The 115,343-nt window shown below is 30.8% G+C and carries 97 protein-coding genes, 1 tRNA gene and 1 pseudogene (2 of these 99 cut by a window edge); 55 read left to right on the top strand and 44 right to left on the bottom strand.

Annotated elements, in window-relative coordinates; all coding sequences use genetic code 11:
- The 6 genes from alaS to AC27L2_RS03215 all read left to right on the top strand — a co-directional run.
- Window positions 1–2,355, top strand: partial view of an alanine--tRNA ligase gene (gene alaS, locus AC27L2_RS03240; RefSeq protein WP_487210234.1) — the 3' portion only. It extends 258 nt beyond the left edge of the window; only the last 2,355 of its 2,613 coding nucleotides appear in the window; its start codon lies beyond the left edge, outside the window; the stop codon is at window positions 2,353–2,355.
- A 99-nt stretch (window positions 2,356–2,454) separates the two neighbouring features.
- Window positions 2,455–3,795: a sigma-54-dependent transcriptional regulator gene (locus AC27L2_RS03235; protein WP_487210233.1), complete on the top strand. Its 1,341-nt coding sequence runs from the start codon at window positions 2,455–2,457 to the stop codon at window positions 3,793–3,795.
- Window positions 3,795–4,886, top strand: a complete 1,092-nt coding sequence (locus AC27L2_RS03230; protein WP_487210231.1) for a hybrid sensor histidine kinase/response regulator — start codon at window positions 3,795–3,797, stop codon at window positions 4,884–4,886. Before AC27L2_RS03235 ends, AC27L2_RS03230 begins: the two co-directional genes overlap by 1 nt.
- Before the next feature lie 11 nt (window positions 4,887–4,897).
- Window positions 4,898–5,605: a class I SAM-dependent methyltransferase gene (locus AC27L2_RS03225; protein WP_487210229.1), complete on the top strand. Its 708-nt coding sequence runs from the start codon at window positions 4,898–4,900 to the stop codon at window positions 5,603–5,605.
- The gene (gene rlmD, locus AC27L2_RS03220; RefSeq protein WP_487210227.1) at window positions 5,602–7,050 is read left to right on the top strand and encodes a 23S rRNA (uracil(1939)-C(5))-methyltransferase RlmD; all 1,449 of its coding nucleotides are present in this window, start codon (window positions 5,602–5,604) and stop codon (window positions 7,048–7,050) included. Before AC27L2_RS03225 ends, rlmD begins: the two co-directional genes overlap by 4 nt.
- A 10-nt stretch (window positions 7,051–7,060) precedes the next feature.
- Window positions 7,061–7,615 carry a hypothetical protein gene (locus tag AC27L2_RS03215; protein ID WP_487210226.1) on the top strand — a complete coding sequence of 185 codons (555 nt, stop codon included), beginning with the start codon at window positions 7,061–7,063 and terminating at the stop codon, window positions 7,613–7,615.
- Between the two features lie 24 nt (window positions 7,616–7,639).
- On the opposite strand, the gene AC27L2_RS03210 is transcribed toward AC27L2_RS03215, so the two are convergent.
- The 5 genes from AC27L2_RS03210 to rpmH are packed head-to-tail and all read right to left on the bottom strand — an operon-like array spanning window position 7,640 to window position 13,005.
- The gene (locus AC27L2_RS03210; RefSeq protein WP_487210225.1) at window positions 7,640–10,333 is read right to left on the bottom strand and encodes a patatin-like phospholipase family protein; all 2,694 of its coding nucleotides are present in this window, start codon (window positions 10,331–10,333) and stop codon (window positions 7,640–7,642) included.
- An 18-nt stretch (window positions 10,334–10,351) separates the two neighbouring features.
- A complete protein-coding gene (yidC, locus tag AC27L2_RS03205) occupies window positions 10,352–12,199 on the bottom strand; it encodes a membrane protein insertase YidC (protein WP_487210224.1) in 1,848 nt (615 codons plus the stop codon).
- Window positions 12,200–12,213: 14 nt separating this feature from the next.
- Window positions 12,214–12,423, bottom strand: coding sequence for a membrane protein insertion efficiency factor YidD (gene yidD / locus AC27L2_RS03200; RefSeq protein ID WP_487210223.1), 210 nt, complete (start codon window positions 12,421–12,423; stop codon window positions 12,214–12,216).
- Window position 12,424: 1 nt separating this feature from the next.
- Window positions 12,425–12,823: a ribonuclease P protein component gene (gene rnpA / locus AC27L2_RS03195; RefSeq protein WP_487210222.1), complete on the bottom strand. Its 399-nt coding sequence runs from the start codon at window positions 12,821–12,823 to the stop codon at window positions 12,425–12,427.
- A 35-nt stretch (window positions 12,824–12,858) separates the two neighbouring features.
- Complete coding sequence (rpmH, locus tag AC27L2_RS03190; RefSeq protein ID WP_487210220.1) at window positions 12,859–13,005, bottom strand: 50S ribosomal protein L34; 147 nt, start codon at window positions 13,003–13,005, stop codon at window positions 12,859–12,861.
- 521 nt (window positions 13,006–13,526) lie between these two features.
- Here rpmH and AC27L2_RS03185 point away from each other — a divergent pair.
- Together AC27L2_RS03185 and AC27L2_RS03180 are read left to right on the top strand one after the other, a co-directional pair.
- Window positions 13,527–16,178 carry a DUF5916 domain-containing protein gene (locus AC27L2_RS03185; protein ID WP_487210219.1) on the top strand — a complete coding sequence of 884 codons (2,652 nt, stop codon included), beginning with the start codon at window positions 13,527–13,529 and terminating at the stop codon, window positions 16,176–16,178.
- A 50-nt stretch (window positions 16,179–16,228) separates the two neighbouring features.
- Window positions 16,229–17,431 (top strand): pyridoxal phosphate-dependent aminotransferase, encoded by a 1,203-nt coding sequence (locus tag AC27L2_RS03180; protein ID WP_487210218.1) that lies wholly within the window; start codon window positions 16,229–16,231, stop codon window positions 17,429–17,431.
- On the opposite strand, the gene AC27L2_RS03175 is transcribed toward AC27L2_RS03180, so the two are convergent.
- Window positions 17,428–18,795 carry an NAD-dependent succinate-semialdehyde dehydrogenase gene (locus AC27L2_RS03175; RefSeq protein WP_487210217.1) on the bottom strand — a complete coding sequence of 456 codons (1,368 nt, stop codon included), beginning with the start codon at window positions 18,793–18,795 and terminating at the stop codon, window positions 17,428–17,430. The two genes, AC27L2_RS03180 and AC27L2_RS03175, sit on opposite strands and share 4 nt — an antisense overlap.
- A gap of 148 nt (window positions 18,796–18,943) precedes the next feature.
- Between AC27L2_RS03175 and AC27L2_RS03170 the strand changes: the two genes are divergently transcribed.
- A complete protein-coding gene (locus AC27L2_RS03170; RefSeq protein ID WP_487210216.1) occupies window positions 18,944–20,284 on the top strand; it encodes a PhoH family protein in 1,341 nt (446 codons plus the stop codon).
- Here the strand turns inward: AC27L2_RS03170 and AC27L2_RS03165 are convergent.
- The gene (locus tag AC27L2_RS03165) at window positions 20,281–21,120 is read right to left on the bottom strand and encodes a hypothetical protein (protein ID WP_487210215.1); all 840 of its coding nucleotides are present in this window, start codon (window positions 21,118–21,120) and stop codon (window positions 20,281–20,283) included. The two genes, AC27L2_RS03170 and AC27L2_RS03165, sit on opposite strands and share 4 nt — an antisense overlap.
- Before the next feature lie 244 nt (window positions 21,121–21,364).
- On the opposite strand from AC27L2_RS03165, the gene AC27L2_RS03160 reads away from it, so the two are divergent.
- The 9 genes from AC27L2_RS03160 to AC27L2_RS03120 all read left to right on the top strand — a co-directional run bounded on the left by AC27L2_RS03160 (window position 21,365) and on the right by AC27L2_RS03120 (window position 33,086).
- A complete protein-coding gene (locus tag AC27L2_RS03160) occupies window positions 21,365–23,839 on the top strand; it encodes a glycoside hydrolase family 9 protein (RefSeq protein ID WP_487210214.1) in 2,475 nt (824 codons plus the stop codon).
- A gap of 29 nt (window positions 23,840–23,868) precedes the next feature.
- Window positions 23,869–24,981: a glycoside hydrolase family 5 protein gene (locus AC27L2_RS03155; RefSeq protein WP_487210213.1), complete on the top strand. Its 1,113-nt coding sequence runs from the start codon at window positions 23,869–23,871 to the stop codon at window positions 24,979–24,981.
- A 68-nt stretch (window positions 24,982–25,049) separates the two neighbouring features.
- On the top strand, window positions 25,050–26,111 hold the full coding sequence (locus tag AC27L2_RS03150) for a glycoside hydrolase family 88 protein (RefSeq protein WP_487210212.1): 1,062 nt from the start codon (window positions 25,050–25,052) through the stop codon (window positions 26,109–26,111).
- Between the two features lie 128 nt (window positions 26,112–26,239).
- Window positions 26,240–27,091, top strand: coding sequence for an energy transducer TonB (locus AC27L2_RS03145; RefSeq protein ID WP_487210211.1), 852 nt, complete (start codon window positions 26,240–26,242; stop codon window positions 27,089–27,091).
- Window positions 27,092–27,210: 119 nt separating this feature from the next.
- Complete coding sequence (locus AC27L2_RS03140) at window positions 27,211–28,407, top strand: hypothetical protein (protein ID WP_487210210.1); 1,197 nt, start codon at window positions 27,211–27,213, stop codon at window positions 28,405–28,407.
- Between the two features lie 35 nt (window positions 28,408–28,442).
- Complete coding sequence (locus tag AC27L2_RS03135) at window positions 28,443–29,435, top strand: SDR family oxidoreductase (protein WP_487210209.1); 993 nt, start codon at window positions 28,443–28,445, stop codon at window positions 29,433–29,435.
- A 251-nt stretch (window positions 29,436–29,686) separates the two neighbouring features.
- Complete coding sequence (locus AC27L2_RS03130) at window positions 29,687–30,535, top strand: RraA family protein (protein ID WP_487210207.1); 849 nt, start codon at window positions 29,687–29,689, stop codon at window positions 30,533–30,535.
- A gap of 13 nt (window positions 30,536–30,548) precedes the next feature.
- A complete protein-coding gene (locus tag AC27L2_RS03125; protein WP_487210206.1) occupies window positions 30,549–31,862 on the top strand; it encodes an AGE family epimerase/isomerase in 1,314 nt (437 codons plus the stop codon).
- Between the two features lie 21 nt (window positions 31,863–31,883).
- Window positions 31,884–33,086 (top strand): glycoside hydrolase family 27 protein, encoded by a 1,203-nt coding sequence (locus AC27L2_RS03120; RefSeq protein WP_487210205.1) that lies wholly within the window; start codon window positions 31,884–31,886, stop codon window positions 33,084–33,086.
- A 60-nt stretch (window positions 33,087–33,146) separates the two neighbouring features.
- On the opposite strand, the gene AC27L2_RS03115 is transcribed toward AC27L2_RS03120, so the two are convergent.
- The 3 genes from AC27L2_RS03115 to AC27L2_RS03105 form a co-directional block, all read right to left on the bottom strand.
- On the bottom strand, window positions 33,147–35,690 hold the full coding sequence (locus tag AC27L2_RS03115) for a T9SS type A sorting domain-containing protein (protein ID WP_487210204.1): 2,544 nt from the start codon (window positions 35,688–35,690) through the stop codon (window positions 33,147–33,149).
- Window positions 35,691–35,754: 64 nt separating this feature from the next.
- The gene (locus tag AC27L2_RS03110) at window positions 35,755–38,751 is read right to left on the bottom strand and encodes a TonB-dependent receptor (RefSeq protein WP_487210203.1); all 2,997 of its coding nucleotides are present in this window, start codon (window positions 38,749–38,751) and stop codon (window positions 35,755–35,757) included.
- 355 nt (window positions 38,752–39,106) lie between these two features.
- Window positions 39,107–39,182 (bottom strand) — tRNA-Lys (locus tag AC27L2_RS03105).
- 91 nt (window positions 39,183–39,273) lie between these two features.
- Here AC27L2_RS03105 and AC27L2_RS03100 point away from each other — a divergent pair.
- Window positions 39,274–40,179, top strand: coding sequence for an ABC transporter substrate-binding protein (locus AC27L2_RS03100; RefSeq protein ID WP_487210202.1), 906 nt, complete (start codon window positions 39,274–39,276; stop codon window positions 40,177–40,179).
- Here the strand turns inward: AC27L2_RS03100 and AC27L2_RS03095 are convergent.
- The 3 genes from AC27L2_RS03095 to AC27L2_RS03085 form a co-directional block, all read right to left on the bottom strand.
- On the bottom strand, window positions 40,142–40,384 hold the full coding sequence (locus AC27L2_RS03095; protein WP_487210201.1) for a hypothetical protein: 243 nt from the start codon (window positions 40,382–40,384) through the stop codon (window positions 40,142–40,144). The genes AC27L2_RS03100 and AC27L2_RS03095 overlap by 38 nt on opposite strands.
- Entirely contained in the window at window positions 40,359–40,700 is a 342-nt protein-coding gene (locus AC27L2_RS03090; protein WP_487210200.1) for a hypothetical protein, read from the bottom strand. Before AC27L2_RS03090 ends, AC27L2_RS03095 begins: the two co-directional genes overlap by 26 nt.
- Before the next feature lie 177 nt (window positions 40,701–40,877).
- A complete protein-coding gene (locus tag AC27L2_RS03085) occupies window positions 40,878–43,295 on the bottom strand; it encodes a DUF5686 and carboxypeptidase-like regulatory domain-containing protein (RefSeq protein WP_487210199.1) in 2,418 nt (805 codons plus the stop codon).
- Between the two features lie 62 nt (window positions 43,296–43,357).
- On the opposite strand from AC27L2_RS03085, the gene AC27L2_RS03080 reads away from it, so the two are divergent.
- A complete protein-coding gene (locus AC27L2_RS03080; protein WP_487210198.1) occupies window positions 43,358–44,266 on the top strand; it encodes a TIGR01777 family oxidoreductase in 909 nt (302 codons plus the stop codon).
- Window positions 44,267–44,271: 5 nt separating this feature from the next.
- Here AC27L2_RS03080 and AC27L2_RS03075 read toward each other — a convergent pair whose 3' ends face one another.
- Genes AC27L2_RS03075 through AC27L2_RS03065 form a run of 3 tightly spaced genes read right to left on the bottom strand, consistent with a single transcriptional unit; the run spans window position 44,272 to window position 46,702 of the window.
- Window positions 44,272–45,519, bottom strand: a complete 1,248-nt coding sequence (locus AC27L2_RS03075) for a DUF4900 domain-containing protein (RefSeq protein ID WP_487210197.1) — start codon at window positions 45,517–45,519, stop codon at window positions 44,272–44,274.
- A gap of 11 nt (window positions 45,520–45,530) precedes the next feature.
- Window positions 45,531–46,169, bottom strand: a complete 639-nt coding sequence (locus tag AC27L2_RS03070) for a hypothetical protein (RefSeq protein WP_487210196.1) — start codon at window positions 46,167–46,169, stop codon at window positions 45,531–45,533.
- On the bottom strand, window positions 46,169–46,702 hold the full coding sequence (locus AC27L2_RS03065) for a hypothetical protein (RefSeq protein WP_487210195.1): 534 nt from the start codon (window positions 46,700–46,702) through the stop codon (window positions 46,169–46,171). The genes AC27L2_RS03070 and AC27L2_RS03065 overlap by 1 nt, the downstream gene beginning before the upstream one ends.
- Window positions 46,703–46,868: 166 nt before the next feature.
- Here AC27L2_RS03065 and AC27L2_RS03060 point away from each other — a divergent pair, with 166 nt between their 5' ends.
- From AC27L2_RS03060 to AC27L2_RS03035, 6 genes are all read left to right on the top strand, one after another.
- The gene (locus AC27L2_RS03060) at window positions 46,869–47,456 is read left to right on the top strand and encodes a methyltransferase family protein (protein WP_487210194.1); all 588 of its coding nucleotides are present in this window, start codon (window positions 46,869–46,871) and stop codon (window positions 47,454–47,456) included.
- Window positions 47,457–47,461: 5 nt separating this feature from the next.
- A complete protein-coding gene (locus tag AC27L2_RS03055; RefSeq protein ID WP_487210193.1) occupies window positions 47,462–49,030 on the top strand; it encodes an N-acetylmuramoyl-L-alanine amidase in 1,569 nt (522 codons plus the stop codon).
- Window positions 49,031–49,133: 103 nt separating this feature from the next.
- Window positions 49,134–51,149, top strand: a complete 2,016-nt coding sequence (gene uvrB, locus AC27L2_RS03050) for an excinuclease ABC subunit UvrB (protein WP_487210192.1) — start codon at window positions 49,134–49,136, stop codon at window positions 51,147–51,149.
- A gap of 169 nt (window positions 51,150–51,318) precedes the next feature.
- Window positions 51,319–51,636, top strand: a complete 318-nt coding sequence (locus AC27L2_RS03045) for a UPF0758 domain-containing protein (protein WP_487210191.1) — start codon at window positions 51,319–51,321, stop codon at window positions 51,634–51,636.
- A complete protein-coding gene (locus AC27L2_RS03040) occupies window positions 51,626–54,709 on the top strand; it encodes an HsdM family class I SAM-dependent methyltransferase (protein WP_487210190.1) in 3,084 nt (1,027 codons plus the stop codon). Before AC27L2_RS03045 ends, AC27L2_RS03040 begins: the two co-directional genes overlap by 11 nt.
- Window positions 54,710–54,712: 3 nt before the next feature.
- Window positions 54,713–55,090 carry a hypothetical protein gene (locus AC27L2_RS03035; RefSeq protein WP_487210189.1) on the top strand — a complete coding sequence of 126 codons (378 nt, stop codon included), beginning with the start codon at window positions 54,713–54,715 and terminating at the stop codon, window positions 55,088–55,090.
- Window positions 55,091–55,115: 25 nt separating this feature from the next.
- Here the strand turns inward: AC27L2_RS03035 and AC27L2_RS03030 are convergent, their stop codons facing one another.
- From AC27L2_RS03030 to AC27L2_RS03000, 7 genes are read right to left on the bottom strand one after another with little or no spacing between them, the layout of a single operon-like run.
- Window positions 55,116–56,423 carry a polysaccharide deacetylase family protein gene (locus AC27L2_RS03030; RefSeq protein WP_487210188.1) on the bottom strand — a complete coding sequence of 436 codons (1,308 nt, stop codon included), beginning with the start codon at window positions 56,421–56,423 and terminating at the stop codon, window positions 55,116–55,118.
- 38 nt (window positions 56,424–56,461) lie between these two features.
- Window positions 56,462–57,118 carry an HAD family acid phosphatase gene (locus AC27L2_RS03025; protein ID WP_487210187.1) on the bottom strand — a complete coding sequence of 219 codons (657 nt, stop codon included), beginning with the start codon at window positions 57,116–57,118 and terminating at the stop codon, window positions 56,462–56,464.
- A 20-nt stretch (window positions 57,119–57,138) separates the two neighbouring features.
- Window positions 57,139–58,503, bottom strand: a complete 1,365-nt coding sequence (gene hslU, locus AC27L2_RS03020; protein ID WP_487210186.1) for an ATP-dependent protease ATPase subunit HslU — start codon at window positions 58,501–58,503, stop codon at window positions 57,139–57,141.
- A gap of 18 nt (window positions 58,504–58,521) precedes the next feature.
- Complete coding sequence (gene hslV, locus AC27L2_RS03015) at window positions 58,522–59,055, bottom strand: ATP-dependent protease subunit HslV (protein WP_487210185.1); 534 nt, start codon at window positions 59,053–59,055, stop codon at window positions 58,522–58,524.
- Complete coding sequence (locus AC27L2_RS03010) at window positions 59,056–59,703, bottom strand: methyltransferase family protein (RefSeq protein ID WP_487210184.1); 648 nt, start codon at window positions 59,701–59,703, stop codon at window positions 59,056–59,058. It abuts the gene before it with no gap.
- On the bottom strand, window positions 59,700–61,175 hold the full coding sequence (gene rpoN / locus AC27L2_RS03005) for an RNA polymerase factor sigma-54 (protein ID WP_487210183.1): 1,476 nt from the start codon (window positions 61,173–61,175) through the stop codon (window positions 59,700–59,702). Before rpoN ends, AC27L2_RS03010 begins: the two co-directional genes overlap by 4 nt.
- Before the next feature lie 3 nt (window positions 61,176–61,178).
- The gene (locus tag AC27L2_RS03000) at window positions 61,179–61,742 is read right to left on the bottom strand and encodes a DUF3109 family protein (protein ID WP_487210182.1); all 564 of its coding nucleotides are present in this window, start codon (window positions 61,740–61,742) and stop codon (window positions 61,179–61,181) included.
- A 140-nt stretch (window positions 61,743–61,882) separates the two neighbouring features.
- Between AC27L2_RS03000 and AC27L2_RS02995 the strand changes: the two genes are divergently transcribed.
- The 10 genes from AC27L2_RS02995 to AC27L2_RS02950 all read left to right on the top strand — a co-directional run bounded on the left by AC27L2_RS02995 (window position 61,883) and on the right by AC27L2_RS02950 (window position 73,100).
- Window positions 61,883–62,644, top strand: a complete 762-nt coding sequence (locus AC27L2_RS02995; RefSeq protein WP_487210181.1) for an SDR family NAD(P)-dependent oxidoreductase — start codon at window positions 61,883–61,885, stop codon at window positions 62,642–62,644.
- The gene (locus tag AC27L2_RS02990; protein WP_487210180.1) at window positions 62,641–63,879 is read left to right on the top strand and encodes a lipase family protein; all 1,239 of its coding nucleotides are present in this window, start codon (window positions 62,641–62,643) and stop codon (window positions 63,877–63,879) included. The genes AC27L2_RS02995 and AC27L2_RS02990 overlap by 4 nt, the downstream gene beginning before the upstream one ends.
- A gap of 15 nt (window positions 63,880–63,894) precedes the next feature.
- Window positions 63,895–64,536: a SagB/ThcOx family dehydrogenase gene (locus AC27L2_RS02985; RefSeq protein WP_487210179.1), complete on the top strand. Its 642-nt coding sequence runs from the start codon at window positions 63,895–63,897 to the stop codon at window positions 64,534–64,536.
- A gap of 75 nt (window positions 64,537–64,611) precedes the next feature.
- Window positions 64,612–65,955, top strand: coding sequence for a uridine kinase family protein (locus AC27L2_RS02980; RefSeq protein WP_487210178.1), 1,344 nt, complete (start codon window positions 64,612–64,614; stop codon window positions 65,953–65,955).
- Between the two features lie 300 nt (window positions 65,956–66,255).
- Window positions 66,256–67,131 (top strand): DMT family transporter, encoded by an 876-nt coding sequence (locus AC27L2_RS02975; RefSeq protein ID WP_487210177.1) that lies wholly within the window; start codon window positions 66,256–66,258, stop codon window positions 67,129–67,131.
- A 47-nt stretch (window positions 67,132–67,178) separates the two neighbouring features.
- A complete protein-coding gene (locus AC27L2_RS02970; RefSeq protein WP_487210176.1) occupies window positions 67,179–67,715 on the top strand; it encodes an ORF6N domain-containing protein in 537 nt (178 codons plus the stop codon).
- A gap of 107 nt (window positions 67,716–67,822) precedes the next feature.
- Window positions 67,823–69,472, top strand: a complete 1,650-nt coding sequence (locus AC27L2_RS02965; RefSeq protein WP_487210175.1) for an amidohydrolase — start codon at window positions 67,823–67,825, stop codon at window positions 69,470–69,472.
- 18 nt (window positions 69,473–69,490) lie between these two features.
- Window positions 69,491–70,873 (top strand): M20/M25/M40 family metallo-hydrolase, encoded by a 1,383-nt coding sequence (locus AC27L2_RS02960; RefSeq protein ID WP_487210174.1) that lies wholly within the window; start codon window positions 69,491–69,493, stop codon window positions 70,871–70,873.
- A 144-nt stretch (window positions 70,874–71,017) separates the two neighbouring features.
- On the top strand, window positions 71,018–71,863 hold the full coding sequence (locus tag AC27L2_RS02955) for a DUF2911 domain-containing protein (protein ID WP_487210173.1): 846 nt from the start codon (window positions 71,018–71,020) through the stop codon (window positions 71,861–71,863).
- A 19-nt stretch (window positions 71,864–71,882) separates the two neighbouring features.
- The gene (locus AC27L2_RS02950; RefSeq protein WP_487210172.1) at window positions 71,883–73,100 is read left to right on the top strand and encodes a 4-hydroxy-3-methylbut-2-enyl diphosphate reductase; all 1,218 of its coding nucleotides are present in this window, start codon (window positions 71,883–71,885) and stop codon (window positions 73,098–73,100) included.
- Window positions 73,101–73,203: 103 nt separating this feature from the next.
- Here AC27L2_RS02950 and dgt read toward each other — a convergent pair whose 3' ends face one another.
- Window positions 73,204–74,472: a dGTP triphosphohydrolase gene (gene dgt, locus AC27L2_RS02945; RefSeq protein ID WP_487210171.1), complete on the bottom strand. Its 1,269-nt coding sequence runs from the start codon at window positions 74,470–74,472 to the stop codon at window positions 73,204–73,206.
- A 53-nt stretch (window positions 74,473–74,525) separates the two neighbouring features.
- Here dgt and AC27L2_RS02940 point away from each other — a divergent pair, with 53 nt between their 5' ends.
- Window positions 74,526–75,440, top strand: a complete 915-nt coding sequence (locus tag AC27L2_RS02940; protein ID WP_487210170.1) for a cation diffusion facilitator family transporter — start codon at window positions 74,526–74,528, stop codon at window positions 75,438–75,440.
- A 2-nt stretch (window positions 75,441–75,442) separates the two neighbouring features.
- On the opposite strand, the gene AC27L2_RS02935 is transcribed toward AC27L2_RS02940, so the two are convergent.
- Window positions 75,443–75,874 carry a SufE family protein gene (locus tag AC27L2_RS02935; protein ID WP_487210169.1) on the bottom strand — a complete coding sequence of 144 codons (432 nt, stop codon included), beginning with the start codon at window positions 75,872–75,874 and terminating at the stop codon, window positions 75,443–75,445.
- 120 nt (window positions 75,875–75,994) lie between these two features.
- Here AC27L2_RS02935 and budA point away from each other — a divergent pair, with 120 nt between their 5' ends.
- Entirely contained in the window at window positions 75,995–76,708 is a 714-nt protein-coding gene (budA, locus tag AC27L2_RS02930) for an acetolactate decarboxylase (protein WP_487210168.1), read from the top strand.
- A gap of 2 nt (window positions 76,709–76,710) precedes the next feature.
- Here the strand turns inward: budA and purU are convergent, their stop codons facing one another.
- From purU to AC27L2_RS02915, 3 genes are read right to left on the bottom strand one after another with little or no spacing between them, the layout of a single operon-like run.
- On the bottom strand, window positions 76,711–77,568 hold the full coding sequence (purU, locus tag AC27L2_RS02925) for a formyltetrahydrofolate deformylase (protein WP_487210167.1): 858 nt from the start codon (window positions 77,566–77,568) through the stop codon (window positions 76,711–76,713).
- A gap of 18 nt (window positions 77,569–77,586) precedes the next feature.
- The gene (locus AC27L2_RS02920) at window positions 77,587–78,588 is read right to left on the bottom strand and encodes a DUF4922 domain-containing protein (RefSeq protein WP_487210166.1); all 1,002 of its coding nucleotides are present in this window, start codon (window positions 78,586–78,588) and stop codon (window positions 77,587–77,589) included.
- The gene (locus tag AC27L2_RS02915) at window positions 78,578–80,068 is read right to left on the bottom strand and encodes a glycosyltransferase family 2 protein (RefSeq protein WP_487210165.1); all 1,491 of its coding nucleotides are present in this window, start codon (window positions 80,066–80,068) and stop codon (window positions 78,578–78,580) included. Before AC27L2_RS02915 ends, AC27L2_RS02920 begins: the two co-directional genes overlap by 11 nt.
- Before the next feature lie 713 nt (window positions 80,069–80,781).
- Here AC27L2_RS02915 and AC27L2_RS02910 point away from each other — a divergent pair.
- A pseudogene (locus tag AC27L2_RS02910) lies at window positions 80,782–81,150 on the top strand (septal ring lytic transglycosylase RlpA family protein); the annotation flags it as partial.
- A gap of 171 nt (window positions 81,151–81,321) precedes the next feature.
- Here the strand turns inward: AC27L2_RS02910 and AC27L2_RS02905 are convergent.
- The 3 genes from AC27L2_RS02905 to AC27L2_RS02895 all read right to left on the bottom strand — a co-directional run bounded on the left by AC27L2_RS02905 (window position 81,322) and on the right by AC27L2_RS02895 (window position 83,771).
- Window positions 81,322–82,746 (bottom strand): sensor histidine kinase, encoded by a 1,425-nt coding sequence (locus AC27L2_RS02905; RefSeq protein ID WP_487210164.1) that lies wholly within the window; start codon window positions 82,744–82,746, stop codon window positions 81,322–81,324.
- A 2-nt stretch (window positions 82,747–82,748) separates the two neighbouring features.
- Window positions 82,749–83,420 (bottom strand): response regulator, encoded by a 672-nt coding sequence (locus tag AC27L2_RS02900; RefSeq protein ID WP_487210163.1) that lies wholly within the window; start codon window positions 83,418–83,420, stop codon window positions 82,749–82,751.
- 69 nt (window positions 83,421–83,489) lie between these two features.
- Window positions 83,490–83,771: a hypothetical protein gene (locus tag AC27L2_RS02895; RefSeq protein ID WP_487210162.1), complete on the bottom strand. Its 282-nt coding sequence runs from the start codon at window positions 83,769–83,771 to the stop codon at window positions 83,490–83,492.
- A 294-nt stretch (window positions 83,772–84,065) separates the two neighbouring features.
- Between AC27L2_RS02895 and AC27L2_RS02890 the strand changes: the two genes are divergently transcribed.
- From AC27L2_RS02890 to AC27L2_RS02860, 7 genes are all read left to right on the top strand, one after another.
- Window positions 84,066–84,551 (top strand): DUF4402 domain-containing protein, encoded by a 486-nt coding sequence (locus tag AC27L2_RS02890; RefSeq protein ID WP_487210161.1) that lies wholly within the window; start codon window positions 84,066–84,068, stop codon window positions 84,549–84,551.
- Between the two features lie 109 nt (window positions 84,552–84,660).
- Window positions 84,661–85,173, top strand: coding sequence for a DUF4402 domain-containing protein (locus AC27L2_RS02885; RefSeq protein WP_487210160.1), 513 nt, complete (start codon window positions 84,661–84,663; stop codon window positions 85,171–85,173).
- Between the two features lie 2 nt (window positions 85,174–85,175).
- Window positions 85,176–85,649, top strand: coding sequence for a hypothetical protein (locus tag AC27L2_RS02880; protein ID WP_487210159.1), 474 nt, complete (start codon window positions 85,176–85,178; stop codon window positions 85,647–85,649).
- 30 nt (window positions 85,650–85,679) lie between these two features.
- Window positions 85,680–86,507, top strand: coding sequence for a fimbrial biogenesis chaperone (locus AC27L2_RS02875; protein WP_487210158.1), 828 nt, complete (start codon window positions 85,680–85,682; stop codon window positions 86,505–86,507).
- A gap of 175 nt (window positions 86,508–86,682) precedes the next feature.
- On the top strand, window positions 86,683–89,220 hold the full coding sequence (locus AC27L2_RS02870) for a hypothetical protein (RefSeq protein WP_487210157.1): 2,538 nt from the start codon (window positions 86,683–86,685) through the stop codon (window positions 89,218–89,220).
- An 18-nt stretch (window positions 89,221–89,238) separates the two neighbouring features.
- Complete coding sequence (locus AC27L2_RS02865; protein WP_487210156.1) at window positions 89,239–90,285, top strand: mechanosensitive ion channel family protein; 1,047 nt, start codon at window positions 89,239–89,241, stop codon at window positions 90,283–90,285.
- 29 nt (window positions 90,286–90,314) lie between these two features.
- Entirely contained in the window at window positions 90,315–90,746 is a 432-nt protein-coding gene (locus AC27L2_RS02860) for an RrF2 family transcriptional regulator (RefSeq protein WP_487210155.1), read from the top strand.
- A gap of 297 nt (window positions 90,747–91,043) precedes the next feature.
- On the opposite strand, the gene AC27L2_RS02855 is transcribed toward AC27L2_RS02860, so the two are convergent.
- From AC27L2_RS02855 to AC27L2_RS02815, 9 genes are all read right to left on the bottom strand, one after another.
- Window positions 91,044–92,285, bottom strand: coding sequence for a multiheme c-type cytochrome (locus AC27L2_RS02855; RefSeq protein ID WP_487210154.1), 1,242 nt, complete (start codon window positions 92,283–92,285; stop codon window positions 91,044–91,046).
- Window positions 92,286–92,300: 15 nt separating this feature from the next.
- Entirely contained in the window at window positions 92,301–93,092 is a 792-nt protein-coding gene (locus AC27L2_RS02850; RefSeq protein WP_487210153.1) for an ABC transporter permease, read from the bottom strand.
- Window positions 93,067–93,780 carry an ABC transporter ATP-binding protein gene (locus AC27L2_RS02845; protein WP_487210152.1) on the bottom strand — a complete coding sequence of 238 codons (714 nt, stop codon included), beginning with the start codon at window positions 93,778–93,780 and terminating at the stop codon, window positions 93,067–93,069. Before AC27L2_RS02845 ends, AC27L2_RS02850 begins: the two co-directional genes overlap by 26 nt.
- Window positions 93,777–95,027: a nitrous oxide reductase family maturation protein NosD gene (locus tag AC27L2_RS02840; RefSeq protein ID WP_487210151.1), complete on the bottom strand. Its 1,251-nt coding sequence runs from the start codon at window positions 95,025–95,027 to the stop codon at window positions 93,777–93,779. Before AC27L2_RS02840 ends, AC27L2_RS02845 begins: the two co-directional genes overlap by 4 nt.
- Window positions 95,014–96,024, bottom strand: coding sequence for a nitrous oxide reductase accessory protein NosL (locus AC27L2_RS02835; protein ID WP_487210150.1), 1,011 nt, complete (start codon window positions 96,022–96,024; stop codon window positions 95,014–95,016). The genes AC27L2_RS02840 and AC27L2_RS02835 overlap by 14 nt, the downstream gene beginning before the upstream one ends.
- A 94-nt stretch (window positions 96,025–96,118) precedes the next feature.
- A complete protein-coding gene (gene nosZ / locus AC27L2_RS02830; RefSeq protein WP_487210149.1) occupies window positions 96,119–98,062 on the bottom strand; it encodes a Sec-dependent nitrous-oxide reductase in 1,944 nt (647 codons plus the stop codon).
- Between the two features lie 12 nt (window positions 98,063–98,074).
- On the bottom strand, window positions 98,075–98,536 hold the full coding sequence (locus AC27L2_RS02825) for a c-type cytochrome (protein WP_487210148.1): 462 nt from the start codon (window positions 98,534–98,536) through the stop codon (window positions 98,075–98,077).
- Window positions 98,537–98,546: 10 nt separating this feature from the next.
- Window positions 98,547–99,296 (bottom strand): iron-sulfur cluster repair di-iron protein, encoded by a 750-nt coding sequence (ric, locus tag AC27L2_RS02820; protein WP_487210147.1) that lies wholly within the window; start codon window positions 99,294–99,296, stop codon window positions 98,547–98,549.
- 54 nt (window positions 99,297–99,350) lie between these two features.
- Window positions 99,351–99,752, bottom strand: a complete 402-nt coding sequence (locus AC27L2_RS02815) for an Rrf2 family transcriptional regulator (protein WP_487210145.1) — start codon at window positions 99,750–99,752, stop codon at window positions 99,351–99,353.
- A gap of 180 nt (window positions 99,753–99,932) precedes the next feature.
- Between AC27L2_RS02815 and AC27L2_RS02810 the strand changes: the two genes are divergently transcribed.
- The 4 genes from AC27L2_RS02810 to AC27L2_RS02795 are packed head-to-tail and all read left to right on the top strand — an operon-like array spanning window position 99,933 to window position 104,349.
- Window positions 99,933–101,024, top strand: coding sequence for a 4Fe-4S binding protein (locus AC27L2_RS02810; RefSeq protein WP_487210144.1), 1,092 nt, complete (start codon window positions 99,933–99,935; stop codon window positions 101,022–101,024).
- Window positions 101,011–101,631, top strand: coding sequence for a cytochrome c nitrite reductase small subunit (gene nrfH, locus AC27L2_RS02805; protein WP_487210143.1), 621 nt, complete (start codon window positions 101,011–101,013; stop codon window positions 101,629–101,631). The genes AC27L2_RS02810 and nrfH overlap by 14 nt, the downstream gene beginning before the upstream one ends.
- A 12-nt stretch (window positions 101,632–101,643) precedes the next feature.
- The gene (gene nrfA / locus AC27L2_RS02800) at window positions 101,644–103,128 is read left to right on the top strand and encodes an ammonia-forming cytochrome c nitrite reductase (RefSeq protein WP_487210142.1); all 1,485 of its coding nucleotides are present in this window, start codon (window positions 101,644–101,646) and stop codon (window positions 103,126–103,128) included.
- A 9-nt stretch (window positions 103,129–103,137) separates the two neighbouring features.
- Window positions 103,138–104,349, top strand: a complete 1,212-nt coding sequence (locus tag AC27L2_RS02795; protein ID WP_487210141.1) for an alginate export family protein — start codon at window positions 103,138–103,140, stop codon at window positions 104,347–104,349.
- 80 nt (window positions 104,350–104,429) lie between these two features.
- Here AC27L2_RS02795 and AC27L2_RS02790 read toward each other — a convergent pair whose 3' ends face one another.
- Both AC27L2_RS02790 and AC27L2_RS02785 read right to left on the bottom strand, forming a co-directional pair.
- Window positions 104,430–105,683: an MgtC/SapB family protein gene (locus AC27L2_RS02790; protein ID WP_487210140.1), complete on the bottom strand. Its 1,254-nt coding sequence runs from the start codon at window positions 105,681–105,683 to the stop codon at window positions 104,430–104,432.
- 80 nt (window positions 105,684–105,763) lie between these two features.
- The gene (locus tag AC27L2_RS02785; protein WP_487210139.1) at window positions 105,764–106,273 is read right to left on the bottom strand and encodes a nitroreductase family protein; all 510 of its coding nucleotides are present in this window, start codon (window positions 106,271–106,273) and stop codon (window positions 105,764–105,766) included.
- A 106-nt stretch (window positions 106,274–106,379) separates the two neighbouring features.
- On the opposite strand from AC27L2_RS02785, the gene AC27L2_RS02780 reads away from it, so the two are divergent.
- Window positions 106,380–106,802 (top strand): secondary thiamine-phosphate synthase enzyme YjbQ, encoded by a 423-nt coding sequence (locus AC27L2_RS02780; RefSeq protein ID WP_487210138.1) that lies wholly within the window; start codon window positions 106,380–106,382, stop codon window positions 106,800–106,802.
- 39 nt (window positions 106,803–106,841) lie between these two features.
- Here AC27L2_RS02780 and AC27L2_RS02775 read toward each other — a convergent pair whose 3' ends face one another.
- Both AC27L2_RS02775 and AC27L2_RS02770 read right to left on the bottom strand, forming a co-directional pair.
- Complete coding sequence (locus AC27L2_RS02775) at window positions 106,842–108,635, bottom strand: glycoside hydrolase family 2 protein (RefSeq protein ID WP_487210137.1); 1,794 nt, start codon at window positions 108,633–108,635, stop codon at window positions 106,842–106,844.
- A 105-nt stretch (window positions 108,636–108,740) separates the two neighbouring features.
- Window positions 108,741–110,141 carry an AGE family epimerase/isomerase gene (locus AC27L2_RS02770; RefSeq protein WP_487210136.1) on the bottom strand — a complete coding sequence of 467 codons (1,401 nt, stop codon included), beginning with the start codon at window positions 110,139–110,141 and terminating at the stop codon, window positions 108,741–108,743.
- A 256-nt stretch (window positions 110,142–110,397) separates the two neighbouring features.
- Between AC27L2_RS02770 and AC27L2_RS02765 the strand changes: the two genes are divergently transcribed.
- The 4 genes from AC27L2_RS02765 to AC27L2_RS02750 all read left to right on the top strand — a co-directional run.
- The gene (locus AC27L2_RS02765; RefSeq protein ID WP_487210135.1) at window positions 110,398–112,215 is read left to right on the top strand and encodes a cellulase family glycosylhydrolase; all 1,818 of its coding nucleotides are present in this window, start codon (window positions 110,398–110,400) and stop codon (window positions 112,213–112,215) included.
- A 50-nt stretch (window positions 112,216–112,265) separates the two neighbouring features.
- Window positions 112,266–113,081 (top strand): alpha/beta hydrolase, encoded by an 816-nt coding sequence (locus tag AC27L2_RS02760; protein WP_487210134.1) that lies wholly within the window; start codon window positions 112,266–112,268, stop codon window positions 113,079–113,081.
- Between the two features lie 111 nt (window positions 113,082–113,192).
- Window positions 113,193–115,202 carry a sialate O-acetylesterase gene (locus AC27L2_RS02755; RefSeq protein WP_487210133.1) on the top strand — a complete coding sequence of 670 codons (2,010 nt, stop codon included), beginning with the start codon at window positions 113,193–113,195 and terminating at the stop codon, window positions 115,200–115,202.
- Window positions 115,203–115,226: 24 nt separating this feature from the next.
- A protein-coding gene (locus AC27L2_RS02750; RefSeq protein WP_487210132.1) for a glycoside hydrolase family 5 protein crosses the window boundary here: on the top strand, window positions 115,227–115,343 show its start. It continues 933 nt past the right edge of the window; the window shows 117 of its 1,050 coding nt (coding positions 1–117); it begins with the start codon at window positions 115,227–115,229; its stop codon lies off the right edge, out of view.

The raw sequence follows: 115,343 nt of genomic DNA, 5'->3' as shown, positions 1-115,343 counted from the left end.
ACTTTTTTTGAAATGCTTGGCAACTGGTCTTTTGGAGATTATTATAAAAGAGAAGCAATTCAATGGGCTTGGGAATTACTAACTGAGGTCTGGAAACTTCCAAAAGAAAGACTTTGGGCAACAGTTTTTAGAACCGATGATGAAGCTTATAATTTATGGAAAGAAGTTACTGATATTAATCCATCTCATATTTTAAGATTTGATGAAAAAGATAATTTCTGGGAAATGGGTGAAACTGGTCCATGCGGTCCGTGTTCAGAAATTCATATAAATTTAAGTCATGATTTTGAAAATCCAGCATGGGTAAATGCAGGCAAACCAGAATGTATTGAAATCTGGAATCTTGTTTTCATTCAGTACAATCGTGATGAAAATGGAATCCTTCATGAACTGCCTGCAAGACATGTAGATACCGGAATGGGTTTTGAAAGAATTACTGCAGTTCTTCAAGGGAAAAAATCAAATTATGATACCGACATTTTCACTCCAATAATTAATTCAATAGAAAATTTAAGCGGATTAAAATATAATTATAATTTGCCGGCAGAAGACAGAACTACAGAAGGTCAAATTAATATTGCAATGAGAGTAATTGCCGACCATATCAGAACTCTAACATTTGCAATTGCTGATGGAGCTGTGCCAAGCAATGATGGAAGGGGTTATGTTCTTAGAAGATTATTAAGAAGAGCCTCAAGATATGGCAGAAAAATTAATTTGAAAGAACCATTTTTATATAAACTCGTTGATATTGTAGTTAAAAATTTTTCAAATGTTTTTCCGGAAATAAAAGAAAATCAATCCAAGATTGAAAAAATAATTAAAGCCGAAGAAGAAAGCTTTAATATTACATTAGACCGAGGAATAGAATTATTCGAAAACTTAATTGGCAAATTAAAAGAGAAAAATCAAAAAGTAATTCCCGGAGAAGAAGTTTTTAAGCTTTATGATACTTATGGATTTCCTGTTGATTTGACAAATGTAATGGCAAGAGAAAATGGTTTTACAATTGATGAAAATCGATTCAATCAATTAATGGAAGAACAAAAAGAAAGAGCAAGAAAATCAACAAAAGAAAAATTGACAGCAGCAAATATTATTATTAACACAACTGATGATTTTGAAATACTGTCAAATACTCCAACTGAATTTACAGGTTATGATGAACTTAAATCTGAAGCTGAGATAATCGGAATTAAAAATGAAGATGGGAAATCATTTATCATTCTAAATAAATCACCATTTTATGTTGAATCAGGTGGACAGGTAAATGATACAGGCAGGATAATTATTAACGATACTCACCTCCCTGTAATAAATTTATTAAAAATAAATAACCAAATTATTCATATTGTTGAAAACGAAGCTGGCATCAAAATTAATCCCGGCGAAAAAGTTATTGCAGAAGTTGACGAGAAAAGAAGATGGGATATAATGAGAAATCACTCTGCAACTCATTTTCTTCATAAAGCATTAAGAGAAATTTTGGGAAGTCATGTTCAACAATCAGGTTCTTATGTTGGTCCAGACAGGCTTCGTTTCGACTTCAGTCATTTTCAAAAATTAACTGATTCTGAACTCGATGCAATTGAATCATTAATAAATGAAAAGCTGAGAGAAAATTTACCGCTCATACATCACCGCGATGTTCCTTTTGAAGTAGCAAAAAAAATGGGTGCATTAATGTTTTTTGGAGATAAGTATGGCGATAAGGTAAATGTAGTTCAATTTGGAAATTTCACAATGGAATTCTGCGGCGGAACACATGTTAAAAATAGTTCTCAAATTGGTTTATTGAAAATTGTAAATGAATCATCCATTGCCAGCGGAATCAGAAGAATCGAAGCAGTTACTGGTGCAGGAGTAGAAAAATTTATTAAGGAGCAAGAAACAAAAATTAAACACAAAGATGAACTTTACGAAAAACTGCTTGAAGAAAAAAAGAAACTTGAAAAAGAATTATCGGAGCTGAAGTTTAAAGAAAAATTAAATGTAATTGAATCCATAACTAAAAACTCTTCAGATGTTAACGGCATTAAAATTTACAAAGGAAAAGTTAATGCAGAGAACATGGACGAATTAAAATTAATGGGTGATGAATTAAGAAATAAAATAAAAACTGGAATTGGATTGTTAATTTCTGAAATTGAAGGAAAAGTTGGAATTGTGTGCATAGTTACGGATGATTTGATTAAAGAGAAAAAAATCTCTGCTGGAAAAATTGTAAGTGATGTAGCAAAAATTCTCGGTGGTGGAGGTGGTGGAAGACCTCACCTTGCAACTGCCGGCGGTAAAGATGTAAGCAAAATTGATGAAGCATTAAACAGCATTGAAAAAATTATAAACAGTCTATAGTGCTTCAATCAATTTTTCACTCATGATTCTATTTATTACCTCAACGATTTTATTGCCAATTTTTTTTATATTGATTTAGAATAATTATTGCTGCTTCTTATGAAAGACTACAAAATATTAATTGCCGATGATGATGAAACTTTATGCTACCTGCTTAAAGAAGAACTTGTAAACGAAGGTTATCGTGTTGATGTTGTTTATGATGGCAAAGATGCAATTGAAAATCTAAAAAGAAAACAATATGATGTTCTGCTTCTCGACCTTGAAATGAGAGAAGTTCATGGCGAGAAAGTATTAAGTTTTGTGCAGGAGAATTTTCCTTCTACACAAGTAATTGTGTTGACCGCAAAGTCCGACATCCGAACAGCAATTGACTGCATAAAACAAGGAGCTTATGATTTTATCACAAAACCATATGAATTTGGCCAGCTTTGCGTAACAATTGAAAGAGCAATCGAACACCGCGATTTAATTCTTCGAAATAAAATTCTCAGTTCAAAAGTTCAGGCATTTCAATCAAATATTATTGGTGAAAGTGAAAGCATCAAAGAAGTTATTCGTCTTGCTGAAAGAGCTGCCAAATCAGATTCCAACATCCTGCTCGAAGGAGAAACAGGAACCGGCAAAGAACTTTTTGCTGAATTCATTCACAAAAATTCAAACAGAGCTGATAAACCTTTTGTCGCAATAAATTGTGCTTCGCTGCCAGACCAATTGATTGAAAGTGAATTATTTGGATATGAAAAAGGAGCTTTTACTGATGCTAAAACTTCAAAACAAGGTCTTGTTGAAATTGCAAACGGCGGAACTTTATTTCTTGATGAAATTGGAGAACTAAGTTTAACACTTCAGCCTAAGCTTTTAAGATTTCTTGAAAATGGCGAATTCAGAAGAATTGGCGGAATTACAAATTTAAGTTCTTCAGTTCGAGTAATTGGTGCTACAAATAAAAATTTAATGGAAGAAGCTGAAAAGAAAAATTTCAGACGAGACCTTCTTTTCAGATTGAATGTTATCACACTTAAAATTCCACCTTTACGTGAACGACAGAATGATGTTCTCCTTTTAGCCGAATATTTTTTGCAAAAGAAATCTCCAATTAGAGCAGCTAAAAAATTATCCGAAGAAGCTAAAAAAGAATTAATGAAATATAATTTCCCGGGCAATGTAAGAGAACTTGAACACATGATTGAAAGAGCAATAATTTTTTCTGACGGTGATACTATTTATCCAAAAGACCTTAACATTCCTAAAGATGATTTTGATTTTACAAATTTTGTAAAAGATGATGGAACTATAATGTCGCTCGAAGAAGTTGAAAAAATTCATATCAAAAGAGCACTTGATGCATTCAATTGGAACAGAGAAAATACTGCTCGTGCACTTGGAATTAGTCAAAAAACTTTATATACAAAAATTATTAAGTATAAGCTGAAATAATGCAAACAGAAGATAAAAGTCTTCCATTAAAACATCTTGCTCACGATATAAATAACATTCTTACTCGAATCTTAAACAGTGTAGAACTTCTAAAGAAAAAAGTAAATAATTATCATGAAGTAAGCTCAATACTAAATAGTATTGAAAACGGCACTTACATGGTTTCAGAAATAATTGAAGATGTTCTTTCTGAAACAATTAATAAATCACCAAGAAAGAAAAGAATTAATATCAATCTTCTTATTAATGACCTTGCAAACACAATTGGAATACAGCTTAAAGAAAAAATTAATTTTGTTTTGAAACTAAATTCCGATCTTAATCTTGTTGAAGGAAAATATTCTGATTTTTACAGAGTAATGTTGAATCTAATTGTAAATGCCTCCGAAGCAATTCAGGATAAAGGAACAATTACAATTTCTACTTCAAATATCGAAGCCAAAAATGGAAATATTGATGAACTAAAACTTTTTGAAAATCAATCATACATTCAAATAAAAGTTGCAGATACTGGAACGGGCATCGATTCTTCTGTTCTTCCTTATATTTTTGAAGAAAGTTTTTCTACAAAAAGTAAATTAAAAAATCGCGGGATTGGATTAACTATTGCAAATAAAATCATCAAAAGCTATAATGGTTTAATCAAAGTCAAAAGCGAAACAGGTAAAGGAACAGAATTTACAATTTTACTCCCTGCCATTAAATCCCGAAAAAAGAAAAATACCAGTAGCAAAAAAACAATCTTAATTGCAGAAGACGAAATTATTCTTAGAGAATTATTATCAGAACTGCTTGAATCTTATGGCTATAATGTTATAACTGCATCGGACGGCAATGATGTTATTTCAAAGATAAACTCAAAATTAATTCCTGATATTTTGATTATTGACCAGAAAATGCCGGACATTGATGGAATTTCATGCATTAAAAAAGTAAAAGAAATTTATGAAGACTTGCCGGTAATTCTAGCTACAGGTTCCCAAAGTGAATTTTATGAAGATGCCAATTTAACACGAATTGTAAATAGAGTTATTAGTAAACCTTACAACATTGAAGAAATGGTTTCAATTATTCGAGAACTTATTGGTTAATTAAATAATTTATGAAAACAATTTTATTACCCGGAACAACTCATCAGATTAAATTTCTATTTGATAACTTAAAAACGAAATTAGAACAAATACTTGTTATTGGTGCTGGAAGCGAAAATATTGCTTCTGAGATTTCAAAGCATTATAACACAAAAGTAAATTTAATTGTTGATGATTATGAATCATTCATAACTTCAAGACTTGAATTAGGAAATACTCCAGAGGTAAATGCTGTACTTATGGATTATGAAAAAACAGATTTTAATGATAACCAATTTGATTTAATTTATGCTCAGGCTTCAATTTCTCTTAAAAACAGAAACAAAATCGTTAAAGAAATAAAAAGAATTTTAAAACCTGCAGGATATTTTTGTGCAGGTGAACTTGTTTCTCTAAAAAAAGAGACTCCAAAATTTATGCAGGATATTTATGATTCATCCAACCTGCTGCCTTTATTCATTGAAGATTTAGAAAAATATTATCTCGAAAGAAATTTCAAGGTAATTGAAAAAAATGATTTATCTGAAACTCTAAAAGATTATTACTCTACTGCAATTGAAAAATTAAAAAGTGCAAAAGAAAAATTAGATGAACAAGAAAAAGCGTATTATAAAAAAGTGATTAACAGATTTAGTCATGAATCAAATGCTTATCTAAAATTAGGCGGAAATAAATACCTTGGATTTTTTGTATTATTATTACAGAAAGGTGAAAATTGAAAAAGGGAGATTTAATAGAACTTGAAATAACAGATTATGCCTTTGAAGGGAAAGGGATTTCAAAAATTATAAAAGAAGTTCATTCACAAACAGAGACTAATCCCAAAAAATTTGTTGTATTTGTTGATGGCTCTTATCCTGGCGACAAAATTATTGCACAGATAACAAAGGTTAAAAAAACTTATGCTGAAGGAAAAGTAAAAGAAATCATTAAACAATCTTCTTACCGTGTAAAGCCACTGTGCAAATATTTTGGAATTTGCGGCGGCTGCAAGCAGCAAAATCTTGATTATAATGTTCAATTAAAATACAAAGAAGAACAGGTCAAAGATATTTTTGAAAGAATTGGCGGGCTATCAAATTTTGAAATTAAGTCAATAATTCCTTCAGAAAAAATTTTCTTCTACAGAAATAAAATGGAATTTTCTTTTGCTGCAAAAAGATGGCTCACTGAAAATGAAATTGCATCAATGCAGGAAGTTCGGGATAAAGACTTTGCTCTTGGTTTACACATTCCTAATTTCTTCGATAAAGTTCTTGATATTGATGAATGTTTTCTGCAGTCTGAATTGAGCAATAAAATTCTAAATTTCACCAGAAAATTTTTCAAGGAACGAAATGCTTCAATTTATTCAACACTCACACATACAGGATTTCTAAGAAATCTTGTAATTCGTCAATCAGTTCATACAAATGACTTAATGGTGAATCTTGTAACTTCAGAAGAAAATGAAAAATTAATTTTAGAATATCGAGATGAATTATTAAAGAACTTTCCCGAAATAACAACTTTTGTTAACAACATAAACAAAAAGAAATCACAAGTAGCTTTAGGTGATTATGAAATTGTTTATCACGGTTCTGGTTTCATTTATGATTTTATTGGGAATTATAAATTCAGAATTAGTGCTAATTCATTTTTTCAAACAAACACACTTCAAGCAGAAAAACTTTATGAAACAGCAATGAATTTCGCATCATTACAAGGCAATGAAATTGTTTATGATTTATATTCTGGTGCTGGCACAATTCCAATATTCATTTCAAAATACGCAAAAGAAATTTTTGGATTTGAAAGCGTTACTTCTGCCGTCGAGGATGCAAAAATAAATATCGATATAAATAATGTTTCTAATTTTCAGCCGTTGCTCTGGGATTTGAATAAATCATTGCTTCCTTTCATAAAACAAAATAAATTACCAAAACCCGATATTGTAATTGCCGATCCACCAAGAAACGGAATGAATCCCAAAACAGTGAATGATATTCTTCAGTTAAATCCAGAAAAAATTGTTTACATCAGTTGTAATCCTGCAACTCAAGCAAGGGATATAAAACTACTTTGCAATGAAAAATATGAGTTAGTTAAAATACAACCTGTTGACATGTTTCCTCATACTTATCATATTGAAAATGTAGCATTGCTAAAAAATAAATCAGCATAAAAATTTATCTATGAATGAGGAAATAAAAAAGAGAATAGAAAATATTTTCAGAAATTCTAATTCATCAGATGAATTGTTTGATGCATTTGATGAAGCAATCAAACTCAAAATTACTGATGTAGAAATTTATAAAGTTTTGCTTGCAAATCCTGCTCTATCACTCGACGAAATAAAAATGTATACAGAAAAACTTTTAAGAGAACTCATTGAACACAGATTTCAAATTTCGATGTGGACAGCAAAAGTTTTTGAAAATCTCCAGAACAATTTTGATTATCTTGAAAGTGCAATTAATTACTACATTAAAGCAATTCAAATTAATCCATCATCACATGAACCTTTGTTGGGACTTCTTAAACTTTACAACTATGATTTAGAACTTCCCACAAATCAAAAAATATTAAGCATAATTGAAGAAAATTTGCCGCAGGTTGAAATAAAAAGTAAAGTTTATTTTGCACTTTCAAATTTGTATAAAAAACTTGGCGACCGTCAAAAGGAAGCTAAATATGCAGCTCTTGGTGAAAAGGCAATGGAGCAGGAAAGAAGAATTAAAGATTTGTAATTAACTTTCTTTAGAAAAATATTTTTAATAATAATATCCTATTGTGAAGTAGAAAAATGTTGGACTCCAAACCACAATATTATTTGGAAGTGTGTTTTTTATATAAAAACTTTTCCCAAAAGAAAAATCGGCAGGACCAACCGGCGTTTGGAATGAAATTGTTCCGCCGATTCCATGTCGTAAATCTTTAAATCGAATTTCTTCTTTTTGACTCCAGATTGAACCTAAATCGTAACGAAGACTAACATAAGTTGTGAAAAAAAGTTTAACAGGTAATTTATATCGATAACCAAGAGATGTAAGAAAAATTTGTCTCCCTCGATATTCATATTCTCTCATTCCAAAGAAAGAATTTTGTCCCCCAAGCGAAAACTGTTGAGTAAGTGGCAAAGTTTTATCTGCGAATCCAAAAATTGTTTTAAATATCATTGTATGATTTTTCTTTATGCTAAAAGTGTTTTTGTAATCGAAATAAAATTTTGTGTAACTAACATCTCCTCCTAAAGCAGCTTGTGCGGTTTCGTAAAATGTTCTTACAAGAAATCCTTCTGTTGGGAAAGGATAATCGTTTTGTGAATCAATAAAAAGTGTGAATCGTAATCCTGAAATCATCGATATATAAGTTGGTATAGAATAACTTGATTTATTTTTAATTTGGTCTTGTTGAAATCTTGCTTCGACTAAAAGATTGCCAAATCTTTGGACCTGTGTTCCAATTCCGAAAGACCCTCCAAAAAATATTTGTCTGTATTCCCCAATTTTATTACGAATAAATTTATTAAATGCAGCCGTAGTATCGTTTGCATAAACATTTACATCATTAAATTCATAAAATGCTCTTATTTTATAAGTTAAGTATGTATCGAAGACACGGTTTGCTTTGTGTTCCAAGATGTATGAACGAGTTCTAATTCCGCCTGAAAATATTGCACCTACTTCAGTTCCTGTTCCATTAAAATTTTCGTCACGGATATCTACTGACATTTGTGAATAATTCTCGTTATCAACCCTAAATCCTAAACGCAAAACGCTCGATGGCTTTTCAATCAAACGAATTTTTATATCGTTTCTGCCAGAGTTGTTTTCTGTCAACAACTCAACTTGTTCAAATAAATTTGTGCTGCGCAGATTTGATAAACCAATTTTTGCATCATTATATTTGAAATAATCTCCATGTTTAAGAGGAAATTCTCTTGTTACAATTCTTTCATTTGTTTTTTCATTCCCTTCAACAAAAACATTATTAATTTTTCCTTCATCAATTTCTATTAGAAGCTTTTTGGAATGTTCATCAAAATCTGTTTTTACAATCTGAGCAAGGACATAACCTTTTGAGCGATACAAATGCAAAATTTTTAGAAGTGCTACTAAAACCGAATCAGGATTGAATGGTTTTTCAAGAAGAGGATTTAAAATATTTGTAAAATCTTTTGCAGTAAGAATCGAATCGCCCCTTAATTCATAACTTTCTATTTTGGGATTTTCAATTGCATGCAGATTAATAAGAGTTTTGTTTTTCTCTGTTGTAATTTCATAAAACAAGTCCTTAAAATTTCCGAAGCGTTGCAAAAGGTAAAGTTTATATAATAAATCCTTCTTGCTAATTAAATCATAGTATTTTGTTCTAAATATTTTATCTGCATAAGATGAAGTACTTTTAATAAAAACATTTGTCAAATATTCATCTTGAAAAGGCAATTTGTTTTTAAATTGAACTTCAAATTTTTTTTCGATATTACTTATTACTTTTTGAGCAGCTTCATAACCTTTCATTACAAGATCATTCAAGCTGTCGAAATCTGTATTTTTTCTTCCATGCAAATCAGGCTGAATTACAAAATCAGCTTCTTCAAGTTGCTGTTCATTTAATATTTGCATTGGAATACTTACCAATTGGTCTGCAATTACCCATGGATAATTTAATTCGCTTTCCTGATAAAGTGGACTTACAGCATTTACAGCAATTACAATATCAGCCCCAAGTTTCCGAGTTTCCTTTACTGGAATATTTGCTACAAGTCCACCATCAACCAGACTATAAGAATCCTTTTTTACTGGAGGCAAAAGAAGAGTTACACTTGAACTTGCCTGCATTGCAAGTCCAAGTGGTGGTTCATCAAGAATAATTTCTTTTCCAGAAACTAAATCTGTTGCTATTGCTCTAAATTTATAGAGGAGTTCATCAAAATTATTTTTTGATTTAATTGGAGCACTCAATGCAAGCAAATTTAGATAATTTGCACCGCGCTGACCCGAAAGTATAGATTTTGGGATTAATGGTTTAAGTCCCTCCAATCTAAAAGTAACAACAGCTTTATCTTGAGTAATTTTCTGGTCAACAAACAATTCATTTCGATTTGTTTGTTCGATTGAGAAAAAGTCGCCCCAGTTTGTTGATGTAACAATTGAATCAAGCTCGTTCAAATTATAACCGGAAGAATAAAGACCTCCGATTATACTGCCCATGCTTGTTCCAACAATAATTTCGACAGGAAGATTTTTTTCTTCAAATGCTTTTAAGATTCCCAATTGAGAAATTGCGCGGGCACCTCCGCCACTTAATGCAATTCCAATCTTAGGAAGATTATCTGGAATTTTTTTGGTTAAACCAAACGGCAATTTTTTGTCAATCAGGTTTAACCTTAGCGTATCTTTTTGCTGTGCAAATACAGAAGCAGTTAAAATAACTATAATGAAAAGTCTATAAAATTTATTCACAACGGTTTGAACCGCAGTTTATTTTCTTTTATGAACAGATTTCTTTTGTGCTTGAGCCTGCTTTTCTGCTGCTTCCATCATTCGAGCCATAAATCCTTTCTTTTTCTTTGGGTCTGCTACAGGAACAAGTTCAACATCATCTTTTCTTTTATTGATATAATATTGTTGTGCAATTGAAAGCAAATTGAACATGAAATAATAAAGATTCAATCCTGATGGGAATCCCATAAACATCAATGTAAACATAATTGGCATAATGTAAACAAGAGCTTTTTGCGATGGGTCTTTTACACTCTGCTTTTGCTGGATAAACATTGTTATTCCAAGCAATAATGCAAGTCCACTTATGATATCAATATTAAATAGAGGGATTTTAAAAGGAAGTTTATAAATTTTATCTGGAGCAGAAAGATTATCAATCCACAACATAAACGGCTGCTGCCTTATATCAATAACATTATTAAACAAACTCCACAAAGCAATTAATATAGGCATTTGTAAAAGCATAGGCAGACATCCACCCATTGGATTAATTCCATAAGTTGAATAAAGCTTCATTGTTTCTTTTTGAATTCTCTGAGGGTCGTCTTTATACTTTTCCTTAATTTCATTTATCTTTGGCTGAAGCAGCTGCATCTTTTTCATCGACTTCATGCTTTGTCGTGTTAAAGGATGCAGTGCAAATTTTATAATAATTGAAAGAACGATAATTACAAGTCCATAATTTGGAATAAATTTATGAAGAAATTGGAGCAGTGGTAAAAGTACATATTCAGAAATTGGTCGAATTATAAATTTCAATCCAAAGAAACTTCCGAAATCAACTATTACTTCAAAATTTTTTCCATAACTTTTAAGAACATCATAATCAATTGGACCAAGATATAATTTGAAAGAATCCTTTTGATACTTTTGATTTTTGAAAGGAACTTTAAGACTCATGCTATAAAATTCACGAACACCAATTAAATATTGTTTATGAATTCCTTCAATATAAGCACCACCATCGTCACTTGGATTATTTGGAGCTAAGATTATAGTGAAATATTTATTTCTTACAGAAACCCAGTCTACTTTTCCATTAATATCTTTTGTGTATTTTTCTCCTTCGTGTGTGGCATCAATTATTGTTTGCTCTTCGCCTGCATAAACACTTGCATTTGAGTGATTAGCTTCGTCAACAGAATTTTTCTCTGTAAAGTTGATTCCATTATTCCAAACCACATCATATCTGTAGCTGCTTATAACATCATCAAAATTTTCAAATTCAATATCTACATCTGCAGAATAATTGTTACCGCGAAAAGTGAAAATCTTTTTAATTGTTCTATTGTCTGGTGTTGTAAAATTATATGTTAAAACAAGAGAATCATTACCGCTCAATTTGTAATAATAATTATCTGCATTAAAATCGAAATCAAAATTAGAAGTGTTAACTAATTTTCCATCTTTCGTAACAAAAATTATATTAAAATCGCCGCCCTGTTCAGTATTAACAAGCTGAACATGACGGTTATAAAAATCAGATTTATCAAATTCTTTGTAATACCATGTTTCATATTTTTTCAAGTAATATTTTCTAATCTTTGCACCGTGCGAAGTCAATTCAATTTTTGCAAGGTCGGTTTCAATTGTAATTATTCGTTCAGGTTTTGTAATATTTCCAAGAGTTGTTTCTGTTTTAGTAGAATCTTCTTTTTGAGCTTCAGTAATTTTTTCTTCTTTTTTCTCTTTAATCTCTTTTTGAACAGCCGTAGTATCAACAGTTTGTTTTTGAGGTGGAGGTGGTGTTGGAGTATTCCAGTAGAGCCAGAGAATTAAAATTATACCGATTAAAATAAATCCAATTGTTGATTGTTTATCCATTATAGTTCCTATAATTATTCAAGTGGGTCATATCCGCCTTTGCTGAATGGATTACATCTTAAAATTCTCCACACAGCTTTTAATCCTCCCTTCAACACGCCGTATTTTGACAAAGCTTCTACAGCATACTGAGAGCAAGTTGGATAAAACCGGCAGGAAGAAGGGAAAAGCGGTGATATTATTTTTTGATAGATTTTAATTAAATATATAAAGATAAATCGCATTTTAAATTCTTAACTTAATCTTATTCATCAAATCTACAACTTCGGGCATAATATTGCACAATTTTATTTTCTTGTTCTTTCCTTCATTTAATGTATTTGAAGAAAAAATTATATACAAACAAACTTTCTTTTCATCACAAAGAGTTTTTAAAATTTGTTTATTCAGACGGTACGATTCTCGTAAAAGTCTTTTTAATCTGTTTCTCCAGACCGCCTTACCACTTTTTCTTGAAATTGCGAACGCAACTTTAACTCCAACGAAATTCGGATTATTCTCAATATAAAAAATTGCTTTTAGATTAAAATTAGAAGAATAAATAACTTCGCCTTTTGAATAGACAAGTTCAAATTCTTTTTTCTTTTTGATTCTTTCTTTTGCAGAAAGACCAAATAGTTTCAAATGAACCTCCTCGCTTATTATGCGAGGTGTTGTTATCAGCGTTCGTCACTTACAGTTAATTTTTTTCTGCCTTTAGCTCTTCTTCTTGCAAGAACTTTTCTGCCGTTTTTTGTAGACATTCTTTCACGAAAACCGTGTGTATTTTTTCTTTTTCTAATGCTTGGTTGAAATGTTCTCTTCATTTTTTACCTTAATTTCATTTGAAAGTGCGCAAAATTACTCAAATTATGTTTAATAACCAAAATTCTTGGAGAGATTTGGTGGGTTCCCAGTTTAAAAAAGGTGAGCGGAAATCCCAGCGAACAGCCCAGCCGATTTACTGCCCGCCAGAATAACCGCCGCCTTTTAATTTTTTCTTAGAAGAACAATAACATTTATGATAACCTCAATCAATATGCCAAAGAAATTCTTGCAATATCTTTACAAATTCCAACTACAATATTTTAGAATGTCTCATTCAGAAATACTTTATCAAAAAAGAACATTTTAAGTGCAGAATGAACTAATTATTTTTGCTATTCAAATTTTCTTTATTATTAAACAAACATTTTAATAATAAAATTAGTTTGATATACATCATAAAAATTCTTTTGAGTATGAAAAGATTTTATCCGTAAAAATTAATTATCATAGTAACTTTTTGAATTGTGCTAAGTCTAAATGTTCAGTGAAATTAGAATACAGATTAAAAAAAGAGATAAATATGAAAAAATTATTGCTATTTCTGGTAATTTTATTTATACCATCATTATTCTTTTCTGCAGGAAGAACTAACAGCGATAAAGTTGTTCCTGCGTTGAAATCAGAGAGTATTAAAATTATTCTTGATGGAAAGTTAGATGAACCTATCTGGCAAAATCCTCCAATTAAAGATTTTACACAAAGAGATCCTGATGAAGGAAAGCCTGCTTCTGAAGAAACGCATGTGTGGGTAGCTTATGATAACGAAAACATTTACGTGGCTGCAAGATGTTTTGATTCTCACCCTGAATTAATTGATGCAAGTTTAACAAGGCGCGATAACTATATGCTTTCTGATTGGTTCGCTTTTTATGTTGACCCTTATAATGACAAAAAGAACGGTTACTTTTTTGCGGTTAATGCCGGGGGTTCTATAATTGACGGAGTTTTATTTAACGACAGCTGGGATGATAACACTTGGGATGGAATTTGGGAAGCTAAAACTAACATCGACGAAAAAGGATGGACAGTTGAAATGAAAATTCCTTTTTCTCAACTCCGCTTCAAAGAATCTGACAAAATGAAATGGGGAATTAATTTTGCCAGAGAAATTAAAAGAAAAAATGAAAGGTCATACTATGTTATGGTTCCTAAAAAAGAAAGTGGATTTGTTTCAAGATTTGCAATACTTGACGGTTTATCTGGAATAAAATCAAAACAAAGAATTGAAATTTTTCCTTATGTAGTTCAAAAAGCTCAGTATCTTGTTCATGATGCAAATGACCCTTTCTACAAAAGCAATCAATACAAAACTTCAATTGGAACAGATTTCAAAATAGGATTAGGCACCAATCTAAATATTGATGGAACTATTAATCCAGATTTTGGTCAAGTTGAAGTTGATCCTGCAGTAATTAATCTAACAGCTTTTGAATCTTACTTCGAAGAAAAAAGACCATTTTTTATTGAAGGCTCTAACATTTTTTATTTTGGTATTGGCGGGGCAAATAATAACTGGGGATTTAATTTTGGTTGGCCTCAGCTTTTTTATTCAAGAAGAATTGGAAGCAGACCACACGGCGATATTTCAGACAATGAATTTGTAAACTATCCATCTGAAACCAGAATTTTAGGGGCTGCTAAATTAACAGGCAAATTAGACGAAACAACTTCTATTGGAGCTGTAAGCGCAATAACAGAACGAACTTATGCAACTTTATTTAATAATGGAACAAAACACGATGAAGAAGTAGAACCTTTAACTCACTATGGAGTTCTTAGAACAAAAAAAGAATTCAATGAAGGAAAACTATCACTTGGATTTATGTTTACAAGTGTTAACAGAGATTTACGCACAAACTCATTAAAAAATATTTTACCAAAAAATGCATATACATTTGGAATTGACGGCTGGACATTTTTGGACGAATCAAAGATCTATGTTTTAACTGGAGCTTTTACCGGCAGTTATGTAGAAGGAAGTAAAGAAAGTTTACTTGAAATTCAACAAAGACCATATCGATATCTTCAAAGACCTGATGCAAAATTTTTAAAACTTGATTCTACAAGAACTTCACTTTCAGGGTATTATGGTAGATTAATGTTAAATAAACAGGAAGGAAATTTTTATGTCAATGCATCAGTGGGAGCTGTCTCGCCCGGATTTGAACATAATGATTTAGGATTTCAATGGAATGCAGATAAAATTAATACACATATTGTTTTAGGATACAGATGGTTTGAACCAGAAAAAATTTTCAGGTCAAAATTTATTTATGTTGCTCATGCAAGGTCTTATAATTACGATGGAAATATTATCACTAATTTTATATGGGGCAGATTTGGAGGAACATTTACAAATTATTACAGCATTTCAATTGGCGGTAGTTATGAATTCGAAGCCTTTAGGCCTTCGCTAACAAGAGGAGGTCCTTTGACTAAAAATCCTGCTGAATGGGGTTTCTGGTTTCATGCAGAAACTGATGAAAAAGAAAAATTAATACTGGAATTTGAAAATGAATATGGAAAAGATAAACTTGGTGGAATTTACGAAGGAATAAACATTGATTTAGACTGGAAGCCAAATTCACAAATTAAATTCAGCATTGGTCCTTCTTTTTCATATTCAATCAATCCAACACAGTGGATAGATAAATTTGAAGACCCTTATGCAGTAAATACATATTTCAACAGATATGTTTTTGGAAAAATTATTCAACATACTTTATCTGCTAATATTAGACTCAATTGGGCTTTTACACCAACATTAACTTTGCAGGTCTATCTGCAGCCGCTTTTTGCAGTTGGAGATTATCAAGAATTCAAAGAACTAAGCAAACCCAAAAGCATGTCATATTTAACTTATGGACAAAATAATTCTTCAATAAAATATGATGAAGAAAATAATGAATACATTGTTGATCCCGATGGCAATGGTCCTGCAATGCCATTTAGATTTGGAAATCCAGATTTCAATTTCAAATCATTAAGAGGTACTGCAGTTTTAAGATGGGAAGTAAAACCCGGCTCAGTTTTATATTTTGTTTGGTCTCATGATCAAGTTAATGAAGATAATCCAGGAGTATTTGATTTCAAACGCGATATAAAAAATTTATGGCAAACAACAGGTAATAATGTTTTAATGATTAAGTTTTCATATTGGTTTAATTTATAATTTACATTAACTTTCCACCTCAAATTTCATTCAAATTATAAATTAAACATATGGCATTAAATCTTTCACAAAGAATAAATAAAATTACTGTTTCTCCTACTATGAAAATTGCTCAGCAGGCAATTGAAATGAAAGCAAGAGGAGAAAATTTAATTGACTTAACTGTAGGAGAACCTGATTTTCCTACACCTCAAAACATTAAAGAAGCTGCTATAAAATCAATTGAAAATAATTTTACGAAATACACAATAAACTCCGGCATTTATGAACTTCGAAAAGCAATCTCAGAAAAGTTAAGAATAGAAAACAATCTCGAATACAAACCGGAAGAAATTATTGTCTCATCAGGTGCAAAGCAGAGTATTTTTAATGCAATACTTGCAATTGTTGAAGATGATGATGAAGTAATAATTCCTGCACCTTATTATGTTTCTTATCCACATATTGTATCACTGTCAAATGGGAAATCAGTTTTCATTCATACTGATGAGGAAACAGAATTTAAGATTACACCCGAACAATTAAAGAATGCAATTACTGAAAAAACTAAACTTTTAATTCTTTGCAATCCTTCTAATCCAACTGGAAGTTTATATTCAAGAAAAGATTTGGAAAAACTCATTCCAATACTTGAAGAAGGTGAATTTTATATTTTATCTGACGAGATTTATGAAAAATTAATTTATGACAATAGTGAATTTGTAAGCCTTGCATCATTAAGTGAAAAAATTAAAAGGAAAACAATTACAGTTAATGGATTTTCAAAATCGTATTCAATGACAGGCTGGAGAATTGGTTATGCTGCTGGTCCGCAAGAAATTATTAATGCGATGAATAAGATTCAAAGTCACAGCACATCAAATACTTCTTCGATTTCACAAAAAGCTGCTCTGGAAGCTTTAACTGGTCAACAGGATTTTATAAAATATTCACAAAAAGAATTTGAAAAAAGAAGAAATCTTCTTTATGATGAATTAACATCAATTAAAGGATTGAAATGCTATAAGCCTCAAGGAGCATTTTATCTGTTCCCGAAGATTTCTTCTTTCTTTGGCAAAAAAAATAATAAACAAATTATTCAATCATCATTTGATTTTGCTCTTTACTTATTGCAGACAGAAAAAGTTGCCGTTGTTCCCGGAAGTGCATTTGGAGCAGATGAATACATAAGACTATCTTATTCAACTTCTGAGGAAAATTTAATTGAAGGTGCTCATAGAATTAAAAATGCAATTGCAAAATTAGAAGACTAAATTTTTATCCACACAGTTTTAATATTTACAAATTCTTTTATGCCGTAATGAGATAACTCTCGACCATAACCTGAATTTTTAATTCCGCCAAATGGCAATCGCGGATCGCTCTTTACCATTCCATTGATAAACACTGAACCTGCTTCAATTTTTCCAGCATAATATTTTGCTTTTTCAATATCTCGAGTCCACAATGATGCACCGAGACCAAATTTTGTATCATTAGCAAGTTCAATTGCTTCGTCTTCATTTTTTACTTTTATCAATGATGCAACGGGACCAAAAATTTCTTCATCATAAGCTGGCATTCCTCTTTTTACATTTGTTAACACAGTCGGTTCAAAGTAAAAACCTACTGTGTTAATTCTATTTCCGCCGCATAAAACAACAGCTCCACATTCAACTGATTTCTTTACATGAAATTCAAGTTCATTTAATAAATCTTCTCTTGCAATTGGTCCAAGTTCTGTTGATTCATCCATAGGATTTCCAATTTTTACTTTCGACATCAAATCAACAAACTTTTTTTCAAATTCATCATAAATTTTTTCAACAACAATAAATCGTTTTGCAGCAATACAGCTTTGTCCATTATTTATTAATCTTGCAGTTACACCAGTTTTGACAGCCGCATCAATATCAGCATCTTCAAGAACAATGAATGGGTCGCTGCCCCCAAGTTCCATTACAGATTTTTTCAATAGCTTACCACAATATTTTGCAACTTGTCTTCCTGCATATTCACTGCCTGTTAAAGTAACTGCTCTTACTTTTGGATGATTAATTACTTCTTCAACTTCTGCAGAGCTGATTAAAATTGATTTAAATAAATTTTTAGGAAAATTTGCTTCTTCAAAAATTTTTTCAATTGAAAGAGCGCACATCGGAACATTTGATGCATGTTTAAGAATACATGCATTTCCTGCCATCAATGCTGGTGCGGCAAATCTAAATACCTGCCAGAAAGGAAAATTCCACGGCATAATTGCAAAAACAACTCCAAGAGGGTCAAATTGGATATAACTTTCTGAAGCATCTGTTGAAACAAATTCTTTTTGTAAAAATTCTTCTGCATTCTCAGCATAATAATCACACACCCAGGCACATTTTTCAACTTCAGAAACTGCCTGCGTGATTGGTTTCCCCATTTCAGTTACAATGATTTTTGCATATTCATATTTATTATCTCTCAAAAGTTTTCCTGCATTTTTCATCAGCAAACTTCTTTCCGCAAAAGTTGTTTGTTTCCAGAATTGAAAAGAATTATCAACATCTTCAATAATGTTGAATACATTTTCTAAAGAAATTTCTTCGAAAGTTTTTTCCACCTGATTTGTAGCGGGATTAATAGTTTGAATAGCCATCTTTCCCCCAAAGAAATTTAATACAAATGTAATTTAGTGAATTTCGATTTTAGTAAAAAAATTTTGTAAGTTATTATCAGAAATTTAGAATAAGAATTAAATAACATTTTATTAATCATTAAATGATATTTGATAATTCATATACAGCATGAAAAAATCCAATCCTAAAACTTTTGTTCTTGATACAAATGTTATTTTGCACGACCCAACCTGCATACATCACTTTGAAGAAAATAATATAATCATTCCTCTTGTTGTAATTGAAGAATTAGACCATTTTAAGAGAGGAAATCAAGTAATAAATTTAAATGCCCGCGAATTTGCAAGAACACTTGACTCAATAACTGGCAATGAAATTTTTAACGGCGGGGTTTCTTTAGGCCGCGGCAAAGGAAAAGTAAGAATTGTTATTACAAGAGGGTTAAATAAAGAAATTCAGGAAATTTTTAGAGAAGATAATGTTGACCATCGTGTTTTAAGTGCAGCTTTTGAAGCCTCAAAACAAAACAAAGAAAAAGGGAAAGTAATACTTGTAAGCAAAGACGTTAATCTTCGAATGAAAGCAAAAGCTATTGGAATTCCTGCAGAAGATTATACTACAGACAGAATTCCAAACATCGAAGAACTATACAGCGGAAAAGCTGTAATTGAAAATTTTGATGATGACATTTTACAAAAATTATATCAGCCGCCGTATGAAGTTCCTGCAAAACAAATTTTGAAAAAAATAAAAACGGAAGCAGTCCCAAATAAATTTTTTATAATGAGAAATTCATCTCGTTCCATTCTTACTGTTCTCGATAGTGAAATGGAAAAATTCAAAAGAATTGATAAAGAAGTTGTTTATGGAATAAAACCTCGAAATGCAGAACAAACTTTTGCTGTAAACGCTTTATGCAATCCTGACATTCCGCTTGTTACATTAACAGGAAAAGCAGGCACAGGTAAAACGCTTCTTGCACTTGCATGTGCTTTACATGTAAGAAAAAATTATAGACAAATTTATGTTGCTCGTCCCGTTGTTCCTCTTAGCAATAAAGATATTGGATACTTGCCCGGCGATGTTGAAAGTAAATTAGCTCCATACATGCAGCCTTTGTGGGATAATCTAAAAGTTATTCAAGACCAATTTCCCGAAACAGATAAAAATTATCAGCTAATCAATTCAATGATAAAAGAAGAAAAACTTGTAATAGAACCATTAAGTTATATTCGAGGAAGAAGTTTGCAAAGAATTTACTTTATTGTTGATGAAGCACAAAATCTAACACCTCACGAAGTTAAAACAATTATTACTCGTGCAGGTGAAGGAGCAAAAATTGTTCTCACCGGAGATATTTATCAAATCGACCATCCTTATCTTGATGCACAATCAAATGGACTTTCTTACTTGATAGAACATTTCAAAGGACAAAAACTTTATGCTCATGTAAATCTTGAAAAAGGTGAACGTTCTCTTCTTGCTGAACTTGCAAGTAATTTACTTTAGTTTTGTTTTTCTAATTTTACTTTCACACTAAAATTCAAAGGCTCTACTCGTGTAAATGCAGGCATCATTCTTCTCATTCCTCCTGATGGTCTTTCAAATCCACCTTGAGGAAAATTTCTTTCAGTATCTCTTTCTCCAGATGGAAATTCCAGTTCTAAAGTTTCGAATGTAATTTTAAGATTTTCACCCATTGCTGCAGTAATATAAAAATTATTTTCCTGTTCTTTTGAAAACGGAATCTGAAGTTCGTATACAAGTTTATTTCCTTTAGCCGAGATTTTAATTTTTATTCCTTTATCATTTTCAAGTGGATACATCCAAAGCGGATATTTTGATTTATCAACTATTTCAAAATTCTTTTCTCGTTCAAGCAATCTTTCAAGAACTTTTTCGAGATTCAATCTTTCATTTCTATTTCTTCTTTCATCTTCATTTCTCAAAGTTCTATCTCTTCTCCACTGCATTATTTCATTTCTATCGAATCCAATTTCTGAAATCCCAAGTGGAAATTTTAATCCAAGAATTTTTGATTCATCATCAGGAATGAACCATATAACAAATCCAGCTCTAAGCATTTGCATTGCCTTTTGCGGTTCATCAACAATCAAGCATAAATAAATATTATTTCTGTCATTTTGAATACCAACCGAAGCATCTTCATCTTTGATATATTCAAGTTTATTCTGCCAATCAGAATAATCACCATCTACAACTAAACTGTCTGACTTCCAACTGCTTACAATTTGATGTGTTGTGCTGCATCCATTTATCAGAATTAATATTGATATTGCAATAAAAATTATCAAAATAAAATTACTGCGAGATTGTTTAATCAAGCTCCCACCTTTTAAATAATTTTTCACAAACATAATCGTCCCAAAAATTTTTTTAATTATAGACAAGGTTCTTTATTGACATGGTTTAATGAAGTGCAATTTGGATTTTATCTTAATGATAAATATTTATTATAAAGATAAAAGAAACGGTTAAGAACAATTTTACTTGATGTTTGAAATACTAAATATTTGATGGCACTTTTTATGCATTAATTTCATTTATCAAAAAATTGAAAGGGCATAAATGAAATCAGCATTAAGCTTCATTATTCTAATTTTACTGGTAAATTCAATATTCAGTCAAAATGAACCAGAGCTTAAAATTAATGATTCAGGATATTACGAACTTCCCGGATTAAACATAATGTCGTATGATGATTTTTATCCTGAAGGTCATCAAGGTGGAATTACAATAATAATGTTTGGGAAAAGACTTGCAGCAAATGGAGATGTTCGATTAGAACCAACTCCAGGTCAATGGTCTCCTGTTCCTAAAATGGGAAGAAGAATAATTGACAGAAAAAATAATTCGATTGAAGTTGAATTATGGTATCCTGATTCAAGCAAAGATAGAAAAGGATTTAATCCAATTATTTATCCAGATTTAAAACTGAAATACAAAATTAAAACCGAAGCAATTGGAAACAGAATAAAAATAATTGTCGACCTCGATAATCCCCTGCCAGAAGAATGGTCGCAAAAAGTTGGCTTTAACTTAGAATTATTTCCTGCTGAATACTTTGGAGAATTTTATTTAATGGATGGAAAAACAGGTCAATTCCCGCGTCAACCTGTAAGTGAACTTGAATATGACAAAGAGAATAAACTTCAGGCAAAACCATTAGCCGAAGGAAAAGAATTAATTGTTGCACCCGACAAAAAAGAAAAACGAATAAAAATTTCGAGCACGATAAATCAATTAATCCTTCTTGATGGAAGAAGTCTGCACAACAACGGCTGGTTTATTATTCGTTCAAACATTCCTTCAAATGTTACAAAACATGCAGTAGAATGGATAATATCACCCGCAATTGATACATCATGGAGATATAAACCTGTAATTCAAATTTCTCAAGTTGGATTTCATCCAGACCAAAATAAATTTGCTGTAATTGAACTTGACAAACGAACTCAAATTTTTGAACCAATAAATCTTATCAAAATCAATGAGGATTCTGAAATAATTATTAAACAAGAAACCAATCCTCGTTTATGGGGAAATTTTCTTCGTTACAAATATTTACGATTTGATTTTTCTGAAATCAAAGATGAGGGACTTTATAAAATTAAATATGGCAATACAGAATCAAATGTGTTTGAAATCAAAAGAGATATTTTTGCAAAAGGAGTTTGGCAGCCAACCTTAGATTATTTTCTTCCAGTTCAAATGTGTCACATGAGAGTTGAGGATAGATACAAAGTATGGCATGGCTTATGTCACATGGATGATGCAATAATGGCACCAACAAATTACAATCATTTCGATGGTTATTATCAACATGAATCTACTTTAACTAAGTACAAATCTGGTGAACACGTTCCAAAACTAAACATCGGCGGCTGGCATGATGCTGGAGATTATGATTTAAGAATTGAATCTCAAGCAGAAACAGTTTATAAACTTTCTCTTGCTTATGAACTTTTTCATATTGAACATGACCAAACTACAATTGACCAAAGTGAAAGACTTGTAATAATTCACAAACCTGATGGAAAGCCAGATATACTTCAACAAATTGAACATGGTGTGTTATCAATAATAAATGCTTATGAATCGATGGGAAGATTATATCGAGGAATTATTTGTCAATCACTCAAACAATATGTTCATCTTGGTGATGCTTCAACAATGACAGACAATTTTATTTACAATAAAAATGAATTCAATCCAATTACGAATAAAAAACTTTTGAATGACGACAGATTTGTTTTTACAGAAATTAATCCATCAAGAGAACTTTATACTTCACAGGTACTTGCTGCTGCATACAGAGTCTTAAAAAATTATAATCCAGAATTATCAGAAAAATGTTTGAAGACTGCAGAAGAACTTTTCAATCAGAATTCTAAAGAGAATGACAGAATAAAAATTAATGCTGCCGCAGAACTCTATTTATCCACATCAAAGAATAATTACAGAAAATTATTAATTGATAATCTGAATGAAATTTCATCTAATATAGAAAATTATAGCGAAACAATTGGAAGAGTAACTCAAAGAATTGGTGAACAAAATTTCACAAATAAAATTGAATCAAGTATAAAAAAAGAATATGAAAGAATTACTGAATTGCAAAAAGAAAATCCTTATGGAATTCCATACAAACCATACATCTGGGGTGCTGGCTGGGACATTCAGGAATTTGGCGTTAAAATTTTAATGCTGCATCTTTCCTTCCCTAACATAATTAAAAAAGATTTTGCATTTAATGCACTCAATTTTGTGCTTGGTTGTCATCCGGGAGAAAACACTGCATCTTTTGTATCTGGAGTAGGTGTTAATTCATTAACTGTTGCTTATGGATTTAATCGAGATGAATGGAGTTATATCCCTGGAGGAATTGCAAGCGGCACTGCACTGATACGTCCAGATTTACCAGAACTGAAAATATTTCCCTATTTATGGCAGCAAACTGAATATGTGCTTGGCGGCGGAACAACAAATTACATCCTGCTTGCTGCAGCAGCTGATTATATTTTTAACAAAAAAATCTTTTAAAAATCTTACTCAAAAAAGGAGAACCATTAATGAAAAGAAGAGATTTTATTAAAACATCTGCAATCATTTCTGCAGGTTTATCACTCTCAAGTTTTGAAATTAAAACTTTGGCAATGAATAAAAATCAGGAAAAAGCTTCAAACAAAATTCCACGTTACATTGGATTTAATCTCACAGAAAAAACAGGAGGATTTGGAAGAAAAAAATTCAATGAAGAAGATTTTGAAATAATGGCTGAATGGGGTTTTAATTTTGCACGCATTCCAATGTCATACTGGAATTGGTCTTCTAAAGATGACTGGTATAAAATTGATGAAGATGTTTTCAAAGATATTGATGAAGTTATTGAATTCGGCAAACAATATAATATTCACATCAATCTTAATTTACATCGTATTCCTGGTTACTGCATAAATGGAAGAAATCTTGAACCTTATGATTTATTTGAAGATACTCCAGAAAATATGCAAAAAGCGCTTGATGCTGCAGTTTATCATTGGAAATATATTGCAAGAAGATATGCAGGAATTCCAAATTCTCAATTAAGTTTCGATTTAATAAATGAACCACCTAAAAAAACTAATGAAGAAAGATATGTTGAAATTGTAAAAGCACTTGTTGAAGGAATTAAAGAAGAAGACCCAACCAGATTAATCATTGCTGATGGAAAAGATATTGGAAGATATCCTGTAATGGGATTAGTTGGAATTGTAGAAATGCAAAGCACAAGAGGATATGACCCAATGAGTTTAACTCATTACACAGCAACATGGGTGCCTAAAGATGAATTTGAAACTTTTAATCCGCCAACATGGCCCCTCAAAGGTGACGATGGGAAAATATGGGATAAAGCAGCATTAAAAGAAAAACTAATTGATTCATGGATGCCGCTTGTTGAAAAAGGTGTACAGGTTCATGTGGGTGAATGGGGTTGTTACAACAAAACTCCTCATGATATTACTTTGAAATGGATGGAAGATATTTTATCTCTATGGAAAGAAGTTAACTGGGGTTTTGCAATGTGGAATTTAAAAGGTGATTTTGGAATTCTAAACAGCAACCGCGCTGATGTAAAATATGAAAATTATAAAGGACACAAATTAGACAGAAAAATGCTGGAACTGTTAAAACAATATTTTTAAATCTCTGTGGTTCTCTTTTTTTTACTCTGTGGTTCTCTGTGTAATTAAAAATAATCAAGGAGAATAAAATGAATCGAAAATCATTTTTGAGAACCTTATCATTTGCAGGAATAATTCTAAGTTTACAGAGCAAATCTATTTTTTCAAAAAGCAGAGAAAAAAATCAAACTTTATTCAAAAACAAATCAACAATTGAAAAAGTAAAATTAGCAATGCTAAGCATGCAGCGCGCAACATGGGAACAGGGTGTAGCAATGCAGGCAATGCTCGAATCGGGCGAAGAAGAACTTGTAATACTTATGGCTAAAGATGCCGTTTTAAGACAATCCCCGGATGGAAGACTTGCAATGCTCGGAGAAGAATTTGCATTAAGTGATGCATGTTCCCCTGGCGAAGCAGTCCTTTGGGCAGCTAAAAAAACAGATGATGAAACTTTGATGAATGGTTTTAATAAATTGCTCGATTACATTATGAATAAAGCTCCCCGCAACAAAGATGGAATTATCTATCACTTTACAAATATTCCACAAATCTGGAGTGATATAAATTACATGCTTCCTCCATTTCTTGCAGTTGCTGGAAAGTATGAAGAAGCAGTAAAACAAATAGAAGGAACATTTTCTTATTTGTGGAATCCAGATAAAAAACTTTTGTCGCACATGTGGGATTGTGAAAAAAATGAATTTGCTCGAAAAGATTGCTGGGGTGTTGGCAATGGCTGGTCTGCTGCTGGATTAACAAGAGTTATCAATATGCTGCCAGATTCAATGCAGAAAGAAAAAAATAAACTTATTAATTATGTAAAAGATATAATTGACGGCTGCATTGCACACATCAGAAAAGATGGATTATTTCACAATATTGTAGATAATCCAGAAACTTTTGTAGAAACAAATTTATCTCAAATGCTTGCTTATACAATTTATCGAGGTATAAAAAGCGGCTGGCTTGATAAAAGTTATAAAGTTCATGCTGATAAAATGAGAGCAGCTGCTCATTCTAAAGTTGACAAACTTGGATTGGTGCAGGGTGTTTGCGGCTCCCCTGAATTTGACCACCCCGGAACAGCTACCGAAGGTCAAGCATTTTTTATAATGATGGAAGCCGCTTACAGAGACTTGATTTCATGATAAAATTCTTAATCTGTTATTTTAATTATGCCTTGCAGTTTATAGAAATTTTTAATATTTCTAATAAGCAAATAGTTCTTTGTGGCTGGAAATGTAGATTTGTTTTACTAATTGATAGAGGTGACGCTATGAAAAAGTTTTTTATTTCTGCATTGATTTTATTTTCACTCTTATTTTATGCTTGCAGCAGTAAAGTTGAAAAAACTCCGGCAGCAGGTTTCGAACCGCCAACATTATTAAAACAGCCGAGATTATATTATCCAAAAATTGCTCAGGAAAATGCTATATGGGGCAGCACTAAATTAATTCTTTCTATTAACAAAAATGGAATTGTCGAAGATGTTTATGTAGTTAAATCTTCAGGACACACTATTCTCGACAGCACTGCAGTTGATTATTGTAAAAATTTATTATTCAATCCTGCAAAAAGAAACGGCAAACCTGTTAATTCAAAAATTGAATGGGTAATTAAATTTAATATCACAGACCAAAATTGGAAGGTAGATAATTATCTCTTCGAGTTATCAAGATTGTATGAAAAAGTTCAATTACTTAAACCAGAATACAGAATTGAAATCCAAAGAGAGATTTTGCAAAAACATAATGAATTTGTTCAAAACTTTGGCGATGCATTGAATTTCAACAGAGTATTAAAACAAATTATTTCTCCTGAAATTACAAAAGAATGGGAAAAAGATTGGGACGGCTGGCCTCTCTCATTTTTGCTTTATCACGATTTCATAATTCGATTCAATGATTATGACAGCTTGCCTAAAGTCAAAACAATGATGATTAATTCACTTAAAACTGATATTCAATATATTAAAAACACACCATCGCTGAATGTTAAAATGGAAAAGGAAAAAGAGAAAATATTAAATAAAATCAGAATGTTTATTTCAAAAAATTATCCAGAGATAAACTTAAAAGAACTTAACTTCGGTTTTAATTATAATTCGATATTTATTACAAAAAAATAAATTTCCGTTTGTCTAATGCTGCAAAAATATTTATAACAGTTTGCATTCGAAAACATAATCTAAACTATTATGCTCGATTTTCTCTTAAATTCTCTTTCACATACAGAGGGCTACTTTTTATGAAAATCAGAATATTATTAATCATCTTCATTTTTTCTTTCCTTTCATTTTATGAAAATAATTTTCCTCAATTCATTGATAATTTTGAAAATGGTCTATTGATAGATACCACTGGATTAAATGGGTGGACCTACAGAACTGGCGATGGATATGCAGAAATGAAATTTATTCACTCTGGAAAAGGTTATGCTTCTATTTTTGTTGATGCAACAAAAGATAAAAGAGGAATTTGGTGGGCATTAATTAGAAGAAGAATTTCTGATAAAATGAATCTTGAACTCCTTCAAAATCCAAAATATGAATTTCGTATAGAAGCCAAAGTAAGAGTAAGTGATGCTCCAAAAAGAATTAATCTTCATTTAAATACACAAAGAACAACCGACTTCCATTCACATTTAATGGAATATGACATCCCAGATACAATGAACTGGCATACAATAAGCATGACTACAAAAAATTTTGATGCCAAACCTGGCGATACTGTTTATGCTCAACTTGCTCTAATGGATTGGGGATTTGAAAAATACCGTGTTGATATTGATTACTACAAAGTTGACATTGTAAACATTGATTCAGTTGGACAAGATTTAGGCGAACCTATTCCCTATCATCCACCTGTTCCAGATACATCAATATTTAAGCATCATCTACCAGTAAAGGAAGATTATATTGTTGATTTATACTATTCAGACATGAATTTTAATAACTGGTTTACCTATGATGAAATCGGCAAGAAAATTAATTTATTAACAGTAAGTGGAAATCAATATATAATTTTGAAATGGGATTTCGATAAATTCAAAAACAAAACTGCTTCGAATTCTGCTCTTCTTGAATTGACAACTTTTTCTCTTCAAAATTCTACAGATTATCAAAAAGACTTTGGCATGATTAGAGTAACAGAAATACTTGATAGTGACAGCAATTGGACTCAAAATAATGTTACACTTGAAAATTTATCTGCAGGTAAACCAATTAATAAAGTTTTCAACAGTCAGATGATAATTGATGTTGAAGTAAATAAAAATCGTTTTGGAAAAAATTTTATAACTATATCAAAACCTGTGCTTCAAAGATTATTAAACGGGAAAACAAAAGGAATTGCTATCAAACCTCTTGGTGCTATTGTTGCATCATTTTTTTCTTCAGAAAATTCCGGCTTGGGACCTAAACTTCACTTTAATATAAAAGAATAGAATAATTATATTTACAAAAATTAAATGAGGACAAAATGAAAGTTCTATTTATAGGCGGCACAGGAAACATTAGCACTTCTGTAAGCAAACTTTGTATTGAAAAAGGAATTGACTTATACTTATTGAATCGAGGCATAAGAGAAAATACAATTGAAAAAGCAAAAGTTATTTATGGGGATATCAATAATTTTGAGCAAATTAAAGATGCTTTGAAAGACCATCAATGGGATGCAGTTGTTAACTGGATTGCATTCAACGAAAAAGATGTTGAAAGAGACATCGAACTTTTTAGAAATAAAACTAAACAATACATATTTATTAGTTCTGCTTCTGCTTATCAAAAACCTCCGTTAAGTCCATTCATTACTGAATCTACACCACTAAAAAATCCATACTGGGATTATTCAAGAAATAAAATTGCATGCGAAGAAAGATTAACCAAAGCATATCGAGAAGAAGATTTTCCAATTACAATTGTTCGACCATCATTAACTTATGATACTGTTATTCCAGCAGCAATAGGTGGCTGGAATGAATACACAATTATCGATAGAATGAAAAAAGGGGGAAAAATAATTGTTCACGGCGATGGAACATCTCTATGGGTAGTTACACATGCAGAAGATTTCGCAAAAGGTTTTGTTGGTTTGCTTGGAAATATTCATGCAATTGGAAATGCATTTCACATAACAACAGATGAAGTCCTTACATGGAACCAAATCTATGAAATAATTGCAGATGCTGTAGGTATTGAACCAAATATTATTCACATTCCTTCTGATTTCATTGTTGCTCATGAAAACTCGTTGATGGGCAGTCTGCTTGGCGATAAATCTTACAGTGTAATTTTTGATAATTCTAAAATCAAAAAATATGTTCCTGATTTTAAAGCAACCATTTCATTCAAAGAAGGAATCGAAAGAACATTAAAATGGTTTGAAGAAAAACCAGAAAGAAAACTAATCCGTAAAGAAACAAATGAAATGATGGATAGAATTATTCAGTTATACGAAAAAAGTGATAACTAATAATCAAAGCTAATAGAAAATCTTTTCTTGTTAAATCTGAATTCGTTATCTCTGAAAGAGCACAACATCTACTTTATTATTCTGATAAATATTTATTCTTTTAATAAAATCACTTGTATCCCACAGAAAATATTTTCACAGAAAAATTAATGTTAGCATGTAATGCTCCTAATTAATCAATAAAATTTTCATGGCATAATTTTTCATTCAGAATTATACGAACTTTTTCTTCAATTCAAATTGGAGGATTTATGAAACTAAAAATATTTGCTTTGTTAATGATAATTACATCTCAAATAATTCCTCAAGAAACAAAAGAGAGCAACAAAAAAGTTAATCAATTATTGGAAGAAAAGAAGGGAATTAATTTCATTGAAACAAAAGTCTACACAGATGAAGAAGATGCAAGAATCTTAAAACTTTTCGAAGGACTTCGTGTAGCTGATGTTTCTGATGGAATGGATATGGTTGGACTCCCAGGGAAAGGACTTGTTGACCCAGCAATTCATCCAGCATGGGTTGACCCTGTTGATTTAACTCATCAGTTTAGAGGAATAGCTGTTACTGCAAGGTATGTCCCAACACAAAAACCAGATAGGCCACAACCTGGTGAAGAATTTTCAAAATGGGAAAGTAATTTCTATAATGCCTATTCGAGCGAAGCATTCATTCAATTAATTAAGCCGGGTACAGTCGTTGTAATTGATGATGTAGAAGAAAAAGATATTGGTTCAATTGGCTCATTTAATATTCTTGAATGGCATCGAAGAGGAGCTGTTGGTGTTGTAACAGATGCATCAGCAAGAGACCTTGATGAAATTGCAATCGAAAAAGTTCCGCTCTATTTCAGAAAACCTGGACGTGGAATAAGACCCGGCCGAAATGAGCTCGAATCTATTAATCGTCCTGTTGTTATTGGAGGGGTTCTTGTTTGCCCCGGTGATGTTATCGTTGCAGATAAAGATGGAGTATGTGTTGTACCAAGATATGTTGCTGAACAGGTTGCAAAATATGCAAGAGAAATTCTGAATAAAGATAAAGAAGGCAGAAGAAATCTCTATGAAACTCTAAAAATGAAACTTGATAAAACTGTTAAATAAAATTGTGAGTAATATGATAACAAAATTATTCTTACTCATTTTTACTTTGCTTCAGAATAATTTTCTAATATCCAGTTATTCTGATAAAGAAAAAATTATTCATGAACTTAAATTTGTATTACAGAATGATATTAACAAATGGTATCCTTTATCAATCGATACTACCTATGGCGGATTCTTCAGCGATTTTGATTACAAATGGAACTTAACCGGAAATCAAAACAAATTTATTGTAACACAAGCTCGTCATCTATGGACATGTTCAAAGCTGAAAGAATTTTACAATAATAATTACTACTTAAAAATTGCAGAACATGGTTTTAAATTTTTGAAAGATGTAATGTGGGATAAAAAATATGGCGGCTTTTATGACCTTGTAACACGCAAAGGAATTCCAATTAAAGAAAAAGATAAAATAATCAAAAGAGCTTATGGAAATGCATTTGCAATTTATGGATTATCTGCTTACTTCAAAGCAAGTGGGGATACTTCTGCATTAAAATTAGCAATAGAAACTTTTAAGTGGATGGATAAATATAGTCATGATTCTTTGTATGACGGCTATTTTCAATTTTTGTCTGAAGATGGAATTCCATTTGCAGATGGTTATGATAATACTCCGCCAAAAGATTACAATTCAATGATTCACATTCTGGAAGCTTATACAGAATTATATAAAGTTTGGAAAATTGATTTATTAAAAGAAAGATTGACTTCACTCTTTTATCTAATTCGAGATAAAGTTACAACCGATAAGGGATATTTGAAATTATATTTTAGTAGAAACTGGATGCCAATTGAATACAATTATTCTAGTTTAGATAAAATAAAAAATTTCAGCTTTGAACATGTATCGTTTGGTCATGACATTGAAACTGCATACCTTCTTTTAGAAGCTGCAGAAGTATTAGACATAAAAGATTCTGTTACAATTAATAAAGCTAAAAAAATGGTAAATCACACTTTAATTAATGGCTGGGATAAATCTAAAGGTGGAATTTTTGATGCAGGTTATTATTTCAAAAATCAAAATCAAATTACAATTATAAAAAATACTAAAGAATGGTGGTCGCAGGCAGAAGCATTAAATTCATCTTTATTAATGTCAAAAATTTTTCCAGTTGATGAAATTAATTATTATCATTTTTTTGAAATGCAGTGGGATTACATAAAAAAATATCTTATTGATAATGAAAATGGAGGCTGGTTTATTGGAGGAATTGATATCGAACCCAAAAATAAAAAAATGCCAAAAGGCACAATCTGGAAAGGAAATTATCATACAACACGTGCTCTAATTAATTGCATAAATATGCTCAAAAGCTAAATAATATTTTGGGGGTTAACAATGAAAAAATTATTTATCATATTTTTAATTGCATCTGTAGTCAATGCACAAAAATTTGAAAAATTAGCTTTGACTCCACCAATGGGATGGAACAGCTGGAACAAATTTGGCTGCAACATAAATGAAGAAATAATTAAGAAAATGGCAGATGCAATGGTCTCAAGTGGAATGAAAGATGTAGGTTATCAATATATCATAATTGATGACTGCTGGCAGAGTCAACGTGATAGTTTTGGATTTATTCAGCCTGATCCTGAAAGATTTCCATCTGGAATGAAAGCTCTTGCAGATTACATTCATTCAAAAGGCTTAAAATTTGGAATTTATTCTGATGCTGGATGGAACACATGCGGAGGCAGACCCGGCAGCCGCGGCTATGAATTTCAAGATGCAAAAAAATATGCTGAATGGGGCGTTGATTATCTAAAATATGATTGGTGTTATACTGAAGGACTATGCGCAGAAGGAGCTTATCTTACAATGAGAAATGCTCTATATGCTGCTAAAAGACCGATAGTTTTCAGTATTTGTGAATGGGGCAACAACAAACCCTGGCTTTGGGCAAAAAATATTGGGCATCTTTGGAGAACAACCGGCGATATCACAGCTTGCTTTGATTGTGTAGTTGACCATGGAAGCTGGAAATCTTGGGGAATTATGCAAATACTTGATATGCAAAATGGATTAAGAGCTTATGCAGGACCAGACCACTGGAACGACCCAGACATGCTTGAAGTTGGAAATGGAATGTCTGTTAATGAAGACAGAGCTCATTTTTCGATGTGGTGCATGCTTGCAGCTCCATTAATTGCTGGAAATGATTTATCGAACATGACAGATGAAACGAGAAAAATTCTAACCAACAAAGAAGTGATAGCTGTAAATCAAGATTCACTTGGAATTCAGGGATTTAAATATTTTGAGAAAGATGGTCTTGAAATTTGGTTCAAACCATTAATGAATGATAATTGGGCAGTTTGCTTTTTAAATCGCTCAACAAAACCAATAGATATTAATTTTCAGTGGAATAATCACGTTGTAATTGATTCACTTTTTAATAAAGAAGCTAATTTTAAAACTAGCATCTATCAAATACGAGATTTGTGGTTAAAAAAAGAAGTTGGAACAACAGAGAAAAATTTCTATGCAGTCTTACCTTCACACGATGTCATTATGCTTAGATTAAAACCCATCAAAAATTAATTTTAAAAATAAAAAAGGCTGACTCTGTTCGAGTCAGCCTTTTACCAAAAAGATCTTAAATTACTTGAGTAAAATCATCTTCTTATAAGCTTTGAAATTATCTGCTTCGATTCCATAGAAGTAAACACCAGAAGCAAGATTACTTGCATTAAATTCTACAGAATAAACTCCAGCACCCAAAAATTTATCAACTAAAGTAACTACCTTTTGACCCAGAATATTGTAAACAGTCAATTTAACATTTGAAGGTTTAGCAATAGAGAAGTTGATTGTTGTAGTTGGGTTAAATGGGTTAGGATAGTTCTGCTCGAGTACATAGCCTTTTGGAATTTGATTAAGGTCTTTCACAGAGCTAACAACAGTAACTTTTATGAATTGAATAACATCAAGACTTACATTAGAACCTGATAATGTAATTGTATGGTTTCCCTCGGTTAGTGAAAATTTATCAGTAAGATATGATAGACCTGTTGAATCGGATTTGCTTTCTAATGTTGCTGTTAATTTATCAGCACCATCTACTTTAACTGTTAGTGTTTGTGGGCCACTATAATTTTGATACAAAAGATTCAAGGCATAGGTACCTGAGCCTGGTGCATTTACATCAAATGAAATTGAGCCACCGCTTCCCAAGTCAACTGCTTTGAACCAGCTTGGAACCCATTTAGCTCCTTCAACCATTGGCTGAACGAGGTCGTAATCGGTAACATCTGCACCAGTTAATTCTTTAATTACTTGTCCATTCTTTATGATTCTTAGACCTGCAAAATTCTGCCAGCCCCAGGATTTTTCAATTCTAACAGTATTTGTTCCTTGTTTGAATGTGAGAGCACCAGCTTCAATAATGTCTGATTGTTTTACAACAACCCACTGCCAGCTGTTGATATCGATTCCTGCAGCAGGACCAGAAGCTGGGTCATAAATCAACTCACCCCAGCCATGTGCTGCATCATGAATTTCAACTCCATTAACATAAGTATGCTGACCTCTCATTCCATTTCCACGCATGTGCTGATAAATTCCCAAATCATATTCGCCACCTTCTGGTAAGTCAAATGTCCATTCAATATAACCACCAGCATCCATTACAAAATATACAAAACCTTTAACTGATTTAACTTGTGCAGTTCCTCCCAATTTTGTTTTTTCAGCTTCATACGAGGATACAATATCATACTTGTAAATTGGTCCAGCAAGATTTCTTAATTGTTCAACGTATTGGTCTTTATTCTTTTCAAAAATTGCTTTCTTATCGGGGAACCAGTTTAAGTCGCCCAATGGCAAGCCATCAGTTCCAGCAGTTAATAGAAAAGCAGGTTCTGTATATGAAAAGTTTTCTGGCAAAGGCCAGCTTGGGCATGTTGCACAAACGGTGCCGTCTGGATTTGTTGGCAAATTCCAAAAATAAGTTGGAATTTGAGTTGCACCAGACCTGATTCCAGTAATATTTTCTATCATTTTGGGAATTATTTCTGATGGATATACTGGGAAGTTTGGTCTTTGATCGAGCCAGAAAGTATCTTTAACAACCATATTTTCATATTTGCTTAAGAAATCCTCTTTTAGAACAGGACCTACAAAAGGTTGTTTCCTGATATTATTAGCATTAAAGAAATTAATAAATTGAGGGTCTAACCAAGCTGCTGTATTTGCAAAAAGAATTCTTCGGCTTTGTTCAGGTCCATATTTTGTTGGAAGTGCACCAAAAGCAAATATACCTGAAGTAGTTGCACGTGGATCTCTATTTGGACTGTCTAATTCAGTTTGATTATGTGCTTCACCATGCCAGAATGGATTAATTAATAAATTGTTTGCAAAATATGCTTCGTATAACCATGGTGTTGTGTTAATACCACGTCCATTAAATACAATTGTATTGTGATTAAATCTCAGATATTTTGCTGCACCGCTTTCAATCTGTAATGATGTAAATCCAATATTGAAGAAAGTATTATTTTCAATTATAACTGTATCTGCATCATTCCAAATAGATAAACCTCGACCTGTCCAGATTTGTGTTGGAGGTGATTCAAGTAAATTTCTGTAGACACAATTTGTAATTATTATATCATTATTTTTTCCTGTCCATGCTACAAGAGCAAAATTAGTTCTTTCAAAGATGCAATGGTCAAATTCAAAACGGGAATCGCTTGCATCTACTTGAATTGGTTGATAAGCAGTTTGAACTCCTGCATCATCACAGCCAATAAAATAAATGTTCTTGAAAGTAATACTGCCACCACCAGTAATTAAACGTGCTGTTACAGAACCATCTGGTCTTGAAACTCTTTGAATTACTGCAGGAAATTTATCTGGATTTTTTGGGTCTGGTGGCTCACCAACAATTCTCAAATGCCAGCCATCATTTTTAATTTCTTCGGTTACCCAGTAAATCCCTCCTGCACGTAATTTGTAAACTCTACCTTCGGGACGATTTACATCATTTTTAATTGCATTTGTTAATGCATCAATAACAAAATTTCCCTGGCTGTCAAGATATTCAACTACTAGTGTATCGCCCTGCTGTGCACTGACTTTTTGAGTCGGTATGAAAATTAAACCAGCAACCAAGGATAAAAATAGTAATTTTAGAAAAAGCTTCATAAGAACCATCCTCCTATATTTTGATAAATAAATTAATTAAGTGAAATAAACACACTTCATTTTGCTAAAAATTATATCTGATTCCTACATCCATAGTAAAGCCGTAGTATTCTGTATAAGCCGCATTCGTTTCTACATTTCCTCTATAACTTCTGTCTGCTCTCTTGTTCAAATTATTCAGATTAACAAATACTTGAAGATTCCAAGGCAGTTTTTGCTGCAGTGTTAAATCCCATCGATAATATGTTCCTGTTGATTGGTCTAATCCAGGATAATTAGCCAGATATGTTAGCTTGTCTGTTTGATATAAGAACGACAATCTTGCAGAAAAATCTTTAATATCATAACCAAGTGTGAAATTAAAGATATGAGAAGGTTGATACGGCATTCTTCCAGTTCTTATTGTATCTTGAACTACATATTTAATTGTTACTCTTGGTGGTTTCCCTTCTACTACTCTTTTTACAATAAACCGTTGTTTATCAACCTCAGAGAAAATTCTTGAATAATTTACATTAAATATCAAACCTCTGAGAAATGATGGTAAGTACCAGAAGTGTGTTTGCCATTCTACTTCGAAACCTTTATAATAAGCTGGATTGGGATTATTTAGATAGGTATCCATCCAAGGAGTAGCAACTACTCTTCCTTCTTTATCAACAAGCCACGATTTGGGTATATTTAAGCCTTCAGGTATTGCAACACCAGGCTGCAACTGATAACCGCTCTGGAAAATTAAATCACTGATTTTCTTATAAAATCCGGAAAATGTTAAAAATCCAACATAGTTTTGATAAATCTGAATTGATGCATCATAGTTAATAGATTTTGCCGGCTTAAGAGCTGCATTATTAGCCCTAATATATCCATTGAATCTATCAATTGTTGTAATTGGAGCATATTGCATGTAATCTGGTCTTGTTAATGTTTCAGTTCTTGCCAATCTAACTTTTAGCCAACTAAATGGATTTACAATAAGATGAACCATTGGAAGCCAGAATTTATTATCACGAACATTTTCCAATCTTTCAAAATCTGCTGGAGGTAATTGTGTGCCAGCTTGTTCAACTTCTTTAAATCGTTGTCCATGATATTTAGAATAGTCTGCTTCGTATCTTACACCGGGAATTAATGTGATTAAATTCTTGTAACTTATTTCGGTCATAATATAGCCTGCTTGATATCTTTCAATTCCATCATAATCATATCCAATTGAGCCCATTGAATAATAAAGCCAATTTTGCGGGTGGTCTTTAGAAGTTTCCTGAAGTGCCTCGAGAAATTGTTTTAATAATCTTTCATCAACCATAAATCCTAAATCATATTCTCCATTCAAGAAATGAGGCGGCTGCTCATTAGTTAAAAATCTTGAAATTGGAAAAACTGCATTCGACCTTGCCAAAGCAGAATCTTTCAACCAATTCCAGTCATCTGGATATTTTGCGCTTAAGTATCTTAGGACTGGCTCTACAACACTATTTAAGCCTACACCTCCATATTGAATATTGTCTCTTCCATATTGTTCTTGGTCGTTATTTTTATCGAGCCATCTGAATTTTCCACCAAATTTTACATATCCATTTATATTTTTACCAAGATTAAATGGAACCTGAAAATTCATCTGCAATGCAGTTTCATTTTCTTTTAATTTGTTACTATAAGTAAAGGCATTTCTGAATCCAGTTTTTAGAGTATCAATTGTTTGTAATGCTGGAATTAAGTGTGGGTCCATTCCTGGCTCCACTTTTGTGGTATTAAAGGCTCCATTCTCTTGAACAAACCCAAATACATAATCTTCTGGACTTTTGCTGAGTGAAGATGATCTTGAAAGACTCATATCAAAATTTAAGAATCCAAAATCTTGTTGGTAACCAAGCGCCCCTGTAAATATTGATGTATTACCTTCTCTTAATTCAAGATTATAATAGTGGCTGTTATGTTCAATATTCATATCATTAATTCTGAATAAACCTTTTGAATGAAGATTGTTATAAAATGCATTTGCTGTTACTTTTCCTGATGGCAGTTTATAATCAAGCAGAACACTTGCACCAGTTCTTCCTCTTCTTACATTTTCATTTCTTAAGGTGATCTCCTGTGGCTGTACAATTATATTTTCTCCAGAACCTGTTTGTTTATAATTACCTTGAAATTTATCGGCACTTCTATCATAATTATCTAAATTGAAATTGAAAATCACACCCAATTTATTTTGAAGAAATCTATTACTTGCTGTTCCATTGAAATTGTAGTTACCATAATAATTTTGTAATTGATTATAACCACCTTGAGCAGTTAAGCTGACTTTCAAACCTTCAGGGGCTTCGCGAAGTCTTAAATCAACTGTCCCGCCTAAAGCATCAGCATCCATATCGGGAGTATTAGCTTTCTTTAGAACTATTCCATCAAGCATATTCGATGAGATTAGTGATAAGTCAACACTTCTGTCATAACTGCTTGTAGATGGTAATCGCACTCCATTAACAGTAATTGTATTATATTTTGGTTCTAAGCCGCGAATAGAAACTTTAGTTGCTTCGCCACCGTATCTTTCAATCGATACACCGGGCAATCTGCCAATAGATTCAGCTGCATTTACATCAGGCAGTTCTTTAATACGGTCTTTTGATACAACATTTGCAATTGTATTTGAAGATAATTGCTGGTTAATAGCAGAAAGCTGCCCTTCTGCCTGAGCTGTTATTATAATTGTTTCACCAGTAATAGTTTTTGCTTCAAGATAAAAATCCTGTTGAATTATTCTATTAGCAACTACATTAATTTCCATTGAAACTGTTGTGTAACCAATGTAAGATACAGTCAAAATGTGTGTCCCAGCAGGTACTCCTCTAATTACGTATCTGCCCTCAATATCTGTTGCTGCACCTAAACTTGTATTTTTTATCAATACGTTCGCACCAATCAGTGGTTCGCCCGTTTCTTTTTCGAATACCCTCCCGCGAATTGTTCCTGAACCCTGAGCAATCAAAGATTCGCTTATTAAGAAAACACAAAGAAAAGCATAAGTGAGGTGCTTAAAAATTTTGTAAAAATTTATCATTCTTACCTCCTGAAAAATTTATGTTGTCTTAAGCTTGTGTTACTTTATTTTTATTGCCCCGATTTATTTTTTAATTTTTCACAAGAAATTAGCTTATTCCATTAGTAATTACAATGAAGAATTTTCGGATATACAGTAATTCTTCATTAAAAGTAATGATAATTTTTTCATAAATTATGCCACTTAAGTATCACAGTAAAATGGTTAAAATAAGGTAGTTTAGATAGGCATTTATTTATTATTTTAATAAAAAATTATGTTTATAATAAAAAGGGATTTAGAGATGAAAGTGCGCAAAAATTTGATGAATTCCTATTTTTAGAGGTGATATAATGTGGTTTAACTTAAATTTTACTGGTGCTTCCTGGGGGACTCGAACCCCCGACCAATAGATTAAGAGTCTACTGCTCTACCAACTGAGCTAAGGAAGCGTTGCAAAAATAATCAAAATTTCTTCCATCATCAAAATCGGTAAATTTCTTTCTAATTTTTTTTATATAATTGAAAACTTTTTGGAGAATTATGAAGAAGTCAATCTACTTTTTTTTCATTATCGTATTAATTCTTATTTCCTGTGGGAAAGAAGAAAAAAATTTTAACACAAAAAATTCAATTAAAGATGATATAGGGAATACAATAATTTTTGATAAAACCCCTCAAAGAATTATCACACTTGCACCAAATCTTACTGAAATGATTTTTGACCTTAAACTTGAAAAATACTTGATTGGAAATACTCTTTACTGCAACTATCCTGAAGAAGCAAAAAAAATTGATAAAGTTGGAGATATGCTTAATTATGATTTCGAAAAAATTCTAACATTAAAACCAGATTTAATTTTCATTACAGTCGAAGGCAATACAAAAGAAGCTTATAACAAATTCAAAGAACTTGGCTTAAAAATTTTTGTATCCAATCCAAGAAATATCTCTGGGATTAAAAAAACTTATTTAGATATAGCAAAAATATTTGGCATTGAATCTTATGCAGAAAATAAAATTTCAAAATGGGATTCAATTACAAATAGTATCATAAATGCTTCAAAAAAATATGATAAAAAGAATGCTATGTTTTTAATTGAACTTAAACCCATCATGCTTGTAGGCAAAAACACATTTATCAATGAATACCTGGAAGTATGCGGCTTAAATAATATTGCGGGCGACTCAAAATTAAATTATCCTGTTTTCAGCAGAGAAGAAATATTAAAACGAAATCCTGATTACATAATAGTTCCTAGCAATGGGTATTTTACTGTAGAAAGAATCTTAGAGAGCTATCCAGAATGGAAAAATTTAAATGCATTCAGAGAGAAAAATGTAATAATTGTTAATGCTGACCTTTTTGTAAGACCCGGACCAAGATATACAGAGGCATTAAAAGAATTGTTTATTGCTCTTCATCCTGAGGAAAAATTTCTTCATTAGATTCTGCAATAAAAAGCATTGCACATTTATCGCCTTTAAACTTACCAGTTCGCTTACAATTTTCGTGACGTTCTTTGATTTTTTGTAAATCAATTTCACCGGGTTCAATTCCAAAAAAAGTCAAAGCCTCTCCACATTCTGCACAGAATATTACATTGTATTTAAGTGCATCATCTTTTTCAATCGTGTAATGTTTTTTCTTCATATTCATAATCCTTTAGTTCCCAATCCAATCCATCACATGGAAGATATTTTAAAGTTGGATGTTTATCATACTTCATACAAATTACAGCTGATTTATCAAAGTATTTACATGAAGAACACAAACTATTATTAATAAGTTCTTCATTTTCTTCCTGAAACATTCTGTATTGAATGGTTGCAGGATAAATTATCACGCCATAAATTGAAAGAATAACAAGCCACCACCAGTATCGATATTCAATTACTCCATACAAAATCCATAGAACAGGAATTAAAATTGCAGTCCTTATAATTCCCCAAAATATAATTGAGCCCATAATTTCCTTTTTGTTATGAGCATGATAATTTATCCATTCAAAAAATATGATTTACTTTTTGAAGTATCAATTTTTTAATGATTTCTATTTGATGATGGGGAATAACTTTTCGTTAACGAGTTTTTGAATTGCAATGCATAAGAAAAATTTTCCCTCTAAGTTATTTATGATAATTTCTCAAATTAAAAGAACATTCAATCCTACTACAAAATTATTATTATCTCTATGATTTAATTTCCATGTGAATTCAAGCGAGAAAGGCAAAAGGATATGACCAATACCAAATCCAAGTTCATAGAATGGATGCTTAAACTCTTTGTATGAATGCATTAAAATATTTTTGCTCTTTTCTGAAACACTGATTAATGCTGCATTAAAATGACATTTTAATGTTAATTGAGAATTTTTCAACAAGGGAATTTTTAACATTCTGAACAATTCATCTTTAAAATCATATTGTGTATTTAAGATAAATCCTCTGTCACCAAAAACTTCGCCCAATCTTATTGTTCTAAATGTAAAATTTTTACCAAGATTATTTATGTTACCCGACAAAGCATACATCATCTGAAAAGGCACTGCCCCTTCTGAAAAAATATTTTCGACATTATAAACAAAAGAAGTTGATTTGAATGAATTAATATTCCCATACAAATTAAAACGATAAATTTTGAATTCGCTCTGACTTTTCAATAATGATTTACTGCTTATTATCACATTCCCGCTGAATTTAGAAAATATTTCTCCTCGGCTTACTCTTTGACGAGTATATCCATTTTCAATAAATTTTCTGATATCAATTGTAAATTGAGCTGTAACGGCATTTATTTTATTCTCGTAGATTAATTTGTTTTCTCTGTATTTTCTTGACTTATAGAAAAAAGAAAAATCAGAATTATTGAAAGCATTGTTATCTGTTCTGTTTATAAAACCAACTCCCAAACCAAGCACTGGAAAAATTTCGTCAAACAATTGAAGCTCCCAGCCTTTTGTGTAATAATAATCTCTAAAATCATATTTATTAAACAAACTCAATAACGATGAAGTGAATTTACTGTATGAAATATTTTCTCCAAACAAATCAACAAGCTTATTAAAAATATTTAATGATATTTTTCCTGTGCGATATTCTCCCCACAAATAATTCATTGATAATTCAGTTTTATATTTTTTATCAGAAAAACCATAACCAATTTCAAAATATGAATTAAATCTTTTATCAAGTTCTTCATCAATGTAAAATCCAAAATTCAGCTGGTGACCTGTAACTCTGTTGAAACTGTAAATTTCAAGTGGTCCTGTAATTGAATAATTATCAGAAAAATACCATCTGTTGCTGAAAATAGAATTGTTATCCCAGAAACTTCGAGGAACATGCTCGAGACTATCAATCCTTTTGTATGCTGCAATTTCTTCATTTGTGTTTGGAATAGATTGAATTGATTTCCAGTAAGATGAATCTTTTTTATCAGCATCTGAAAGAACTTTTACAATTGCCATATCAAAAATATTATCATCAATTTCAGTATTGAATTGGTAATTGTAATAAATTGAATTAATCTCGAAACCAAATTTTACGAGTCCAAATAAATTTCCTTCTACAAAAAGTCTATAATCAATCGGCATATAAATTTGATTCTCGTAAGTAGAAAATTGCTGAAAGATATTCACCTTGTTAAAAAATTTGCCAGGATTGGCTGCATCATTCAAAAATATATCTAATTTCAGTAATGAATATGAGCTATCAATTAAATAGATATCCCCCAGAAATCCAGGATTTGAAGTATCGATTGGTTCAAAATAAATTTTGTAGACTTTATGATTATCAATTGCAAGCGTATCTTTAATTAAATAGTAATAAAAATCAAGGGCATCATCAGCAAGCGGACTTAACAATTTTCGATTATAAAATCTAATATCATTAGAATAAAAATTTTGTAAAAATCTTCCGCCAGTTAAGATATTAATTGAAGATGGCAAGTTGGCTGCTTGTTTTCTTGCAATAATTTCTTCTTTATAATGATTTGGTTTTTTATAATATCCTCTGCTTTCGTTTTCAATAATTCCGGTAATCTTTAAATTGCCTGTATCTCTCTCTCCTAACGAAACGCCAACACTTCTATCGCTTGCGACAATATCTTTTGTGGTTTTTATCAGAACCTTTGTGTAAGCATTGAAGATATATGAATTCAGTTTTTGTTCTCTTTCTTTTCGATATTTGATTGCATTTTTTATGAGTTCAATTGCAGGATTAATTTTAGGAACAACAGTTACTTCAGACAATTTTATAGAAATTGGCTCCAAAAATATTTTTAGATTTTTATGCTCAGTTAAATTAATTCTTATCGTATCAGATTTATATCCGATATAAGAAATTATCAATGTATAATTTCCAGAATTTAATTTTAACTCAAACTCACCTTCTGAATTTGCAGCTGTTCCAGTTGTTGTTCCACTTACTCGAATATTTGCATAATTCAATTTTTCATTTGTCAATTTATCCTTAACAATTCCTTTTATTGAATATAATTGAGAATAGGTTGTTACATTTAACAGAAAAAATATTCCAAAAAAACATTTGATTAAATTAATCATAAAGCCCTTTTGCTATTATTCTAAAGTAAGTATTTTGTATATAAGAAAAACCTGTGTAAAATATGCAAAGAAAAATTATAATAACAGGAGCAACAGGATTAATAGGCAGAAAAATTTCAGAGTTATTAATTAAAGATAAAAATCATTTAATTATCTTTTCAAGAAGACCAGAAGAAGCAAAGAAAATAATTACAAATGCAACAGAATATGTTTTCTGGGATTATGAAAATTCTTCTGAATGGAAAAAATATCTCGAAGATGCAGATGCGGTTATTAATCTTGCTGGTGAATCAATAATATCAAAACGATGGAATGAAAAAACAAAACAAAGGATTTATAACAGCCGAATAATCAGCACACGTTCTTTAGTAAATGCAATTAAAGAAACAAATCACAAACCTGAATGCTTTATTTCAGCCTCTGCAGTTGGTTTTTATGGAAATAGAAATGAAGAAGTAAATGAAAATTCTGAAAAGGGAAATGGATTTTTAGCAAATCTTGTTTATGATTGGGAAAATGAATCACAAGTTCTTGAAAAATATAATGTGCGAACAGTAAACATTAGATTGGGCACAGTTCTATCTATGAATGGTGGTGCTCTTCCAAAATTAGCAAAACAATTCAAATTATTTTTCGGCGGAACTTTAGGAAGCGGGAATCAATGGTTTCCATGGATTCATATTGATGATGCTGCAGAAATTTTTTTATTTGCATTGGATAATAAAATTCATGGTGTATTGAATGCCGTTTCTCCCCACTTAATAACACAAAAAGAGTTTTCAAGAACTCTTGCAAAAGTTCTTGTAAGACCATGCATTTTTAGAATTCCAGAATTTTCATTAAAAATAATTTTGGGTGAAGCAGCAAATATAATTCTCGAAGGAGCAAAAGTTTATCCAAAGAAAACTATTGAATATGGTTATAAATTCAAGTTTGATAATCTTGAGAAAGCATTAAGAAATCTTTTGTGAAAAAATTATTCAAACCAGGAAACAATTTCGAGATTGCCTGTCCATGGGAATGCTGGAGGGCTGCCTAACATAAATCTGCTGTCGTAACGATATCTTTTACTAAAACCATTTACAATTGTAACTCCGCCCCCTCTCTCTTCACGAAATTGTCCTACAGGACCTCTCATGTATTGTGTAATTCCTCCGTATAAAAAAATGGTGCCGCTTGGTGGTCTTGTATTATAATTTTCTGCAGTAAATGAACCGCGTTGAGCATAAATTGCTGCCTGAATAACAATATCAGAACGATTTGGAGTATTATCAGTTACTACAACATCTCTTTCTGCAACAATGCCAATCATATCAGTTGAATTAGGATTGGTTTGAGGATTATTATAACATACAATGTTATCATCTAAATAAATATTACCGCGATTAGCCCCTGTTCCTGAAGCTGCAATTGTATATTGCCCTTTCACAGTTCCTTTAATATGAACTTCTGCATTATCAATATAAATTACACCATTAGGTGCAAATGCAGAAGCAAGAACATAAGTCCATGAACCAGTATTGCTGAATCTATAACGAATGCTGTCGCCTCTAAATTCCATATAAACAAGATTTTTACCTGTAATAACTTTTCCGCCGGCAGAAGCAGCATTTGCAACACCAGAAACTCCATTCAGTGGTATATCTTGATGAACACCTGTTTCTAATCCGCCATAGAACTTGGGCCTTGCACTATTGCTGTATTTTACAACACTCCCATCAATTGTAACTTTGCCATAAAAAACTGGTTCATCTGCTACTCTAAGCTGTCCATTTGTATGAAATGGTCCCCACACAGTATCACGAGTTGTCCACCAGATACTTGAGCCTTCTGTATCAGAAAAGTAAGCATATTTTGCAAAAGAACTTGGTTGAAACAAAACTTTTATTGTGTATGTAGTTCCTTGATAATTTGCAGTTGATACAATTTGCCTTAATCTTCGAAATGGGTCAATTGTAATTAGTCTAACCTGAACATCACCATAGTCATTTGGTGTATCATATAATCTATAATTAAAAGTGTTATCCCCCATTGAGTTATTTAAGAACAATTTGTTTGCAACGAGGTTTAATCCTGCAGCTGCATAATTATGAGCTTTAGATGAGTAATAATAATTAGCAAAATTTTCTACTGTGCTGGTTGCCATTTGATTAAAATTTCTTCCTGCAACCATGAATATCAAACTAAATCCAAGAACCAGTAATAAAGCTCCTTTTCCGCCCATAATTTAATTCCTTATCTTGTCTTAAGATTTCTTGCTGCCAATCTTATTTGTCGCCAAATAACTTTTCTTTCAGCAGAATAATCATTGCCATATGCAGCTGGATTTTCTACTGCCACATCAATTTGAATTGTACATATGCCTAATGGAGGCTCCGAAGGCATTTCACTTGGTTTTAATGTATCTCCCATAGCATCATAATAGGTCAACTTAAATTGTGTTACACCAAGATTTGAACCTTTCACTGGCTGATTATTTACAACTCTGTATAAAATTCTATCATTTGGATTAGGAGTTGATGTTAGTTCTGATTTACTTCCCAGAAAATATTTTAATGTATCAGGAATTCCATCTCCTTCTAAATTTGATTGGCTTATTGCAACATCAGTTAAAAATGTTATACTTGTATCTGTTGCACTTATTATTGCTTTTGCTGGATCTGGTATTCTTGACCAATTTGCACAGTAACCAATCTTTCTAAAATCATATTCAATTAATTGCACAAGGTCAACAAGATTTTGCTGAACAATTTTTTCTCCACTGAATAAATAATTATTCTCCACTGCTGTATCATTCATTCTCAAAAGAATCATCAGCAGTAAGCCGCCTACAATCGTTGAACCAAGTATGTCTAATAAAGTACTGAATCCCATTATTTAAAATTCCAATAACTATAAATTGTTGACATTCTTATTGTATCTTCCATTGATGGACTTGTTACAATAACCTGTAATCTTTTATGCCATGTTCGTGTTGTACTTGGGTTATTTGGATTTGTGTCGCTCACATAATCTACTCTGCAGAATGTATTAAAATAGAGTTTTTTTGATGGGTCTGCAGGGTCGATTTGAATTGCATCAACGTAAGGAATATTTCTATAACAATTATAATCATCAAAATCATCTAATAAATTTGGGTCGTTTCTTGATTCCCCTGCATCAAGCCCTAAATTCTGTGGTAAAGTTAATTGACTTGTATTTGTTACTTCAGTTGTGTCCGAGTTTTCATCAAAGGCTTTGCTTATTGCTCTCTCTATCATAGATGTTGCTAATGATGATGCCATAATGCCATAGCGATTTGAAATCATCGTTGTATTTGTAGTTAGAAAACCTCTGTTTACTGTTAATATAACTGTGCTTAAAAGAAATATAGCTCCAATCGTTAATAACATTTGACCTGTATTCATAACAACACCTTTTGACTCATATAAAAATTAATCAAAATACACTATTATTGCTATACAAATATTATGCTATAAATAATTATTGTGATTTTATTCAAAATGAAAAAATTTTGTCATTAATATGTAATTTTAACTGGTATTTATTTCTCAAATTAAAATTGGTTTCAATATGGACCCAATAAATTTGTTAATACTAATTAATCTTATAGCTACAATTAGTGCAAATTGGAGCGGTGCAAGGAAGGGTTTAAAAGTCTCTTTAACAAAAGTTGTTGAAAAACCAAAAACTTATTTACAAAAACTACCGCCAAATATTTCTGCTTTAATCTTAATTCTTATTATACTTGGAATTTTTGATGTTGGAAATCTGCCAACTAAAAGTGAAGAAAGATTTCAAATTATTCGTATCTCTGGACTAATAGTTTTCATAATATTTTCCTGGCTTCAGGTTTATGCTTTTAAATCTCTTGGAAATTTTTATACTCAGGATATTGTAATTCTTAAAGAACACAAGTTAATTAAAAGTGGCATGTACAAATTTATCAGGCATCCTCAATATTTGTGTCAAATATTAAGCGACTTTGGCGCTGGAGTTGCTTTGTTTAATTATTTAATTGTTCCGATTGTTGTTTTAGTTGAATTGCCGCTTTTCGTTTTGCGTGCTCGTTACGAAGAAAAACTACTTGAAAAATATTTCAAGGACGAATTTATTAATTACAAAAAACAGAGCGGCTTTTTCATTCCATTTATTGGATAAAAATTATGAGGCTTTTCAAGTTAATATTCTTTTTTTTGTTGATTTATCACTGTGGTATTTATTCTCAAAGAACATTAAAAATTTCTGTTGAAATTAATAATGAAAAATTATCTCTTTCTTATATTTCAAAAAATGGAAATGTATTTGTTTCCTCAAAAGAATTAGCAGAAATCTTATCTGCAAATTTTTATTACAATCCCGAAACCCAAAAAGTAGAATTAAAATTTCAAGATTACACACTAAGATTAACTGCAAAAAACAGTTTCATTGTTTTGATAAAAAGAGAAAATAATTCTCAGGAAGTTTTTCAGCTACCGTTGAGCACTCTTCTAATCAATAATGATATTTTTATACCAATAAATTTTATAAGGGAATATCTAAGTATTGCTACCAGTAAAAATTTTATTTTTGATTCGAGCACAAGAACTTTGACAATTCGTGATGAAACTAATAAGAATCAAAATAAAGTAAGGAATACTTCAGAGCAAAACTATGACATCAGTGATATTTCAATTGAAGAAAAAATCAATGGGACATTAATTCGTTTCAAAGCAAACAAAAAAATTATTCTGCCGCGATATTCAATTCATAACAATGTGCTCTATGTTTTTTTTGTTAATGCTAATGTTAATCCAGATATAACAAAAAACTTAACTGCAGCTGGACTTATAAAAGATTGCAAATTTATAATAACATCAGCACAAAACAGTCAATTTGAATTTTCTTTAAACGATGGTTACTCAACCATAGAAATTTTTCAAGACAAAGATTCGAATGATATTATCCTTACAATTCACAATAAAAATTTTATTGAAAAAATTAAGAATAACGATAAAACCAAATGGCAGTTTGATGTTGTTGTAATTGATGCGGGCCATGGAGGAAAAGACCCTGGAGCAATTGGAATAACTGGTGTAAAAGAAAAAGATATAAATCTTAATATTGCACTTAAACTTGGAAAGCTCGTAGAAAAAAATTTGCCATCAGTAAAAGTAGTTTACACAAGAAAGTCAGATGAATTTATTGAATTATATAAACGAGGGAAAATTGCAAACGAAGCAGGAGGAAAACTTTTTATCTCCATTCACTGTAATTCTACTCCACAAAAAAATATTTCAAATAGAGGTTTTGAAGTTTATCTTTTAAGACCTGGCAGAACAAAAGAAGCAATTGAAATTGCAGAGTTTGAAAACAGCGTAATAAAATATGAAGACAATCCTCAACGTTATCAGCAATTAACAGATGAAAATTTTATTCTTGTTACAATGGCTCATTCACAATACATGAGATATTCAGAAATGTTTTCAGATTTATTAAGTGAAGAATGGAAGAACACAGTAAAAATTCCAACCAACGGAATCAAGCAGGCAGGTTTTTATGTTCTTGTTGGAGCATCAATGCCATCGGTGTTAATTGAAACTGGTTATCTTTCAAATCGAAAAGATGAAGCTTATCTTAAAAGCAATTCTGGTCAAAATGAAATTGCAAAAGCAATATTTAATGCCATCATAAAGTATAAAGAATTTTACGATAAGGAAATTGATATTCTTTCTAAAAATGAAAATAAAAAATAAAATCATTTCTTTAAGCTATGTTCAAAATTTTTCCCTTTCGATTTTTCAAATGTTTTGTTATGATTTTCTATATTAATGTTTACACTTTTTCAAAAATAATAATATGAGAAAATTTGAATTAGTCTCGAACTATGAACCTGCAGGTGATCAGCCCAAAGCAATTAAAGAACTTGTCGAAGGATTAAGAAAGGGTTTAAAGCATCAAGTTCTGCTGGGGGTAACTGGCAGTGGAAAAACTTTTACTATGTCTCATGTCATCAAAGAAATTAATAAGCCAACACTTGTAATTTCTCACAATAAAACCCTTGCTGCTCAGCTCTATTCAGAATTCAAATCTTTCTTTCCAAATAATGCTGTTGAATTTTTCATCAGTTACTATGATTACTATCAACCCGAAGCTTATGTGGTTAAGAGAGATTTATACATTGAAAAAGATTTCTCTGTAAACGAAGAAATAGATAGATTAAGATTAAAAGCCACAACAGCTTTAATCGAGGGCAGAAGAGATGTAATAATTGTTGCCAGTGTTTCCTGCATCTATGGAATTGGTGCACCCGATGAATATGCTCGACAAATTTTATTCTTAAGAAAAGGTCAATCAATCGAACGAAAAAAATTAATGAGAGATTTAATAGATATCTACTACACAAGAAACGATGCAGAATTTTCGAGAGGTTCTTTTAGAGCAAGAGGAGATGTAATTGAAATTATTCCAGCATATCAATATGAAGAAGCTGTGCGTGTTGAATTTTGGGGAGATGAAATTGAAAGGCTTTCAATCATAGATTCGTTGACTGGAAAAGTAATTAAAGAAGTTGAATCCGTTCCTATTTATCCAGCAAAATATTTTGTAACAACCAAAGACCAGATTAATCGCGCAATTCAATCAATTGAAGAAGAACTAAAAGAAAGACTGCAATATTTTTGGTCACAAGAAAAATATGTTGAAGCACAAAGACTTGAGCAACGAACAAAATTCGACATTGAAATGATGAGAGAAATTGGTTACTGTTCTGGAATCGAAAATTATTCAAGACATCTTGATGGCAGACCACCGGGTTCTCGTCCTTATTGTCTTTTTGATTATTTCCCAAAAGATTATCTTCTGATTATTGATGAATCTCATGTTACAATTCCTCAAATAAGAGGAATGTATAATGGAGACAGATCAAGAAAAGAAACACTTGTTGAATATGGATTTCGTTTGCCTTCGGCACTTGATAATCGTCCTCTCAAGTTCGAAGAATTTGAAGAAATGATTAATCAAGTAATTTATGTAAGCGCAACTCCAGGAGATTATGAACTTGAAAAAAGCGGTGGTTCTTATGTTGAGCAAATTATTCGTCCAACTGGATTGATTGACCCTGAAATTGAAGTGCGTCCAGTTAAAGGTCAAATTGATGATTTAATCGGAGAAATAAGAAAAAGAGTTGAAAAAAATGAAAGAGTTCTTGTTACAACATTAACAAAAAAAATGGCAGAAGATTTAACAGACTACCTTGATAAGCTGAATATAAAAGTTCGTTACATTCACAGCGATATTGATGCACTCGAAAGAGTAGAAATAATTCGTGATTTACGAATGGGAGATTTTGATGTTCTTGTTGGAGTAAATTTACTCCGTGAAGGACTTGATTTGCCGGAGGTTTCTCTTGTTGCAATTCTTGATGCTGATAAAGAAGGATTTTTAAGAAGTGAAAGATCTTTAATGCAAACTGCAGGCAGAACAGCTCGAAATGTTAATGGAAAAGTTATCATGTATGCCGATACAATTACAGAATCGATGCGCAAAACAATTGAAGAGACAAATCGAAGAAGAAAACTTCAACAAGAATACAATGAAAAACACGGCATTACTCCAAAGACAATCTACAAAAGTGTTGAAGAAATTCTTTCATCGACTTCGATTGCAGATGTAAGAAGAAAAGATTATGAAAGAGAAGAAGCCACAATGCTTAAAGTTGTAGAGCCAGTAATAAAATACATGTCAAATGAGCAGCGTCAGGAATTAATTGAACAGATGACAGAAGAAATGTATGCAGCAGCACGTGACCTTGAATTCGAACGCGCAGCTTATCTAAGAGATGAAATTGAAAAACTGAAGAAATTGATTAAATAACTTCTCCACACAGTTACTTGTCACAAAACATAATTAATATGAAAAAAATTATTTACAGTTTGATTGCAAGATTTTATATTACCGCAAGAACTATTAATCATTATATTATTCAAAAAAAATCAGGGTGAGAAGTTTCCTACTTTTTAGTCAAATATTTTTCTAATTAAAAATGAAAAACAATCAAAATAATTATGATTGGAAACATCCAGGAGGTAAGTTATTACATCTTGGAGCAGAAAAACTTACTGACGCTGAATTATTAGCAATTTTAATTTCGACTGGAACAAAAGAAAAATCAGCAGAACAAATTGCAAAAGAAATTATTAATAAATTTGGTTCATTTAAGGGAATGGCAAACCAGCCTCTAAAAAAATTTCTTGAAATAAAAGGCATAGGAAAAGTAAAAGTAATTCGATTTGCTGCTGCTTTTGAAATAGCAAGAAGAATAGTTAATGATGTAATAAAACAACTTGAATATGAAAGATAAAAGAAAAACATCAAAAGAAATTGCTATCTCTCTTCCTTCACCATATAACTTTTCATCTCATAAAACTGAGCGCACTGCAGTAGCAATATTAATGCATTGGATGAGAGAGATAATTGAAAAGAATAAAATTGACCTTGGTTTGCCAGATGTAGAAACTTCAGGCACAGACAGAAAAATGCCTGATACAGTTATTTATGAATCGAGAAGAAGTCAAAATGTATTATGTGTTATTGAAGCCAAGCCACCCTATTACGATATTTTCGATGAAAAAGACTTAAAAGAACCTGCACGAGAAAAAGCTACAAAAAGAAAAGCAAAATATTTTTGTATTACAAATTTCAAAACATTTATATGGTATAAAACAGAAAATGTAAATGCACTAAAACCAGAAGAAGAGCAAATCATAGAAAAATATTACTTATCTGAAATAGAAAATCTCGATGAAATTGAACAAACCAGATTTAGTGAAAAGATTAAGAAATCTCTTGAAGATTTTTTAATAAAACTATTTGCCGTTTCCACAGGCAAAGAACCCGAACCCAAGCAAGCAATCGATGAGTTTTTAATCTTTAGGTTACAGGAAAAAATAAAATTTCTTTCTAAGCACTATACTAACATAATTGAAGATCAGGTTCACAAAGACCATACATTTTATAAAAAACTTAAAAATTGGTTTTTAGACCAAGGCTGGAGTTTTACTAAACAAATTCAAGATTATGATAAAGCTGCAAGACAAACTGCTTACCTTTTGGTTAATAAAATTCTTTTTTATAACCTCCTTCAAGCAAAAAGGCCTCAGGAGCTTGACCCTCTTGAAATCCCTAAAAGTCTTACCAAAGGTGAATTATTAAAGAAAACTCTTCAAAACTATTTTGATGAGGTCTTAAAAATTGATTATGAAACTATTTTTACAACTGATTTTATTGATACTATTGCTTTCCCCGATGAAAAAGAAGTTGTTAATCAAATTAAAGAATTAGTTAATGTTCTAAAAAGATATGATTTCTCTAAGCTTGGTTATGACATAGTTGGAAAAATATTCGAAAGTTTAATACCAGGTGAAGAAAGACATATATTGGGACAGTATTTTACTAACTCGGATGTTGTAGATTTGATATTAAATTTCTGTTTACATCATGAAAATGATAAAATTATTGACCCTTCGTGTGGTGCAGGAACTTTTCTGGTAAGAGCATATCAACACAAAAAAATATTAAATCAAAGATTAGAACACGAAAAAATTCTTGAAACCTTATGGGGTGTTGATATTGCTAAGTTCCCCGCTCATCTTGCAACAATCAACCTTGCAATAAACGACCTTGCTTCTGACAAAAATTATCCAAATATAATACACGATGATTTTTTTAATCTCAAAGCTGGCAGTGAAGGTTTTGATTTAGAAAAATGGCGTAATTCTAAAGCCAAAACACTTACTTTACACGATAGAGATATTATTTATCCCCGTTGGTTTGATGCTATTGTTGGTAATCCTCCTTACACAAGACAGGAAGAAATACCTGATATCGGAACTGAAAAAGAAAAATTAATTGAAAGTGCTCTATCTATCGGAAACAATAAAATTGCTGATATAAGCAAACGAGCAGGAATTCACGCTTACTTTTTTGTTCATGGTACAAAATTTTTAAGAGAGGGAGGATACTTTGGATTTATTGTTTCCAATTCATGGCTCGATGTAGAATATGGAAAAGGCTTACAAGAATTCTTTCTTAAAAATTATAAAATCATTTCAATTATTGAATCGAAAGTCGAACGATGGTTTGAAGATGCTGATGTAAATACTTGCATTGTAATTCTGCAAAAATGTAACAACGAAAAAGAACGAAATGAAAACATTGTTCGCTTTGTGTATCTAAAAAAACCTTTAAGAAATTTTATTCCCCCCGCAAATGATATGTGGGAAAAACAAATTGAAAGAATTAATGCAATTGATAAACTCAAAAGAACAATCCTTGCTCATAATCACTTTTACGAAAATGATGAATTGAGAATTTTTCCAATAACTCAGCGTGAACTGTGGAAAGAAGGTTATGATAAAGAAGAAAAAAAATTTGTTGGGGCAAAATGGGGAAAATATATTAGAGCTCCGGAAATTCTTTTTAAAATTCTAAAAAAAGGAAAAGAAAAATTTGCACCATTAAAAAATTTTGCGAATATAAGATTTGGTATAAAGACTGGTGCAAATGAATTTTTCTATCTTACAGATGAAGAAATAAAACAAAGAGGAATAGAAAAAAAATTTTTGCAACCTGTAATTTTTTCATTAAAAGAAATAAAAGGATACAAGATTGATAAAGAAGCATTAAAGTATAAAGTGATTATTTGCAACAAACCAAAAGAGAAATTAACAGGAACAAATTTGCTCAAGTACATAAATTGGGGAGAAAAACAGAATTATCATAAAAGACCAACATGTGCTTCACGCAGTCCGCATCCGTGGTATAGTTTAGGTATCGGATGGGAATATGCCCCTTTAATATTTCCTGCAAAGGTGGGTGAAAGAATGCCTGTATTCTTAAATGATAATGTATTTGAAGATAAAAAACTCTACGGCATAATTCCAAAAAAATCTAATGAAAAATTGCTTCTTGCTGCTCTTCTTAATTCAACATTAACAAGATTCTTCATTGAATTTACATGCAGGCAACTAACTGGTTCACAGGCAATTGCAGATATTGATGTAATTGTTGTTCAGAATTTATTGATACCAAACCCCAAAGTAATTTCAACAAAAATTAAAAAGAATCTTACGGAAAAATTTAATAACTTATGCAAAAGTAATGCAGAATCAATTTTTGTAGAAATAGCTCCCAACCCTGAAGAAATTACACTTGATAAAATCAAAATTGAAAGAAGAGAATTAGACAAAATAATTATGGAAGAAATTCTTGGATTATCTGATAGTGAACAACTCGAAGTTTATCGTGCAGTAGTAGATTTGGTTAAATCAAGAATTGAAAAAGCTAAAAACAGTGAAAATAAAAATAACACTAAACTTGAGATTGATATAGAGCAACTAAAGAATTCTATTGTTAATCAAATTGAGGAGATGTAAAAGATGAAAAAGATAGGACAATTCTATAGAGAAAAAATACTCTCTTTACCTGAAAATTTAAGAATTAAGAGAGTAATTCCGATTAATGCAAATAAAATAAAGATCGAAAAAGATTTATTTGGCTGGAAAATTATTCTTGATAATGAAATTATAGAATGCAATTCAGAAGAAGAAGCACGTTATATACAAGTTTTTGCTGATATTGGAATGGATGAAATTTTTGTCCCAAAAGATTTAGAATACTTGAAACAAATACTCCCCGAACTTGAAGAATTAAAAAGAAAAACTGAAGAAATAATTGAAATGAATTTGGACGGCATACGTGATCCAAGAATCAGAGCTAAAGTTAGATACGAAGTTTATCTTGAAATTACAAAGTAAATGCAGACTTTATTTCCTATAGGAATTATCTCATCAACACCATCTTCTTAACATAAAATTGATTTCCTGCTTGAAGTGTATAAAAATAAATTCCACTTGAAAGTTTATATTCATCTGAAGAAAATTTTATTTCATGTCTACCTGCTTCTTTATAGTCATTTACCAACACTGCGATTTCTTTCCCCATCACATCAAAAACTTTTAATATAACATAACTTGCTTTGGGCAGATTATAACTGATTATTGTTTCGGGATTAAATGGATTCGGATAATTATCATACAAATATGGTGTAGTAACTTTTTGTGTTAATGCTGCTTCTCTTAAATCTGTAACATTATTTTTAATTAACAACACTTCTCCATTATCAGGGATTGGATTAAACATCACATAATTAGAAAAATTTATCTGAACTAATTTGTATGAAATCTCGGAACCATTCTGCTTGACAACACAATTTTGCCAGTTAGTTGGCAATGGTCTTCGTATTGTGATAGCATGATTAAATAAATTATTATCGAGTGTATCTGTTACACTAACTTTAATTGTATCATCACTGTTGTAAATTTCTTTTACACGAATGCTGTTTCTTTCTTTGATATATTTAACAACATTTGCAAAAGTTGATACCCAGAATCTTTCTTCATTTGTTTTTAGGTATTCTAAACTTTTTCTTAAAGTATCAGATGAAAGAGGTGAATATCCTCCATCATTATCAATTCCATGAAGAAGATAAACACACCAGCCTTTAGTTCTTGCAGCATTTTCTGCTTTAGAATTAAAATCAGATACTCGTTTAACAGAACCTTCCGACCCACAGATTATTGAACTGATATTGTAAATATTAGAAGGTGTGCTGCTTTCTACATATCCTTGACAACCTCTTGCTGCAATGTAGTATTTGCTTACAAGTGAATAATTTCCAGTTTGACAATATGGATAAGCAAATGTAATACACTTCTGATTTGTAATTCTTGAATTTATTGCTGCTTGTGAATTAGATAATTCAGTATTCTGCTTTTCATCAGACAATCCGCTTAACGAAGTGTGAGTTACAGTGTGACTTGCTATTTCATGACCATTTGCAGCAGCTTTTTGTAATCCAGTCCAATTTGGTCCCCAGTTTGTAACTGTAAACAATGTTAACTTATAACCAAATTCATCAAACATTGGAACGACTTTTAACAACTGATTAGAACAGTTATCATCAAATGTATAAGTTACAGCAGCAGAACAGAAATTAAACCAGGTGCCAACTTCATAAGGTTTATCAATCTGAGCATAGTAATTTTGAAAAATTAAGAGCAGAAATAATTTCAATAAATTCTTTTTCATAATTTTAATCCCTTGATTTGAAATGAGGTTTTCGCTCATTAATCAATCAAATACAAATAATTTGGTAGTTTAATTTTGTAACCCGAATTCCCTCCAACCAAATCACTCCATTGATCGCCAATGTTTGCAATAATTTCATAACCCTTTTTAACAAGTTCTTCTCTTTTCTTTGCTTTAAATTCTGCAGCAGGAATATTATGTTCTTCTTTTGTTCTTGTTATTACAGTATCGAATTTTGTATAACCTTGCTCAATCAAATTTTTTATTGTTGCATCTCTTAATTCTTCATATCTGCCGGAAATAAAAATTACACGAATATTTTTTGAAATAAGGAAATCATAAAATCTTTTAGTTTCTTTAATTGCTTTTGCTTTGCCTTCTTTAATCCAGTTGTTCCATAATTGCATTACAAATCCAAATCCAATAGATTTTGTGTGTTCATAATTCGATAGTGCAGTTTCATCAATATCAAAAACAACTGCAGAATGTTCATTTGTATTAATCTTATTTATATGCTTTATAGCATCATCAATAATTTTAGAACATTCATAATCATAAAGACCAGATTCATAATAATTTTGAACAGCATTTTTAGCTGCATCAAGATTGATGATTTTTATTGCAGGATCAGATGAGTTGCATGAAATGGATAAAAATAATATGAGCAGTAAATAAAAGAATTTATTTATTCGCATATCATTTCTCTTAAAAACTATTAAAGGATATATTTGCTGAGGTCTCTGTTCTTAACAATTTTATCTAATTTCTGCTTAACCATTTCTCCTGTAATTTTAATTGTTGATTCTGGCATTTTATCTGGCACATCAAATAAAATATCTTCCAATAATGTTGTTAAGATTGTATGAAGTCTTCTTGCACCAATATTTTCCACCTGTTCATTCACGATTGCTGCAGTTCTTGCAATTTCTTTTATTGCATCATCTGTAAATTCAATTTGAACTCCTTCTGTTTGAAGCAGTGCAGCATATTGTTTGAGCAAAGCATTTTCTGGCAATGTAAGAATTTTGATAAAATCTTCTTCGGTCAAACTTTTTAGTTCAACTCGAATTGGAAATCTGCCCTGAAGTTCTGGAATTAAATCTGATGGTTTTGAAACATGGAATGCACCTGATGCAATGAATAAAATGTGTTCTGTTTTTACAGGACCATATTTTGTATTAACTGTAGAACCTTCAACAATTGGAAGCAAATCTCTTTGAACGCCTTCACGGGAAACATCAGGACCTTGAGTGCTTTTGCTTCCTGCAATTTTATCTATTTCATCGATGAAGACAATTCCAGATTCTTGAACACGCTGAATAGCTTCTCTTTGAACAGCTTCCATATCAATTAATTTTTCTGCTTCTTCCTGTGCAAGAATTTGTCGTGCTTCTTTGATTGTAGTTTTTCTTTTCTTTTTCTTTTTTGGAATCATGCTGCTTAACATATCCTGAAGATTCATTGTAATATCATCCATTCCCATTGGACCGAGCACCTGCATTCCAAAAGCTGGAGTTGAAACATCAAATTCTATCATTCTTTCATCAAGTTCACCTTTGCGTAATTTTTCTCTCATCCATTCTCTTGTTCTTTCATTTCGAGCTTCTTCACTTTCTCCATTTTCATCTTCAACTTTAACAGATTTTTTAATAGGAGGAATTAAATAATCGAGAATTTTTTCTTCTGCCAATCTTTCTGCTTTTTCTTTAACTTCAAGGGTTTTTTCAGAGCGAACCATGTTGACTGCAATTTCTGTTAAATCACGAATCATTGATTCAACATCACGTCCCACATAACCAACCTCAGTATATTTTGAAGCTTCAACTTTAACGAATGGAGCACCGGCAAGTTTTGCAAGTCTTCTTGCAATTTCTGTTTTTCCAACTCCAGTAGGACCGATGAGAATAATATTATTTGGCATTATTTCTTCTTTAATACTTTCTTCAACTTTTTGACGGCGCCATCTGTTTCTCAAAGCAATTGCAACTGCTCTTTTTGCTTCGTCCTGTCCAATTATATATTTATCGAGTTCTTTAACAATTTGTGAAGGAGTAAGTTGTTTCATTAAATTGTTGTTCATAAAATTTCTCCAAACTTTTTATTCAATAACTTCAACTGTTATTCTGTCATTTGTGTAAATACAAATTTCTGCTGCAGTTTTAAGTGCCTCTTCTACAATTTCCTTTGCTGATAAGTTGCTGTATTTTTTCAGCATCTTTGCAGCTGCAAGAGCATACATTCCACCGCTTCCGATAGCAACGATATTATCTTCTGGTTCAATTACATCTCCAGTGCCTGATACAATAAATGCTTTTTCCTGAGATAAAACTGCAAGCATTGCTTCGAGTCTTCTTAAGTATTTATCAGTTCTCCAGTCTTTAGCCAATTCAACAACTGCTCTGTTAACATTTCCGCTGTAGGCTTCGAGTTTTTCTTCGAATCTTTCAAGCAGTGTAAATGCATCGGCAGTAGAACCCGCAAATCCGCATAACACTTTTCCATTTAATAATTTTCTAATCTTTACAGAGTTATGTTTCATAACTGTATTGCCGAGTGTTACCTGACCATCACCACCCAAAGCAGCTTTGCCGTCTTTAATAACTCCAATTATTGTTGTTGAACGAACTTTCATTTATTTCTCCTGAAAAATTTTTGATTCTTTTTTGAAAAATATTTTGTATGGAAATAATCTTGGAACATGTTTTTGATATTCTAAATATGCAATTCCAAATTTTTCTGCTAATTTCTTTTCTTCATAAATTGAACCAATATAAAAATAAATTACAACACAAATGAAAGTAACAAAATAGAATAAATCCATTGATGGTCTTAATCCTAAAAATAAAATCGAGAAAAAATAAACTGGATGACGAACATACTTACCAGCTCCATTTATTCTAAAAGATTCTTTTGCATCGGCGTCTTCAATTTTATATTCGTTTTTCAAAAATCTTATTATCTGAGATATTCCTGCAAATTCTTTCAGGTCAATTCCTTTTAATGACCAGATTAATCCTGCAAAAGAAATAACTTGAGCTACAAATGTAACAATATCAAAAGGATAATGTAAGTCATAAATTAATATGTGGGGTTTGGGAGAAAGGAAATAAAAAACAAGAAACAGAATGATAGAAATAAAATTATAGAAGAATCGATAGAAAGCAATTTTTTCTCCAATGTTTTTAATCAGCTCACTTTTTATTCTGCTTGAAGCAAGAAAAGTATGAGAGAAAGCAAAAATTGAGAATAAAAGAACAATTAAGAAAATATCTACAATCATAATTTTTTGCGCAGCCGGGCAATAGGAATTTTTAGTTGTTCTCTATACTTAGCAACAGTTCTCCTTGCAATATGAATTCCTTTTTCCTGAAGTATGCTTGCAATTTTATCATCACTGTATGGATTATCTTTGGGTTCGTTTTCACAAATTTCTTTAATCAATTCTTTAATGTGTTTGTTGGAAATTTCATCTCCGCTGTCTGTAGAAAGTCCTTCACTGAAGAAATATTTTAATTCATGAATACCTTGTGGACTTTGAACATACTTTCCATTTACAACACGGCTTATTGTTGAAATATCCATTCCAACTTCATCTGCAATGTCTTTGTATATCATTGGCTTCAAATACTTTGGACCATTTTCAAAAAACTCATATTGCTTTTCGAGAATTGTCTGCATTATTTTCAAAAGTGTGTGTCTTCTTTGTTGAAGTGAAGCAATAAACCACTTAGCCGATTCAAATTTCTCACGTAAAAATTTATGTGTTTCTTTCTCTCTTTCTGATATTTTTCTTTTTCGTTTGTTCGATTCAAGCATTTCAAGATAAGTTTTGCTGATTGTTACTGAAGGCACATTCTTATCATTCAAAGTAACAATATAATTATCATCAACTTTTTCAATTATAAAATCAGGAGTAATTTGATTTACTTCTTCTGCATCAATATTTCCTTCTCCTGGTTTTGGATTTAATTTTTGAATAATACTTATTGCAGTTTTCAGAGTTTCTTTTGAGAGATTAAGATTTTTCTGAATGTTATCAAATCTCTTATTTACAAAATCATCAAAATGTTTTTCAAGAATTTTTTCAGCTATGTATGAATAATAAGGGTCAAAAGAGGAATTTCTTATTTGAACTAAAAGACATTCCTGAAGATTTCTTGCACCGAGTCCCGGCGGGTCAAGTGTTTGAATTAAGCTTAAGACTTTTTCTGCTTTTTTTACATCTACATCAATTCCTTCAAATAATTTTAAATCGTTCACAAATTTTTCAAGGTCCTCTTTGAAGTATCCATCTTTATCGAGAGCACCAATAATATTTTCTCCAAGAATCATTTCCTCTTCTGATAAATCGAGCATATGAAGCTGATCAATTAAGCTGTCTCTCAAAGATTTTCTTTGTGGTGCAACTGGATAAAATTTTTCTTCATCCTGGCTTCTGTTCAATCTGTCAAATTCATACTCATATTCAGCATCATTCATAAAATCTTCTAAATCGAATTCATCTTCTTTGCTGTTGTATGTTTCCTCTTCTTCATCATCAAGAGTAATTTCTTCCTGATTGTCTGTTTCTTCTTCGAGTTGTTCCAGCGATACTTCTTCTTCCAAAGTTTCTTCAAGTATCGGGTTCAACTCGAGTTCGGTTTTAATTCTTTGTTCTAAAGCTAATGTATTTAACTGAAGTAATTTTTGATACTGAATCTGCTGTGGTGAAAGTTTTTGTTGTAATGCTATTTTTTGTTGTAACGATAACATAGTTTACCCGATTACCTTTTTTGTTTTCAAAACCCAATCTTTTCCGAATGCCCGTTCAAGTGCACTTTTGCAAAAATTAAATATAGTTGTTGAAGTTTTATTCCCTTTTTCAAGTGCGGGCTGGCATTCAGAATACTTTTCAAATCTTAAAACATGCCCCCCAAATTTAGAAACCCTTATTGGAAATAAATGACAGGAAATAGGTTTGATAAAATCAATCTTTCCATCATTATAAGCTTTTTCAATTGCACACTTTGCAACATCACCTTCATAAGTTACAAATACACAGGCTCTATCGTTAATGCTTCTTGTCATTATTTCATCATAAACTTTAAACCAGAAACCATTTTTTTCAATTTCTTTTTTATGTTCATCGGGTAAATATTCTTTTATTATTGGAAGCAATTTATTGATAATTTCTATTTCCTCTTCTTTTAATGGTGCACCATAACGGCTTTCTATAGTGCAGCATGCACCTTTGCATTTTGATAAATCACATTCAAAATTGGTTTCCCAAATTTCTGAGTTCACCATAACATTTTCTACTTCTATAAAATCTATGTCCATAATTCTCTTTTATTTTTTCAAAAGATACGAATTTTTGTTCTCTCTTTAAAAAAATATAGAAAAAATAGCACTCTCAATGCAAATACAGATTAGTGTAATTCAAAAGTAAAAGATAAATTTACATTAAAAATTTCAGGGTTATGGAATTTACAGGTAAAACAATTCTTTTAACAGGAGCATCTTCTGGAATAGGAAAAGCATTAACAGAAAAGTTATCGAAAGAAAACTGTAAATTAATTTTGTGTGCGAGGCGATTGGATTTGCTCGAAAAATTTAGAGATGAACAAAAGTATTTTGCTGATATATTCCCTTTTAAGTGCGATGTAAGCAATAAAGAAGAAGTTAAAAGCACTTATGAAATAATTAAAAAAGAGATTGGTGAAATTGACCTTGCAATATTAAATGCCGGCGTAGGTTACAGAATGAATCTTGAAAACTTTAATTCAGAATTTGCAGAAGAAACATTTGGAGTAAATTTTTTTGGTCTAATCTATTGGATTGAAAATTTGATTCCTGATTTCTTAAGACGAAAAAATGGAATAATTGCAGGAGTTTCGAGTCTTGCTGATAATCGAGGATATTCTAAAAGCGGATTTTACTGTGCAAGCAAAGCAGCCGCAACAATTTTTCTTGAGGGTTTAAGAGTAGAATTAAAACCTCATGGAATAAAAGTTATAACCATTAAACCTGGTTTTGTAAAAACTCCTATGACAGACAAAAATGAATTTAAGATGCCTTTCTTAATGTCTGCAGAAAAAGCTGCAGATATAATTTTAAAGGGCATCAAAAAAGAAAAAAGAATAATTCAATTTCCTCTGCCAACTGTAATTTCATCTAAATTAATTGGATGTATGCCTTCAAGTTTGTATGAATTTTTAATGTTACACTTTAACAAAAAATGATAAATCTTATTAAAAAAATATTAATCTTCTTTCTGCTTCTTATCTTTTTCGTTTCATGCGAACATGATTTTCCAGTTGAACCTGTTTTTATTCAACGTGCAGAACTAATTAGTTATGAATTTTTAAGCAGTGTTAAAGCAGATAATCTAAAAACACTTACTGCAGGATTTAACATTGATGAATCATTAAAAACCAAATTTATTTATGATGTTGATGTTTATAAAATTATTTACACAACCTTAAGTCCTCAAGGCAGAATTGTTAAAGCATCTGGTTCAATTTTTATCCCAAAAGGAATTGATAATTTATCAATGCTGAGTGTTCATCATGGAACTCAAGCCAAAAGAAGCAATGTCGGTTCAGTAAATCCATATTATGCAATTGAAGGAATTGCAGGGGCTGCCGCTGGTTATTTTACAATTGTTCCTGATTATCTTGGACTTGGTGAATCAAACATTATTCATCCTTATCATCATGCAAAATCTTCTGCAGATGCTGTAATTGATTTTATTAAGACATCAAGAATAGCTGCACAAATTCTCGGTATAAAACTAAATGGACAGGTGTTTTTGATTGGATATTCTGAAGGCGGATATGTAACACTCGCGGCTCAAAGAGAAATTGAAAAAAATTATAGAAGTGAAATTAACATTACTGCGTCTGCACCAATGGCTGGAGCATACGACCTTTATCTTACAGCTCAATTAATTCTAAAAAATAAATTTTATACTCAGCCATCTTTTCTTGCTTTCTTAATCAAAGCTTATAATGAAATTTATGGCTGGAATAAAATCGACTCTATTTTTAATTCTCCATATGCAGAAAAAATATCACAATTATTTGATGGCACCAGAACAACATCTGAAATTAATGCTGAGCTGACAAATGACTTAACAAAATTATTCAATCAAAAATTTTTAAATTCTTTTCTTGATGGAAGCGAAAAAGATTTCACAGCTGCGCTTAAAGAAAACAGTCTTATAAATTTTGTGCCTGCCTCGCCAACAAAATTATTTCATGGTGATGCAGATGAATTTGTGCCTTATGAAAATTCTCTTAAAGCCCAAAATTATTTTAACTCGCATGGTGCAAATGTAGAACTTGTTACAATTAAAAATGGAACTCATACAAGCTCGGCAATACCAAGCATAATAAGCGCAATGGAATGGTTTGAAAATTTCAAAATCAAAAAAATGATTGCCTCTAAATCAACATATATAAAAAGCATCAAATAAATTATGGAGGTAATTATGAAAAAAATTTTTATTGCAATAACTATTTTATTTATCAATCTATCATTTTTAACAGCTCAAGAAACTGATGTAATTAAACTTCCTGCACCTCAAACAGAAATTGGCAAACCATTAATGCAAGCATTAAAACTTCGCGCTTCAACAAGAAATTTTGAGACAAAAGAATTGTCACTTCAAGAATTATCAAATTTGCTTTGGGCAGCTTACGGCATTAATCGTCCTGAAAGCGGCAAAAGAACTGTTCCATCTGCAATGAATTGGCAGGAATATGATATTTATGTTGTACTTAAAAATGGTGCATATCTTTACAATGCAAAAGATAATGAACTCAAACTTATAACAAAAGAAGATATAAGAGAGTATTGCGGGGTTCAGGATTTTGTTAAAACTGCTCCACTCAATTTAGTTTATGTTGCAGATTTTTCAAGAGTTTCTCGAGTAAATGAAGATGATAAATTAATATTTGTAGCTGCAGATTGTGGGTTCATTGCTCAAAATGTTTATTTGTATTGTGCATCTGAAGGACTTGCTTGTGTTGTAAGAGGAATGGTAAACAAAGAAAAACTTCCTGAAGCATTGAAATTAAATTCGAACCAAAAAGTTATATTAGCACAAACAGTAGGTTATCCAAAGAAGTAAAGAGAGATGAATTAAATCTTGATTTTAGAACGCAATTTCAATTGCTTATTTTTGTAAATAAAAAAGAGCAATAAAATGGGAAAATTCAAATACGTAATTAAACGAAGTGGGGCAATTGTTCCATTCAATCCTGAAAGAATTGTAAATGTAATTTACAGAGCAGCTGTGGCTGTGGGTGGACGCGACAGAGAACGCGCAGAAGAATTAGCAAAGCAGGTCATTGCTTTACTGGAAGAAAAATATGAAGAAGGTTATAAACCACATGTTGAAGAAATTCAAGATATGGTTGAAAAAGTGTTGATTGAAAATGGTCATGCCAAAGTAGCTAAAGAATTTATTTTGTATAGAGAAGAAGCAGCAAGAAGAAGAAGAGCAGAATCACGACATTTATCAAGACCGTCTGAATTTATTCCCTGGGCTAAAGTTTGGAATTCACTTGACTGGGCTGTATCTCATAATCTTCATACAGTTGAAGCTCTTAACGAAAGAATTAGAAAAGGAGAATTTCCACAAATTGTTCATGAATCAGAAACTGCTTATGAAACTCAGCTCGATACTGCTGCTGAAATAATTAAAGAAAGAAGCAAAGAATTAAAAATGGTTATGGTCAGCGGACCTTCTTCTTCAGGTAAAACTACTACAACATTAAAACTTGAGCAAAGATTAAATAAAATGGGAATGAAGTTTGTCCCTTTAATTGTTGATAATTATTTCTTTGATTTAGAACTTCATCCAAAAGATGAATTCGGTGATTATGATTTTGAAACACCTCAAGCATTAGACCTTGAACTAATAAATGAACATCTAAAAAAATTAGCTAATGGCGAAGAAGTAAAAATTCCTTATTACGATTTCAAAGAAGGAAAAAGATATTTAGACAGAACCCCTCTCAAAATAGAAAAAGATGAAATACTGTTGATTGACAGTCTGCATGGATTATATCCAGAATTCAGCAAAGAAATTCCATCAGCACAGAAATTTAAGCTTTATCTCGAACCACTACTTCAGATGAAAATGCCAGATGGAAAATACATTAGGTGGACAGACTTAAGATTAATCCGCAGAATGTTAAGAGATTCAGTTCATCGTGCATATAATCCAGAACAAACTCTACTTCATTGGCATTATGTTCGTTCATCTGAGAAGAGGAATATTTTACCTTACTGCAATACTGCTGATTACATCATAAATACAGCAATGTCTTATGAGGTACCGCTTTATCGTCCAAAACTATTAGAACATTTCAGAGAATGGGAAAATAAATATCAGGGCGACCCCTTGAGAGAAGATGCATATGAAAGAGCAGCAAGAGTAAGAAAAATGCTTGAATCAGTTGAACCTGTAGAAGATGATTCACCAATTCCAGGCGATTCAGTGCTCAGAGAATTCATTGGAGGAAGCACATTAAAATATCATTAAGAGAAAGTAAAAATTTGCATCAAAACTATTTGAAGTATTTTTAAAGTATAACAAAGATCATCCTACGAATTACAAGAAAGTTTAGTGCGTTTAAGCTTGTAATTACTTCTAAAATGATGGTCTTTCTTGTTATGAAAAATTATATCATTCACATTATTGTCAATAACATATCTTAATTCAAAAAATTTTTACCACCAAAAATTCAGTCTCTCAATTAAAATATTCAGCATAAATCAAAGCTTGTTTTTTATTTCCATACTTTGCTTTTTTACAAGCCATTTAATTTATTTTTGATTAAATATGAATTCAAAAAGTTATAAAAGTGCATTAAAACCATTAACTTCTGTTGTTATCTGGGGTGGGTCTTTTATAGCCACAAAATTTTTATTAAACGAGCTTGAGCCACTTTTAATAATTTTAATCAGACAGATTCTTGCAGTTTTATTCTTATCTGTTATTGCAATTCAACAAAAGAAAAGCTTTGCAATTAATCTTCACGATCACACTTATATTTTTATTCTTTCTTTAATTGCAACATTCCATCTATGGATTCAACTTAATGGTTTGAAACATACAACCGCATCTAACACTGGCTGGATAATTGGCATTACTCCTGTGTTTATGACAATTCTTGGAATAATCTTCTTCAAAGAAAAAATAACATCTACTCAATTAATTGGAATTTTGATTTCTTTTACTGGATTAATTTTATTGATAAGCAAAGGGAATATTTCTTCAATAGATTTTATTTCTAACAAAGGAGATTTTCTAATTCTTGCAAGTTCATTTACATGGAGTATTTATTCTTTTGTTAATAAAAAAATTTCTGTTCATTATTCTCCATTGATGACAATTCTTTATTTATTCTTAATGATGTCCATCATTCTTGTTCCTTTTACAATTAATTCAAAAAATATTAATTCACTTTTTCATCTTTCAGCAATAAGCTGGTCTGCGTTAATCTTTTTAGGAATTTTTTGTTCTGGTTTAGCTTATGTGCTCTGGGCTCAGGCAATGAGTGAAATGGAATCATCAAAAGTGGGGGCATTTCTTTACATTGAACCTTTTGTTACTGTTTTTACAGCATGGATATTTCTTAAAGAAGAAATTTCTTTTTTTACTTTGTTTAGTGGAATTGTTATTATTATTGGTGTAATACTCGTTAATCGAAAATAATTTTTGAAAAGTTGGATTGCCTTTCAAAAAATATCTTGAGGGAAAAAATGAAAACGAAAAAGTCGAACAACTCATTAATCCCCATTGACAGTATCATTAATAAAATTCTTGTTATAAGAAATCAAAAAGTAATTTTAGACAGAGATTTAGCCGCTTTGTATGGTGTTGAAACTCGGGCATTAAAACAAGCTGTCCGAAGAAACATTAAAAGATTTCCAGAAGATTTTATGTTTCAACTCACGAAAGAAGAATTCATGAAATGGAGGTCACAAATTGTGATGTCCAAATCAGATATTAAGGGCTTACGACATTTACCTTTTGCATTTACAGAACAAGGTGTAGCGATGCTTTCTTCTGTATTAAACAGCGAAAGAGCAATTGAGGTAAATATTTTAATCATGCGAGCATTTGTAAAATTGAGAGAAATTATTTCATCTCACGAAAAGGTTCTTGAAAAACTAAAAGAACTTGAAGCAAAGCTTAAAGAACATGATGAACAGATAATTCAAATAATTCAGGTTATCAACCAACTAATCTCCCCACCACAAAAATCGACTAAAAAAATTGGATTTTCTATTGATTAAAAATTATCACATATTAAATATGAGCTGAGAGATAAAATATGAAATCAATTCATTTCTTAACAATTATTTTGTTGTCATTTTTCTTAATAAAATGTGAGAATAAAATCATGGATGAACAAGCAGACTTAGTTCTAATCAATGGAAATGTTGTTACAATGGATGATTCAAAAATGTATGCAGAAGCAGTAGCTATTAAAGAAAATAAAATATTGTTTGTTGGTTCTAATGATGAAATAGAAAATTTAATTGGTGATTCAACCGAAGTGATTGACCTTAATGGTAAATTTGTTATCCCTGGTTTTATAGAAAGTCATGCTCATTTAATTGGATTGGGCGAATCATTAATTAACATTGATTTAAGAAACGCTAAAAGCTGGGATGAGATTGTAACAAAAATTTCATATGCAGCTAAAAATGTAAAACCTGGTGAATGGATAATTGGAAGAGGATGGCATCAGGAAAAATTTCAAAATATTCCTCAACCAAATGTAAATGGCTATCCTGTTCATAATAAATTGAGTAAAGCTACACCAAATAATCCTGTTCTTTTATATCATGCAAGTGGACATGCAATACTTGCTAATGCAAAAGCAATGGAACTAGCTGGAGTCAATAAGAATACAAAAAATCCCGATGGAGGAACAATTGTTCGAGATAATGATGGAAACCCAATCGGCATATTTGAAGAAAATGCAGAAAATTTAATTACAAAAATCTATGAAGAATACTTAAACAAAAGGTCAAAAAAAGAAATTTATCTTGATTATAAAAAGAAAATAATACTTGCAGCAGATGAATGCATAAAAAATGGAATTACATCTTTTCATGATGCTGGAGAAAGTTTTGAAATTATTAACCTGTTAAAACAACTTGTTGATTCTTCAAAAATTCCCGTTCGTTTATATGTAATGATAAACGAGCCAGTTCAAAAATTGAAAAGCTCCAGATTGCAGAATTATAGAATTATCAGCTATGGAGATAATCATCTTACAGTTCGTTCAATAAAAATGTATGTTGATGGTGCGCTTGGTTCAAGAGGTGCATGGCTGCTTGAACCTTATTCAGATTTGAAAAATCATTACGGCTCAAATGTAACACCAGTTAAAGACTTAGAAGAAATTTGTGAACTTGCAATTAATAATGGATTTCAAATTTGTATTCATGCAATTGGTGATAGAGGAAATCATGAAGTACTAAATCTTTATGAAAAGATTTTTAAAAAATATCCTGATAAAAAAAATTTAAGATGGAGAATTGAACATGCTCAGCATTTATCAAATGAAGATGTAAAAAAATTTTCTCAACTTGGTGTTATTGCAGCAATGCAGGGAATTCATTGTACTTCAGATGCTCCATTTGTAATAGAAAGACTTGGAGAAAAACGAGCCAAAGAAGGTGCCTACGTCTGGCGTAAATTAATTAATAACGGAACTATCATTTGCAATGGAACAGATGCTCCAGTAGAAGAGATTAACCCGATTAAAAACTTTTATGCAAGTGTAACAAGAAAAACAAATGATGGAAATTATTTTTATCCAGAACAAAAAATGACAAGACTCGAAGCTTTAAAATCTTACACTGTCAATGGTGCAATTGCATCTTTTCAAGAAAATTTATTAGGAACAATAACTAAGGGAAAATATGCTGATATTGTTGTTCTTTCTAATGATTTATTGAATTGTGCTGATGAAGAAATTTTATCAACAAGAATTTTATATACAATCATTGATGGTAAAGTTTATTATAAAGCAAATTAAAAACAAAAGGAAATAATCATGAATAGGGCAATGAAAATTTTCTTTTCATTAATCTTACTTTTACCTATAATAAATTACAGAGCACAAACAGTAATTCAGGGAAGGGATAATAAAATTTCTGAAATGATAAACGAGATTTCTTCCGAAAATCTTGAAAGGATTGTAAGAACACTTGTTTCTTTTAAAACACGACACTCTTTGAGTAAACAAAATGATGACAAAGTTGGAATTGGGGCTGCAGCAAGATGGATTAAATCACAATTTGATGAATATGCAAAATATGCAAATGGACGATTGATAACTGAAATTGACTACTTTGAAGTTGAACCAGATGGAAGAAGAATTAATCGAAAAGTAAATCTTATGAATGTGATGGCAATCTTAAAAGGAACAGATTCAAATGATGATAGAGTATTCATAGTTGGTGCTCATTTTGATTCAAGAGCAGAAGATATTATGGATAGTGTAATTGATGCGCCAGGGGCAAATGATGATTTGTCTGGTGTTGCAGCTGTAATGGAGCTTGCAAGAGTTATGTCTAAAAGAGAATTTCCAGCTACTATAATTTTTGTAGCTTTCTCTGGTGAAGAACAAGGATTATATGGCTCAACACATTTAGCAAAAAGAGTAAAAGAAAATAAAATTACTGGAATACAAAATTGTAATTTAATTGCAATGTTAAATAATGATATGATAGGAAATACACTTTCAAGCGAAACATTATTAAGAGATAATATTCATGTTCGAGTATTTAGTGAAAACATTCCCACAAGTGAATCTCCTGAAGATGAAAGAATAAGAAAATTATCTGGTTCTGAATACGATGGAAAATCAAGACAATTAGCAAGATACATCAAAGAAATTGGCGAGCGTTATGTTGACCAAATTCAAGTTAAATTAATTTTTAGAAGTGACAGATTTTTGCGCGGTGGAGACCATACTCCATTCAATCGTCTCGGCTATGCAGCAGTTCGTTTTTGTGAAATGAATGAAAATTATGACCATCAGCATCAAAATGTGAGAATTGAAAACGGCAAGCAATACGGTGATTTGCCTGAATTCATCGATTTTGAATATGCTCGTAAAATTACAGCCATCAATTGTGCTATTCTTGCTAATTTAGCATTAGCACCTTCTTCACCTGAAAATGTTATTATAGATGTAAAAGAATTAACTAATAAAACTAAACTTCAATGGTCATTACCTTCAAAAGGTAAAAAGCCTTATGGTTATTATGTTTTAATGAGAGAAACATTTCAGCCATTTTGGGAGAAAAAATTTTTTGTGAAAGATACAAGCATTCTTCTGCCTTATTCAAAAGATAATTATTTCTTTGCCGTTCAATCTGTAGATGAAGAAGGACACGAAAGTTTGCCGGTTTTTCCTGTTCCACAAAGATGAGTAAATCTGATAAAAATTATAATTAGATTCTTAATTGTTATTTTTGAATTAGTATTTTAGAACTAATAATTCATCATAATCGTTTTTATTAGAAAATCTCTTCATCTTGTAGATAAAAATGAAAAAAATTTTGTGAGGCATAAAATGAAAATTAATTCTTTGTTCATATTTTTTTTATTGATTGCAACCACACTCTTTGCTCAAATAGATTTACCGCGTTTAAGTCCAAAAGCATCTGTATCTCAAACTATCGGCTATACTGTAATTTCAATTGAATATTCAAGACCCGGAGTAAAAGGAAGAAAAATTTGGGGCGGACTTGTTCCTTACAATAAAGTCTGGAGAACCGGTGCTAACGAATCAACAAGAATTCAATTTACTACAGATGTAATCATTGAAGGAAATAAAATTCCAGCAGGAATCTACTCACTATATACAATTCCAGAAGAAAATGAATGGACTGTAATTATTAACAAAGCATTAACATGGGGAATAAATTATTTCCCAGAACAAGATTTACTTCGCTTCAAAGTAAAACCACAAAGTGCACCATTTACAGAAAGACTTTTATTTACAATTCCTGAATTAACCGACTCATCATGCAGTGTTGTTATGAATTGGGAAAATTTACAAATATCATTCAATGTTGAAGTTGAACTTACAAAGCAGGTTTATTCAAAAATAAAAGAAGCGATTGCAAATGCTAAAGAAGATAACTGGCAGATATATGTTGTTGCTGCAAATTATGCTGCAGAACATGAAGTGTTTTTGGATGAGGCATTTCAATGGATTGATAAAGCTCTTTCTATGTCGAAAAATTTTAATTGTTATTTCACAAAAGCAAAATTGTATGCAAGGAAAAATAATTTTATTGAAGCATTGAAAATGATTGAGCGTTGCCGCGAAGCAGGAAGAAATGATGAAGATTTTCAAAATCGACAAATAGAAATAGACATGTTTGAAAAACAGATTCGTGAAAAGATAAAATAAATTTTGAAAAATCAGAACAATGAAAAAATTTGATATACCAGAATTTTACCGCAGTCCAATTATATCACGCATCAAAGAAATTAGAAAACTCGAAGACCAGCGAAAAAAAGATTTTACTCCAACAAAATTAGATTTTGGTCCAATAGAGTTTTTGATTGCAAGACATTTTGGATTTTGTTACGGTGTTGAAAACGCTATTGAAATTGCTTACAAAACAATAGAAAATAATCCTGGTAAAAGAATTTTCCTATTAAGTGAAATGATTCATAATCCTCATGTTAATCAGGATTTAAGAAGTCGCGGCATTCAATTTATTATGGATAATTACGGAAATCATTTTGTCGATTGGGATGAAATTAATTCTGATGATATAGTTATTATTCCAGCATTTGGAACTACAATTGAAATAGAAAATCTGCTTAAAAAAAAAGGAATAGATACACTAAGTTACAACACAACCTGTCCTTTTGTAGAAAAAGTATGGAATCGTGCAGAAGCATTGGGCAAACAAAATTATACAATCATTATTCACGGCAAAGCAAAGCATGAAGAGACAAGAGCAACATTTTCGCACACTATACAAAACTCACCTTCTGTGATTATAAGAAATATTGAGGAAGCAAAATTTTTATCTGAAATTATCTTAGGTCTTAAATCCGAAGAGGAATTTTATTCTTTCTTCGATGGGAAATATTCTCCTAATTTTAATGTGCAAAAAGATTTAAATAGAATTGGGGTAGTTAATCAAACAACAATGCTGGCAAGCGAAACACAGGCAATTGCCGATTTACTGAAAGATACAATGATAAAAAAATTTGGTTTAGAAAATTTGAAAGAACACTTTGCAGATACACGCGATACACTCTGTTATGCAACAAACGACAATCAATCTGCTACATTAGCTTTAACAAAAGAAGATGTTGATTTTGCAATAGTAGTTGGAGGTTACAACAGCTCAAATACATCGCATCTTGCTGAATTGCTTGAACAAAAGTTCAGAACATTTCTAATTTCTGATGATTCAAAAATAATTTCCAATAAAAAAATTTCTCATTACGATATCCATCTTCATCAAGAAATTGAAACAGAAAATTATATTCCAGATAAAGATAAAATAAGAATTGCAGTCACAAGCGGGGCATCATGTCCGGATTCAATTGTTGATAATGTTTTAAATAAACTTTTATCATTTTTTGAGAACACAAAAAATTTAGAAGAAGCACTGCAAACTTTGTAATTTTATTCTACAAGAATCACTCAATTATAATCTTGCAATTTTGAAATTTTGTTTCACAGGAATGCCTTTTGCATAATCCTGCAATCTCATGAGTTTTAATCACTCAAGCTAAATCTGCAAGAGAGCTGTAATCCGGGTCAAATAGCCTTCGATAAATTCTCATTGTATATGAATCAGTTGCACCAGCTATGTAATCACAAACAAGTCTTGCTCTTTGTTTTTTATTTTTTTCCTTTCGAATTAATTTATCATTAAAATCTGGAAGTAATTTTGATGAATTAATCTTTGTTATATAATTTTCTTCGAGAAGCTCAAAAATTTTTTTCAGCATATTGTTTCCCTTAAACTCAATCTGATGCAGCGAAGAAGAACGAAAAACCAAATCAACAGAAATTTTTTTATAAAGATTTGCTCTTTCCAAAATATTTTCAGGAATGATTAGCAAATATTTGTAGCGGTTTGTCAATGAATCCATAAAAGTTTTTCTTTCTTTTAAGCTGCATGAACGAATAAATTCTCCAATCATTGAACCAAAATTTCTTTTATAATTTCCTGTTTTTATCCATTCAATAATTTCTTCAATCACAGAATTTTGATAATCACTTAAATTATTATCTCTTTGCCATTTTGATAATTTTTCAATTGTAATAAATCCTCCTGAAATACTATCAACAATATCATTAATCGCATAAGCGGTGTCATCTGCCCAGTCCATTATTTGGCATTCAATACTTTGAAATTGATTCAATCTATCTGCATAAGAAAGTTCTTTTGGAATTTTTTTATTGCCAAAAACATAATCGACATACTTTTTTTGTTCATCATAAATAAAATGATTCTCTGGATTTTTAAAACTTGAAAATGTTGCTTTATACTTCATAATTCCATCAATGAAAGCTCGTGTTGGATTCATGCCTCGATAATTTTGTTCATCTCTATAAAAAATTTCTGTTATAAGTCTAAGTGTCTGTGCATTCCCCTCAAAGCCGCCGTAGTTCATCATCAATTGATTTAATACTCTTTCTCCTGCATGACCAAAAGGGGGATGACCCAAATCATGAGCAAGACAAATTGATTCAACCAAATCTGGGTCAATAAAATATTCTTCATTTAAAATTTCTTTTTGAGATACAAATAAATAGCTGCAAATCGACCTCCCAATTTGTGCAACTTCAATGGAATGAGTTAATCGAGTTCTGTAAAAATCATATTCGCCAGGCAAAAATACTTGAGTTTTTCCCTGCAGTCTTCTGAATTCTGATGAATGAATTATTCTGTCTCTATCAATCTGAAAAGGAGTTCTGTAATCTTCTGAACGTTTACTTTGTTTTATGCGTTCTATATCAAAGTCAGTATAAAATTTGTTTTTCATAAATTCTCTTTAGAATTTTGCTATTGTGATTAACAAATTAAGAAAAAAATAATTTGGCACATAATCATTCACATATTAATGGAGATATATTTTCTTCAACTAAAGGAAGATTAATCTTTACAATTTTTCTTAATTTTTTAATAACAGTTGGAGAAATTATCGGCGGTATAATTTCCGGAAGTTTGTCTTTGATTTCTGATGCAATGCATAATTTTTCCGACAGCATTTCAATTATTATCAGCTACATTGCACTTAAGTTAAGACTAAAAAGCAACTCATTAAAGCACACTTTTGGACTTAAACGCGCCGAAATATTAGCTGCAGTAATTAATTCTTCAGCACTAATAATAATTTGTATTTACCTTTTTTATGAAGCAATTGGTAGATTCAAAAATCCAGAGGTTATTAATGCAAAAATAATGAGCATTGTTGCTGTTGTTGGTTTGCTTGCAAATTTATTTGCTGTCCTTTTGTTGAGAAGAGATTCCCAAAAAAGCATGAATATTCGTTCTTCTTATCTCCATTTAATTGGAGATACAGTTTCTTCTGTTGGAGTAATTCTAGGAAGTATTGCAATATACTTTTGGAAAATTTACTGGATTGACCCTTTACTGACAATTTTAATTGGATTGTACATACTTAAAGAAAGTTTTTCGATACTTCAAGAAGCAATTCATGTTTTAATGGAAGGAGCACCATTAAATATTTCAATTGAAGAAATTCAATATGAAGTAGAAAAGTTTAATGAAGTAGAAGATATTCATCACATACACATGTGGATGGTAGGCGAAAATGATGTTCACATGGAAGCTCATGTTAATGTAAAGGATATGAAAATTAGTGAGTGTGATTTATTAAGAAAAAAAATTGAAATGAATTTACAATCAAAATTTGGTATTCGTCACATCACTCTGCAATTCGAATGTAATCAATGTCCAAATTCCGATTTGATAGAACAACATTTATAACGTTAATTCTTTTTTTCTGCTAATGCTTTGAATGCAAGAGCATACATCTGTATTTGTTTCATCATTGCTGCTAAACCATTTTTTCTTGTTGGCGAAAGGTGTTTATCAATTCCAATTTTTGTTAAGAAATCGGGTGGATTAGATAAAATTTCTTCCGGCGAATGACCTGAATAAACTTCTATCAAAATTGCAATCAGTCCTTTTACAATAGCAGCATCGCTGTCGGCTTCAAAAAATATTTTTCCATCTTCAAGTTTTGCGTGTATCCAAACTTGAGATTGACAACCATCTAATTTGTATTTATCTGTTTTATATTCTTCACTGATAGGTTTCATCCTTCTGCCAAGTTCGATAACATGTTTATATCTATCTTCCCACTCAGTAAACTGTTCAAATTCTTTTATCAGTTTTTCTTGCTTTTCTTGTATTGTCATTTTAATCCAAAAATTATTTTCATCTCTTAAGTAAATTTTAACAAAGTAATGTAATTATTCAAATTTCTTTAAAAGAATATTCTTAAATTGTCACAAGAATTTAAATATAAGAGAATTAAAATGAATAAATATAATTTTATACACGTAATGCTTCTATTTTTCACTATACGAATTTCTGCTCAATCAGATACATTTGAAAGCAAGCCAACTTTATTTCAGATTTCCATAATTGATTCTTTGTACGAATGCAAATATGATGGTAAATATAAATTAAGCAACCTGTTAGAAATTGGTGATTTCGGACTCGGAACCTTTGATAAATTAAATGGAGAGATGATTATACTCAATAATTCGATTTATCAGTTCAAAGATGATGGTTTAGTTCATCAATCAAACACCGAAGATACAACACCTTTTGCATGTATCGTAAAATTTAACAGCAATGAATCTTATGAAATATTTAATATGACTGATGATGAATTAAAAAAATTAATTGACAGTTTGATTACAAATAAAAATATATTTTATGCATTTAAGCTACAGGGCAAATTTTCTTATATTAGAACCAGAACAATAGCTCTTCAAAAGAAGCCTTACAAGCAATTAAATGAAGTATTAAAAAATCAAATTGTTTTTGAAAGGACAAATTTATCAGGAACTCTGGTTGGATTTTACTGTCCATCATTTTTAGATAAGATTAATGTTCCAGGTTATCATTTTCATTTTATTAGTGACGAACTTAACTTTGGTGGTCATGTTCTTAATTTCAGAATTTATTACGGCAAATTAGAAATTCAAAAAATTAATCAACTAAAAATCATTTTACCTGATTAATGTTATTGAAATATTATAGTTTTTTTCCCATACTTAAGAACTCTGTTGTTAATGTGCAAATTCAGAGCACGGGCAAGCACAAGCCTTTCTAAATCTTTTCCTTTACGAATTAAATCTTTTAACGAATCTTTATGAGTAATTCGAATTACATCCTGTTCGATAATTGGTCCCTCATCTAATTCTTCTGTTACATAGTGACTTGTTGCACCAATTAATTTTACGCCGCGTTCATAAGCTTTTTTATATGGATTTGCCCCCATAAATGCCGGCAAAAATGAATGATGAATATTTATGATATTATTTGGATATTTTTCAATAAATAATGGAGAAAGAATTTGCATATATCTTGCAAGAACGATTGTATCAACTTTGTAAGATTCAAGAAGCTCTAATTCTTTTAATTCCTGTTCGTGTTTATTTTCTTTAGTAATTGGGAAATAATAAAAAGGAATGTCATAACTTTTTGCAACTCCTTCAAGTGTAGTATGATTTGAAATTATTAGTAGAATCTCTGCATCAAGTTCTTTGTTTTTATAACGCCATAAAATTTCCTGCAAGCAATGGTCATACTTTGAAACGAATATCGCAATTTTATGTTTGTTATAACTGTATTTAATTTCCCATTTTGCATTTATTTCCTCTGCAAGAATTTGAAATTCTTTTTCAAATTGTTCGTTTGAAACATTTAGTTCGCTTAAATCCCATTCGACTCTGATGAAAAACATTTTTTCATCAGGGTCAACATGTTCGTCGAGGTCAACAATATTGCCCCCTCGTTGAAATATAAATTGTGATATTTTGGCTACAAGCCCTTTCTGGTCGCTGCATGATAATATTAATGTTGCAGTATTGTTTTCCAATTTTTGCTCCATTATTAATTAACTTTTATAGACATCCATTAATTTTTTCTTCAAGTATTCAAAATATTCTTTTGTAAAAGTTACCTGTGTGTAAATATCAATTATATCTTCATTTTTAATTTTATTAAAATCTTCTTCTCTTACTGTAATTAACACACCTCCCAAATCAACTGCTGCTGGACTTATCAATAACTTCTCATTTCCTTCAAGAAAATATTGTTGGGGTCTGTGATTTAATCTTGGGAATATAATTAATTTCAGTTTTTCTTCACTGTAAAAAGAAATTAAGTTAAACATTGGTTCTTCTTTTGGAATAGAAATTTTCTTAATCGCATTATAAAATATTTTAAATGCATAAAGCAATTCACCTTTATGCTTTGATTCAAATGAAATAAATCTTCTCAGAAAATTTTCAAAGAAAAATATTTTTATTCTTTCACTTTCGAGGAAATTAGAATTTCTTTTCATCAATTCATAATCTTGTTCTAAAGGCAGAATATTTTTTTCGATTGCTTGAAAATGCATATGGTCTGGAGCCGATGCACCGCACTTTGGACCATTATAAATAATTGTAAAATCTTTACTCAAATCTTCTGTTAAATCGAGCAGGTCATGAAAGTGGCTTATAATTGTTTGAGGGGTATGTTTTTTCTTTGTTATAGTTAAATGTTTATTAAAAATTGGATATGGATTAATCAGAATTATAAAATGTTTGTTATAAACAATTCCATTTTGTTCTTCAGGTAAGTTTTCTATACACAAAAAACATTTCCTGTTTTGAATTGCCTCAGGACTTACATCTGCTGCAGTAGATTTTATTCTCGCAGGATTGTATTGAACTATAACTTTAAATTTTGTTGAGGTATCAAATTCAAATTCTCTAATTTGTATGTCCTTTAGATTTTCATAATTATCTCTCAGCAATTCCCAATTTAACTTTTGTTCTTCAAACAAATTTAAAATTCGAGACGACCAAAATTCTTTTAATTGACTCTTTGGAATTTTCTCTTCAATTATCATTGTTTCTGTTTATTCTTATTAAAATTTCTTTCGAACGCAATGAATCTTTATAAAAATTATTTTCGTTGATTTTTTGAATGCTTAACGAAGAATCAGTATTTCCTTCCCACCTTCTGCAAATGTAAACTGGTTCATAAATTCTTGAGATTTTATAATCACGAGATATTGTAATACCAAGATAATAATCTTCCCCGTAGCTTACATTTGGAATTTCAATATTTCTTAAAACAGGTGTAAAAAATGCTCTTGGTGCTCCAAGTCCATTTATTCTTAATGCATTGTTTGGACCATTTTCATCTGTCCATTCTCTATGGTCAATAATTCCAGGAGGTATTTCATTAAGATTAAAATCCGTTAACAAATATGAACCAATTACCATTGCGGAATTTTCTTCATAAAATTTATTTATAATTTTTTGCAAAGTAGTTTCATCTTTGTATAAATCATCGCTGTCAAGCTGAACAGAAAATTTTCCGCACTTTGGATGTTGCACAGCCAAATTCCAGCATCCTCCTATCAATAAATCTTTTCTATCAGGAATGATGTGAATAAGATTTTCATGTTTTGAAGAAAGTTCTTTTAAAATTTCTGTTGTGCCATCAATTGATAAATTATCAACAACAATAACATTGAATTTAAAATCTGTTTTCTGATTTAACGCGGATTCAACTGCTGTTGAAATAGTTTTAGCTCTATTTTTTACAGGAATAATAACCGAAGCTTCGTAATCAAACTTTTCAAGATTCAAATTGACTTCTTTGAATGGCGGATGAATGAATGCCCCAATTGATTTAAGATGTTCTGTTGCTGCTTTTTCCATTTCAATCTGAACTGAGCGATTCTTCGGGTCAACATAATTAAATTGTTTTTCATGACTTGATAAAATTGATTTTCTTTCTATTGAATATAAAAATTCTTTAATATGATGAATATCAGTTAAAAAATAATTTGAAGAATTAATTTTTTCTTCTTCCATTATCTTTAATCGCAAATCATAGAAGCCAGCGTAGTTATAATTTTCCTTTGCTCTTAGAAGAGCATTTTTGCACGAGGAAGAATTAATTAATATCACATAACCAAAATCAAAATCATCGCGAAGGCTGCCAATTTGATAATCAATTAACGGGTGCTCTGATTTTTTGTTGTTTTCAATTTCATAAAAATCCGAATAGACAATTTTAGAATTTGATTCTAGAGCAGCAGTTAAAAATTTTTCAATTGTATTTTTCTCTAAAAAAATTTTTTGTTCATTAAATAAAAAAAGAATGTAATCCGTCTTCACCCTCTCGCTTAATGATTTTAAGACAGATGTATGAAATAAACTTTCTCCGAAAATTATTTTAACATCAAGAAATGAATCATCAATTCCTTCACCGCTAATTAAAAAAATATCTTCGATTAAATCTGAATTCTTCAATTGAGATATAAGATTTGTTGTTGTTTCATTAAAAGATGAAATTACAGCTGTTATTTTTTTCATTGAATGCTCATCAAAATTGAATCAAAAATTATAAAAAACGATTGTCACTTTAAATTATTGCTCAAAGATGAAATAGCAAACCAGAATTAATTCGTTCAACCTCTGAATAAGATTAATTTAAGTGACCTTTATTTAAATTTATTGTATGCTTTTATAAGAATTGCTGTATGACTATATTTGTGCAGCAAAAATGAGTAAGAAAATTTTAACATATAGTATTATTGGTTCTTTCCTGATTTTTACAGGAATTCAAACAGAAACAAGTTCATTAAATAAAGAGAACCATTCATTAAGGATTGAAAAGTTTCACTCCGTTACTCACATCAACTTAACGGATGACAAAACAAGTTTCAAATCTTTTATTGATTATTATCAAAACAACGAGACCTTCTTTCTAATCAATATATTCAATCTCACAAACACAATTAATCTTTTAGAGCAAATCTATTGGGATTCTAATCCTTTGAGATTTACTCTTAAAAAGAATTCAAACCAAACCTTAAGGGGTTTCAATTCAACTCTGAAAATATAGAAAGTTAAAAATTCCGCCTGAATTTTCTCTTTACTCTTGAAGGTATGTTAAACAAAAAGCGAGGTATTTATTGCGAGCAATTAAAATAATATTAGTTATATTAATAATAGCAGTAACAGTGGGTGTATTTAACTTTGATGAATCAACTGCAAGGGAAACAAGCATTTTAGATAAAGTAAGAATAAGCAAAGATTCAACTCCAGAAGTTGTGCCAGTAAATCTCAATAATCTTGGAATAATGAAAGCTTCTTGGTATGGTCCAGGATTTCATGGCAAGATGACAGCAAATGGAGAGATTTATAATCAAATGGCTCTTACAGCTGCTCATAAAGAACTACCATTTGGCACATATCTTAGAATAACTAATTTGCGAAACGGCAAAAGTGTAATTGTAAGAATTAATGACAGAGGTCCTTATATTGAAGGAAGAGATTTAGATTTATCAAAAGGAACCGCAATTGCACTTGGAATGATGAAAAGCGGTGTAATAAAAGTGAAAGTAGAAGAAATTGTTGTTGATGATATTAATCCAGTCACTGTGTTAAATTAGTTTTAAAAGATAAAATCAAATAATAAATGAAGGGAACTAAAAAATGTTCCCTGCTTTTTATTCTGTGTAAATTTGTGGTTAAATTATAATCGATTTTTCATGATATGATTTACTTCGGCTATTAAGTATAACGAATATCATTTTTTAATGTAAAGTATCGAAGCAGGTAATTTATGAAGCAGGTAATTCAATAATAAACTCAATAGAATCCGGAAATTTTTCTACTTGAATTGTTCCATTATGCAGATTTACAATTGATTTTACAACCGATAAACCAAGTCCAACTCCTCCAGTACTTCTTGTTCGAGAAGTATCAATTCTGTAAAAACGGTCAAATATTTTTTCAATATCTTTCTGAGAAATTTCTTCGCACCAATTTTTAACTGAAATCATAAATTTATTATCATAAATTTTTTTTGAAGTAATAATTATTGGGAAATTGTCTGTGCCATATTTAATTGCGTTATCAATTAGATTGGTAACAGCCTGTTTAATTAAATCGTAATCAAAATTAGCAGAAAAGTTTTCCTCAATGATTAATTTTATCTCTGTGTTTTTATCATCTGCAAGTACATTTGCATTTTTAATGATGCCTTGTAAGAATTCCTTTAGATTAACTTCTCTTTTGTGAATCTTAACCAAATTATTTTCACTCTTGGAAATAAAAAATAGATTATCAACAATTTTTATTAATCTTAATGTTTCTTCATAATTGCTTTTTAAGATTTCAATATATTCAGCGGGAGATTTTTCTGACTTAAGAGCAATTTCGATTTCACCTCTTAAAATTGTAAGAGGAGTTTTCAGTTCATGAGCTGCTGAAATTGAAAATTGATTCATGTATTCTACAGATGTTCGAATTCTCTGAATCATTTCGTTCATTTTTTTGACAAGTCTTCCAAACTCATCATTATGTTCTTCCCCTGGAATTATTTCACTTAAATTATGAGCAGTTATTTCTTCTGTTTTTTTAATAATCTTGTCTATTCTTGATAATGACCTTTGCGATATTAATGCCCCTCCAATTAAAGAGACCAAAAAGAATATTGGAGCAATTACAACATAAATATCAGTTAAGCTGTTAATTGTTTGCAAGATATGTTCCTTAGGATAAGCAACTATAACAGTGTAATTTCCATCTTTAATTTGAGTTGCTCTTATTTCATTTTCGGATAATCGTTCGTCAACAAAATCGAATGTTTGTTTATTCGATTTAATATTTGGGAATTCTAATTTTATTTTTGCAAGATTAGCTGATTGGTAAATAACTTTTTTCCCAGAAGAAATTTGTATGAATGTATTTCTTTCATTAAAAACAACAACATCATAAATTATATCCCAGATTAAATCTTCTTCACTCGAGTAAATATCGCTCGGTTCAAAAGTTTCTAAATCAAAATGTTTTGATTTTAATACGTGAAGAATCGCATTTGCCTGAGCTGAGAGCGACAGGTCTAATCTTTTTAATGAATTATTGTAGAGATAATAATAAATTGTAAATCCAAGAATAATTTCCAAAATCAAGAACAGAAATGCATACCAGATGGTCATCTTAAATCGAGTGGATAAAACATATGGTTTTATTTTACTGAACATTTTCATTCTTCTTTAATTATGTAACCCACACCGCGAATTGTGTGAATTAACTTTTTGTCAAAACCGTAATCAATTTTATTGCGAAGTTTATTTATATAAACATCAATAACATTTGTATCGGTATCGAAATGGTAATCATAAACATGTTCAATTAATTTTGTGCGAGATACTATTTTATTTTTATTTCTTAATAGATATTCAAGAATGGAATATTCTTTTTGTGTTAAAATTATTTCTTTGTTGTTTCGATAGACAGTATGAGTTATTAAATCTAACTTAAGGTCTGCAGCAGTTAATATATTAGATTTTTGAATTTCAGTTCTTCTTAATAAAGCTCTTATTCTTGCAGTTAATTCTTCAAAAGCAAAAGGTTTGGTAAGATAATCATCCGCCCCTGCATCAAGTCCTTCAACTTTATCATTTACAGAATCTTTTACAGTAAGCAACAAAATTGGTGTTATAATTTTTCTTTTTCTTAATTCTTTTGTTAAAGTAATTCCGTCGATGAACGGAATCATAATGTCTAAAATAATCAGGTCATATTCTTCGCTTGATGCAAGTGCTAAGCCGTCTTTCCCATTATAGGCAACATCTACAGTAAAAAATTCTTCTTCCAATCCCTTTTTGATGAAAGAAGCAACTTTTTTTTCGTCTTCTATAACTAAAATTCTCATGCGTTAAAAATACAAAAAAGGAGAGTTATAAACTCTCCTTCTTAAAGTTTAATCCCAAATCAAAATGCACTATTGTTTCTTTTCTTCTTTTGGTTTTTCTTCTGATTTTTTATGCATTTTGTGATGAGTGGTCTTCTCCTTCTTTTCTGCTTTTACAGTATCCTTTTTAGCTTCTTTCTTGGTTTCAGTAGCTGCTTTTGGTTTTTCTGCTTTTTGAGTTGAAGGAGTTGTTACCTCTTTCTTTGCTTTAGGTGTAGTGGTTTGAGTTTGAGTTTGTGCAAATACACTGCTGCTTAAAAATGCAACGGCTATTAAAACTGCAAGAACTGATGAGAATAATCTGGATTTCATGATGTTTCTCCTTTTTTGTTGGACATATCGTTAATTAACTTACACCTCAAACTTATTTTATTAACATTAAACCGATATTAAAGAAAGATTAAAAATTTTTAATGAAAGTTGGTTTGATTATGAAAGTAATAAGCAAAAATTATATGAATAATTATTCATCAGTATAAAATTTTTTTAATTATTGACTAAACTTTTGAATTATAATTGCGATAATTAACCAGAATCGTTTATCAATTTACACAGAGGATTGATAAACGAAATAAATTAAATGTTAAATTCACAGAGAGGTGCAACATGAGAAAGCTAGTAATAGCTCTAGCTATTCTACCGTTCTACTTCATAGCTACAACAAGCTATGCACAAAGCAGTGCTAATGTCCAGGTAACAGCAAACATACTTGCTGCTCTTTCAATTCAACACATATCAGGTAACCTGGATTTTGGTAACATTCCTGTAACAGGCAGTCCCCAAACACCACAAAAAACCCCCGATAATGGAGCCCTTTTTGAAGTAACTGGTAATAATAGTACACCAGTGACTGTAACTTTCAATAATGTTACTCTTTCTAATGGTGCTACTGGTACTATGACTTTTACACCAAACGTTGAACATACTACAACAAATACCTATAACAGCCCTGCTTCGGTAAGTAGTGGTGGTTCTGTTACGCTTACCAGTGGTGGAAAAGCCTGGTTGTGGGTAGGTGGTTCTTTAGCTGTCGCTGCTAATCAAGAACCCGGTTCCTATACAGGTACTTTTACTATATCAGTTGCTTATTAATAAAGGGGGAGTGCCAAAATTTGAAGACACTGCCATATCGGGGGTAGTGTCTTCAATATTTTGTTCTTTTTATTGATATTTGCATCTTTATTATTTATAATAAAGATGTATGATTAAAGCCAAATATACATTTTTGTTTTTGTTACTGACATCAATTTGCTTTGCACAATCAGGAAGTGCAAGTGCATCAGTAACAGCAAATGTTATCACACCCATAACAATTATAACTACAGGAAGCATCGATTTTGGTGATGTTATAGTTATGCCTAATCCTTATCAGGTAACAAAATCACCTGAGAGCGGCAGCAGACATGAGGTACAGGGAAATCCTAATAGTAGTGTGACAATATCATTTAATCCTATTACTCTTGATAATTTTAACTGGGTAGCACAACATGGAGGAACTACTGGCACAATAACTTTTATTCCAGAAGTTAAGCATACAGGAACTAATCCAAATTATGTTAATCCAATTACCGTTACAAGCGGCGGTGTTTATCAATTAACAGATGTCGGTGGAATTGGTAAACTTTATTTGTGGGTTGGCGGTGCTATTAATGTAAATGCCAATCAACCAGTTGGTTACTATACGGGAACATTTGTAATTAATGTTTCTTATTAAAGATGAGAATAAATTCAGTACATATTAAATATTTATTTTTGATTTTTTATCTTGTAGTTAATGTTACATCATCAGCACAACTAATAGTAAGCAAGCTAAATGACTTAGCTTTTGGTACAGTATTTAAGGGTTATTCTTCTTCTGTAAATCATCTTGATGTAAATGCAGCTAAGTTTTATTTCAATACTGGCAATCTGCAAAATGTAAATATACTTGTTCAATTTGCATTACCGCAGAATTTAACAAATAACATTGATAATCTCCCGATTACATTTAGTACACAGCAATCAGCTTGGGCTACAAAAGATTTACCTACAGGAAGAACAAATTTTAATCCTTATCAACCATTAAGATTTAATAGATTGAAAAAAAATACAAGCATATATATCTGGTTGGGTGCAACTATTACGATTCCAACTGCAATTACAAGCGGTTTATATAATGGGACAATAATTATGAATGTAGAAAGAATATAGTTCTACTCTAAATTTAAAAGGAATAAAATCATGAAAAAATTTTACTTGTTCTTTCTGTTGATACCAAATTTAATCTTTGCTCAAATTATTATTTCGCCTTATGTAGTTTATTTAGATACTAAAAATCAATTTGCCAATATGATTGTTCAAAACGAGTCTGATGAACCTTATGAAATTGGAATATCTTTCAAGTTTGGATTTCCTGTATCGGATTCACTTGGAAATCTTACAATGAAATATATTGATGAACCGACATCTGAGTATCCATCCATTTTAAATTATGTGAGAGCTTTTCCAAAGAAATTTGTATTAAATCCCAGACAAAAACAGCTAATTGGTTTATCAATTAAACCTCCTCAAAATCTTCAAGATGGAACTTATTGGGTGAGAATTGTAACATCTTCTACCCGACAGAGACCTCAGCCACTTCTTGATACAAACAATCAAAACTTGAATGCACAAATTAATTTTGTATTGAACCAGATTACAACAATGCTTTATCGAACCGAAAATGCAAGCACTGGAATTGAAATCAAAGATTCTAAATATTATAAGAACGCTGACAATATTGATATAGTTACTTCATTAAAAAGATTAGGCAACTCACCATTTTTTGGTGATGTAACCGTTATGCTATACGATTCTAATAACAATCTCATAAAAAGCGATACTCAGCATGTGAAAGTATTTTATGATTTATCTGTTAAGAATAGTTTTAAGCTTTCTGACTTGTCTAAAGGAAGTTATAGAGCTGAAATTAGAGTTAAACATAATGAAAAGGAAGATATTCCTAAAAGTGCTCCAATTAAATTAATTCAGGATAATGTTCGAAATTCTTTAGAAATATTAATCGAGTAAAAAACATTAAATATAATTGATAATAAACCATGCTATTCTGATATCTATTATTTTAATCTTTATTAAACCCAGTTTTATTTGGGGGAGTGAAGATTATTTCTTTTATAAAAAAAGTTATTCTTATTATTCGTGCTCAAATGGCATTTGTCGCAAAGATAAATCAAATAACATCTATTTGGAATGTGATACTATAATTTCACAAAACGAAAGAGATACTTCTTTTGAAAATAAAATTTCCCAGACAGATATTGAAGAAGCTTATTTCTTTCTTATTTATAAAGATGTGGTAAGAACAAGAATTGTTATTATCAATTACAATAATTCATTTTTCCTACCTTTAATAGAACTATTCAAAATACTCGAAATAAATTTCAACTTTTCACAAAATCAGAAATTAATCTCAGGCTTTTTTATTGAAGCTGACAGCACTTATAGTTTTGATTTTGTAAAGCGTATTTATCAAGATAAATTAAAACAAATTTATTTTTCAAATGATGATTTTATTTACACTCCACTCGAGATTTATGTAAAACCAGAATTGATTGAAAAATCACTTGGACTTTATTTTTCTTTTAATATAAATGAATTGACAATTAACCTAAAAACAGAAAAAATTTTGCCGGTTTACAGCAGAATAAAACGCGAGATAAATTATAAATACATAAAGAAAGAAATCATAAAACCAGATTTTACTTATCCAAATGAAAAAAAATTAATCAAAGGATTATTTCTTGACTATTTTATTTCTTCGAATTTTACAAAAGGATTCCCAGCTTTTCATAATTATAATTTAGGTTTGGGTGGAATTTTTTTGGGTGGCGATATCGAACTTAGCATGAATGGGAGCATTAATCAAAAATTCACTTCTATTAATGATTACATTTATAAATGGAATTATGTTTTTAATAATAAATATTTATCTCAATTATCATTAGGAACTTTAGAATACACCGGCTTACAGCAAACTACAATTAGTGGTATTTCAATAACTAATGAACCCGTAGAACCAAGAAAAAATTACTATGTTTATTCTTTTTCAGATATATGCGGACCAAATTGGACTGTTGAGCTATACATTAACAATAAATTAACTGATGTTACCAAGGCAGATGCAAATGGCAGTTTTCATTTTGATATTCCATTAAATTATGGAACCTCATTTATCAGTTTAAAATTTTATGGTCCTTCGGGAAATTATTTGAGTACCAGAAAATTATTTCAAATCCCAGTTAAATTTATTCCTCCAAATGAATTTAATTACACAATAAATATTGGGAAAGTAAATTACAATAATAATTTTTTAGCACAGGTTTATGGCACTTATGGGTTCTCCGAATGGTTAACAAACAGCGTTGGATTAGAATTTATTAAAGGAGAAAACCAAAGAAAAATTTTTCTTTATAACGAACTTAATGCAAGAATTAATTCGTCTTATATCTTTAATTTAACATTAGCTCCAAAGGCATATTATCGATTGGGATTTAATGCACTATATTATTCACAGATGTCAATTAATTTATTTGCAACAAAGTTTTTTAAAAACACTTTTTATAATCCATACAATATCAACGAAGAATTTCAATCCGATCTTTTCATTCCATTTGATTTTGGAAGTTACTCAATAAACTTAGGCAGCGGCTTCAAAATTCAAAACTCATCCGAATTCAGAAATAAATTCTTTTCATTTAATGCTGGTGTAAGAACTGAATATGTAAATCCAACTATTTCTTATAAAATTTATTATAATGAATACAACAAATATCTATTCAAGCAATCTTATTTAACTTATGGTTTAATATTCCCTTTAAGATTTCTTGATAAATGGTCTAATCTGCTAAAAGCAAATTTGTTAAATATTCAATTCAATTATGATGCTACAAAAGGAAAACTTCTTCAATATAATCTGGTTTATTCTGCAGACTTATCCTCAGAAAGCAGATTTGAAATTGATTACAACAAAATTATTAGTCTGGGCAGCACTCTTAAATTTGGTTTGGTTGTTAATTTCCCATTTATGAAGTCCTGGTCAACATTTAGTGATAATAGTTTATTTACAAATCTTTATGGGGCTATTGCATACGATATGGATATCAATAACTATTCGTTTTATAACCGCTCTCAAATTGGAAAGTCGGTCGTTCTATGCAGACTTTTTATTGATAAGAATGGCAATAACAAATTTGATGATGGCGAAATGAGGGTAAACGATGCAAGTATAACTTTAGAGACTCCCTGTTCAATGGAAAAAATAAGCGAAGGAATAATCAAAATTCGTGAACTAAATCCTTATACGACTTACATACTAAAAGTTGATGATAATATTAAAAATCCTTTTTTATTCCCAGTATTCAAAACAATTGCTTTTCAAACTATTCCTAATTCTTCAAGAATAATTGATGTGCCTTTTTATGAAGGTAATGAAATTTATGGAAGCGTTACACTAATCTTAAAAGACAATTCTAAAAAATTATTAAACGGAATTAATGTTATTTTTGAAAACCTTTCTGATAACACAAAATTAAAAGCTACTACTTTTTCTGATGGAACATTTTATTTATTGGGAGTAAAACCAGTAAAATATAAAATTTATATAGACCCTGAACAAATGGATTTATTAAATTGTGCATCGGACCCGGAATTTTTTATCTATGATTTTAATAACTATGATAGTTCTGGAAGAGATTTTAACTTTGAATTAAGAATTAAGAAATAATTTAATAAAGGTTTAACCATGAATGAATTTCTAAAACAAAAATATTTCGACAATACAATTCAAGAATATCTTTTGGCTATTGGAATTCTTATTCTCACATTTTTCTTTCTTTATTTCTTAAAGAATTTTTTCTTACAAAGAATCAAAAAGAAATTTGAAGAAAGCGGATATAATAAATTTCATTACATCAAAAGAATTACAAATCGTTTGCTTGTGCCTGCAGTATTCCTTGGTGCTGTTTATGTTACTTTGGAATACTTGAGTTTCGGAAAAGAAGCAGATAAAATAATAAGCATCATCTACATAATAATTTTGACTTATTTCATTATCCGATTCGGCGGTGCATTAATTCGATTTCTTCTTGAAAGATATTTTCAAAAACGAAGAGGCGATGAAGAACTAAAAAGAATTCAGCCTCTCTATGGAGTTATAAATTTAATTCTCTGGATTACAGGTTTAATTTTTCTTTTAGATAATTTTGGCTTTCATGTAACAACAATTGTTACTGGACTGGGAATTACAGGAATAGCTGTTGCACTTGCCGCACAGGCATTGCTGGGAGATTTGTTCAGTTACTTTGTTATATTTTTCGATAGACCTTTCGAAGTAGGAGATTTTATTTCTTTTGATAATAAATCCGGAAACATCGAACAAATCGGAATTAAGACAACCAAAATTAGATCATTAAGTGGTGAGCAGCTGATTGTATCGAATTCAAAATTGACGAATTCAATTGTGCATAATTTCAAAAGACTTGAAAAAAGAAGGGTGATATTGAAACTCGCGGTTACATATCAAACACCACTTGAAAAATTGAAAATCATTCCAGATTTAGTTAAAGAAATCATCGTTAAAAATGAATTAACTGAATTTGACAGAGGACATTTTGCAAGTTATGGTGATTTTAGTCTTAATTTCGAATTTGTTTACTTTGTTCTTTCATCAGATTATAAAACTTATATGGATATACAGCAGCAAATTAATTTTGATATTTATCAAAAGTTCGAACAGGAAAAAATTGATTTTGCCTACCCAACTCAAACAATAATATTAAATAAAGATTAATTTCTGTATAAATTAATGCGGAGCTTTTTATGACTGTATTTTTTTCTAAAGCATGTGAACTTGGAATTCAAGCTGTTCTTTTTTTATCAATTAAAAAAGAGAAATTAATTTTTAATGCAGAGGAAATTTCTAAAGAATTAAAAGTGCCCAAAGAGTTTGTTTCAAAAGTATTGCAGAAATTAACTTATCACGGAATTGTTGGTTCAAAAAAGGGAAAGAATGGGGGATTTTATTTAGCTAAGAATCCAAATCTAATTAGATTGATTGATATCATCGAAGCAATTGATGGATTGGATGTTTTTAAGAGTTGTGTTTTAGGTTTTCCTGGATGCTCGAATGATAACCCATGTCCTGTCCATGAAAAGTGGGGAAAACTTAGAGACGAAGCATATAAAATGTTCAGCGAAGAAACACTTTCACAATTAAAAGAAAAAACTATTCAAAAAATTTTGAATCTATAAATAATATTCGATAAAAAACTTCTAATAAATAAATCTTGGTAAAAATCGTTAATACAGGTTCAATCTGCAAAAATATTTATTGTTTCACATCATTTTAACAGCTTCTTTAAAATTAAGTCTTTCTCTTATTTTTATTTCTAATAAAAAATCGAAGCCGCAAAACATTCTTTGCGGCTTCGCATGAGGTGACCTTTTTCCTATTGGTCAAAAATAATTTTTTATTATTCTAACATTAAGCCGATAAATTTTCTCGTTAGAATATTAAAATAAAATAAATTTTTCTGTTCAATCTAATTACTATTTCTTCTTTTTATTCAATCTCATTTGTTGAGCCAATTCTTTTATTTCAGATAAATCTCTTTGCATTTCGCTCCATCCATACCACAAAGCATAATCAGGATTATTATGAAAGGTTCCTTGAAAAGTTCTCATTCTATGTTCAAGAAACATCACAAACAATTTTTGTTCTATTACCGTTGGTGCATCATGAAATGTTAAAAGCATAGGATATGCATAAGAATAATTTGCAGATTTTTTAATTATGCCATCTTTATATAAATCTGCAACTATATTGATTGCTTCTGCCATAAGTCTATCAGCATTTTTTATAATATCATCACCTTTTTTAAATTCAGCCTTTACATAATTTTCTGAATGACATTTGCTGCATACTTCAATCATTTTATTTCGTTCTTTATCCCAATCTTCTTGATTTAATCTTGCAACATCAGCAGCTTTAACTATTTCAAGTAATTGAGTTGGTTTACCTGATGGGTCTAAAACTCCCAGAGCTTTTAATATTGTAGCTCTGTCTTCTGCCCATTGTTTATCATCTGGCATTGGCAAACGAACAGCAAGAAATCCCCACGCTGTTCTAACTTCGTGATTTCCTTCAGGCATATGACATGTTTGACATGTTGGAGCAGCACTATTTTCAGGTAAAACATTATTTTGTTTTAATAAATATCGCACACCATGTTTTGAACTTGAATACATTTCCCATTGTGGATGATCGAAACCTTGATGACAGGTTTGACAAGCTTGAGGTTGTTGTGCCTCTTTTTTGCTGAATGTGTGTCTTGTATGGCAAACATCGCAGGAAGCATGACCGAAAACAGAACCGCTGCTTTTTAATTTTTCAATTTCTTCTTTAGATTTTAATCCAATTTTATGACAGCCACCGCAACCTTTCAAACCTTCCATCAAAATCATCGGCTGCATGTGTGCAGTTGGCATTGCATTCATCGCAGCCCAAGCAGTAGAATGTTTCCCTTTCTTAAATTGATTTACCTGAGTATCATGACATTGAGCACAAGTTTCGGGTGTGGGTAACTTTACTTTCGAAACATCAGATGCTGACATATGTTCATCACCATGACAAACTGAGCAATCAATATCATTCTCTGCATGTTTGCTTAACTGCCAATCTGATACAATTTGTGGAGTAGCTGAATAGTGACACTCAACACACTTATTTGTTTGAGGATAAATTAATGAACTGATTGTAAGCAGAAGCAAAAGGGAGATAAAATACTTCATAAACCCTCCATTTAATTAGAAATCTTTTCGAGAAAATTTTTTGAACCCAATAAAAAGCGGAACTATAAACCAGATTAACATTGCAACAAAAGATAATATAATTCCTAAAGAATTATTAAAAAACATTTGAAAAATTGCACCTGTATAACCCATAAGTGCAGATATATCAAGTTTGAGAATTAAAATAATTCTTGATAAATCAATTGGATTTAAGAAAGAAATAATTAATGAAAAAACTTCAAGCGGATAATCGCTAAATTTATTTAAAATTACTAAAATTAGTCCATCATAAATTATAGTAAAAAACAACCAACAAAAGATTGAAAGACCAAAACCCAGCAGTTTGTTTTCAGTTAATGTAACAATTAAAAATGCAATTGAAGAAAAAATCAAAGATTGAAAAATGCCTGTAAGCACAAGCAAAGATAAAGCAAATATATCAATGCTTAATCTGTTGTAAAATATTAATGATGGAATAAATATGCCTGATAAAAAACTTATTAACAAAGGTGTAACAACCCCAATGTATAATCCTGCATAAAGCACTTCTCTTTTCAACGGCTGAGTAAGCATAAAAACAATATAATCTTTGTTGTTATATAAATAAATTGTTGAAAAGATTAATGATATAAGTGGGATTGCAAGAAGGTTAATATTCATTATACTTATAACAATTTTTGAAAAATCATTATTGAAATAAAAAATTGAATAACTCAATAATGTATAAAAACCAGCATAAATTATTATCCACTTGCTTCTAAGATTATCACGAAACTGATATTTAATTATTTTGATTAGCTGTTTCATTATTATTCATAAAATTTAGAATTATGTTTTCAATTGAATCGTCCTTTAATTCTTTTCTGCTTTTATTCATAATTAACTTGCCATCCAACAAAAAAATAAAATCTGTTGCCATCTCTTCGAGTTCTGATAATATGTGTGAGGTAAAGATTATTGTTTTTCCTTTTCTATTTTCATCGAGAATTTTCTCTTTTAATATTTTGCTCGCCAAGGGGTCAAGTCCTGCTGTTGGTTCATCAAGTATTAAAATTTCTGGATTCAATAAAAATGCAATTGAAGCACTTACCTTTTGTTTTGTACCACCGGAAAGATTTTTCAACTGTTTATTAAATTCCTTTGATAAATTAAATTTTTCTACCAGTTCATCATCATACTTTGAATGATTATATCTTAATTCCTTTAGCATTTTGAAAATTTCTTCTACAGTCAAATTCTCAGGATAACTTGCAATTTGTGGCATGTAACCGATACTTTCTTTGTATTGATAATTTCCATTTAGTTTTATGCCTTTGATGTAAATATCTCCGTTTGTTGGTTTAATCAAACCAAGTAATAATTTAATAAGGGTAGTTTTGCCCGAGGCATTTGGTCCAATAATATATGTTGTGCTTCCTTCTTTAATTTCGAGCGTAATATTTTGAAGTGCAGAAATAGGACCATATTTTTTGTTTATATTTATTAACTTAATCATAATATCATTCTCATTAAAGGATTTTCATCTACAAGATTAACGGGTGTAATTGTAGGAATAATATTTTCTGCAAAGTTGAGTAAATCGATAAAAAAACTGCGAAGAAGAATCATTGCAGCTGGATTATTTGTAATTATAAAAGAAAATAATTTTACAGGTCGGTAAGGTATATCTCCGATATTATCTTTATTCAAATCATAGCCATTGTACTTTGACCAATAATTTTTCTTAAATGTATTATTAGTTTGAGAGCTATTCGTTGCGATGTCAAATGTATTTTCTATAAAATTATTCAAATAAAAATTATTATCCATAGAATTTGCCATAAGCTTTAATGCCCAACCGTTTTCAATAAAATTATTTTTTATAATTTCAATTCTGTTACAAGATTCAAAGTAAATCCCATATGTGTTTTTAACAAATTTATTATTAAGAATTTTACTGTCATAAATTTCTTTCAGTAATAAACCATAAGATGCACTTCCCCAATTATTAAGAAATAAATTGTTTTCCATTAAGATATTTTTTGTAAACATTACTGCAACTCCAGCTCTGTTCTTCTCAAATTTGTTATTACGATAAATGCAACTATCCGAAAACATAAAATGCAATCCATATCTGAGGTTGTTTTTACTGAGATTATTTTCTATTACACTACTTTTAACAAATTCAAGATAAATTCCATCACGATGGCCTTCAATTTTATTCCCACTAATAAATAATTCTCTGCTGTTCCAAACATGAATCCCATTGCCTGCCAAGGTTTGTTTTGTAGATGATGCTGTTATTATATTGCTTTTAATTTTATTTCTTGATGACTTCGAAATGTATATTGCAAAGAAGTTATTAATGAATTTATTCCCTTCTATAATACAATTACTTGCACTGTCAAGTCTTATAGCAGAATTATCTTTAAGAAAACTGACGCCCGCATTCTGAAATATGAAACCTTTTATTATTACATTTGATGATTTTATGGTAAGTATCTGATAAGTATTTCTGCCGTCTATTACAGGGAAATTTTCGCCAATTAATGTTAGTGATTTATCAACAATAATATTTTCTTCAAAATAATTCCCATGTTTTACAATTATGGTATCGAGATTTTTTGCTGCTGCAACAGCTTGCTGAATTGTTAGCACATAATTTTTTTTATCTACAATAATGATTCTTGCAGATAAATTACAGTAAATAAAAAAAATTAATAGAATGTCGAGCAAATATTTATTGTATTTATTTCTGTTCATTTTTAGTTAATTCAATTATTTCATTCCAGCTAATTTTTACTCCTCCATATTTTCTCTTGATTTCTTTTAGCTGAAGTGAATCAGAAAATGCACAAACATTTAAGCCCATTGGACTCATAATTTTATCACTTCTTAAATAATAAGCATTTTTTGTGTCAATCATATTAGGAGGATTTGCAAAATCTGTTACCCACATCGAAAGAATTTCTTCTGAATTAATGCTTTGACTATAAGAAGCAAGGCACTCGATTGAATCGAATTTATATATTTTCCTTTTCTTTGTTATTAATTCTGCACCAAAATGATTATCAGAAATTGTCATCTGGCAATTAGAACATTCTTCCTGAAGATATTTTATTTCTTCGGGTTTTTCTTTACAACCAATAAGAATAAAAACTATTAAGCCAATAATTTTCTTCTTGCTTGATAAAGAATTTATATTAAAAATGGTTATTAGATTTAATACTAATGCTGCAGCTATTAAAAAACTTCCCGTATCTGGCATTGATGTAGTTCTCATGTTGAGTAATTGCTTCGTTCCAACTAATGGCGGTTGATATGACATACCCGGAACTTTAATTGGAGCATTAGGGTTAAGGTTGTGTCCATAATCATATTCCCATATGTAATAATCATATAATCCTATTAAAAGCGTAATAAACAAAAGCAATGTCCATGCTGCAGTTAAAATTTTTTTATTCATAATAATTGAGAGAATTCCAAGAATAATAAAGAAGACTACAATTAAGGGCATTAATTTCAGTTCTGGAATAGAATCCGGTTCGATAGCTTTCATTCCAATATAATGATTTAACTTATTGATATTGTTGAGATCAAATTCATTAACTCCTGTAATTTTATTAATCCATATTCTTAAGCCGATTCCTTCGGGGTATTGAGGTGCATCGAGATCAATTTTCCAAATCGGAAAGAAAAATGTTAAAGCTAATAGAATTACAGAAATTAACATCAGCGTGCGTGATTTATTCAATTTCATTTTCCTATTCCTTTCGATAAAAGATGACACAGATTACTCTTTAAGAAAAAAATTATATTTATCAAAAGAGTAATACTGTGTCATCTTTTTAATCTTAATTATAATTAATCTTCACGTTGCTGTTTGCAGAAGAAACTCTTACATAACCCTGCATTTCCTGATGCAATGCAGAACAAAAATCAGTACAATAGAATGGATAGATACCAGGTTTTTGTGGTGTCCATAAAATTGTTTTTGTTTGTCCAGGCATTATCAATAGTTCAGAATTATTTAATCCTTTGACTGTAAATCCATGAGGTATATCCCAATCCTGTTCAAGATTAGTAACATGGAAATAAACTTTATCGCCGACTTTAATGCCTTCAATATTATCGGGTTTAAAATGTGTTCTGGTAGCTGTCATATAAACATGAACTTCGCTGCCATCTCTTACCACTTTAGTTTCTTTTTCGCTTTTTGTTTTGTATGGATTATTATTCTTTTCTAACTCATAAAATTTCTTATTGTTTTTAATTAGAATTTCTGCTGGAATAGCTTGAGCATAATGCGGTTCGCCTACTGTTGGAAAATCTAGTAAGAGTTTCATCTTATCCCCGGATATATCAATTAATTGTGCGGACTGGCAGAGTTCTGGACCAGTAGGCAAATATCTATCTTTTGTAATTTTATTAAGAGCAACAACATACTTACCCCATGGTTTTTTACTGTCTCCCCCAGGAATCATCAAGTGCCCAATTGAATAATAAGTTGGAATTCTATCGACAACTTCCCAGGTTCCTAATTTCCATTTAACTATTTCTGAAGAAATAAATGCAGAAGTATAAGCATATCCCTTCCCATCAAATTCAGTATGTAATGGACCTAAACCTGGATTTTCTACTTCACCTGCAATTACAGATTCATATCTTAGAATTGGTATTCCATCAATTTCACCAATAAAATCTTTTTTCTCAATTGCTTTAAGCATCTTTGAAAATGAATGAACTGGGATAACAGTTGCAAGTTTTCCTCCTGCAACAATATATTCACCGCTTGGGTCAACATCAACACCATGAGGAGATTTTGGCGTTGGTAAATAGTAAATTACTCCTGGACATTCTTTAGGATTGAGCACAAGTACTTTAGATAATTTTTCTGAATAAGCATGCTGTTTTTCTTCATCAAAAACATTATGAAAATATTCTGCATCTACTAATTTACCTTTCCCCTGTGAAATATATTTTTCTGCTTCTTTCCAGTTTACAGCTGCAATAAAATCTTTATCATTTTTTGATGCATTAATTTCGAGCAATGCATTTGCCTGCTCGCTATTGTATGAAGTAAAAAATGCCCAGCCGTGTGAAGGTCCTTTACCTGCATGTGCTAAATCATAATCAAAACCAGGAACAAGAATTTGAAAAGCAAGATTCATTCTTCCTGAATTCTGGTCTACTTTAATAAAAGATAATGTTCCTTTGAAATTTTCTTTATAAGAAGAAATCTCAACATCACGATTCGGAACTGGCACACTAAATCGAGTAGAAGCTACAACATATTCAGTATTTTCTGTAACAAAAGGCGAACCATGATTTCCGGCAGAATTTGGTATTTCAATTATTTCTGATGTTTCAAATGTTTTTAAATCTACTCTTGCAACTCGAGGTGTATTGTTTGCATTAATAAAAATCCAGCGCCCATCTGGAATTCCATTAGTTTGTGATAATTCAGGATGATGTGCATCGTCCCATGGCACAAAACCATAAGAAGTATTCAACATTGCTTTAGTTTCTTCTGAATAACCATACCCCGTTTCAGGATTTTGAGAAAATACATTTATCACTTTAAATAATCTTCCCGAGGGAAGTCCATAAACTGAAATTTGTCCATTAAATCCTCCCGACATAAATGCATAAAACTCATCATATTTGCCTGGTGCAACATAAACTTTTTGAGCTGCATCTGAAAAATTTCCTGCTTCTTTTGATTGCGAACAATTAAAAAGTATTGCTATTAAAATTACTGCAGGTATTGACAATAAAATTATTTTTCTTGTTTTCATACTGCCTCCTTTTTATTTAGCTTCAGAACGCAAATACTCAAGTATCTTTCTTGCATCTTCTTGAGTTACATTTTGAAAAGTCATTTGAGTTGCAAATTCACCTAAAAGTTTTTTTGCTTCTGGATGTTTTTGAGTCATCTCTTGAGGATTAAGAATCATATTCATAATGTATTCTGGTGTTCTTCTTTTTGTAACATCGCGAAGCGCTGGACCTGTATATCTTTCATCAAGTTTATGACATTGTGTGCATTTCTCTTCAAAAATTTTTTTGCCGCTTTCAGCCATAATTTTATCAATCGTAGTAGGAATATTCATTTTTTCTTTTATCGGACCAATTCCATTTTCATATTCAAAAACTGTTAATCCTGCTTTAATTGCTAATTTTTCCTTCTCAGGATCATAATTTGAATTATCCCCGCCACATGCAGATAATACAAGACTTAAAAACAATGCAAGTATTAATTGATTCTTCATTTTAACTCCTTCAATTTTGTTTTAATAAGTTTTTTTCTAATTCAATTGATTTTGGAAATAGTATATAATTTTCAAGATGAATATGTTTATGCATATCTTTTTCAAATTCTTTTAACTCTTCATATACCAAAGAAAATGTTGTGCATGCATCATCAGGCAATTTGTAATCATTTGTTAAATAACGAAGTTTATGCAGAATGTTACCAGCCGAATCATGTTCAACTTCCATTTGTCTAATTGGATTATTAATAGAGCCAAAACCACTTGTCTTTGGTTTTTCATTAAACTTCTGGCATTCAACCAAATATTTCATGTAAGGGAATAAAATTCTTTCTTCTTTCATCATGTGATTTTCTAATTCTTTTGATAATTGATTAAACAGTAATTTTATTTCTGTCAGATATTGATATTTACTGCCATGTTTTTCTACTACTTTATCTAAGAATGAAGAAATTCTTGGAACTGCTTCCAAAACATATTTATGATGAACATCCACTATATAATTAATTAATTCTAATATCCCCCAATCATTGAAGTTTTCTGATTTAACTGTTTCATTTTTTATTACTGAAAGTAGTTCATCAACAATTTTTTGCTTATCTGATTCTCTATCCCTTAAAACTTCATTAAGAGAAATATTGCCGTTACAGCAAAAATCAATTTTATATTTTTCTAATACTTCAGCAGTTTTATAATTTATCGTCACAATATCTTTTACTTTAATGTTTGAAAGCTCATCTATTGTTTTAATATCATTCATATTTGTTTCTCCTTCTTATTAAGTTTAAAAAATCCGATTATGTCATAAAAAATTTTATTCTTTTGCTTTTCCCGTAATAGAATAAGATTTAATTGCATAATTGAAATTTTTTATAAACTCTTTCCAGTTATCACAGAAAGGACAAATTTTTCTTTCACACAGATGCGACATATCAAACAAACACTCATTATTTTTTTCTTTGTAACCCAACACTCTGAATACAATTTCATATTTAATTTCATCCGGCGGCAATGCCAAATAAAAACCACCTCCTTTTCCTTTCTTTGATTTTAATAGACCCTGATAAACCAACGACTGCATAATTTTCGAGATAAATTCTTTTGGGATTTCTAATTCCTTAGATAACCTGGCTGCTGGAACTACTTCATTTTCTGATAGCTTGGTAAGATAAAGCAACGCTTTCATTCCATATTTTATTTTATTACTTATGAACATTTATTACAGAATATTTATTCTGATTAAACATAATAATCTTTATTATAGATGTCAAGTATTATTTTTTGCCAAAGAAATAAAATTATTATTGCCTTATTTTTTGAAGAAAATTGACAAGTTGAAATTTTTACAGTAAATTTAATACGGATTATTTAATCTGTTTATAAATTTGATTATTTTATGAAAATTATAAAGAATACTGAGGAACCAATTCAAAAATATAGATTCTTGATTCAACTCCTTTTTGCATTATTATGCATATGGATTGGAGTTGAATTCACAATTTTTGTAAAATCACTTGAATTACAGAATATAAATTCTGTTGCATATCGTCCGCCGGGAGTAGAGGGTTTTCTGCCTATCTCTTCACTTATGAGTATTTATTATTTTATCTTAACCGGCGAGATTCATTATGCTCATCCCTCAGGATTTTTTATTTTCCTTGCAATTGTTGCAATTTCATTTTTTGCCGGTAAATCTTTTTGCAGCTGGCTTTGTCCTATTGGATTTTTATCCGAAATGATTGGAGACTTTGGCGAGAATGTCTGGAAAAAATTATTCAAAAAAAGAGTAAAGCTTCCTAATTTTATTGATTATCCACTCAGGTCATTAAAATATCTTTTGCTTGGATTTTTCATCTACGCTATATTCTTTGCTATGACAGTTGATGCTTTGAAATTATTTCTTGATAGTCCTTACAATCTTGTTGCAGATATTAAAATGTATTATTTCTTTGCTAAGATAAGCAGATTTTCTTTAATCGTAATTTCTATTTTGTTTTTCCTTTCAATTGTAATTAGAAATTTTTGGTGCAGATATTTATGTCCATACGGAGCTTTGTTGGGAATAATTTCTTTTTTAAGTCCACTCAAAATTAAAAGAGAAGTCAAAAGCTGCATTGACTGCGGTTTATGTGCTAAAGCTTGTCCATCATTTATTAAAGTTGATAAAGTAATTAATGTTCGTTCTGATGAATGTTCAATGTGCTTAAGTTGTGTCGATGCATGTCCAGTAGCAAATACTCTCGAAGTTAAAACTAAAATATTAAATAAAAGAGTTCCTAAAAAAATTGTGGCTTTAGGTATTATTCTTATTTATATTGGAGTTACAGGGATAGGAATTTTAACGGGCAACTGGCAAAATAAAATTTCTAAACAGGAATACATTTTTCTTCATAAGAATATCGACAAATTAGGTCATCCTACTTCTGCAAAAGAAATTCGTGAATTAAATAATAAATCCAGTTCAGGAGAATTTAATGGAGCAGAATAAATCTAATTTCATTAAAAAAATTATTCATGCTTTAACACCCCCAGAAAACTGGAGACTGCCAGTAATAATTTTACTTGGTATTTTTTTCGGTTTGCTTTTCCATGTTGTTTATATTTCAAATGCATTGTCCTATGTATCAGATGACCCAAAAGTATGTGTAAATTGTCATATAATGCGCCCAGAATATGCAACATGGCAACGTGGAAGTCATGGAAGAGTAACAACTTGCAATGATTGTCATGTCCCACAGGATAATATTTTTAGAAAATATTGGTTTAAGGCAAATGACGGATTGAGACATGCAACAATTTTTACATTACGATTGGAACCGCAGGTAATTCAAATTAAAGAAGCAGGAAAAAAAGCTGTTCAAGAAAATTGCATTAGATGCCACACAAATCAAATTCATCCGATAAGTTTAAGAGCAATAAACAACAGAAGTGTAGCAGAACAAACAGAAAAATATTGTTGGGATTGTCATCGTGAAACACCGCATGGAAAAATTCACAGTCTTTCATCAACACCTTATGCAAGAGTGCCGAAATTAGAACCAATTATGTCTGAATGGTTATCAAAATTTTTTGAAGAAAAAGAAACAAAAAAATAAAAGGGAAAAATTATGAAACCAATTCAAGAAATTATTAAAAGCAAGCCATGGGTTGCATGGCTTCTGTTTTTTGCAACCGTAATAATTGTTTTCTTTATTGGATTGTTTGCTTCTTCAATTGTAGAAAGAAGAAGCGAAGCTTTTACACTTCAAGTTGTAAAGCCAATTGCAGAATGGGAACCACGCAACGAGGTATGGGGAGAAAATTACCCTCGTGAGTATGAAACTTATCTACAAACATTAGATACTTCTTTTGCAAGCAAGTATGCAGGTTCTGTTACAAGAGATTATCTTGCAATGTCTCCAGAACTTGTAATCATGTGGGCTGGTTATCCTTTTTCAAAAGATTATAAAACTCCAAGAGGTCATGCTTATGCAGTAAAAGATATTCGATTAACATTGAGAACAGGAGGAAATAAAATCAGTCCAATGCCTGCTACATGCTGGACATGCAAAAGCACTGATGTTCCAAGAGTTATGGCAAGAGATGGAGTAGAAAATTTTTATAAAGGCAAATGGATTGAAAAAGGTCATGAATTTGTAAATCCAATTGGATGTCAAGATTGTCACGACCCAAAAACAATGGACTTAAGAATTACAAGACCCGCTTTAATTGAAGCATTTCAAAGGCAGGGAAAAGACATTAAGAGTTTTACTCACAATGAAATGAGGTCGCTTGTTTGTGCTCAATGCCATGTTGAATATTATTTCAAAGGGGAAGGAAAATATTTAACATTTCCATGGGATAAAGGATTTAGTGCAGATTCAATGGAAAAATATTATGATGAATTAGAATTTTCTGATTGGACTCATGCATTAAGTAAAGCACCAATGTTAAAAGCTCAACATCCAGATTATGAATTATACATGACTGGAGTTCATGCAGATAGAGGAGTATCCTGTGCAGATTGTCATATGCCTTACAAAACTGAAGGCGGCGTAAAGTTTACTGACCATCATATTCAAAGTCCACTTAATAATATTGAAAATTCTTGTCAGGTTTGTCACAGAGAAAAAACTCAAAAGCTGATTCAAAATGTTTATGAAAGACAGGATAAAATTAATGAATTAAGAAAGATTGCAGAAAAAGCAATTGCAGCTGCTCACATTGAAGCTAAAATTGCATGGGATAACGGTGCAACAGAATCAGAAATGAAAAATGCTTTGAAATTAATTCGACATGCTCAATGGAGATGGGATTGGGTAGCTGCAGCAAATGGCATGGGATTTCATTCACCTGTTGAAGCTTTACGAGTTCTTGGAACCGCAATTCAAAAAGCTGAAGAAGCAAGAAAAGAAATTGCTTTGGTTCTGATTAAACATGGAGTTAAATATCCCGTTGCTTTGCCTGATATATCAACCAAAGAAAAAGCACAAAAATTTATCGGCTTAAACATGAAAGAACTCGAAGATGATAAAGCAGAATTTTTGAAAACAACAGTTGTCGAATGGGATAAAAAAGCAAAAGAACGACAAGGCACACTTAAAACTTATTAAGGGGGAAATATGAAAAAACTATTTTTGATTACTTTAATCCTTGTTTCTTATTTCAATTTGTATTCACAGGATAACTTAAAATTCTCTTTTCAAATTAGACCAAGATTCGAAATCGACAACAAAGATTTCAAATCTTCTACAAATCCAAATACTTTTACTCAATTACGAACAAGATTAGGACTATCATTCAAGCCATTAAAAACTCTTTCTGGATTTGTTCAAATTCAAGATTCAAGAACTTTTGGAGAAGAACAATCAACTTTATCCAATTCTAAGAATCTTGATGTTCATCAAGCATATTTTGTAATTAATGATATTTTCAATCTCCCTGTTGATATCAAAATTGGAAGAATGGAATTATCTTACGGCTCGGAAAGGTTTATTGGTCCTGTAGGCTGGAGCAATATTGGAAGGTCTTTTGATGGCGGGCTTATTGCTTTCAAAGATAAAAGTTTCAAAGCAGAACTTTTTGCAATTCGTGAATTTGAAAAATTCAATCCATCAGATTCTTTAGACCAGAATATTTATGGATTATTCACCGATTTATATTTATCGGGCTCTTATAAAATTCAGCCTTTTATTATTTGGCAAAGAATTAATCCAACAAGTTATCTCGACAGGGCAACAGCCGGTTTTTATGTAAAAGGTGAATTAGGAAGATTTCAACATGAAATTGATTTTGGATATCAATTTGGAAAAGCATTCATATCAAATAGAAAACAAGATGTCAACGCATTAACTTTTTCAATCAACGGGAATTACACATTCAAAAGAAATTGCAAACCAACGATTGGTGTGCAGTTTGATTATGCAAGCGGAGATGATAATTTAACTGATAATAATTATAAAGCATTTACAAGTTTATATCCTACAGGTCATAAATTTTATGGCTATATGGATTATTTTGTAAATCTTCAAAACGATACTTATGGATTAGGTATTATGGATTTAATTGGTAAATTTAACTTCATGCCTTTGGATGGATTAGCAATTAATTTCAACTATCATCTTTTCAAATCTGCTAAAGATTATAAATTAATTTCCAACAAAACTACAAATGATTTTGGTTCGGAATTAGATATTCTAATTAATTACAAATACAACGAATATGTGAACTTTGAAGGTGGTGCATCATTATTTTTCCCTGGAGAAATTTTTAAGGAAAAGAAAGGAAAAGATACTTCCACCTGGTTTTATTTAATGGCTGTTATAAACATTTAGCAATCAAAATTTCGAAAGAGCTGACTAATAATAAAAACAATGATGTAATGTTTTATAAAAATTTATTAGTCAGCTCTTATTTATAAAAGCGTTATTAAAATTAGTGGTAGGTGAGACAGAGTCAAAATTCCAAATCGATAAATTGATTCTTTTCTTGCATCTTGTGAGAGATAAGAAAAATAAATTCCTTTCATAATTGTATTGCTCATCATTGCAATTAATACTGCAGATACGAGAATATTAATTCCAAAGTTTGGAGAACTGATTAAAGATAAAATAAACGGGTCAATATCTGTAACTCCTACTACAGCAGAAAGTGTTAGAACTCCAGATTTACCAAAATACATTTTTACCCATCCAGTTATAACAGATAAAACAATAAATAAAACTGCGAACAATAATGCAGGTCTGATTTCAAATGGGTTTTGAAGATTTTGTGATTCCTTGTTGAAATAAGATTTGCCTGAACGAACTTTCATTTTAAAAAATGATAAGGCAAAACCAATTAAGCTGAGAATAATCAACTGCCACCAAATATGAATAACAATAGATGGACTGATAATAAAAATCAAAATCAATACTCTTAAATACATAACACTCGATGCAATCAATGAACCTTGAAGAGCATTTTTCGATATGGTTTCATTTTTTTGAGCTATCCTTCCATAGGCAATTGCAACTGCCGTGCTTGAAACTATTCCGCCAACCAAACCAGACAATCTAAAACCAATATGGTCGCCAAATCTTTTTGACAAGAAATATCCAATAAATCCAAGAGAAGAAACAATGATTACAATTTTCCAGATTTTAGATGGATTAAGATTGAACATCGTATAATCTTTATCCGGCAGAACAGGAAGAATAATTAAAGTAACAAGAAGAAATTTAAGAACTGCAAGAAATTCAACACGGTCGAGTTTTTCGACCATTTCTTCCAGTCTTGATTTTTCAGAAAGCAGAATTGTATTAATAATTCCAAGAGCCATCGAAGCCCAGATATCAACAAGAAATGCAAGTGCACCCACAATAAATGTTACAAGTGCTGTAACTTCGCTTGTAACACCAAGTCTTTCTGATTGAACTTTTGTAAAATATGAAATTGCTGTTAATCCCGAGACAGCAATTAAACCAATTGGCAGTATAGCTTGAACACCAATGTGATAAAGCCATGCACATCCAAATCCAAGCATGCTTATTATTGGATATGTCCTGATGCCGCCAAGTACAATTTTCTTTTGTCGGGATTTGCTGCTTTCGCGTTCAAGTCCAACTAAAAAGCCAAGAGCGAGAGCAACTAAGAATCTTAATTGTTCTGTCCATTCAATTGAAAGCATGTTAAATCATTTTCTTTTTTCACAATTTGCTCAAAAAAATTTGAATTGTAAAGCATGTTAAATTGTAAATTGTCTTTCAATTACCACTTATTATAATGAATTCTTTCCGGCTTAAATCTTTCAGGTGTAGATTTTGACTCGTTGGGATAACCAACCGCAACAAGTGAAACAGGAATAATATTTTCTGGAATTTCAAAAAATTTTGAGAGAGCATTCATTCTTTCTTTACGCGGATAAACGCCAAGCCAAACTGCACCCAAACCTAAATCGTGCGCTGCAAGCAGCAGATTTTGTGTAGCAGCAGCACAATTAATTGCAATATAACCTTCCATTTTTTCTAATGTTAAATCTCCGCATATCATAATTGCAAGCGGAGCTTCATAACACATATCTGCATAAGGATGCAGACGAGGAATTTCATCAAGCTTTTTCCTGTCATTAATTACAATAAAATGCCAGGGCTGAGTATTTCTTGCAGAAGGCGCATACATTGCAGCTTGAAGCATTTTAATTATCAATTCTTCTTCAATTTCCTTGTTCTTAAATTTTCTTATGCTTCTTCTTGTAATAATTGCTTCGAGTGTCTCCATAGCTAAATTTTTTTTGTTGCAAATTAAAAAATTTTTTAATGTTGATTACATGATGCTTTAATTGCTATTTTATGAAAGCAAGTTACTTACTAACTTATTAGTAAATATGATAATTCAAAAAGAAATTACCTTGAAAGCAAAATCCCGCGGATTTCATTTGATTACAAATGAGATTCTTAATCATATTCCAGAGATTAACGACATTAAAATTGGCATTGCACACATTTTTATAAAACACACTTCTGCATCTTTAACAATAAATGAAAATGCAGATCCAACTGTTCGTTCTGATATGGAAACCTATTTCAATAAAATTGTTCCTGAAAATGCAAGTTATTTTGAACATACACTTGAAGGTTCTGATGATATGACATCTCACATAAAAACTACAATTATTGGAAGTTCTTTATTTATACCAATTACGAATGGAAGATTTAATCTTGGCACATGGCAGGGAATTTATTTATGCGAGCATAGAAATTATGGCGGACCGAGAAAAATTGTCGTCACACTTTTAGGTGAGAAATAAAAATTATTAAAAAATAAATTGAACATTATACTGCTTATCTCAAAATTTAGGCGAGAAATTTTCATAAAAATTTTTCAGTAAATAAAAAGCTTTCTTGCGAATTCCTTTTTCTGATATAACTCCCTTTCTATTCCATTGGTCTTGAATATCAGGAAGTAATCTTGTTGGAGATCGGAAATCAGCTAATATCCAAGGAGTTATTCCACGAAGTTGTGGAATTTGAGAAATCATAAATAAGTTTTTCTTATATAAATCTTCTTGAAATTCTTCTGTCCAAATTGTTAATGTATCTCCATGAAAGCCTTGCAGACAGCCCCCACCAAATTCAGAAATAATAACTGGTTTATTGAATTTAATTTCCCATTTTGTTTTTAAACATTTATCTGGTAAACCATCATACCAGCCGACATACTCGTTTATTCCGATTACATCCATTAATGCAGCTGTTGAGTCATCAAATATTTTTGTAAATAGATTATCTTTACTCGTATAAAATGAATTAAAAGCTTTGCTTATAAGACGAGTATTATCAATCAATCTGGCTTTTTGACAAAGCTCTTTAATGAATTGATGCCTGCGTGGATTATTTGGGGTTTCATTTCCAACCGACCAAATAATTATTGATGCTCTGTTTTTATCGCGTGAAATCATTTCCTCTAAGTAGCCTTTGGCAATTTCAAGTGTTGATGGATTTGACCAATCAATATCCCAATAAACAGGAATTTCAGACCAAACGAGTATTCCCATTTTATCTGCTATTCGAGTCATAAACTCATTATGAGGATAATGTGCAAGCCGGACAAAATTACATCCCAATTCTTTTGCCCAACCAAGCAGCATTTCGGCATCTTCTTTTAAATAAGCTCTACTTCCTCTAATTGGATTTTCTTCATGAATATTTATTCCTTTTAGAAAAATTGGTTTATTATTTAGATAAATATCTGTTCCCTTTACTTCTATTGTTCTGAAACCAATCTCATCTTTCACAATATCATTTTTACTTTTTATAACCACCTCATAAAGTTTTGGATTTTCAGGTGACCATAACTCAATTTTCTTTACATCACAATTAATTTTTGCATAACCATTGTCATCGGTTTGAAATTTTTTATTGATTTTTAATTCGGGTATTTCAATTGTTATTTCTTGAATTTTATCTTTCCCATCAAGTTTTACATAACCTTGAATTTTATTGTTAGAACCTTTTTCTAATTGAATGCAATAATCAATTATAAAAGTTTCGGGCACTTCAATCAAAAGAACATCGCGGGTAATGCCACCATAATTCCACCAATCAGTTTTTAGTGCAGGTATATATTCTTTTTTCCTTTCGTTATCTACACTTATGAACAATGAATTGTTTTTTTCTTTAAGATAATTTGTAATTTCAAAATTGAATGGTGTAAATCCTCCTTTATGAGTTCCAATTATGTTACCATTCAAATAAACTTCCGCATCATAATTTGCAGCTCCTATGTAAATAAACACTCGATTTGATGGATTTATTTTTTGATAATCAAAAACTTTTCTATACCAAATAAGACCTTCATAATAAAATAGCTTTTCTGATTGAGTATTCCAGTCGCCGGGGACATAAATGGTCAAGCTTTTATCTAAATCGTATTCAATCCGTTCACTTTTATTTGATTGTTTGCGATCCATAAAAATTCCTTCGTACCAATCATTTCTTTTGCCGCTTTTATATGGGTCAACTACATATTTCCATTTTCCATTTAATGTAGTATAATTTCTCCCATAGGGATTTTGAATTAAATTTATTTGAGGATTTACAATGAATGGAAATAAAGTAAATAAGAAAACTAATTTTTTCATAGAAAGCCCTGAAGATTTTATTTCTTTAATCTTATTTGAAAAATTTAATTACTGAGGTCAAAAAATTTTTGACGTAACTCCAAAAAAATTGAACAATAATTCCTTTTAATCAACACTTACAAGCTCAGCAACATTCTGCCAGTGTTTTATAAAATCATTGAACTCATATTTAATCGAACGAAATTTTTCATTTGAAATATATAGTTCGCAATCGTCATCAGATAAAATTGTAATACAATTCATTAAAGCTCTGCCGTTGTGGTATGTAGCTTTCCATATTGTTCCTTTGGGTTCAGTTCTGTAATGAGGTTCTTTTTCAAGACTGCCCCAGTACCAGTCGCCATATTTGTGGTCAATTAAATATTTTTTTATGTATTCCCATTCTTTTAAAAATAGTTTATAATATTTTTTTTCGTTAGGGAATATTTTAGAAAACAGCAGCAATACATTTAATGCTTCTGCCTGTGCCCACCAGTTTTTTGTGTCTTTAATTATTTGGCATTTACCATTTTCGGTGAAATAATAACCTTCGTCAAAGAATCCGCCATTTTTTTTATCCCATCCATTTTCAATTGCGTGGTCTAACATTTTTTTTGCAGTTCTTAATGTTTCAACATCATTTTCAAGTCCTAATGCATAAGATGCTTCGAGCATTAAAAAAGCAGTTTCATAATCATGACCAAAAGAAACATGGTCTAATCTGTAATTAGCTTTTCTTATTTCTTCAGGTGCATTTCTGAATGAAACAGGTTTCCAATCTCTTTCAAAGAATAATTGGAGATATCCTTTTGGTGTTGTTATTACATCACGAATAATTGTTAAGAGTTCTAATAAGCGGTTATACAATTTTTTATCTTTCCATACATGATAAAGTTCTGTGAAAGCTTCTAACAAATGGATTGAAGAATTTTGGTCTTTGTAACCACATTCTACTGCATCACTAGCTTTCGTTTTGTATGAACTATTTTTATCGAAAGGAATTCCTTCTCGTGTAAGAAATTGAAAATAGCCTTTAAATTGCGGGTCGTAAGCATGTTTATCAAGCCAATCAAAAGCATTTATTGCAGCTTCGAGTATATTTTTATCTTTTGTAATATCATAAAGAGCAGCAAGACCATAAATTGCAAAGGCATTTCCATAAGTTCTTTTTTCATCAAGCCAGCCTTCAATTTCACATAAGTTTCCTTCACGGCTACGTATTTGATAAAATCCTCCATATTTATCGTCCCACATTTTTTCCATCATAAATTTGAAGCCATGAAGTGAATAATCATAATATTTTTCACTGTTAAGAAATCTTGCTGCTTTTGCAGTTGTCCACATATGTCTTGCCTGTGTAACAATCATCTTTTCCTGCGAAGGCATAAGTTTAAAATCAAAAGTAATGTTAGTAAAGTAACCACCATATTCTTTGTCAATAGCAAGCGGGTACCATTTTTCTAATAAATTTTTTGTCAATTCATCAAGCATTTCTAAGCAGTTTTTTTGTTTTGAGGTTTTGCTCATTTTTCTCATTTTGACATTAAGTTCATATTGCAAATATTATGCTAACAAAAGAATGCATATTTCAATGAATTTATAAAGTGTATTTTTTACAATATGATAATAGTTTTATTAAAATAATAAAGTATCATTCCCAACGACTTTGAATTTATTATCAAAAAGTAAATTAAAAACGGCATAGTTTTAGAGGTATAAAATCTTCTGGAATATTATGTTATTTTTAGTCAAATTTTTGAAAGAACAAAAATCTGGAATAGTTATGAACAAAAAAATTACTCACCTTTTAATTTTATTAATCAGCTTACTTTTTCTGCAGTGCAGTGCAAGTAAATTTACTTCGTTTGTAGAAAGAAAAGACGATAAACTTTTTGATAATGGAAAAGAATTAAGATTCATTTCATTTAATATTCCAAATCTTCATTACATAGAAGATTATCTTCCATTTGATTCAACAAATCCTTGGCGACTTCCAGATGAATTTGAAATTCGGGATGCTTTAACTTCTATAAAACAGCTTGGCGGAAAAGTTGTTAGAATGTATGTTTTATCCGTAAAAAGAGATATTGATTCTCCTGATATAATCCGCCACGTAGAAGGTCCTGGGAAATTTAATGAAGAAGCATTCAAAGCACTCGATAAAGTTCTTCAAATAGCAAATGAAGTTGGTGTAAGAGTTATAATTCCTTTTGTTGATAATTGGCACTGGTGGGGAGGACCAAGAGAATATGCTGCATTTAGAGACAAAGACCGTGATGCATTTTGGACAGACCCTGAAATTATTTCCGATTTCAAAAAAACCATTGAATTTACAATCAATAGAAAAAATACCTATACAGGAGTTCTTTATAAAGACGATAAAGCAATATTTGGCTGGGAAACAGGAAATGAATTAAACGCACCTTACGAATGGACAAAAGAAATTGCTGCTTATATAAAAAGTCTTGACAAAAATCATCTTGTAATTGAAGGAAGAAATTCACCAGACTTATCAGTTGAAGCAATTCAAGATACAAATATAGATGTAGTAACAACACATCATTATAGAGATACAAAACTCAATCTTAAAAAAATAGTTGATAATCAAAGTATGGCTAAAGGAAAAAAGCCGTACATTATCGGCGAGTTTGGAATTGTTCCGCCGCAGGAAATTCGCGCAATAACAGATACTATAATTAATCAAGGTATTACAGGAGGAATGATATGGAGTTTAAGATTTCACAACCGAGAAGGTGGTTTTTATCATCATTATGAATACAACAATGTAGCTGCATATCGCTGGCCTGGATTTAGCAGCGGAGATTGGTACGACGAAAAATTAGTATTAAACATGATTAGAGAAAAAGCTTATCAAATTGATGGCTTGTCTGTTCCTCCTATGCCCGTCCCCGAAAAACCAAGATTACTTGATTTTGATGACATATCCCAAATTTCATGGCAAGGTTCCACAGGAGCTCAATCTTATATTATTGAAAGAAAAGAAGAATATGTTGATGAATGGAAAGTGATTGCAGATAATGTAGACGATGCTCAATATCAATATCGACCATTGTTCAATGATGAAACTGCAGAAATTGGAAAACGATATTTTTATAGAATTGCTGCCAAAAATGAATCAGGAATTTCTGATTATTCAAATATAATCGGACCAGTAGAAGTGAAATTCAAAAAAATTGTTGATGAAATGGAAAACTTTAATAAAGTTTTTCAAAAAGATGGTGAGTTTGAATTTCTTACTTATCAGGATATTAGAAGAGCGAAAGAAGACAGAAGCAGATTAACAGGGAAAAATGGAAGTTACTTGATTTATAAAACACCATTGAATATTTCCGAAATTAAAATAGATTTCTTTTCAACAGATGAAAATGCCGATATAAAAATATTTGCTGGTAACAATGTTGATTTACTGCAAGAAGTTTTCCCAGAAAAACAAGTATTCAAATTTGGCAAAAACGACTACAATTTTTTTGATGCTGTAAGATATACTGTGAACAATGTCCCAAATGATTCAAGATTTGTAAAAATTGTATTGAACGAAGGAATTCAGATTAGCCGAGTTGAAATAAAATATCAGCCATAATTAAAGCAGCAAAAAAGTGTGAAATTCTACTAAGTATTGAAGTTATTTTTATGAAAATTTTTTTAATGCTGATTTTTGTTTTGTCGAAATGCATACAGGGAATTAATTCTGACTTTGATGAAAATTCTGCAGAAATAAAAAGTTTTAAATTGTATTCACAAATTGTAAAAGATACTTTTGTAATTGATGTTTCATTGCCGCAAAGTTATTTTCAAAATCCTGCAAAACATTATCCTGTTCTTTATTTGACTGATGGTTATTGGAGAAGAGGGCAGCATAAACCAATTCATGAAATGGTAGAAAAAGAAAATGTTAAAGAACTTATAATTGTGGGCATTGGTTATCCAGATTCATATAATCCTGATGTTATCAGAGTAAGAGACTTGATTACTCATGCAGATAAATTTCTTAATTTTATTTGTGACGAATTTATTCCCTATATTGAAAAGAAATATCGCACAACAAACGAAAGAACATTGTGGGGCTCGTCATTTGGTGGATTCTTTGGAATGTTTGCTCTTTTTAATTATGCAGAAAAAACAAAAAATATATTCAGTAATTATATTATCGCAAGTCCAGCAGCCAAAGAAAAAACATTTTACAACAATCAATATCTTGATTTGTTTGATATCGAAAAAAATCTTCACTTAAAAACAAAAGAACTAAATGCAAAACTTTATATTGCAGTAGGCAGTATTGAAGATGAAAAACGTTTTCTAAATCCATTTAAAGAATTAATAAAAATTCTTGAAGAAAGGAATTATAAAAATTTTTATATGAAATCATTTATTGACCCTGGCAAAGACCATTACACAGTTTGGGAGCCAGCTTTATATGAAGGAATAAGACTATTTTTAAAAAAGTAAATATGATTTACAATGGAGTTTTATGGATTTCAAAATTTTAAAATCCCGTAATCTTGCAATTTTGAAATTTTGCAATCTTGCAAATTTTATAATAAAGCAGAGGAAAATGCCATGAGAATACTTTCATTACTCTTAATTCTATTTTCAATTAGTAATGCACAAACAGAAAAGAAGAATCAAATTATAATGCCGTCAATATTTTCTGATAACATGGTATTGCAGCAAAAATCGTTTGTACCCATCTGGGGAAAAGCAAAACCAAATTCAAAAGTGAAAATAGAAACAACATGGAAGCAATCAGTCGAAACAATAGTAAATGATGATGGAAGCTGGAATGTAAAAATTAAAACACCAAAAGCAGGCGGACCTTATGAAATAAAAATAGCATTTGATGATTCTTCTATTGTTTACAAAAATGTTTTGATTGGAGAAGTATGGCTTTGTTCAGGACAATCGAATATGGAAATGCCGCTTGAAGGTTGGCCCCCACGAGACACAATCTATGGTTCAGCTCAGGAAATAAAGACTGCAAAAAATCCTAATATCAGATTTTTCACTGTAACACGTGCAATTTCAAATAAGCCAGAATTTAACTGCGAAGGAACATGGGTTGAATCAAATCCGGAGACTGCTGCTCGCTTCAGTGCAACTGCATATTTCTTTGGTAAAAAATTATACAACGAACTCAAAGTACCAATTGGATTAATTCATTCAAGCTGGGGAGGAACACCAGTTGAAGCATGGACATCAGGAAAATATATTTCACAAATTGAAGATTATAAAAAAATTGTTGAACAGCTTGATAAAAGTAAGGATGAAATAAGTAAACTAAAAGAATGGCTGAGTTCTAAGCCAGTCATAGATGTAAGAACAAGAGAAGAAAAATGGAAAGGTCTGGATTTTCAAGATTCCATGTGTCAAAATATTGATTTTAATGATAGCAACTGGAAACAAATGACATTGCCTACAAATTGGGAAAGAACTGAACTTGGAAATTTTGATGGCGTGGTTTGGTTCAGAAAAAAAATTGAAATTCCCGAAAGTTGGATTAATAAAGAATTGATTCTTGAATTAGGTCCAATTGACGACATGGATATTACTTATGTCAATGGAACTAAAATAGGAAGCTATGAAACTGAAGGTTTCTGGCAAATAGACAGAATTTACACTATCCCTGCAGATTTAGTTAAAAGCAAAGAACTTATAATTGCAGTAAGAGTTATTGATACTCAAGGCGGCGGTGGAATTTGGGGCGCAAAAGAAAAAATGAAAATTTATCCAAAAGATTCTAATGAAATAATCTCTTTAGCAGGTATCTGGAATTATCTCCCTGTAGCAGAATACTCAGGTGGGAAGTTTTATATATTTGGTGCATTGAACGAAGAATTTTACAATCGCCCCAAACTTTCTGTTGATTTATCTTCCAACACACCGTCAGCACTTTATAATGCAATGATTGCTCCATTAATTCCATATAAAATCAAAGGTGTAATTTGGTATCAAGGAGAATCGAATACCGGCAATCCAGAACTTTATAAAACTACTTTCCCTTTAATGATAAAAAATTGGCGTGAAGAATGGGGAGAAAATTTTTCATTCTACTTTGTTCAAATTGCACCATATAATTATGGAGAACAAACTCAATCTCAAAAATTAAGAGAAGCACAGCTTAAAACTCTTTCTGTTCCAAAAACTGGAATGGCTGTTACACTTGATATTGGAAATCCAAACAACATTCATCCTGGAAACAAAAAGGACGTTGGAGAAAGACTTGCACTTTGGGCTCTTGCAAAAGATTATAACAAAAAAGTTGTTTATTCAGGACCAATTTACAAATCAATGAAAATTATTAAGGACAAAGTTGAACTAACATTTGATTATGCAGACGGCGGATTGATATTAAAAGAAAGAAATGGTGAAAATAATTTTTTAATTGCAGGCGAAGATAAAATATTTAAGAAAGCTGAAGTTAAAATTGTTGGGAAAAAATTAATTCTAACCAATCCCGAAATTAAAAATCCTGCTGCAGTAAGATATTGCTGGGATAACACATCAGAGGCTACATTGTTCAACAAAGCAGGATTACCAGCTTCTTCTTTTAGAACTGACAACTGGGATTAATTTAACAAATAAACAGGTGGTAATATGAAGATGAATTACTTAAAATTCTTCTTGATAATAATTTTACTTCAAATACAGTTCACAAATGCACAACAAGTTAAGTATCATGCATGGTGGAATGATCAATACTTAAAACCATAT

The organism is Rosettibacter sp. KY25, from assembly GCF_057554405.1.
Note: the sequence above shows the minus strand (reverse complement) of the source record. Positions and strands in the feature narration are given on the sequence as shown.

Bases quoted from the DNA above. Each gene is read 5' to 3' on its own strand.
- AC27L2_RS03235 (WP_487210233.1), top strand. From the start codon at position 2,455: ATGAAAGACTACAAAATATTAATTGCCGATGATGATGAAACTTTATGC.
- AC27L2_RS03230 (WP_487210231.1), top strand. From the start codon at position 3,795: ATGCAAACAGAAGATAAAAGTCTTCCATTAAAACATCTTGCTCACGAT.
- AC27L2_RS03225 (WP_487210229.1), top strand. From the start codon at position 4,898: ATGAAAACAATTTTATTACCCGGAACAACTCATCAGATTAAATTTCTA.
- AC27L2_RS03215 (WP_487210226.1), top strand. From the start codon at position 7,061: ATGAATGAGGAAATAAAAAAGAGAATAGAAAATATTTTCAGAAATTCT.
- yidC (WP_487210224.1), bottom strand. From the start codon at position 12,199: ATGGATAAACAATCAACAATTGGATTTATTTTAATCGGTATAATTTTA.
- yidD (WP_487210223.1), bottom strand. From the start codon at position 12,423: ATGCGATTTATCTTTATATATTTAATTAAAATCTATCAAAAAATAATA.
- rpmH (WP_487210220.1), bottom strand. From the start codon at position 13,005: ATGAAGAGAACATTTCAACCAAGCATTAGAAAAAGAAAAAATACACAC.
- AC27L2_RS03185 (WP_487210219.1), top strand. From the start codon at position 13,527: ATGAAAAAATTATTGCTATTTCTGGTAATTTTATTTATACCATCATTA.
- AC27L2_RS03180 (WP_487210218.1), top strand. From the start codon at position 16,229: ATGGCATTAAATCTTTCACAAAGAATAAATAAAATTACTGTTTCTCCT.
- AC27L2_RS03175 (WP_487210217.1), bottom strand. From the start codon at position 18,795: ATGGCTATTCAAACTATTAATCCCGCTACAAATCAGGTGGAAAAAACT.
- AC27L2_RS03170 (WP_487210216.1), top strand. From the start codon at position 18,944: ATGAAAAAATCCAATCCTAAAACTTTTGTTCTTGATACAAATGTTATT.
- AC27L2_RS03160 (WP_487210214.1), top strand. From the start codon at position 21,365: ATGAAATCAGCATTAAGCTTCATTATTCTAATTTTACTGGTAAATTCA.
- AC27L2_RS03155 (WP_487210213.1), top strand. From the start codon at position 23,869: ATGAAAAGAAGAGATTTTATTAAAACATCTGCAATCATTTCTGCAGGT.
- AC27L2_RS03150 (WP_487210212.1), top strand. From the start codon at position 25,050: ATGAATCGAAAATCATTTTTGAGAACCTTATCATTTGCAGGAATAATT.
- AC27L2_RS03145 (WP_487210211.1), top strand. From the start codon at position 26,240: ATGAAAAAGTTTTTTATTTCTGCATTGATTTTATTTTCACTCTTATTT.
- AC27L2_RS03140 (WP_487210210.1), top strand. From the start codon at position 27,211: ATGAAAATCAGAATATTATTAATCATCTTCATTTTTTCTTTCCTTTCA.
- AC27L2_RS03135 (WP_487210209.1), top strand. From the start codon at position 28,443: ATGAAAGTTCTATTTATAGGCGGCACAGGAAACATTAGCACTTCTGTA.
- AC27L2_RS03130 (WP_487210207.1), top strand. From the start codon at position 29,687: ATGAAACTAAAAATATTTGCTTTGTTAATGATAATTACATCTCAAATA.
- AC27L2_RS03125 (WP_487210206.1), top strand. From the start codon at position 30,549: ATGATAACAAAATTATTCTTACTCATTTTTACTTTGCTTCAGAATAAT.
- AC27L2_RS03120 (WP_487210205.1), top strand. From the start codon at position 31,884: ATGAAAAAATTATTTATCATATTTTTAATTGCATCTGTAGTCAATGCA.
- AC27L2_RS03115 (WP_487210204.1), bottom strand. From the start codon at position 35,690: ATGAAGCTTTTTCTAAAATTACTATTTTTATCCTTGGTTGCTGGTTTA.
- AC27L2_RS03110 (WP_487210203.1), bottom strand. From the start codon at position 38,751: ATGATAAATTTTTACAAAATTTTTAAGCACCTCACTTATGCTTTTCTT.
- AC27L2_RS03100 (WP_487210202.1), top strand. From the start codon at position 39,274: ATGAAGAAGTCAATCTACTTTTTTTTCATTATCGTATTAATTCTTATT.
- AC27L2_RS03095 (WP_487210201.1), bottom strand. From the start codon at position 40,384: ATGAAGAAAAAACATTACACGATTGAAAAAGATGATGCACTTAAATAC.
- AC27L2_RS03090 (WP_487210200.1), bottom strand. From the start codon at position 40,700: ATGGGCTCAATTATATTTTGGGGAATTATAAGGACTGCAATTTTAATT.
- AC27L2_RS03085 (WP_487210199.1), bottom strand. From the start codon at position 43,295: ATGATTAATTTAATCAAATGTTTTTTTGGAATATTTTTTCTGTTAAAT.
- AC27L2_RS03080 (WP_487210198.1), top strand. From the start codon at position 43,358: ATGCAAAGAAAAATTATAATAACAGGAGCAACAGGATTAATAGGCAGA.
- AC27L2_RS03075 (WP_487210197.1), bottom strand. From the start codon at position 45,519: ATGGGCGGAAAAGGAGCTTTATTACTGGTTCTTGGATTTAGTTTGATA.
- AC27L2_RS03070 (WP_487210196.1), bottom strand. From the start codon at position 46,169: ATGGGATTCAGTACTTTATTAGACATACTTGGTTCAACGATTGTAGGC.
- AC27L2_RS03065 (WP_487210195.1), bottom strand. From the start codon at position 46,702: ATGAATACAGGTCAAATGTTATTAACGATTGGAGCTATATTTCTTTTA.
- AC27L2_RS03060 (WP_487210194.1), top strand. From the start codon at position 46,869: ATGGACCCAATAAATTTGTTAATACTAATTAATCTTATAGCTACAATT.
- AC27L2_RS03055 (WP_487210193.1), top strand. From the start codon at position 47,462: ATGAGGCTTTTCAAGTTAATATTCTTTTTTTTGTTGATTTATCACTGT.
- uvrB (WP_487210192.1), top strand. From the start codon at position 49,134: ATGAGAAAATTTGAATTAGTCTCGAACTATGAACCTGCAGGTGATCAG.
- AC27L2_RS03045 (WP_487210191.1), top strand. From the start codon at position 51,319: ATGAAAAACAATCAAAATAATTATGATTGGAAACATCCAGGAGGTAAG.
- AC27L2_RS03040 (WP_487210190.1), top strand. From the start codon at position 51,626: ATGAAAGATAAAAGAAAAACATCAAAAGAAATTGCTATCTCTCTTCCT.
- AC27L2_RS03035 (WP_487210189.1), top strand. From the start codon at position 54,713: ATGAAAAAGATAGGACAATTCTATAGAGAAAAAATACTCTCTTTACCT.
- AC27L2_RS03030 (WP_487210188.1), bottom strand. From the start codon at position 56,423: ATGAAAAAGAATTTATTGAAATTATTTCTGCTCTTAATTTTTCAAAAT.
- AC27L2_RS03025 (WP_487210187.1), bottom strand. From the start codon at position 57,118: ATGCGAATAAATAAATTCTTTTATTTACTGCTCATATTATTTTTATCC.
- hslU (WP_487210186.1), bottom strand. From the start codon at position 58,503: ATGAACAACAATTTAATGAAACAACTTACTCCTTCACAAATTGTTAAA.
- hslV (WP_487210185.1), bottom strand. From the start codon at position 59,055: ATGAAAGTTCGTTCAACAACAATAATTGGAGTTATTAAAGACGGCAAA.
- AC27L2_RS03010 (WP_487210184.1), bottom strand. From the start codon at position 59,703: ATGATTGTAGATATTTTCTTAATTGTTCTTTTATTCTCAATTTTTGCT.
- rpoN (WP_487210183.1), bottom strand. From the start codon at position 61,175: ATGTTATCGTTACAACAAAAAATAGCATTACAACAAAAACTTTCACCA.
- AC27L2_RS03000 (WP_487210182.1), bottom strand. From the start codon at position 61,742: ATGGACATAGATTTTATAGAAGTAGAAAATGTTATGGTGAACTCAGAA.
- AC27L2_RS02995 (WP_487210181.1), top strand. From the start codon at position 61,883: ATGGAATTTACAGGTAAAACAATTCTTTTAACAGGAGCATCTTCTGGA.
- AC27L2_RS02990 (WP_487210180.1), top strand. From the start codon at position 62,641: ATGATAAATCTTATTAAAAAAATATTAATCTTCTTTCTGCTTCTTATC.
- AC27L2_RS02985 (WP_487210179.1), top strand. From the start codon at position 63,895: ATGAAAAAAATTTTTATTGCAATAACTATTTTATTTATCAATCTATCA.
- AC27L2_RS02980 (WP_487210178.1), top strand. From the start codon at position 64,612: ATGGGAAAATTCAAATACGTAATTAAACGAAGTGGGGCAATTGTTCCA.
- AC27L2_RS02975 (WP_487210177.1), top strand. From the start codon at position 66,256: ATGAATTCAAAAAGTTATAAAAGTGCATTAAAACCATTAACTTCTGTT.
- AC27L2_RS02970 (WP_487210176.1), top strand. From the start codon at position 67,179: ATGAAAACGAAAAAGTCGAACAACTCATTAATCCCCATTGACAGTATC.
- AC27L2_RS02965 (WP_487210175.1), top strand. From the start codon at position 67,823: ATGGATGAACAAGCAGACTTAGTTCTAATCAATGGAAATGTTGTTACA.
- AC27L2_RS02960 (WP_487210174.1), top strand. From the start codon at position 69,491: ATGAATAGGGCAATGAAAATTTTCTTTTCATTAATCTTACTTTTACCT.
- AC27L2_RS02955 (WP_487210173.1), top strand. From the start codon at position 71,018: ATGAAAATTAATTCTTTGTTCATATTTTTTTTATTGATTGCAACCACA.
- AC27L2_RS02950 (WP_487210172.1), top strand. From the start codon at position 71,883: ATGAAAAAATTTGATATACCAGAATTTTACCGCAGTCCAATTATATCA.
- dgt (WP_487210171.1), bottom strand. From the start codon at position 74,472: ATGAAAAACAAATTTTATACTGACTTTGATATAGAACGCATAAAACAA.
- AC27L2_RS02935 (WP_487210169.1), bottom strand. From the start codon at position 75,874: ATGACAATACAAGAAAAGCAAGAAAAACTGATAAAAGAATTTGAACAG.
- budA (WP_487210168.1), top strand. From the start codon at position 75,995: ATGAATAAATATAATTTTATACACGTAATGCTTCTATTTTTCACTATA.
- AC27L2_RS02920 (WP_487210166.1), bottom strand. From the start codon at position 78,588: ATGATAATTGAAGAGAAAATTCCAAAGAGTCAATTAAAAGAATTTTGG.
- AC27L2_RS02915 (WP_487210165.1), bottom strand. From the start codon at position 80,068: ATGAAAAAAATAACAGCTGTAATTTCATCTTTTAATGAAACAACAACA.
- AC27L2_RS02905 (WP_487210164.1), bottom strand. From the start codon at position 82,746: ATGTTCAGTAAAATAAAACCATATGTTTTATCCACTCGATTTAAGATG.
- AC27L2_RS02900 (WP_487210163.1), bottom strand. From the start codon at position 83,420: ATGAGAATTTTAGTTATAGAAGACGAAAAAAAAGTTGCTTCTTTCATC.
- AC27L2_RS02895 (WP_487210162.1), bottom strand. From the start codon at position 83,771: ATGAAATCCAGATTATTCTCATCAGTTCTTGCAGTTTTAATAGCCGTT.
- AC27L2_RS02890 (WP_487210161.1), top strand. From the start codon at position 84,066: ATGAGAAAGCTAGTAATAGCTCTAGCTATTCTACCGTTCTACTTCATA.
- AC27L2_RS02885 (WP_487210160.1), top strand. From the start codon at position 84,661: ATGATTAAAGCCAAATATACATTTTTGTTTTTGTTACTGACATCAATT.
- AC27L2_RS02880 (WP_487210159.1), top strand. From the start codon at position 85,176: ATGAGAATAAATTCAGTACATATTAAATATTTATTTTTGATTTTTTAT.
- AC27L2_RS02875 (WP_487210158.1), top strand. From the start codon at position 85,680: ATGAAAAAATTTTACTTGTTCTTTCTGTTGATACCAAATTTAATCTTT.
- AC27L2_RS02865 (WP_487210156.1), top strand. From the start codon at position 89,239: ATGAATGAATTTCTAAAACAAAAATATTTCGACAATACAATTCAAGAA.
- AC27L2_RS02860 (WP_487210155.1), top strand. From the start codon at position 90,315: ATGACTGTATTTTTTTCTAAAGCATGTGAACTTGGAATTCAAGCTGTT.
- AC27L2_RS02855 (WP_487210154.1), bottom strand. From the start codon at position 92,285: ATGAAGTATTTTATCTCCCTTTTGCTTCTGCTTACAATCAGTTCATTA.
- AC27L2_RS02850 (WP_487210153.1), bottom strand. From the start codon at position 93,092: ATGAAACAGCTAATCAAAATAATTAAATATCAGTTTCGTGATAATCTT.
- AC27L2_RS02845 (WP_487210152.1), bottom strand. From the start codon at position 93,780: ATGATTAAGTTAATAAATATAAACAAAAAATATGGTCCTATTTCTGCA.
- AC27L2_RS02840 (WP_487210151.1), bottom strand. From the start codon at position 95,027: ATGAACAGAAATAAATACAATAAATATTTGCTCGACATTCTATTAATT.
- AC27L2_RS02835 (WP_487210150.1), bottom strand. From the start codon at position 96,024: ATGAAATTGAATAAATCACGCACGCTGATGTTAATTTCTGTAATTCTA.
- nosZ (WP_487210149.1), bottom strand. From the start codon at position 98,062: ATGAAAACAAGAAAAATAATTTTATTGTCAATACCTGCAGTAATTTTA.
- AC27L2_RS02825 (WP_487210148.1), bottom strand. From the start codon at position 98,536: ATGAAGAATCAATTAATACTTGCATTGTTTTTAAGTCTTGTATTATCT.
- ric (WP_487210147.1), bottom strand. From the start codon at position 99,296: ATGAATGATATTAAAACAATAGATGAGCTTTCAAACATTAAAGTAAAA.
- AC27L2_RS02815 (WP_487210145.1), bottom strand. From the start codon at position 99,752: ATGTTCATAAGTAATAAAATAAAATATGGAATGAAAGCGTTGCTTTAT.
- AC27L2_RS02810 (WP_487210144.1), top strand. From the start codon at position 99,933: ATGAAAATTATAAAGAATACTGAGGAACCAATTCAAAAATATAGATTC.
- nrfH (WP_487210143.1), top strand. From the start codon at position 101,011: ATGGAGCAGAATAAATCTAATTTCATTAAAAAAATTATTCATGCTTTA.
- nrfA (WP_487210142.1), top strand. From the start codon at position 101,644: ATGAAACCAATTCAAGAAATTATTAAAAGCAAGCCATGGGTTGCATGG.
- AC27L2_RS02795 (WP_487210141.1), top strand. From the start codon at position 103,138: ATGAAAAAACTATTTTTGATTACTTTAATCCTTGTTTCTTATTTCAAT.
- AC27L2_RS02790 (WP_487210140.1), bottom strand. From the start codon at position 105,683: ATGCTTTCAATTGAATGGACAGAACAATTAAGATTCTTAGTTGCTCTC.
- AC27L2_RS02785 (WP_487210139.1), bottom strand. From the start codon at position 106,273: ATGGAGACACTCGAAGCAATTATTACAAGAAGAAGCATAAGAAAATTT.
- AC27L2_RS02780 (WP_487210138.1), top strand. From the start codon at position 106,380: ATGATAATTCAAAAAGAAATTACCTTGAAAGCAAAATCCCGCGGATTT.
- AC27L2_RS02775 (WP_487210137.1), bottom strand. From the start codon at position 108,635: ATGAAAAAATTAGTTTTCTTATTTACTTTATTTCCATTCATTGTAAAT.
- AC27L2_RS02770 (WP_487210136.1), bottom strand. From the start codon at position 110,141: ATGAGCAAAACCTCAAAACAAAAAAACTGCTTAGAAATGCTTGATGAA.
- AC27L2_RS02765 (WP_487210135.1), top strand. From the start codon at position 110,398: ATGAACAAAAAAATTACTCACCTTTTAATTTTATTAATCAGCTTACTT.
- AC27L2_RS02760 (WP_487210134.1), top strand. From the start codon at position 112,266: ATGAAAATTTTTTTAATGCTGATTTTTGTTTTGTCGAAATGCATACAG.
- AC27L2_RS02755 (WP_487210133.1), top strand. From the start codon at position 113,193: ATGAGAATACTTTCATTACTCTTAATTCTATTTTCAATTAGTAATGCA.